This is a genomic window from Stenotrophomonas sp. Pemsol (genome assembly GCF_003586545.1).
GTDB lineage: Bacteria > Pseudomonadota > Gammaproteobacteria > Xanthomonadales > Xanthomonadaceae > Stenotrophomonas > Stenotrophomonas sepilia.
In genome coordinates, this window is the sequence record NZ_CP025780.1 from 3,198,017 (window position 1) to 3,282,442 (window position 84,426).

Here is an 84,426-nt window from a genome sequence, read left to right on the forward strand (position 1 = left end):
AAGGTAATCTCATCTACGGATTCATAAATTCATAGCAATTCCCGATCGCCCAAAGCGAACGATATTTCAGAGCGTGTCGACCAAGGTCGACACCTACCAGAGCGGGTCATGCCGCCGGGCATGGCCCGGCGCTACCAGTCCGCGCGCAGGCCGATGTTGCCTTCGATGATGCGGCGCTTCTCATTGCGGTCACCGCCCAGCTCGCGCGTGTAGTCGGCCACCGCGTACGCGCTGATGGTGCGGTTGAAGCGCCCTACCACGCCGACACCGGCTTCGAGCGCGCGTGAGCGCTGCGAATTGATGATCGTGTCGTCGTCGAAGCGGATGCGGTCCTCGCCGGAACGACCATGCCAGTAATTCAGCTTGAAATACGGCTGCCAGCCGTTGTCGGCCAGCTGGTAGTCGCCGGCCAGACGCAGGCCGATGCGGCCGGTCCAGGCGTTGTCGTTGTCGAAGCGCACGCTCGATACCTCATCGCGGCGGTCGTCCAGCGAGGTGCGCTGCCAGATCACCTGTACCTGTGGCTCCAACCACCACGCCGACTGCCCAAACCGCAGCAGCGGCTTGCCGGCCTCCACCGACACGCTGGTGCCATCACCGCTCAAGCCGAAGCCAAGCCCGCGCGAGGAACGCACGCGGCCGTCGTAACGGCTCTGCATCGCCACGGCGTCGATGTAGCCACCGCTGCTGTCGGTGAAGGTCCAGTACAAGCCCACGTGCTTGTCGTCCAGGCGGTTCTGGCCCACCTGCACGTTCTCCCAGCCCAGTGCCAGGCCGGTGGTCTTGCCCTGCGCGCGGGTGCGGCCAACGAATACGCCGATCTGGTTGCGGTGGTTGTCAGACGCCGCAGCCCACACGTCGAGGCCGGCCTGCAGGCCCATCACATCGCCATCGAAGCCGGGCTGCGCATCCCCCTTCCAGTGGATCTCGCTGCTCTGCCCCACCAACCGGCCCCAGGCGGTGCGGAATGCGCCCTGGTTGTACAGCAGGCGCTGCTCGCCCTGGCGCTCGTGGAAGGTACCCAGGCTGGCCAGCGAGGTCTCGCGCAGCAGCGGCGGCACCACGGCATAGGTGGCAGTCTCCACGCGGTACAGCGGCACCACTGCGCCCTCGGCGGGGCGTGCACCCGGCGTCGGCGGGGCACCGGTTCCGGGCAGCGCACCGCCGGCCACCGGCACGTCCGGCACGGCCGGATCGCTGGGCGGCGCCACCGGCGCCGGTTCCGGTGGCGGCGGTGGCGGCGCGGTCTCGCCCGCGGTCAGATCCGGATCGGTGGCGCCTTCGGGCGGCGGCGGCGGTGCCGGGGTGATCGGCGGCGGTGGTGCCACTGGAGGCGTCAGCGGTGGCGGTGTCGCGCTGCCGCCACCGTTGGGTGCCGGCGTCGGCCCGGTCACCAGCGTCGAACGCAGGTACCAGTTCTCGGCGGTACCGGCACTGACACCGCCCTTGAACAGGAAGTACTCGTAGGCACCGGCCGCAACCGGTGCGAACAGCGAGAACGCGCCCGGCGCAGTGCGGGCGCCATTCAAGGCCTGCACCACCAGGATGCCATCGGCCAGCGTGGCGGCGCCGCTGCCGCCGGCATTGAGCACGCCGATGCCGGTGGTCCCGGTGGCAGTACCGCCGTCGATCACCAGACGGTCGCTGGTGGAGTTGTCCGAGCCCAGCACGGTACGCAGGTACAGGCCACCACCGTCTCCGCGGTAGTTGCCACGCACGGTGAACACGTCGCCCGCGCCGGTACCGGTCAGGTCGATGCGCCCGGCATTGACCATCTCCACCAGTGCGCCACTGTTGAACGGACGGATGGCATGGCCGCCACTGCCCGCATACACGGTACTGGTGTCATCCACGGTGAGCGTGCCGGTGCCGGTTGCGCTGTCGCCCAGCACCAGGTCGCCATCGAAGCTCAGCTCGGTGCTGTTGGTCAGGCTGATCGTCTCCCAGTTCTGGAAGCGGCCCACGCCCGTGGTCTTGACGTTGCTGAGGTTGAGCTGGTCGATGCCACTGCCGCCGTCGAACAGCGGCACCGCACCGAGGTTGCCCTGGTTGAGGTTGCTGAGGTTGGCCACGTCGTTGTCCGGGCCCATGTCGATCGCGCCGTAGACGATGCCGCCGCCATTCCAGTTGAAGGTGTCATCGCCGGTACTGAGCAGTACCTGCCCGCGCACGGTGCCGTCGGTAATGGTCACGCTGTCGTTGCCGCCGCTGACGCTTATGTTGCCGCCGATGTAGGCGGTACCCGAGATGATGATGGTATCGGTGTCGAAACCGGTCACCACATTGCCATCCACGGTGCCGCCGGACTGGTCCCACAGGTTCTTGTCCAGCTTCATGTTGACGCGGCCGATGCGGCCACCGGTCATCCACGCCTGGTCGCCATCCTCGAACGCGCCGATGATGCGGCCACCGCTCATGCGGAAGGTATCGATGTTGTCGCCCTGCTGCAGCGCGCCGACCGTGCCGCCACTCATGACGAAATCATCGCGGCCACTGCCCTGCGCTACCAGGCCGGTGACGGTGCCGCCGGTGACGGTCATCTGGTCATCGCCGTTGCCCTGGTCGACGCTGTCGATCGTGCCATCGCTCAACAGCAACACATCATTGCCATCGCCCTGCTGGACGCCACCGGAGATGCTGCCTGCCTGCATCTCCAGGCGGTCGTCGCCCGCACCGAACTGCACACCCGTGCGCCCGCTGATCGTACCGCTGTTGACCAGCACGCTGTCGCCGGCGCCAACGAACTGCAGGGCCGTGTTGTTGCCGGTGCTGATGCTGCCGGCGTTTTCGACGCGGCTGCCACCACCAAGCTGGACCGCCACGCCACCCACCGAACTGATCGTGCCGAGGTTGGACAGCAGGTGCCCGCCAGCCCCGACCAGCGAAATCGCACTGCCACCACCGCTCTGTTGCAGTTGTGCCGTGCTGGCGACATTGACGGTGATACCGGCCGCGCCAGTGGCAGCGACGGGAACGGTCTGCGGATTCGGCGCATTGGCATCGCAGGTGACCGTCTGGCCGGCGACGGGGTCGGCGCTGCTACAGCCGGCCCAGGCGACGCTGGCACTCAGCAGCATGACGGACGGGACAGCCAGGGCCTGCAGCACGGAAACGGTGAGGCGGCGCGGACGGAAAGCGCGCGGAACGGCACGGGTCATACAGTCCTCCTGGACAGGGAATCAGGAACTGCAAATGCACGCTGCTGCGTGTGCAGTCTGCCGTGATCTGAACCGTTTCGATAGGTGAACTTGCGTGCGGGAAATCACATTTCGGATGTGAAATCGCCGGGCCCTCACGCCAATGTGATGTGGCTGAAATCGTTCATTTTTTCTGGGCGTTGGGAGCCGCACATGCGTGGATGCCGTTGGCGGATCGGGTCAGGGCCCTTTCCTGCGGAAAGGGGTCCGACCCCGGGACTGCTCAGATCTTCAAGTAGATCTTCCGACGATCCAGCCACCAGGCCACGCCCCACCACAGCGCGACAAACGCCAGTGCCTGCAACATCGACGCCAGCTCCAGCGCACCCGGCATCGCGTTGGCCAGCTGCTGCCAGATCCAGCCCCAGGCACCGCTGGCCATCAACGCCACCGACATCACCGAGGCCCCCAGATACGCGGTGATCGCATTGACGCCGAAGCGCCGGCCCAGCGCCGGCCATCCCTTCAGGTCGATCAGCACGTGGCCCAGCCACAGCGCCAGCGCGGCCAGGCCGCCGGTCCACAGCACGTAGCTGGGCGTCCACAGCTGCTTGTTCAACGGCAGCACCCCGGCCAGCAGCAGGCCCAGCACGGCGGTCGCCACGCCCAGCCCGGCCAGTGCCGTCGAACGCCCGCTGCGCAGCAGGCCACCGGCCAACAGGCCGAGCACGGTACTGCCCAGTGCACCCAGCGTGCTCAGCAATCCTTCCGGATCATGGCCGAGGCGGGTATCGGCATGCCATTGATAGATCCACGGTGCGAACAGCGTGGTGTCCAGGCGGCTGGCCGGGTTGGTCCACGGCGCCAGGTCACCGACGCCCAGCAGCAGCACCGTGTACCCCACCAGCAGTCCAACAAGCATGCCGGCCTGCATGCGCGGCCGTGCATACACCGCCAGCACACCCACCAGCGCCGCGCACACGGCGATCCGTTGCAGCACCCCCCAGATGCGGAAGTGGTGTGTATCCAGCGCCCACCAGATCAGTAGATGCAGCAGCGCACCGGCCACCAGGATGCGCAGCGCGCGCTCCAGCACACCGCGCGCCAGTGCAGGACGCGCAGCGGCATCCAGCGCGCGCGGTGCCACGCTGAAGGCCATCGACACGCCCACCAGGAACAGGAAGAACGGGAACACCAGATCGGTAGGCGTGCAGCCATGCCATTCCGAATGGCGCAGCGGCGCGAACACTGCACTCCAGTCGCCTGGATTGTTGACCAGCAGCATCGCCGCCACGGTGATGCCGCGCAGGGCATCGATCGAGCCCAGACGGCGTGGCGGCGTACTGTTCATCAGGCGGCCTCGTACTGTCCGGCAATCCAGGTGCCACGTACCTGCAGGGCGTCATCCAGCAGCACCAGGTCGGCCTGGTAGCCCTCGGCGATGTGGCCCAGGCGGTCGTCGACATTGAGGAACTGCGCCGGGTAGGTCGACGCCATGCGCGCGGCTTCGGCCAGCGGCTGGCCGAGCAGCTGCACGGTGTTGCGCACCGCCGTGGCCATGTCCAGCGCCGAGCCCGCCAGCGAACCGGCGGCATTGCGCACCACGCCGTCGATGGCGGTGATGGTTTCGCCATACAGCACGTAGCTGGGATCGTCGGCACCGACCGGCGGCATCGCATCGGTCACCAGCAGCAGGCGACCGCGCGGCTTGGCCGCCAGCGCCACCCGCAGGCTGGCCGGATGCACATGCACGCCATCGACGATGATGCCGATCCAGCTGTCGCGGTCTTCCAGCGCAGCGCCCACCGCGCCAGGCTCGCGGCCCTGCAGCGGTGACATCGCGTTGTACAGGTGGGTGAAGCCACGCACGCCGGCATCAAGGCCCTCGCGGATCTCTTCGTACGTGCCTGCGGTGTGGCCGGCGGCCACGATCACGCCACGTTCGACCAGCGCGCGGATGGTCTCCAGCGGCACGCGCTCCGGCGCCAGCGTCAGCAGGGTCACGCCGTTGTCCAGCGACGCGGCCAGCGCGATCTCTTCTTCGTCCGGCACGCGGAACTTGCTGGCATCGTGCGTGCCCTTGCGCGCCGGCGCGATGTAGGGCCCTTCGAGATGGATGCCGATCACGCCCGGCACGCCCTGCGCGATCGCCTCGCGCATCGCACCGATGGCTTCGCGCATCACGCCCACGTCATCGCTGATCAGCGTGGGCAGCATCGCGGTGGTACCGAAGCGGCGGTGAGCCTGCGCGATGGTACGCAGCGAGGCAACATCGGGCGTGTTGTTGAACAACGCGCCGCCACCGCCATTGACCTGCACGTCGATGAAGCCGGGCAGCAGCCAGCCGCCGCCCAGGTCCACCTGCTCGGCAGCATGGCCAAGCTGTGGTGCGGCGTCGGGCAACAGAGCGGTGATCTGCCCGTTTTCGATCACCACCGCCAGGTCATCGCGGAAATCATCGCCGGCGAGAATGCGGGCGTTGCGCAGCACCGTTGCCATCACACCGTCTCCGTAACCTTGTTCAGATGCGGCGGCAGATCCGGGTTGAAGCCACGACGCAGCGCCAGCGCATTGATCGCGCGATAGAAGCTCTGCACGGTCAGCAGCGGTGCGCACAGCGGGTGCGGTGCGGCCGCCACCGGCAGGTTGCCGCCGGCCCCGGCCAGCCACACCTGCGCGCCCCGTGCAGAAAATTCCTCGACCACCGCGCGGGTGCCGGCGCCGGTTTCGTCGGGCTGGGCGAAGGCCAGCACCGGGAAGCCGCGGTCGACCAGCGCCATCGGGCCATGCTTCACTTCGGCCGAGCTGTAGGCTTCGGCGTGCAGGCTGCAGGTTTCCTTGAACTTCAGCGCCGCTTCCTGCGCCGCGCCCAAGCCCAGGCCACGGCCGAGCACGAACAGGTTGGTGGCCTCGACCAGGCCTTCGGTCACCGCGCTCCAGTCGCACTGCCAGGCTTCACGCATCGCGTCCGGCAGCAGGTCCAGCGCGTTGCGCAGGCTGCTGTCCTGCTTCCAGTAGGCGGCCAGCTGCAGCAGTGCAGCCAGCGAGGCCAGGTAGCTCTTGGTCGCCGCCACGCTCTTTTCGGCACCGGCATGCAGCGGAATGACCGTGTCGGCCAGCTGCGCCAGCGGCGAATCCTCGACGTTGACCAGCGCGATCACGCGTGCGCCAGCGGCCTTGGCCGCCTCGGCGTTGCGCAGCAGGTCCGGGCTCTTGCCCGACTGCGAAATGACGATGAACAGCGCACCGCGCAGCTGCAGCGGTGCGGCATAGACCGACCCCACCGACGGCGAGGCCGACGCAACCACCAGGCCCAGCTGAGTTTCCAGCAGGTACTTGCCGTAGGTGGCGGCATGGTCGGAGCTGCCGCGTGCACAGGTGACCACGAACGGCGGCGGCGCCGCGCGCAGGCTGGCGGCCAGGGTTTCCAGGGTGGCGTGGTTGCGCGAGAACTGGCGGGCAACCACGTCGGCCGCTTCGGCGGCCTCGGCGAACATCAGGGTGGACGTGGGGTCTGACAGCGACATGGCGGGCTCAGGCAGGATCGGAAGGAAGGGGGCGTGCGCCGGCCGGGCGCATCGGCGCGGTCGAGCCGCGCACCACCAGCTGCGGCACGAAGCCCTGGTTGTGCAGCGGTGCCGGCGCATCGTCGTAGGCGTCGCTGCGCAGTTGTGCGATCAGCAGGCGCGCGGCGTGGCGGGCGATGTCCTCGGTGGCCTGCTTGGCGGTGGTCAGCGGTGGCCACGACTGGCGCGAGAACGGGCTGTCCTCGAAACCGGCGATGGACAGGTCGTAGGGCACGTTCATGCCGGCCGACTTGGCGGCGGCCAGCACGCCGGCAGCGATTTCGTCGTTGGAACCGAAGATGGCGGTGGGCGGTTCGCGCAGCGCCAGCAGGCGGCGCGCCCCACGGAAACCATCGTCGAAGGTGTAATCGCCCTGCACCACCAGGTGCTTGTCCACGGTCATGCCGTAGTCCTTCAGCGCCGCTTCGTAGCCGGCATAGCGTTCGCCCGAGGAGCGGTGCGAGCTGCCGCCCCAGAGGAAGCCGATGCGCTGGTGACCGAGCTGGATCAGGTGCTCGGTGATCTCGTAGGCGGCCTCGCGGTCGTCGACGAACACGCAGGCGCCGTCGTCCGGGTCTTCAGTGGCGGCGATGATGCGCACCAGCTTGATGCCACGCGCGGTCAGCGCCTGGATCAGGTCTCGGCGCTCGGACATCGGTGCGGTCAGCACCAGCCCGGCCAGCCGCGAGCGCTGCACCCAGTCGGCCAGTTCATCGGCCAGCAACGGCGAGCTCGAATCACAGGGATGGATCTGCAGGCCGAAACCGGTCTCGCGGCACGCGGCCAGCACGCCGTTCTGCACGCCGATGATGTGGTACGGGTTCGGGTTGTCGTAGACCAGCCCGATCACGAAGGTAGTGCCGCTGCGCAGGTTGCGCGCGGACGGATCGGGCTCGTAGTCGAGCTCGGCGATGGCACGCAGCACCCGCGCACGGGTGGCCTGCATCACCGAGGGCTCATTGTTGATCACCCGCGAGACCGTCTTCAGCGAGACCTTGGCCTTCTCCGCAACGTCCTTGATGGTCGCTCTGCGCATGGGTTTTCCCTGGGGTTGGCTGCAGTCCATCATCGCCGATCAGGCCTTGTCCTGCGGCAGGCCGGCACGATGGCCGATCACCGAGTAGAACAGGATGTACAGGTAGCACGGCACCATCAGCAGCACGAACACCAGCTGGAAGTCGATGTGCTGCTTGAGCACGGCGAACAGCTGCGGAATGATCGCGCCGCCGGCGATGCCCATCACCAGCAGGGCCGAGCCGGTCTCGGTGAAGCGGCCCAGGCCGCGGATCGCCAGCGGGAAGATGGCCGGCCACATCATGGCGTTGGCGAAGCCCAGCAGCGCCACGAAGGCCACCGAGACGTAGCCGTGCGTAGCCCAGGCGCCCAGGCAGAACACCACGCCCATCACTGCCGAAATGGTCAGGTAGCGCGACTGCGAGACCAGGCCGGGGATCGCCAGCAGGCCGACCACGTAGCCGGCCAACATCGCACCCAGCGTCAGCGAGGTGAACATCTTGGTCTGGTCCAGCGGCAAGCCGAAACCGTGGCCGTAGGTTCCGATCGCATCACCGGCCATGACTTCCACGCCTACGTACACGAACAGGCACAGCACGCCCAGCCACAGATGCGGGAACTGGAAGATGCTGCGGCGCTCGGCCGTTCCCGGTGCACCTGACGGCGTTGCATTGGCTTCGGAGGACTTGATCTCCGGCAGAGGCGAGAACAGCACGGCCACCGCCAGCACCACCAGCAGCGCGGCCATCGCCAGGTACGGCGCATGGATCTTGGCGGCGAATTCGTTGAGCAGCGCGACCTTGGTGACCGCGTCGGCGGCCTGCACCTGCTTGTCCAGGTCGCCGATGCCGTGCAGCACCAGGGTGCCGATCAGCACCGGCGCCAGCATGCCGGCGATCTTGTTGCAGATGCCCATCAGCGCGATGCGGCGTGCCGCCGTTTCAATCGGGCCGAGGATCGAGATGTAGGGGTTGATCGCGGTCTGCAGCAGGGCGAGGCCGCTGCCGATCACGAACAGACCGCCGAGCGCGCCCGGGTACCAGCGCTGGGTCGCGAACTCACCGAACAGCGCGGCCCCCCCGGCCATCACCAGCAGGCTCAGGCTCAGGCCCTTCTTCATGCCGGTGCGGCGCAGGATCCAGGACGCCGGCAGGGCCAGGAAGAAATAGGACAGGTAGAACACCATCAGCACCAGGAAGGCACCGACCTCGCTGAGTTCGAAGGCCAACTTGACGAAGGTGATCAGCGGGCCGTTGAGCCAGGTGAAGAAGCCGATCAGGAAGAACAACACGCCAACGATGGCGATGGAGGTGGCCACGTTCGGGCGCGCGCTTGCAGCGGGGACGGCGGACATCAGGAGGGCTCCTGCGGCGACGGCCGCAGAACGCGGCGTCGGAGAGTGGCTGGGAACAACGTTGTCACATTCTTTCGATGGACAACGGCGGTTTGTCAACTTCCATGCACGCCTGCCTGAACCTCGTGCTGCACTGCGCAAGTCCGCCGCGGTACGCCCCGCTGAATGCGCGGCAGGCCTGGAGCCCCGTGCACCAATGGTTCCCACGTGAAACCCGCACTCACACCGTGTAAACGTTTACTGCGCGCCGCATTCGTTGCGACGCAGCAACGAAAGTGTCACGAACTCGTTGACATCGTTGTCAGCGCGGTTACAGACTCCGCCCCAATCGCCGCCCCCGATCCCCGGGCCGGCCCACCTGCAGCAGGAGCCCGCGTGACCGCCAGCCACCCCGCCCCGTCGCATGTCCTGTCCCGCGTCGCGCCCTCGTTCCTGGCCGCCGACGTCGGTGGCACCCATGTGCGCGTGGCCCGGGTCCAGGCCAGCGGTGACGCCGCCCATCCGGTGCAGGTGCTGGAGTACCGCAAGTACCGCAATGCCGACCATGCCGGCCTCAGCGCTATCCTGTCCGACTTCCTGGGCGAAGGCCCGCGGCCCACGCATTGCGTGGTTGCCAGCGCCGGCTATGCCCGCGAAGACGGCACGGTGATCACCGCCAACCTGCCGTGGCCGCTGTCGGCGCGCCAGGTGGAAGCCGAGGTCGGCCTGCAGCGGGTCTACATCGTCAACGATTTCGAAGCGGTGGCCTACGCCGCCGCGCAGGTGGACGCCAGTGGCGTGCTGCACCTGTGCGGGCCGGAGACCGCCGCGCGTGGCCCGACCCTGGTGGTCGGCCCCGGCACCGGCCTCGGTGCAGCGCTGTGGATCCCCACCGCGCACGGCCCGGTGGTCCTGCCCACCGAAGCCGGCCAGCCGACCCTGGCGGCCAGCACCGAACTGGAAATGGCCATCGTCCGCCACATGCAGCGCGACCGCGCGCACGTGTCGATCGAGCATGCGATCTCCGGCCCCGGCCTGATGAACCTGTACCGTGCGGTGTGCGCGCTGCAGGGGCAGGCGCCGACCCTGGCAAGCCCCGACGCAGTCACCGCTGCGGCCATGGCCGATACCGATGCGCATGCTCGCCAGGCGCTGGATGTGTTCTGTGGCCTGCTCGGCAGCACCATCGGCGACATGGCGCTGTTCTACGGCGCCCACGGTGGTGTCTACCTGGCCGGCGGCATCCTGCCGCAGATCCGCGAATACCTGCACGCCAGCACCTTCGTCGAACGCTACCTGCAGAAGGGGCCGATGGGCGAAGCGCTGGCACGCATCCCGGTAAAGGTCGTCGAGCACGGCCAGCTGGGCGTGGTTGGCGCTGCCAGCTGGTACCTGCAGCAGTCGGCCGCCTGACACCGCAACAGGCTTCAACGCAATCGCAGCACGCAGTACGTGGCACGCCAACGCACGGGACTTCGCCGCCGCCCCGCGCATGTCATCGCAACCGTAACCGAACACCGCCGCCGGCACCCAATCGAGTGATGAGGAGAGACATCATGAACACCCGCAAGACCCTGCTTTCGGCCGCCATCATCAGCTGCATCGCCTTCAGTGCGCACGCGCAGCAGGCGGCCCCGACCGCCACCGATCTGGACACCGTGACCGTTACCGGCATCCGTGGCTCGATGGAGAAGTCGCTGGACACCAAGCGCGAAGCCAATGCGCGCGTGGAAGTGGTCACCGCCGAAGACGTGGGCAAGCTGCCCGCGCACAACGTTGCCGATACCCTGCAGCGCCTGCCCGGCGTGAACATCAGCTCGTCCAGCGCCGACGAAGGTGGCTTCGATGAAGCCGACCGTGTCAGCCTGCGCGGCACCAGCCCGAGCCTGACCCAGACCCTGATCAACGGCCACACCGTCGGCTCGGCCGACTGGTTCGTGCTCAGCCAGGGCAACAACGTCGGCCGCAGCGTCAGCTACTCGCTGCTGCCGTCGGAACTGGTCAGCTCGGTGGAAGTGAACAAGTCCTCGCAGGCCAAGCTGCAGGACGGCGGTACCACCGGTACCGTCAACATCATCACCCGCAAGCCGCTGGAGTTCTCCAAGCCGTTCACCGCGGAAGGCTCGATCGGCATGGTGCGCTCGGACCAGGCCAAGTCGAACGACCCGCAGTACTCGGCACTGTTCAACTACAAGAACGAGGAAGGCACCTTCGGCGTGATGGTGCAGGGCTTCAGCCAGAAGCGCGAGCTGCGCCGTGAAGCACAGGAAATCCCGGGCGGCTTCTTCAAGATCGGCGCCGGCGATCCGGTCGCCAAGACCAATCCGGACCTGATCGGCGTCAATGTGCCGGGCCTGCTGGGTTCGACCCTGTTTGAGCAGACCCGCGAGCGCAAGGGCGGCCTGGTCTCGTTGCAGTTCAAGCCGAGCGACAGCCTCACCCTGGGCCTGAATGGTTTCAGCTCCGAGCTGAAGGCCAACAACTACAACCGCAACTTCATGATGTTCGGCAACAGCTTCGCCAAGTCGCAGGCGCCGGATCCGGGCTATGTGGTCAAGGACGGCGTGCTGACCAACGCCAGCTACAGGGGCGTGCCGGGCACCGACTATGCGGTGTACGACATGATCTACCGCGAGTCGAAGGCCAAGTCGAGCTATGTCACCTTCGATGCCGACTGGCAGATCAGCGACAGCCTGACCGCCACGTTCCAGGCCGGCAGCACCAAGGGCACCGGTGAGACGCCGCGCCAGTACATCGCCGAGGTCACCCTTGCCAACGGCGGCGGCGCCAGCTGGGCCACCCACGGCAATGGCTCGCCGATCGACTGGAACGTCGGCGGCGACCTCTCGCCCAACGGCGTGACCAGCTTCGGCACCTGGGGCAACCAGCAGGTCACCGCCGAAGACAAGGAGAAGTGGGCCACGCTCGACTTCAACCAGTACTTCAACGATGGCGGCGTACTGAGCTCGATCGACTTCGGCCTGCGTTTCGCCGACCACAAGCGCGAAGCGCTGTCGCCGGAAGGTGCAACCCCGGGTGACATCTGGAGCGCGCTGAAGAACGGTGCCACGGCCAACTATCCCAGCGGCTTTGCCGGCGACATCGGCGGCACCTTCCCGCGCAACCTCTGGTACTTCACCCCGGGCGCGCTGAAGGACGCGGTGACCAACAATTCCACCTGGCTGGCCGGCAATGATGGCCCGACCGGTCGCCACAACTATGGCGCCGAGTGGAAGGTGAAGGAGAAGAACTTCGCCGGCTACGTGCAGGCCAATTTCCGCGGCGACTGGTGGAGCGGCAACGTCGGCCTGCGCTACGTCAACATCAAGCAGGACATCGACACCTACAACGCCGTCAGCAAGGCCGCCGATGCCGATGTCAGCAGCCTGTTCGGCATGTGGGAGCGCCTGGCCTTCCAGAACAAGCGCAACCGTGTCCTGCCCAGCGCCAACATCAAGTTCGACCTGGACGACTCGCTGGTGCTGCGTGTCGCCGCCTCGCAGACCCAGACCCTGCCAGACTACTCGGCGCTGGGTGCCTCCTCGTACGGCTCGGACCTGAACCGCACCGGCGGTGGCGGCAATCCGAACCTCAAGCCGACCCTGTCGACCAACCTGGATGCCAACCTGGAGTGGTACTTCATGCCGCGTGGCCTGCTGTCGGTGGGCGCGTACCACATGAAGCTGAAGGACTACATCGCCTTCGACGTGGTCTCGCGCCAGCTGTACAGCGAACTGACCAACCAGCTTGAGACCTACCAGATCTCCACTCCGATCAATGCCGACGGCAAGGTCACCGGCGTGGAAGTGGCCTACGAGCAGCCGATCGGCGAGTACTTCGGCATCAATGCGAACTACACCTACGCCAACGGCACCACTTCGCACACCTGGTCGGATGGCTCGCACAACCTGCTGGGTACTTCGAAGAACACCTACAACGTGGGTGCCTACTTCGAGAACGAGCGCTTTGGCGCCCGGGTCAGCTACACCCGCCGTTCCTCGTTCCTGATCAGCCTGTCGGGCACCAACCCGTACTACCAGGATGACTTCGGCACGCTGTCGGCATCGCTGAGCTACAAGGCCACCGATTGGCTGAGCATCAGCCTGGATGGCCTGAACCTCAACAACCCGACCTACAAGTACTACCAGACCGCGGCCATCCCGACCTCGTTCTACAGCAACGGTCGCCAGTACTACCTCAACTTCCGCTTCAAGTACTGATCCAGCGGCGGCAACATCGCCGAGTCGTGCACGCACGCCGGGCCTGGGTCATTCCGGGCCCGGCGTTTTTCATGTATAGCGTTCATCGCACCGTTCCAAGGAGTCGTTCCGATGGTCAAGCCTTCCCGCGCCCGGATGCGCAGCGCAGTGCTGCTGGGCAGCCTGCTCGCCCTGTTGCCGGCACTGCCCGCACTCGCCGCTGATCCCACGCCGGCCGCTGAAGCACCGGGTCCGCAGCTGCGTGCCGGCAGCCTGATGCTGATTCCCGCCCCGGCCACGGTGCAGCCCGGCCAGGGTAGCGGCATCACCGTACGCGCCGATACCGCGCTGCAGGCCGAAGGCGAAGCCGCGCAACGGGTCGCCTCCCAGTTCGCCGACCTGCTGGCCCGCAGCGGCGGGCCGCGGCTTGCGCCGGCCATGGGCAAGGCGGCAGGCACGTCGGGCAGCATCCGCTTCCAGATCGTCCCGACCTTCCGCGACAGTGGTGAGAGCTACACGCTGGAAAGCACCGCGCAGGGCGTGCTGGTGCAGGCCGGCAACGAAACCGGCCTGTTCTACGGCGCAACCACGCTTGCCCAGCTGGCCACGGGTGGCAGCAACGGCGTGCTGCCGGCGGTGCAGATCCAGGACGCGCCGCGCTTCGGCTGGCGCGGTTTCATGCTCGACTCGGCGCGGCACTTCCAGAGCCTGGACGAGATCAAGCATGTGCTCGATGCCATGGCCGCGCACAAGCTCAATACCTTCCATTGGCACCTCACCGATGACCAGGGCTGGCGCATGGAGATCAAGCGCTACCCGAAGCTGACCGAGGTGGGCAGCTGCCGCCTGCCGGCCGGCGACGGCGGCATCGACCCGGCCAGTGGCCAGCAGCATCCGTACTGCGGCTTTTACACGCAGGAGCAGATCCGCGAAGTGATCGCCTATGCCGCCAGGCTGCATATCCAGGTGATTCCAGAAATCGATGTGCCCGGCCATGCCACCGCGGCGATCGCCGCGTACCCGGAATTGGGTTCAATCAACACCCCGCTGAAGCCGATCAGCGAATGGGGCGTGTTCCCGAACCTGTTCAACGTGGAAGACAGCACCGTCACCTTCCTCGAGAACGTACTGGAAGAAGTGATCGCGCTGTTCCCTGCGAAGTACGTCCACGTCGGCGGCGACGAAGCAGTCAAGGACCAGTGGGAAGCCTCGAAACAGGTGCAGCAGCGCATGCGTGCGCTGGGCATCAAGGATGAAATGGCCATGCAGAGCCACATCATCAAGCGCCTGGAGACCTTCCTGGAGCAGCACGACCGGCGCCTGATCGGCTGGGACGAAATCCTCGAAGGCGGCCTACCACCGCAGGCCACGGTGATGTCGTGGCAGGGCACCGAAGGTGGCCTGGCTGCAGCCAGTGCCGGCCATGACGTGGTCATGTCGCCGGTGGGGTACCTGTACCTGGATTACCTGCAGACGGCCTCGCCGAATGAACCGCCGGGCCGCCCGACCCAGGTCAACCTCGGCAAGCTGTACAACTTCGAGCCGGTGCCGGCCGAGCTGGCGGCCGACAAGCGCCAGCACATTCTCGGCCTGCAGGCCAACATGTTTACCGAGCACACGCGCACCTACGCGCGCCTGCAGCACAACCTGTTCCCGCGCCTGGCCGCCGTGGCCGAGACCGGCTGGAGTACGCCGGAACATCGCGACTTCCGCGATTTCCTCGCGCGCCTGCCCGCGCAGCTGCAGCGCTACCGTGCCTGGGGCCTGGCCTACGCTCAGACCCCGTTCGAAGTGGGCGTGGACTACACCGATGATCGCGCGAAGAACTCCGTGACCCTATCGCTGGCCAATCCGCTGGGCTATGAAGTGCGCTACAGCACCGATGGCCAGCCGGTGACCGGGCAGTCGCCGTTGTACCAGCAGCCGCTGACCGCGACGCTGCCGACCACCGTGCAGGCCGCCGCGTTCTACCAGGGCCAGATGCTGGCCGCGAAGCCGACCATCGCCACGTTCACCGCGCAGTCGCTGCTCAGCCGCCGCAGCGATGCGCTGCTCAGCTGCGTGGGCAAGAAGGGGCTGGTGCTGCGCCTGGAAGACGACGGCCCGCGCGAGGGAACGCGTGCGGTGTTCAACGTCGACATCTTCCAGCCATGCTGGCGCTGGCCGCAGGCGCAGCTGGACGGCATCGGCAGCGTGGAGGTCCGCGCGGGCCGCATTCCGTACTACTTCCAGCTGGCCCACGATGAACCCAAGCGTCGCTTCGAAAAGGCCCGGAGCGCACATGGCGAAATGCTGATCCGCCGCGGTGATTGCACGGGCAAGGTGCTGGCTCAGGTACCGCTGCCGGCCACGCCCGATGCCGGTGGCTTCGTGACCCTGCGTGCGGCGCTGCCGAAGGGCACGCAGGGCACGGGTGACCTGTGCATCAACTTCACCGGCGATACGCGCCCGGCGATGTGGGTGCTGGATGAGGTCACGCTGAAGAAGTAACCGCAAGCCTGTCCTGGCGCAATCCATCCACGCATGGCGTGGATCTACTGTAGAGCCGAGCCCATGCTCGGCTGCCTTTCGGGAGGGAGCCGAGCACGGGCTCGGCTCTACAGGAACCTCAGCCCCGCCAGCGCATCAGCAGATCGCGCAACGGGGTCAGCGCCGTGGCCATGCCGGCCAGCACGCCGATCGTGTTGGCCAGCGCATCCATCGGGTCAGCAGTGCGGTTGCTGGTCAGCGCACCCTGCGCGAACTCGATGCCGACGCCCATCAGCACCAGCCCCACGCCCACCCACAGCAGCGGGCGCCCCGGCCGGAACAGCTGCACCGCGCTGCCGGCCAGGATGAAGTAGGCGAGGAAGTGCTCGCCCTTGTCGCTGTTTTCCGGCAGCGGGATCGGCGGTGGTGGGATCAGGCAGACCACGATCACCAGCAACACCGCCAATGTCCAAAGCGCGGTCCACAGCCGCTGCCGCCGCAGCGGCTTGATCAGCGGCAACGCATTGCTCACAGGCGCCAGCTCAGGTCGCCCAGTTCGAACGCCGGCTCGAAATCGACACCACGCTGCAGGCCGATGGCCTGGAAGCGCTCGCCCATCTCGGTCGGCAGGGTCAGCTTCTTCACCTGGTCACGCAGCTGGATGCGGCCGACCTCATCCGTACGCTCTTCGGCCAGCAGCAGCACCTGGTCCAGGCCGTTGCCGAGCAGGAAACTGGCCTGGCTGCAGTACCCCGCCAATTCGAAACCACCGTGCATGCCCGCCTCGGCCATCGCGGTGAAATCCACCGACGCGGTGATGTCCTGCAGGCCGGGCCAACGATGCACGTCGTTATGCACGTGGTGGCGGTAGAACGCGCGGACCGTGCCATCGTCGCGGTCGTGCTGGTAGAACTCGCTGCGGCTGTAGCCGTAATCGACAAACAGCATCGCACCACGCTGCAGGCCGCCAGCCACTGCCTGCAGCCAGTACGGCAGCTGCGGCAGCACCTCGGAGCGGTAACCGTCGGCAAAGGGCTTTTCCAGGTAGCGCTCGATGTGGCGCACCGCACCGTTGAGCAGGATGTCAGCCGGCTGCGCGCCACGGATGAAGTTGCCTTCGCCATCAAGCTCGACGGTTTCCTCATAGACCTCGCCGTCCCGGATCAGGAAACGCGGGGTCGGCAGCGCGTCGATCACCTCGTTGGCGAACACCACGCCCTCCCAGTCCTCCTCGAACGGGCGGTCGATCCAGCCCACGCGCGCGGCCAACTCGGCCGGCAGGTTCTGCTGCAGGCGCTGCTGCTGGCGCTCGCGCAGGTCGGCGCTGGGTTCGAGGATGGCGTAGCGCGATGGCAGCGCGTCCAGTTCGGCCAGGCGCAGCAGCACGGCCTCGGCGAAGGCGCCGGTACCGCCGCCCAGTTCCAGCATGCGGGCCTGCGCGCCCAGCTGCGCGAACACCGGCGCCAGCGCATTGGCCACGCTGCCGGCGAACAGGCTGCCGAGCTCGGGTGCGGTGGTGAAGTCGCCGCTGCCACCGAACTTGCTGGCGCCGGCGCTGTAGTAGCCCCAGCCGGGGGTGTACAGGCACAGCTCCATGAAGCGCGAGAACGGCATCGCCCCGCCCTGCGCAAGGATTTCGGCACGCAGGGCGGCCGCCAGCTGGTCGCTGTGGGCCAGGGCATCGGCTTCGGGCAGGGGGAAGGTGGGCTGCATGGCGTCTTCGAATGCGGTGACAATGGTGCACAGGATAGCCGAGCCTTGGAGGACCCTCGATGAGCGATACCCACCCCGTGGTCCTGATCACCGGCAGCGCGCGCCGGATCGGTGCGGCCATCGCCCGCCAGTTCCACGCCTGTGGCTGGTCGGTGGTACTGCATGCCAACACCTCCAGCGCCGAACTGCAGCAGGCCGCGTTCGATTTCGACAATGTGCGGCCGGGCAGCGTGCTTGCGCTGCAGGCCGACCTGCGTGACGCCGACGCCCTGCCCGACCTGGTGGAACAGGCCGTTACCCACTTCGGCCGCCTGGACGCGCTGGTCAACAACGCCTCCAACTTCTATGCCACCCCGCTCGGCCAGGTCACGGCCGAGGCGATGGACGAGCTGTATGCGGTCAATGCGCGCGCGCCACTGCTGCTGTCACAGGCGGCCGCGCCCTACCTGCGCCGCCAGCAGGGCTGCATCGTCAACCTGACCGACCTGCACGGCACCGATCCGATGCGCGACCACATCGCCTACACGATGGCCAAGGCCGCGCTGGAGATGGCCACCCGTTCGTTGGCGCTGGAGCTGGCGCCGAAAGTGCGGGTCAATGCGGTGGCGCCCGGCGCGATCCTGTGGCCCGAACAGGGCAAGGACGATTTCGCCCGCGAGGCGCTGCTGGCGCGCACGCCTTTGGCGCGGATCGGTACGGTCGAGGAGATTGCCGAAGCGGTGTACTGGCTGGTGGCCGAAGCCAGCTTCGTCACCGGCCACACGCTGCGCGTGGATGGCGGGCGCACGGTAAGTTGAGGCGCTGCCGGGATCCACAACAGGGTCAGATCCCTTTTCCCGCCGGGAAAAGGGATCTGACCCCATCACTCAAGGTCAACCACCTCGAACGCCTCGCCAAACTGCGCGTGCGCGCGCCACAGCGTGGCCAGGTCCAGCCCGCTGACCGGATCGATGAAGTCTGGCGCGATGTCGGCCAGCGGCTTCAGCACGAAGGCATGCTTCAGTTCGGGACGGGGAATGCGCAGGTGGCCGGGACCTTCCACCACCAGGTCGCCGTAGAACACCACGTCGATATCCAGGGTCCGGTCGGAGAAGCGCGGCCCGCTGCGGTCGCGGCCGTGCGCGTCTTCCAGCGCATGCAGCCAGTCGTCCAGTTCCTGCAGCGGCAAGTCAGTCTCGATCGCCACCGCGTTGTTGAGGAAGGCCGGGCCGTCGAAGCCGACCGCGGCGGTACGGTAGGCCGGCGAGACCTGCAGCGCGCCGAAGCGCTCGCGCAGGGCCGCCACCGCGGCGTGGAGGTAGCGGCGGGGCTGGACATTGCTGCCCAGGCTCAGGAGCACGGTCGTCATGCGGTTCAGGTGGCAGCGATGGGGGCGTGGACATGCCGTCGTCACGGCGGCCTGCCTACAATCCGGGACGCACATGATAGGGCACCGACATGACCTATTGCGTTGGAATCGAGGTGGACGAGGGCCTGGTCTTCGCTGCCGACACCCGGACCAATGCCTCGCTGGACGATGTACGCGTGCATCGCAAGCTGCACGTGTTCGAATATCCCGGCCAGGCAGCCTACGTGCTGATGGCGGCTGGCAACCTGGCCACCACCCAGTTGCTGGTGTCGCGCCTGGGGCGCGATGCCGACGAACGGCGCTCACCCAACCTGCGCGACATGACTCACCTTTTCGAGGCCGCCGCGTACGTTGGCCAGTTGCTGGTGGACAGCCAGGTGCACAGCAGCCACAGTGAACATGGCCACGATGGGGTCAATACCCAGGCCACGCTGATCTTCGGCGGCCAGATTGCCGGTGAGCGGCCTGGGCTGTACATGATCTACCCGCTCGGCAACGCCATCGCCGCCTCACCGGAGACGCCCTACCTGCAGATCGGTGAATCCAAGTACGGCAAGCCGATCCTCGACCGCATCCTCAGCCCCGCCACGCGCCTGGAGGATGCCGCCCGCACGGCGATCGTCTCGTTGGACTCCACCATCCGTTCCAATCTGTCGGTAGGCCTGCCGATCGACCTGGCGCTGCTGCGCGACGGTGAACTGCGCATCGGCCAGCAACTGCGGCTGGGCGCGGATTCAGCGCTGTACGCCGATATCCACCAGAACTGGTCACGGCGCCTGGAACAGGCGGTGGACGCCCTGCCGCGGTTCCCCTGGGAAACGCTGGACCGGTAGTGCCGGCCGCTGGCCGGCAACCGCAATGATCCCACCGCACGGGGATGCCGGCCAGCGGCCGGCACTACCCTTTGTCAGCCCAGCGCCTCGGCCACTGCGCGGAACACCTGTTGCATCTGCAGCGGCTTGCGCAGTACATGGACGTCCACGCCGGCCGGGAAGGCATCGGCAGGCACCGCCACCGCCGCATCCTCCAGCACCAGCGCCGGGCCGCGATAGCCCAGCGCAGCCATCTCGCCCAGCAGCTGGCTGGCCGGCAGCAGCTTTGAGCCGGCGTCTGCAATCACCAGCGCCGGCATCGCCTCCTGCTGCATCCAGCGCAGCGCCGCCGGGCCATCGGAGGCCAGCTGCAGCTGATACCCCTGGCTGGACAGCGCGTTGCCGAGCAGCGACAGGCGCGTAGCTTCGCCGTCGACCACCAGGATCGACTGGCCACTGCCCAGGGCCACCAGCTGCTCGATCGGCTCGCTGCCGTCGCTGGCTTCGTGCATCGGCAAGCGCAGCTCGAAGCAGGTGCCCTGCCCCGGCTGGCTGCTGACATGGATGCTGCCGCCGGCGCCTTCGACGATGCGCTTGCAGGAAATCAGACCCAGGCCGGTGCCATCGGCCTTGGTGGTGAAGAACGGATTGAACAGGTGCGACAGCGTGTCCGCATCCATGCCGATGCCTTCGTCGGACACGCAGATCTGCATCCAGTCCACGCCATCGCGCTGCCCGGCATGGCTGGCGGTCAGGCTCAGGCGGCCACCGTTGGGCATCGCCTGGATCGCGTTGAGCGCCAGGTTCAGCATTACCTGCTGCAGTTCGGTGTAGTTGGCGTCGACCACCAGGCCTTCGTCCAGCACCTGCAGTTCCAGGCGCACGGCATCGGGCACGTTGCTGCGCAACAGCAGCGCCACCGCGTCGAACAGGCCGTCGATCTCGATGCGCTCGCTCGGCTTGCGCGAACCACGCACGAACGACAGCATCGACTCGGCCATCTCATGGCCGCGGCGGCCACACTCGGCGATGACGTCGGCCAGGTGGTGCAGCTGCGGATCCTCGGTGCGGGCCTTCAGCAGGTCCGGCATGATCAGCAACGGCTGCAGGATGTTGCGCAGGTCGTGGCTGAGCCCGGCGGCAAGCAGGGACAGGCTTTCCAGGCGCTGCGCACGCATCAGTTCGGTTTCCACGCGTGCGCGCTCGACCGCACTGCGTGCATCGCGGATCGCACGCGCGACCGCCGAAGGCAGGCGCGCAGGCTGGTGCTTGATGATGTAGTCGTTGGCGCCCTTCTGCAGCGCCGCTACCGCATTCTCCTCACCCATCGTGCCGGAGACGAAGATGAAGGGCACCTCCGGTGAGGTCTCGCGCACGATACGCAGCGCGTCGTCACCGGAGAACCCCGGCATGCTCAGGTCGGACAGCACGATGTCCGGCTGGAACACAGCCAGTGCCTGGCGCAGTTCCGCCTCGCTCTCCACACGCTCGAAGCGGGCCTCCAGGCCCGCGTCGAGCATCTGTTCGGACATCAGCTCGGCATCTTCCGGTGAGTCTTCCACCAGCAGGATGCGCAGCGCCCCCAGGGCGGGACCGGTCAGGGGCATGGGCTCACTCGAGTTCCGGTGCCTGGTTGATCAATGCCCAGAACTTGCCCAGCGTCTGCACCGCGCCGAAGAACTGGTCCACGTCCACCGGCTTGACCACGTAGGCGTTCACGCCCATGTCCCAGCTGCGGGCCAGGTCACTTTCCTCGCGCGAAGACGACAGGATCACCACCGGCAGGCGCTTGAGTTCTTCGTGCTCGCGGATCTGCCGCAGCACTTCCAGGCCATCCATGCGCGGCATCTTGATGTCCAGCAGCAGCACCGCCGGCAAGCCTTCCTCGCGGTTGGCGAAGGCGCCGCGGCGCAGCAGGTAGTCCATCACTTCCACGCCGTCCTCGACGTGCACGATGGGATTGGCCAGACGCGCTTCTTCCAGGGCGTCGATCGCCATTTCGGCATCCGCCGGGCTGTCTTCGGCGAGAAGAATGGTGCGCAGAGTCGTCATGCAGAGGGACCTTGTTTGTCCGCGTCGGTCGCGGGGGGCAGGTAGAAGTGGAAAGCAGCGCCGACGTCCGGTTCGGCCTCGGCCCAGATACGGCCACCATGGCGGGTCAGCACGCGGCGCACGCTGGCCAGGCCGATGCCGGTCCCCGGGTAGTCACTGGCCTTGTGCAGGCGCTGGAACACACCGAACAGCTTGCCGGCGTAGGCCATGTCAAAGCCTGCACCATTGTCGCTGACCGTGAACTGATGGCCGCCGTCGGGCTGCTGCTGGTAGTCAACGCGGATCTTCGCCGGTTCGCGGTTGCCCGAGTACTTCACTGCGTTGCCGAGCAGGTTGAGCCAGACCTGGCGGATCATGTTTTCGTCGCCCACCACGATCGGCAGCGGCGCGATGCTCCACTCCACCTGGTGCGCATGGCCGCTGTTCTCGGCCTCGGCCTGCAGATTGGAATCGAGCATGGCGCGGGTGTCGGCCACCAGCGACTGCATGTCCACCGCCTGCTGCCGCATCGCCGCACGGCCAAGTCGCGAGTAGACCAGCAGGTCGTCGATCAACGCTGCCATGCGCCGGGCCGAACTGGAAATCACGTCCAGATAGTGGCGGCTCTTGTCATCAGCCTGGTCGCCGAGGTGGCGCGACAGCTTGTCGGAGAATCCTGCCACGTGGCGCAGCGGTGCACGCAGGTCATGCGAGACCGAATAGCTGAAGGCCTCCAGCTCGCGGTTGACCTCGGACACCTGCGCAACCTTGCCTTCCAGCTGGCGGTTCAGCTCTTCGACGCGCAGCTGCACTGCGCGCTGCATGGTGACGTCGCTGATGGTCAGCAGCACCACCTCGTCATCGCTGTCGGGCAGCGGCATGCGCCGCGCGTTGAGCAGCATGTAGCGCACCATGCCGTCGGCGGTGCGCTGCTCGTGCTCGAAGTCCCACAGTTCGCGACCGCGCGACAGTACGTCGGCCAGGCGCTGCCGGACCACCGGGTCCTGCCATGCGTTGTCGCCAACGTTTTCCAGCAGCAGGCCGTCGGCGCGCTCGTCCTGCAGGCCGTACAGCTCAGCGAATGCTGGATTGTGCAGCTGCACGCGCAGGTCGCGGTCGAGCAGCACGATCGGTTCGCGCACGGTCTGCAGCACCGACGCCGCACGTGCAGCCGAGCGCAGCGATTGCCGCTCCGCATGCAGGCGACGGCCGATCTGCCGCTGCAGCAGCCACAGCACCAGGCCGAGCAGCGCCAGCTGGATCACCAGCGAACTCCACGACACCAGTTCGGTCTGCTTGCGCTGGCGTGCCGCCTGCTCGGCGCGCAGCGCCAGCAGCTTCTGCTCGCTGGCCTGCAGTTCTTCCACCAGCCCGCGGATGGGATAGCGCGTACTCAGGTCCTGCACCAGCTCGCGCTGGTCGCTGTTCGGTTCGGACCTGGCCAACTCGCGGGCAAGTGCCATGCGGCCTTCCAGCATCGATTCGATCCGACCGATGCGGATCAGCTGGTCGGGATTGTCGCGGGTCATCCGGCCCAGTTCGGCCAGGCGCCCGGGAATTTCATCGGCCCGGGCCATGCGTTCGCGCAGGCCGGGGGCATCCACGCCCTTGGACAGGGTCAACGCGGCCGATTCGACATCGCGCACATCGGCCTGCAGTTGCTGCAGTGCCACGCCCACGGCCTGGGTGTGGTTGACCCAGGCCATCGCTTGTTCGCTGTCCTGCTGCAGTTTACGCAGGGTCAACCACGGCACCACGATGATCGCGGCGGCGGCCAGCGCCAAGGCCGGCAACCGCCAGCGGTCCCAGATGTCGTCACTGAAAACCAGCGCCATAGTTCCTCGTCAGCTCTGCCGCGACGCGTTGGCCGGGTCGAGCCCGGTTGCGGCGGAACCGGCAATATAGCGCAGGCGGTCACAACTCTGGAATTTCCAGCGCGGTCGGCTGAACGGGTTGGCAATCAGACCTGTAGGGCCAAGCCCATGCTCGGCTGCCTTGGAGTGCCAGCCGAGCATGGCTCGGGTCTACAGGTCAGCGGGCGCCCCACGCGGGGCGCCCAACCGGTTCAGCGCTTGGCGGCAGCGCTGACCTTCAATGCGGCGGCATCGACGCGGGTCACGCCCTTGATGCCCTTGGCGGTGGTGACCGCCTTGTCCTTCTCGGCCTGGGTGGCCACGGTGCCGCTCAGGCTGACCACGCCGTTCACCGTTTCCACCTTGATCTCGGTGCCCGGGACGTTGCTGCTGGTCAGCAGGTCCGCCTTCACCTTGGTGGTGATCCAGCTGTCGGTCACCGGTTCGTTGGAATCATGGCGATCCGCGTGGGTAGCCGGATGTGCGCTGGTGGTCGGCGGGCTCTTCGCGGCCGGGTCCTTGGCGAATGCGGCCGAGGAGGACAGTGCCAGGCCCAGCGTCAGGGCAGAAGCAATCAGCGTGCGAGTGGTATTGCTCATCGTGTCGTTCTCCTTCGGGATGTGCTGCCAGTCTGGACAAGCGCACGTGGAGCAGGCGTGGCGTCGCGGTCATGCCGCCGTGAATCGAAGCGTTTCCAACGGCAACGGTTCAGTTTTGGGCTGTCCGCATCTGTCGTTTACCCTGCCCTTCCCCCCTGCCGGAGCTCTGCCATGCGCCCCGACCTGCACCTGGCCCTGATCGGCTACGGCCTCGCCGGCCGCGTCTTCCATGCGCCGCTGATCCAGCACACGCCCGGCCTTGCCCTGCACAGCATCGTCAGCTCGCAGCGCGACACGTTGCTGCGCACGTTCAGCAACGTACACGTGCGTGCAACGCCACAGGACGTGTTCGACGATCCAGCGGTGGATGCGGTGGTGATCGCCACGCCGAACGAACAGCACGCGCCGCTGGCGATGGCCGCGCTGGCCGCCGGCAAGCACGTGCTGGTCGACAAACCCTTTGCGCTGGATGTGGCCGAAGCGGAAACAGTACTGGCCGCAGCACGCGACGCCGGCCGCATCGCCACCGTGTTCCAGAACCGGCGCTTCGATGCCGACTTCCTCACGCTGCAGGCGCTGCTGTCCGAAGGCACGCTGGGCGAGGTGGCCGAATGCCATGCGCATTTCGACCGCTACCGGCCGCAGGTGCGCGACCGTTGGCGCGAACAGGACGGGCCAGGCAGTGGCCTGTGGTACGACCTCGGCCCGCACCTGCTGGACCAGATGCTGGTGCTGTTCGGCTGGCCCTACGCCATCGATGCGGATCTGGCCGTGCAGCGCCAAGGTGGCGCCGGCATCGACTACTTCCACGCCGTACTGCACTACCCGCGGCATCGCGCCATCGTGCATGCCGGTTCGCTGGTGGCTGCCCCTGCCCCGCACTTCAGCGTGCATGGCAGCAAGGCCAGCTGGATCAAGTACGGCCTGGATGTGCAGGAGGCCCAGCTGCGCCGCGGCGTAGCGCCGGGTGCGCCCGGATGGGGCATCGATCCCCGGCATGGCGAACTGGTGCACTGTGATGCAGAAGACAATGTTCTGCGCAGCACCGTCGACAACCTGCCCGGCGACTATCGTCGGTTGTATGCGCAGTTCGCAGCGGCGATGCACGGCGACGGCGAAGCGACGGTCAGCCCGATGCAGGCATTGCAGTTGATGCGGCTGCTGCAGGCCGGCATGGACAGCGCGCGCGAAGGCCGGCGGATCGCGTTGGACTGACCAGTAGATCCACGCCATGCGTGGATGACGTGGCAACGATCGGAGACGGCTTTTGTAGAGTCGAGCCATGCTCGACTGGCTGTATGGGGTCAGAACCCTTTCCTGCGGAAAGGGATCCCACCCTGATCTGCCCGGGGTCGGATCCCTTCGGCAACGCCGAAGGGCTCTGACCCCACCGCAGTGCTTACGACTTCTTGATGGCGTGGCCGCCGAATTCATTGCGCATGGCCGACAGCAGGCGGTCGGTGAACGAATTGGATTCCCGCGAACGCAGGCGTTCCAGCAGCGACAACGTGATCACCGGTGCCGGCACGTCCAGCGCGATGGCTTCGGCCACGGTCCAGCGGCCTTCGCCGGAATCCTCCACGTATGGCGCGATGCCATCCAGCGACGGATTGCGCTTGAGTGCTTCGGTGCTCAGGTCCAGCAGCCACGAGCGCACCACGCTGCCGTGACGCCACACCTCGGCTACCTGGGCCAGGTCCAGCGCCATCTCCTGCTTGCGCTCCATCAGCGCGAAGCCTTCGGCATAGGCCTGCATCATTCCGTATTCGATGCCGTTGTGGACCATCTTGGTGAAATGGCCGGCGCCGGATGGACCAACACGCGCCCAGCCACGATCTTCAGCCGGTGCCAGCGTGCGCAGCAGCGGTGCGATCTGCTCCACCACCGATGCTTCGCCACCGACCATCAGGCTGTAGCCTTCCTGCAGGCCCCACACGCCGCCGCTGGTGCCACAGTCGACGTAGCCCAGATCGTCCTCCGCCAGCGCCTTGGCGCGACGGATCGAGTCCTGGTAGTTGGAGTTGCCGCCGTCGATGACGATGTCACCCTCGGCCAGGTGCGGGGTCAGCTGTCCCAGCGTCTGGTCGACGGTTTCACCCGCCGGCACCATCAGCCACACCACGCGCGGCACCGGCAGCGCGGCCACGGCGGCGGCCAGCGAATCAACCACCTCCAGGCCGGCCTCTGCAGCACGCTGGCGCGCACTTTCGCCCGGGTCGTAGCCGACCACGCGGTGGCCGCCGCGATGCAGGCGCTGGGCCATGTTGGCGCCCATGCGGCCGAGGCCGATCATTGCAATATCCATTGTTTCACCTTCAGTTGGGGTCTAGGGTCAGGCTGCCTGGCCTGCCGGTAGCCGCGCAGTGGCGCAGCTGCGCCTCGCGCCAACGCCGGTAGAGCGTGGTATGCAGATTGTGCACCGCCAGGTCGATCGAAAACGGCGTTCTCGGGTTCCGATCGAGCAGGCGGACGATGTGGTAGCCGATAGGACGTATACCGCGCGGATGCACGTAGATCACGAACTGCTGGTAGAACGGATCGTCCAGCAGCTGATCCATGCGCACCAGAGCCGCGTGGTAGCGCGGTGCCAGGCGCGCGCGCAGCTGTGGATCGCGCTCGAACAGCAGGCGCTCGAAATAGCGCTGGCCGATGCGCGGGATGTCCTGCGCCAGTTTCCAGAGCTCGGCATTGCGCTGGTCGTACCAGGCCAGGCCAGCGTGCAGTGCCAACGCCTGCGCAGCGCCCTCGCCCACCTCGACCACCACGAAGTTCTCGGCCTGGTTGCTCAGGTCGTCCAGCGTGCCTTTGTCGTACACATGTTCGATGAAACCGGGCACGCCCACGAACGCCTGCCGCCCCATCGCCGAGGTGCGCACCGCCTTGCCATCGGCGAAGAGGTCGCCCGCATGCGCGCCGAGCAGGATGCTGTCGGTGTCGTGCAGCGCGAGGAAGGTGCCGATCGACAGTTCCTCCGCTGCGAACCCGGTGTCGAACGCAGCATCGCCATACAGCTCGCGCTGGGTGGCCAGCTGTGCGACCTGGCGGCCGACACCGCATTCGGCACGCACGGCACCGCTGTAGAACGCCTGCAGCGCATGGCTGTTGCCCGCGCGGGGCACGAAGCCACGACCGAAACTGCGCGTACGCTGCCAACCCTGTGCCGGTGCGCCCTGCAATCCGAAGCCGATCCATCCCAGCTGCGGGCCGGAGAAGCGGAACGTGGGATTGCCCTGCAATGCCGAAGTCGCGCGCCGCGTGGCCGCCCCCAGCTCAAAGGCATAGGCGCAGACGGTGGCGGGGTCATCCAGCAGCTGCTGAAGAAGTGCGTGCCGAGCAGCAGCGGGCAACGCCGCCGGCCACCGCACCTGCAGGTCGCCGGCCGCCTGTGAATCAGCCAGCGAGGCACGCGTACATACGGGACCACCGCGCACCTGCGGCGCAGTGAGGGACGCTTCTTCGAAGCGCCACCCCAACCGCTGCAGCAGGCCCTGCGTACAGTCCGGGGATGGCGATGCCACGACCCACGCGGGCGCCAGCAGCAGGGCTGCAATCAGCCACCTGCCGCGCACTCTCAGCCCTGGTCCGTAACCGCCGGTGCGGGTTCCGGCGCCGCTGCCGGCGATGGCGATGGCGTGCCCGCCGCGGCCGGCAGATACTGCTGCAGGCGCTGGAAGAAGCGACGATAGAACTCGGCATCCGTGACCGTGCTGCTGGCCACCTTCACCAGCGAGTCGTCGTTGCTGCCGAACGGCAGCGACACCGAGCCCAGCGCACCCACACCGACACTGGCCGAGGTCGGGCTCTTCTTCAGCGCGTAGCGGTCCTGCACTGCACTGACGAATACCAGCGTCTGGCTGCCGCGCGGGGCGCACGAGATGCGCAGCACCAGCTGCTCATGGTCATCCTCGCGCGGCTGGAAGTTCTTGTTGCCCTCCACCTGTGCATCATCGGAACGGGCGATGGCATAGCCCTGGCTGAGCAGCGTGCGGCGCGCGGCCTCGCAGGCTTCACCGGGGCGTCCCTCAACGGTGCGCGAGAAGGTATCGCCGGAATCGAAAGACTCGCGCAGCACGGTGCTGTCGGCGGCGCGGCCACCACAGGCCGAAAGGATCAAGGCGCTGGCGCACGCCACGGCAGCGCTGGAAAGACGGGAGGCCCGCATGGGTACTCCTGCGAGAACGGAAACACCAAGGGTAGTCCCGCCCCCGTGTGCGGCAGGTCGATATGGCCCCCCACGTTGCTCCCGGTTCATGCACGTAAAAGGGGACGGAGGGGATTAAGTCGTTTGCGGCACTTCACTGGCCCGGGCATGGCCCGGCGCGACCGGGAATGGGCTTCCCAAACAAGAAGGGGCCGGCAATGCCGGCCCCTGCGAATGTCGCGCGCCGTCTCCGGCTCAGTCCGCCCAACGCCCCGCGCCGGTGGACTGCGGCAGCACCTGGGCCGACAGCGGACGGTCATTGGCCAGCAGGTTCACCGCGTCGGCCAGGATCGAGGCCGACTCGCGCAGCAGCGGGTCCGGACGCTTTTCGGCGGCCTTTTCGCGGGCGGCATCCTTCACGATGTCGCGCTCGTTGCCGGTCAGGCCATCATCACTGCTGTCATCGGCCAGCGGGTCCAGGGCCAGGCCCAGCTCCTTGCGCTGCAGCTGGCGTTCCTTGCGCTGGGCGTCCTGGCGCTCGCGTTCGGCGCGACGGGTGGCCTCGTTGAGCGAGATGTACTTCTTCGCCGCCTCGGTCCGGAACTGCTGCACGTCCTCGTTCCACCACTGGAATTCCTTGTCGGTGGCGATTCGCGCGTCGTGGCGGGCCTCCAGCTTCGGCAGCAGCGGCGCGAAGTTGCCGTACTGGGTGTGCGGCACGGCGGCGATGCGGGTCCACGGCAGGGCGTTATCGTAGGTGCTCTCGCCGAACTCGGTGGCATCGACGCTGGCCGGGAAGGCCAGGTCCGGCACCACGCCCTTGTGCTGGGTGCTGCTGCCGCTGATGCGGAAGAACTGGGCGATGGTCAGCTTGACCTGGCCGAAGCGCTGGGTCTCGCCACTCGGCCAGCGGTCGAGGTCGACGATGTTCTGCACGGTGCCCTTGCCGAAGCTGGTTTCACCGATCACCAGGCCACGACCATAATCCTGGATCGCACCAGCGAAGATCTCCGAGGCCGAAGCCGAACCGCGGTTGATCAGCACCGCCAGCGGGCCATCCCACGCCACGCCCTGGTTGCGGTCGCTGTTGACGGTGACGCGGCCACCAGACTCACGCACCTGCACCACCGGGCCCTGCTCGATGAACAGGCCGGTCAGTTCGATGGCTTCATCCAGCGAACCGCCGCCGTTGTTGCGCAGGTCCAGCACCACGCCGTCCAGCTTGTCGTTCTTGAAACCAGCCAGCAGCTTGGCCACGTCGCGGGTGGCCGAGGCATAGTCGGCGGCGTTGCGGCGGCGGCCTTCGAAATCCTGGTAGAAGGTCGGCAGCTTGATCACACCAATCTTCCGTGCCGGCTCGCCGTTGGCGGCCGGAATGGTCATGGTCTCGCCCTTGGCGGCCTGTTCGGCCAGGCGCACCTTCTGCCGGGTCAGCACCAGGGTGTGGTGCTTGCCATCGGCACCTTCGGCAGCCGGAATGAACTCCAGCTTGACCTGGGTGTCCTTGGCGCCGCGGATCTTGGCCACCACATCGTCGATGCGCCAGCCGATCACGTCCTCGACCTGGCCAGACTTGCCCTGGCCAACGCCGACGATGCGGTCACCCGGCTTCAGCGTGCCGTCCACCGCAGCCGGGCCGCCGGCGATGATCTCGCGGATCACCACCACGTCGTCCTGGCGCTGCAGCTGCGCACCGATGCCTTCCAGCGACAGCGACATCGCCTGGTTGAAGTTCTCGGCCGTGCGCGGGGTGAAGTAATCGGTGTGCGGATCAACCGCGCTGGTGTACGAATTCATGAAGAACTGGAAGACGTCTTCGCCCTTCAGCTCGTTGACCGACTTTTCCAGCGTCGCGTAGCGCTTGTCCAGCGTCTTGCGGATATCGTCCGGCTTCTTGCCTGCCAGCTTCAGGCGCAGCCAGTCGTTCTTCACCGACTTGCGCCACAGCTCATCCAGCTCGGCGCTGCTGGCCGCCCACGGCACCTTCTTGCGGTCGTACTCGAAGCGCTCGTCGGTGGTGAAGTCCGGCTCCTGCTTGAGCAGCTTGCGCGCAAAGGCCACACGTTCGCCGACACGCTGCTTGTAGACCGCGAACACCTGGAACGCCGGTTCCAGTTCGCCGCCACGGATGGCCGAGGAGATGTTGGCTTCGAAGGGCGCGAAGCGCGCCACGTCGGCCTGGGTGAAATACTGCTTGGCGCCGTCCAGCGTCTCCAGATAGCGCTTGAACACGTCCTTGGAGGTGGCCTCGTCCAGCGCACGCGGGCGGTAGGCGTAACGACTGTCGGACAACAGGCCATACACCAGCTTGGAGGTGGTCACCTGATCGGCAGTCGCCGCAGCGGGCAATGCAGGCGAGTCGGCCTTGGCCGCCAGCGCCAGCGGCGCGACCAGCGCCAGGGCCATCAGGAATGCGGGGGCTTTGAATTTCATTGACGTGCTCGAAGGCGCCTTGCCAAGGGAGAGACTGCAGGGTGTTCAGACACCCCGACAGTGCCGAAAGTTGCCGGGTTTGTCACCCGGCCGCGCTCGGTGGAAAACCAGCCTAGCGGGGCCGGTGTAGCAAATTGTGAATGCATGTAGAGCCGAGCCCATGCTCGGCTGGCCGGCAGCAAGCAGCCGAGCATGGGCTCGGCTCTACCGCAGGCAGAGGTGTGCGGACCAACGGTCCGCACCCACGGGAGAAGCAACTCCCACCCACCGGGAGGGTGTCAGGAAACCCCTGCGCCCTTGGCCTGAACGTCGGCGTGGTACGACGAGCGCACCATCGGGCCGGACGCCACGTGGCTGAAGCCCAGCTCGTAACCGTAGTCTTCCAGTGCCTTGTAGTCGTCGGGGGTCCAGTACTTCAGCACCGGGTGATGGTGCGCGGTCGGCTGCAGGTACTGTCCGATGGTGATCATGTCCACATCGTGCGCGCGCAGGTCACGCATCGTGGCCTTGATCTGTTCGAAGTCTTCGCCCAGGCCCAGCATGATGCCGCTCTTGGTCGGCACGTCCGGGTGCTGCGCCTTGAAGTTCTTCAGCAGGTTCAGCGACCACTGGTAGTCCGCACCCGGGCGCACGTTGCGGTACAGGTCCGGCACGGTCTCGATGTTGTGGTTGAACACATCCGGCGGGTTCTGCGCCAGGATCTCCAGCGCACGTTCCATGCGGCCCTTGCCGCGGAAGTCCGGGGTCAGCACTTCGATGCGGGTACCCGGCGACTTTTCGCGGATGGCGGTGATGCAGTCGACGAAGTGCTGGGCACCGCCGTCGCGCAGGTCATCGCGGTCGACGCTGGTCACCACCACGTACTTCAGGCCCATGTCGGCCACGGTCTGGCCGAGGCTGGCCGGCTCGTTGGCATCCGGCGGCTTCGGGCGGCCATGGGCCACGTCGCAGAACGAGCAGCGCCGGGTGCAGACCTCACCGAGGATCATGAAGGTGGCGGTGCCATGACCGAAGCACTCGTGGATGTTCGGGCAGCTGGCTTCCTCGCATACCGTCACCAGGCGGTTCTCGCGCAGCTTGGCCTTCAGGTTCTGCACGGCATTGCCCGAAGGAATGCGCACGCGGATCCAGGACGGCTTGCGCAGTACCGGCGCGTCGGCGAACTGCACCGGCGAACGGTTGATCTTGTCACCGCCCAGCTGCTTGACCCCGGCCTGCAACGGCGCGGTGGACGGAGAATCGCCCTGCACGATCTGCAGGGGAATGGAACGGGCGGTGGTTTCAGTCATGGCAGTTCCGGGGAGCGGTCAGGCGGCCGCAGAAAGATCGGGCAGTTCGGGCGTGTGCTGCAGCAGCAGGCCAAACTGGCGGGCCAGGTGGTCCAGCAGCACCGGCTTGACGGCGTCCATCCCGGAGGGGCCGCCCAAATCCAGCACCGAGGTCACCTGCAACCCCTGATAGCCACAGGGATTGATGCGGTGGAAGGGTTCCAGGTCCATGGCCACGTTGAAGGCCAGCCCATGGAAGGTGCAGCCGCGGCGCACGCGGATGCCGAGTGCGGCAATCTTGGCACCACCGACGTAGACGCCCGGGGCGCCCTCGCGGCGTTCGGCGCCGATGTTCCACTCGGCCAGGGTATCGATGAGCGCCTGCTCGATGCGGCACACGTAGTCGCGCACACCGATACCCAGCCGTGGCAGACGCAGCAACGGATAGATCACGATCTGGCCGGGACCGTGATAGGTCACCTGGCCGCCGCGGTCCACGTGCAGCACGGGGATGTCGCCCGGCGCCAGCACATGCTCGTCCTTGCCGGCCTGGCCCAGGGTGAACACCGGATCGTGCTCGACCACCCACAGCTCGTCGGCATCGGCGTCGCTGCGCTGGTCGGTGAAGCGCTGCATGGCGCGCCACACCGGTTCATACGGCTGGCGGCCGAGGTCACGGACCAGCGCCGGACGCGGCGCACGGTCCTCCGGGGCGGCTTCGGCCGGGCAGGAGTCGGCTACAGCGTCCACTTCACTTCCGGGTGGTCACGCAGCGCCTGGTGCGCCAGGTCGTACTGTTCGCGGCTCTCGGCCTTGAACACGATGCGGACGGACACGTACTTGCCGTTGGAGGAGTGCTTCCAGCTGATGCGTTCGTTCACCACATCGATGCCGGCGGCCAGCAACAGGCGGGGAAGCTCATGCTCCAGGCCGCGGTTGGCCGGGCCCATGGCGCTGAGCTCGAACTGGCCGGGGAACTGGAAGCCGTGGTCGGGGTTGTCGGACTTGATTTCCATGGCCCCATTATCGGGCCGCAGGGCAACAAACCCAAGAGTATTCATCAACGCCAGGACCGCACCGGCGGTCTGCTGCGTTGCAGGCGGCCCAAAGGGACGGGCCTGAGGCCCAACGGCAGCTGACTGCAATCTCCTGACCGTCACCCACGCGAACATCGTACGGGCGGCCCGCGAACGCCTTCACACCAGGCCCGCGGCGCGTGCGCGGGTAACAAATTGTGCCCGCCGGACAATGTTGTTTTCGGAACAGACAAGTGATCTGGACGTGCTCGTTCCGACGCGCGGGCACGAGTACCGTAGCGTTGCAGAAAACGACTGAAAACCGCCCCCTTCCCCATGAGCATTCCATCCATGCGTAGTGTCGCAGCTCTCGGGCTCGCCGGCCTGCTGGCCTCTGCCCTCCCCCTTGCCGCCCAGGCGGCCGAACAATGTGGCCCGGACGCCATGCGCGACCACCCGCCGCAGGTCAATTTCCGCGTCGACAACGACCTGTTCGGCGGCCGCCACCAGGACCAGGGCTATACCAACGGTGCGCTGTTGACCCTGGTCTCCCCCAATCTGGTCGATTACACCGACGACCCCTGCCTGCCGCGCATGGCGCGCTGGGTGAACCGGTACCTGGAAGGGCTGCATCCGGGCAAGTTCGAACAGCAGAACATGATCTTCAGCATCGGCCAGGGGATCTTCACCCCGACCGATTTCACTCGCAAGGACCTGATCGAGGACGACCGCCCTTACGCCGGCGTGCTGATCGCGAACTTCGGTTTCAACGCGCGCAGCGGCGACCGCCTGCAGACCACCCAGCTGACACTGGGCGTGGTCGGCCCCTGGGCACAGGGCAAGCAGGTGCAGAATGCCGTGCACGACGTGCTGGGCGACGAAAAATTCAAGGGTTGGGACAACCAGCTGCACAACGAACCACTGTTCATGCTGACCCATGAGCGCATGCGCCGGTGGCCGGGCGATGCCAGCGTCAATGCCGACGGTTGGGGCTGGGACGCGATCAGCCACTACGGCGGGTCGATCGGCAACCTGGAAACCAAGGCCAATTTCGGCGGTGAAGTGCGCTTTGGCTGGAAGCTGCCGGACGACTTCGGCAGCACGCCGTTGCGCCCGGCCGGTGAGAACACGGCGCCGACCCGCAGCGGCCGCCCCGGTGGGTGGTCCTGGCACCTGTTCGCGACCTCGGACGCTGCCTGGGTGATCCGCGATATCACCCTGGATGGCAACACCTTCCGCAACAGTCACAGCGTGGACAAGCGCCATGTGGTGGCCTACGGCGGGTACGGCGTGGCGGTGATGTACGGCCGCTGGAAGTTCGCTGCCGCGCGCTACCACAGCACGCGCGAATTCAACGGCCAGCGCGAGGCGCCGGTGTTCGGCAGCTTCACCATCAGTCGTGCGCTGTAGGCCCAGCCTCGGTTCCGCCGGGTGTTGCCCGGCGGACACCCCGCGTGCCTACCAGCTGAAACCCGCGCCGGCAGAAACGCTCTGGTCACTACCACTGAAGGCGCCACCCAAGGACACCGAGACGTTCTTCTTCTCGCCCAGTATCCGCTGGTAACCCACGGCCAACGCCGAACGCCCGTTCTGCGAACCGACACCCGCACCCACGCGGTTGTCGCCGCTCAAACCGGCGGTGTTGATTGCCATGCCCGCATAGGCCGCGCTGATCGCCCCCATGCGGTCAAGCCGCGTGTCCATCGCGTTGAAGCGGCCATCGGTGTACTCACGCTCGGCCTTGAAACGATCATCCATCTGCTGCACGTTCACCGCATCGGTCGGGCGTACGCCGGCCGCGACATTGCTGACGACGCGCTCATTGCCCAGGGAGCCCACCGAGAACTCACTGTCGCGGTCAGCCGTAGATCCGGCACCGACAGCAACCGAATTGTTGCCCGTCGCACTGGCGCCTTCGCCCATGGCCACCGAGCCCGTACCCGAGGCCACACTACCCTCGCCCACGGCCACTGCGCCAACGCCGGACGCCGCGCTTCCATTGCCAAGGCCGATCGCGCCCTTGCCGGAAGCATCGCTCCCTTCGCCAATGGCCACCGATCCCTCACCGGTACCGGGGGAGACACCCGGATTGCCCGTGCCGGGATTTCCGGTCCCCGGGCCACCAATGGAACCATCCTCGATCCCACGCTCGATCGAACCCAGCCGGTCGTCCATCTGTCGCCATTGGGCTTCCCAGTTGGCATTCATCTGCCACAGCTGGCTGCCATTGACGGCTTCCATGCTGAACTGGCCAATCTGGCCGGCGGCGACCTTGTCCAGCACCGTGCCACCCGTTCCGCCGAGCGAGGCCCGGGACAGACTTGCATCGTCGTAAGTGAGCACGCTCAGCGTCTCGCCACTGACGGGATCAATCGCGCCAGCCGCCCGCAGCTGCGCGATGGTCACCACGTCATCTTCGTTGACACCGTTGGCCACGCCGCTCAGGCGCCGGTAGCCATCCCCGCCTGCGAAATCCACCACAGTACCGCCCTTGCCGGCAGCCACGCTCACCACGCCCGTGCCGGAATCATGGGTGACGATGCCGGAGGAGCCGTCAGCAAGGCCCGCGACGTCATCACTCAGCGTCTTCAGCGAGCCTTCTGCGCCGGACATGCGCGTCTGCAATCCGCCAACGCCGCTCTCCAGCGAGCCCACCTGGGCACCCAGCTTCGAGGCATCGTCCTTGATCGTGTCGATGTCACTCTCCACCCGCCCAACGCGCTCATTGGTCGAGAACAGCTGCGCACCGGTGATGGCATCGGCACTGCCTGCAGCGATCACACCGTCAGCCATGTTGGTGATGCGGCGGTTGTCAACGCCATTGCCCACCGATACCGTGTTGGCCGCATTGGTGGTCGCCCCGGCTCCCAAGGCGACGCTGTTACTGTGGCTGGCGGTCGCATCGTAGCCCACCGCTACGCCACCTTCGGCCGAAACAGTACTGGCATTGCCCAGGGCTACTGCCTTCATCTTGGTGGTTGGGGCCCCGAGCACGCTCGCGCCCCCGCCCATAGCCAGCGATCCTCCACCCACGACCTGCGCACCGGGTCCGATCGCAATCGCGTAGTCCGGCGAATCAGTGCCCGGCGAAAGTGAGCTGTCCGTCCTTGCTGAATTGCCGATGGCAATGTCGCGCGCGCCCCCCGCTACGGCGTCATCGCCCAGTTCAACCTTGGTGGCAAGCACACTCGACCACGTCGCCCCCTGGTCACTGGTGCAGCGCTCGCGCTCCGCATCGGTTGCTTCATTGGCGCAGTCCCCCCTGTCCGCTGCTGCAGCCAGAGCTGCTGGCAGCATCAAGGCACCTGCCAACGCCAATGCCAGCGGGGTGCGGCGCGCAGTGCAACGCGTCGTTGGAGAAATCACGGACATCAGCGTGCGAATGGTCATTGGCATGTACTCCTATGGAATGGGACGGAAAGCCGCAGTGCCCGGCAGTCCTGTTGCTTACATGCTCGACCTGACACGCCGGCAAACCCATCGGACGTGTACCAATTCCACGCACCGGACCCGGCCCGACAGCGCCGATACAGGCAAAGAAAAAGGCCGGCATTCGCCGGCCTTTTCGTTCACCACGCCGGGGCGTGGATCATTCCGATTCCCACCACATCCAGAAGCTGTCCCACAGGCGCTTGAAGAAGCCGGCCTGCTCAACGGCGGCCACGGCCACCAGCGGCGCTTCGGCGACGACCTTGCCATCCAGGGTGACCTTCACGGTGCCGATCTGCTGGCCGGCGGTGAACGGTGCTTCCAGGGTCTTGGGCACATCGATGCTCGGCTTCAGGTCGTTGTAGCGGCCGCGCGGCACGCTCACCAGCATCGGCTGGGCCACCCCCAGCTGCACCTTGTCGGTGGTGCCCTTCCAGACCTTGTGCTCGGCCACGGCCTTGCCCGGTTCATACAGACGGTGGGTCTCGAAGAAGCGGAAGCCCCAGTTCAGCAGCGCCAGGCTGTCATCGGCACGCTGCTTTTCCGACGCACCGCCCAATACCACGGCGATCAGGCGCTGGTCGCCACGCTGCGCCGAACTCATCAGGCAGTAACCGGCTTCGGAAGTGTGGCCGGTCTTGATGCCGTCCACGCTGCCGTCGCGCCACAACAGCAGGTTGCGGTTCGGTTGCTTGATGTTGCCGACCTGGAATTCCTTGATCTTGTTGTACGCGTAGGTTTCCGGGTAATCACGCACCATCGCGCGGCCCAGCAGCGCCAGGTCGTAGGCGGTGCTGTGGTGGCCTTCGGCGGTCAGGCCGTGGGCGTTGACGAAGTGGGAGTTCTTCATGCCGATCTTGGCGGCGTAGCTGTTCATCAGCGACGCAAAGGCTTCTTCGCTGCCGGCCACGTGCTCGGCCAGGGCGATCGCGGCGTCATTGCCGGACTGGATCGCCATGCCCTTTTCCATGTCTTCCAGGCGTGCGGTCTGGTTGACCGGGAAGCCGCTGTAGCTGCCGTCGGTACCCGCGCCGCCTTCGCGCCAGGCGCGTTCGCTCATCATCACCTGGTCATCCGCACGGACCTTGCCGTTCTTGACCTCGGCGGCGATCACGTAGGACGTCATCACCTTGGTGATGCTGGCCGGGGCCAGCTGCTCGTGGATGTTCTCGCCGGCCAGCACCTGGCCGGTGGCGTAGTCCATCAGCACCCAGGCCTTGGATACGCTCGGCACCGGCGCCGGCGGGGTGGCAACAGTGGCCGGGGCGGCAGCGGCGGCGGGCGCCGGCGTGGCCGGGGTCGGCAGCGGGGTCTGGGCGGAAGCCAGGCCCACCACCAGGGTGGCGGCCAAGGCGGTGGCGGCGGAACGGAAATTCATTGGACAGCAGGCTCCAGGGGACGGCCAGGAATGGAGGGTGGAACGTAGTGGCCATTGTAAGGCCGGGGCAGCATGGGCCGGCAGCACCGGCCCGGGTGGGTCAATCCTTGACGATCTGAGGCGACCCCAGGCCCAGACCGGCAATGCGGCCGACAAGTTCCGCGGCACTGGCATGGTCGCTGGCGGGAACGCGCAGGCGGAACAGGGTGCGGCCACCGGCGGCGATGTCGCTGATGGTCGCGCCGACGATGCCGGCGGCGTTGAGCTGGCCCATTGCGCGGTTGGCATTGTCGCGGCTGGAGAAGCTGGCGACCTGCACCATCACCGCGCCCACCACCTGCTGCGACAGGCTGGGGGCGGTCGGTGTGGCCGGCGTCGTACGCGCCGGCGCCGGCGTGACCGCGCGCGGCGCGGCGCTGGCGACGGCAACCGGTGCCACAGGGGCGCTGCGCGCCGGCGGTGCGCTCGGCGGCAGGCTGCTGACCGCCACGTCCGGCACGGCGCTGGCCACGCCCTGGGTGGTGGCCGGCTGGCCACGCGCAGGCATGGCGTCGGCCGGCAGGCGCTTGACCAGGCGATCAATGTCGCTGTCGGCGGTGGCACGCGCAGCCGTTACCGGGCGCGTACTGGCCGCCGCGACAGCCGTTTCGGCGGCACGGCGCTCGCGGCGCGACGGCTTTTGGGCCAGCAGATTGCTCTCGCCCGGTTGCAGCGCACGCACTTCCACGTTGCCGGTACCGCGCTGGGTGATGCCCAGCCGCACCGCGGCGGCATAACTGAGGTCGACCACGCGGCCATCATGGAACGGGCCACGGTCGTTGACGCGCACGATCACCGACTCGCCGTTGTCCAGGTTGGTGACGCGGGCGAAGCTGGGCAGCGGCAGCGTCTTGTGCGCGGCGGTGAACTGGTACATGTCGTAGACCTCGCGGTTGGAGGTCAGGCGGCCGTGGAACTTGGCGCCGTAGTACGAGGCCGTACCGCGCTCGACATAGTTGCGGGTGTCGTCGAGCACCTTGTACGACTTGCCCAGCACCACGTACGGCGACTTGTTGCCGATGGCCGAACGCTCTTCGGCGGTCACTTCCGGCTCGGGAATGCAGGCGACGTTGGGAATGTAGTCCGGGGTGCTGTCACGCACGCCTGGCTTGTACAGCCCCCCGGCGGTGTAGTTGCCGCGCGTGTTCGGGTCTTCCTTGGCCGCAGCATAGGGCGAGCCCTCCGGGCAATGCGCCGGGCGCGAGCCGCGACCCTGCACCACCGTGCCGCTGGGCTTGCCACCGTGGCCGGTCGTGGCCGGCTTCTTCGGCGCACTGCTGCAGGCAGCCAGCGCGAGGACGATCAAGCTCGGGACCAGCCATCTGATGTTCATGCCGGGGGCAGCTCCTGTCCGGCGATGGCCTGCGACAACTGGAACACGGCCATCGCGTACATCTTCGAGAGGTTGTAGCGGGTGATCGCGTAGTAATTCTGGAAGCCCAGCCAGTACTGCTTGCCGGTGCTGCCCTCAAGCGTGATCGGCGTTGCGGTGGCGCCCGGCTGCACCGCAGCGCTGGGCTGGTAGCCGCGCTGCGCCAGGTCGGCCAGCGACCAGGTCGGCATCCATTCGGTCGGGTTGAACTCCTCGCGACCCGGCGCCAGCGTGGCCGGTACGGCCACCTGGCCACCACGGACCCAGCCGCCCTTCTTCACGAAATAATTGGCGATGGACGAGAACACATCGTCGTAGCTGGTGAACAGGTCGCGACGGCCATCGCCATTACCGTCCACGGCGTAATCGAGATAGCTGGACGGCATGAACTGGCCCATGCCCATCGCACCGGCATAGCTGCCCTTGAGCGTGGTGATGTCCAGCTTTTCCTCACGGCCCAGCTCGAACAGCTTGGCCAGCTCATCGCGGAAGAACAGCTCGCGGCGCACTTCGCGTTCCAGCTTGGCCGGGTCGCCACTGCGCGGGTAGTAGAACGCCAGCGTGTACAGCGCATCGAGCACGCGGTGGTTGCCGGCATTTTTCCCGTAACTGGTCTCCACGCCGATGATCGCCACGATCACTTCGGCCGGCACGCCGGTGCGCTGCTGCACGCGATCCAGTTCGGCACGATGCTGGGCCAGGAACGCGCGGCCGCCATCGATGCGTGCCTTGCTGATGAACATCGGCCGGTATTCGTTCCACGGTTTGACCCGTTCGGCCGGGCGCGACATGGCGGCGATGATCGGCTGGCGCACCTGCGCCTGATCGAGCACGCTGCTGATCTGCTCCGGCTTCAGCCCATAGCGCTTGGCCGTATCGGCAACAAAGCGGGCCCGTGCGACCTCGAACGGCACCGGAGTGAGATCGACCGGCGGCGCTGTAGCAGCGGCCGCTTCGGGCGCGGCTTCGGCCGGGCCGTGGGCCTTGGTGGCGGGCTGGCGCGGCGTACTGCTGGCCTGGGGCGAAGACGGTGGGGACTTCGGCTGGGTCGCGCAGGCGACCAGGCCGAGGGTGAGCATGCAGGCCAGAGTGCGTCGAATCATCGTCGCAGGTTAGCAGGTCATGGATGAATTAAAACCCCTAACACCATGAATCACAACGATTTGCCCGCGTTCAGCGGGAAATGTGAAGACGTCGTGATCGAGCTATCCCCATTCAGATAGAGGTGGCCGGTTGCGTCCCCATCCCCGCAGACGCAACCGGCGACCGGATCCGGTCGGTACCTGCGCGGCTGCCGCTCCCCAGTGGCAGTTCCCCGCGCTCCCTGTACCCGTTGGATCAGTACTGCTCCCGCCCGACGCCCCCTCGCGCTGCATCGATTGACGGCGCGCCGTGCCGAACGGGCCGCCATTGTGCAGGCCGATTACGACAAGTCCATTGATCAAGATCAACGCGGTGTAAAAATGTGAACCAGATAACGTTTTTCGCGGACTTTGGTCGGAGAGCGTGTTGCGTCGCATTGTTGTGAGAACGCTTCCACAACGGGCATTGCGCAGCGCCAGGAAGTCTCCGGCCAACGGCGCAGCCCCTCGTGGGTCGCCGCGAAAAGCAGTTCACGGGTGAGGCCAGGTAGATGGGCTGCGCAGGGGCCGCTGCAAGTACGTCCATGTAAGCTCGGTCGCCGCATCCATGCGGCTCACGCCCCTGCGCAGCCCATCTACCCGGCCACGGACAGGTTCCGTGCGCGTCTACCCACGGAGAAGAAAGAGAAGATCAAAAGCGGGTCGCGGCGCTGCGCTTGCTCATAAGCCGAGCACGGCTCGGCTCTACACAAGGCAATGAAGCGACCCGCCAGGCTGCATTTGCTTTTGCTCTTCTCTTTCTTCTCTGTGGGTAGACGCGCCCGAAAATTATCAGGGGGCGGGCGCGGTGGGTTCGCGGGACCGTTGGCGCCATGGATGGCGCCATCGAGCCCCCAGGGACGGGTTTACGGCGTGTCCCGCGAACCCACCGCACCCGCCCCACACATGAGCCGCGTTGCGCGACCACCCACGAGGGGGCTGCGCCGTTGGCTGGAAACGCTATCCCCCGTGCACGGGCCGATGCCCGCGTACCGCCATCACCAGCCCGATGCCGGCCAACAGCGAAACCGCCGAGGTCCCGCCGTAACTGATCAGCGGCATCGGAATGCCCACTACCGGCAGCAGGCCGGAAATCATTCCGCCGTTCACCAGCACGTAGACGAAGAACGCCAGCCCCAGGCTACCGGCCAGCAAGCGCGCGTGCGTGTCGCGCGCGTGCACCGCAATCCACAGGCAACGCCCCACCACGAACAGGTACAGCGCGAACAGCGTCGCCACGCCGATCCAGCCAAACTCTTCGGCCAGCACCGAGAACGCAAAGTCGGTGGTGTACTCGGGCAGGAAATCGAGCGTGGCCTGTGTGCCCTGCCCCCAGCCACGTCCTTGCCAGCCCCCGGAACCGATCGCGATGCGCGATTGCAGGATGTTCCAGCCGGTACCAAGCGGGTCGGCCGCCGGGTCGAGGAAGGTCAGCACACGATCCTTCTGGTATTGCCGCAGCAAGCCGAACCACGCCAGGGGTGCAGCCACTGCCAGCCCTGCCGCCCCGGTCGCCAACCAGCCCCAGTGCAAGCCAGCCAGCAACAACGCGAACACGCCACTGGCAGTGACCAACGTGGCGGTGCCGAGGTTGGGCTGCATGAGGATCAACACCGCCGGCACGCCGATCAGCAGCGCGGCGGTCAATACCGTGCGCGGCGAGGGCGGCAGTGGTTGCCGATGCAGGTACCACGCCATCATCAGCGGCAGGCTGAGCTTGAGCAGCTCGGACGGCTGCAGGTAGAACACGCCGAGGTTCAGCCAGCGCTGCCCGTACTTGCCGGTGCCGATGACGTACACCGCCATCAGCGGCAGCATCGACAGCGCGTAGATCGCAGGGGTCCACGCACGCAATCGCAGCAGCGAAACACGCGACAGCAGCCACATCGCCAACAGCCCACCAGCAAAGCGTGCCGCCTGCCCGGCCACCGGGCCGGACACGCTGTGCAGCACCGCCAGGCCGGCGCCCATCAGGATCAACAACGCGCCCAGCAACGGCAGATCGATCGTGCGCAGCGCCTCACGGCAGCCGCCAGTCAGTCGTTTCCATTTCACGCGGGCACGGTAGCAACGGGTGCTTGCGTGAAGCTGTCAGGGTGCTCCTGCTCTCCGTAGCCGAGCTGCGGGGTCAGATCCCTTTTTCCTGTGGAAAAAGGGATCTGACCCCGACGCCGGACTCAACCGTAGCCGCCGTGCACTGGATTGTGGCTGCGCACCGCCATCACCAGCCCGAAGCCGGCCAGCAGCGACACCGCCGAAGTACCACCGTAGCTGATCAGCGGCATCGGCACGCCTACCACCGGCAGCAGGCCGGAAATCATCCCGCCATTCACCAGCACGTAGACGAAGAACGCCAGGCCGGTGGCACCCGCCAGCAGGCGCGAATAGGAATCGCGTGACTGGCTGGCGATCCACAGGCAACGCCCGATCACCACCAGGTACAGCGCCAGCACCGTGGCCACGCCGATCCAGCCGAATTCCTCGCTCAGCACCGAGAACGCGAAGTCGGTGGTCTGCTCGGGAATGAAGTTCAGGTGCGACTGCGAGCCTTCGCCCCAGCCCTTGCCATCGAAGCCACCGGAACCGATGGCGATCTTCGACTGGATGATGTTCCAGCCGGCGCCAAGCGCGTCCATCTCCGGGTCCAGGAACATCATGATGCGGTCCTTCTGGTACGGCCGCAGCAACCAGAACCAGGCCACCGGCGCGACCGCAGCCACGCCGCCCACGCCCAGCCCAACCCACCACCACGGCAGGCCCGCCAGCAGCAGCACGAACACGCCGCTGGCGGCGATCAGCACGCCAGTACCGAAGTCCGGCTGCAGCATCACCAGGCCGGTGGGTACGCCGATGATGATCAAGGCCACGAGCACGGTATTGAAGCGCGGCGGCAGCGGCATCTTGTGCAGGTACCACGCCACCATCATCGGCAGGCTCACCTTCAGCAGCTCGGCCGGCTGCAGGTAGAAGAATTTCAGGTCCAGCCACTGCCGGCCATATTTACCGGTGCCCAGCACGAACACCGCCAGCAGCGGGATCATCGAGATCGCGTAGATCATCGGCGTGGCCGAGCGGATGCGCAGGATCGGCACCCGCGAGATGCCCCACAGTGCGGCCATGCCCACCGCGAAACGCGCGCCCTGCGCCATCACCAGGCTGTCGCCACCAGCGCTCTTCAGGGTCGCCAGGCCAATCACCATCAGCGCGCCCAGGGCCAGGCACAGCACCCAGTCCAGCGTGCTGAAAAAGCGGCGCAGCATGTCGCCGGCCCAGCGCAGGAACACTCTCATCGTGCAGGCTCCGCAGGGGCCGGGCGCGGCGTGGCTGGCAGCGCGGCGGCCGGCGCGCCCGGCTGCGGCGCAGGCGCCGGCTCGGGTGCGGGTGCGGGTGCACCAATCAGCACCGGATGCTCTCCCACCTGTGCAGCGGCGAGGTCACCGGCCTGGCGCGCGCCCGCGTCTTCGTTGTCGAACGCGGTGGCGCCGATGGCGGTGGTGCCGCGCTCGCTGTCCAGCGGCTGCATGCCTTCGGGCATCTTGCCCAACAGGTAGGCGTCGAACACCTTGCGTGCGATCGGCGCCGCGGCCGAACCACCATAGCCACCACCTTCCACTGCCACCGCAATTGCGATGACCGGGCTGTCCGCCGGCGCAAAGCCGACGAACAGTGCGCGGTGACGCAGATGCATCGGCAGGCTCTTCGGATTCACGGCGGCGGTGCCCTTGCGGCTGATGACCTGTGCGGTACCGGTCTTGCCGGCCATCACGTACGGCGCACCGACGGCCACGCGCCAGCCGCTGCCGCCGGGCCGCATGGTTGCCATCATGCCCTCGCGCACGGCCTGCACGTTGTTGGGATTGGGGCTGACCGGCTTGCTCTCGCCGGGCGGCATCGCCGTCCAGTCGCTGTCGAAGCCTTCGCGCTGCTGGATCACCAGGTGCGGGGTGCGCAGCTGGCCGTCGGCCAGGCCGCTGACGCCGCGCGCCAGCTGCAGCGGGGTGACCTTCCAGTCACCCTGGCCGATGCTGATGTTGACCGTATCGCCGGGATACCAGGCTTCCTTGCGGCTCTTCCGCTTGTAGGCGGGCGACGGCAGGATGCCGCCGATCTCGCCGGTGAGGTCGATGCCGGTCGGCTGGCCGAAGCCGTAGTACTCCATGTAATGGTCGAAGCGCTCGATGCCCAGGTCCAGCGCCAGCTTGTAGTAATAGGTGTTGACCGACTCGGCGATGGACTTGCGCAGATCAGTCCAGCCGTGGCCGCCACGGTGGGCGTCACCCCAGCCGCGCGAGGTGCCCGGCAGGTAGAACATGCCGGTGGAGAGCACCTTGTCTTCCGGGCGGCGCACGCCGGAGTCCAGTCCCGCCAGGCCGATCAGCGGCTTCAGCGTGGAACCGGGAGCGACGCCACCGAGCACCAGGCGGTTGAACTGTGGCCGCGACGGGTTTTCGTTCAAGGCCTTGAAGTCGGCATGGGAAATGCCGTTGACGAACAGGTTGGGGTCGTAGGACGGCAGGCTGACCATCGCCAGCACTTCGCCGGTGCGCGGATCCATCGCCACCGCCGAACCCTCCTGGTCGCCGAACGCGGCCACCATCGCGCGCTGCAGGTCGGCGTCGATCGACAGCCGCAGGTCGGCACCGGACTGCGCGGCGACGCGGCCGATGGTGCGGATCGCGCGACCCTGCACGTTGGTCTCGACCTGCTCGTAGCCGACCTTGCCGCGCAGCTGCTGCTCGTAATAGCGTTCCAGGCCGGACTTGCCGATGTGGGTCAGCGCGGCATTGCCTTCGCCGAGGATCTCCAGATCCTTGTCATCAACGCGGCCGACGTAGCCGATGATGTGCGCGAACAGATCGCCATAGGGATAGCGCCGGGTCAGGTAGGGTTCCAGCTCGACCCCCGGGAAACGCCAGCGGTCGACGGCAAAGCGCGCCATCTCCTCGTCGCTCATGCGCAGCTTCAGCGTGACCGGCAGGAACTTGCGGCGCGCCTTGCGCGACCTGTTGAATGCTTCCAGCTCTTCCGGGCTGATGCTGATGATCTTCGCCAGCCCTTCCAGGGTGGCATCCATGTCCTTGACCTTGTCCGGAGTGACGTCCAGGCGGAAGGCCGGCACGTTTTCGGCCAGCAGGCGACCGTTGCGGTCGTAGATCATGCCGCGCCCTGGCACCACCGGCCGCGGCTTGATGCGGTTGGCTTCCGAGCGCGTGGCGTAGACGTCGTGGTCCAGCACCTGCAGCTTGAAGTACCAGCCGCCCAGGCCCAGCAGGCAGACCAGCACGCCCAGGAAACCCAGCGCCGCACGGCGGCGGAACTGCTCGGCTTCGGCGTGCGGGTTCTTGACCTGGCGGCGCGGGATCATGGCTCAGCGCCCGCGCTTGCCGAAGCGCACCGCGTCCAGCAGCACGAACACCAGCGGCCACAGGCCCATGCCCAGCAGAGGCGCCCACCAGTACGACCAGGGCAGGGTCGGCTCATCCACCACGATGTGGACCAGCGCGCTGACGATGCGATCGTTGAACAGCAGGCCGCCGATGGCCAGCATCTGCTGGGACATCGGGAAGAAGCGGATGCGGGCACGGAAGCGCTGCAGGATGAAGGCCAGCATTACCAGCCGCAGTGCCTGTTCGCCCAGCACGCCGCCGTACAGCAGGTCGGCCACCACGCCGCTGGCAAAGGCGATGCCCAGGCCGACGCGCTCAGGAGCTTCGATCACCCAGTACGCCAGCACCAGCGCCAGCCAGTACGGGCGCAGCGGCTGCAGCAGCGCCGGCAGCGGCAGCAGGCCCAGCAGCAGCGCCACCACCAGGCTGGCCGGCAGCACCCACGGGTTGTCGCGCAGGCGGCTCATCGCTGGGCCTCCGGCGTGGTCGGTTGCCGGCCAGCGGCCGGCACTACCGTGGATCCAGCTGGGGGAGAGCCCCCCTCTTGTTGAGGCGCGGGGTTAAGGGAGGATGCGGGGTCAACAGTCCTCGTCTGCGACGAGGGCTGTTGCCGGCCAGCGACCGGCGCTACCGGGGAGCTGACCGGAGCTGGCGTCGTTGCCGCTGGCGCGGCTCCCGCAGACACGCTGGCGCCGGTGGCCGGGCCCCCCGGGGCGGTTTCTTCCAGCTGCAGGCGCAGCTCCGGCGGAATGCGGATCGCCGCGCCCGGGCGCAGCAGCAGCACGTCGCGGCCGCGGTCGAGCTGGGCCGCCGGCTTCAGTTCACCGACCAGGAAGGCGTGGGTGTCGTCCGGGCGCAGGCCGGTGATGGTGCCGACCGGGAAGCCGGCCGGGAAGCGCCCGCCGAGGCCGGAGGTGACGATCTCATCGCCCACTTCCACGCCGGCGCTGAGCGGGATGTCGCGCAGTTCCAGCGTGTCGCCGCGGCCATAGACGATCAGGCGCACGCCGTTGCGGGCCACGGTGACCGGCACCGCGTGGTCGGGATCGGTCAGCAGCAGCACGGTGGAGGTGCCACCGGTGACGCTGATCACCTGCCCCATCAGGCCGCCGGCGTCGATCACCGCCTGGCCGACGTGCACGCCCTCGCGGCTGCCTGCGTCGAGCACCAGGCGTTGCTTCACCGGGTCCAGGTCGATGTCCAGGATCGGTGCCAGCTGCACGTCCAGGCCACTGCGCTCGGCCACGTTCAGCAGTTCGCGCAGCTGGGCGTTGTCCAGCGCGGCGGTCTGCAGGCGAGTCAGGCGCGCGTTGGCCAGCAGCAGCTGGTTGCGCAGTTCACGGTTTTCGGCGACCAGCTGGGTATGGCTGGCGGCGGAATCCTTGACCTGGTTGCCGAGCTTGCCGGGCAGGCCAGCCAGTGCCCATACCGGCTGTACCAGGCTGTTGGCCTGCTCGCGCAGGCGTGCCAGCCAGCCAGCCTGGTCATCGAGCACGATCAGGGTGATGGCCAACGCGAGATAGGCCAGCAACCGCAGGGGGCTGGCGGCATCACCGGATCGGGAGGCGACGGGAGGACCGGCGTAGGGCGGCACGGCAACGATTCAACTGGCAGAAGGCGGAAGGGAAACACGCGGGCGCCCCGCCGGTGCCGGCCCGCCATCACGGCGGGCCGCACCCCGGAAGGGCGCGGCGGGCAGGAACGGCCGGGACGGCTTATTCCGGCGCAAAGAACTCGTTGCCGTGCATGTCCACCAGCTCCAGCGCACGACCGCCACCGCGCGCCACGCAGGTCAGCGGGTCGTCGGCCACCTGCACGTGCAGGCCGGTCTCCTCGGAGATCAGGCGGTCCAGGTCGCGCAGCAGGGCGCCACCACCGGTCAGCACGATGCCGCGCTCGGCGACGTCGGCGCACAGTTCCGGCGGGGTCTGCTCCAGCGCCAGCTTGACCGCGCTGACGATGCCCGACAGCGGTTCGTGCAGGGCCTCGAGCACTTCGTTGGAGCTGATCTTGATCATCTTCGGCACGCCCTCGGCGAGGTTGCGGCCGGAGATTTCCATCTCGATCACTTCCGCCTGCGGGTAGGCGCAGCCCAGCTCGACCTTGATGCGCTCGGCGGTGGCTTCACCGATCAGCATGCCGTGGTTGCGGCGCACGTAGTTGGTGATGGATTCGTCGAAGCGGTCGCCGCCGATGCGGACCGAGGCCGAATAGACGATGCCGTTGAGCGAGATGACCGCCACTTCGGTGGTGCCGCCGCCGATGTCGATGACCATCGAGCCACGGGCTTCGGTGACCGGCATGCCGGCGCCGATCGCGGCGGCCATCGGTTCTTCGATCAGGAACACGTCACGGGCACCGGCTTCCTCGGCCGATTCCTTGATCGCGCGGCGCTCGACCTGGGTCGAGCCGGCCGGCACGCAGACCAGGACGCGCGGGCTCGGGCGCAGCACGCGCGACTTGTGCACCTTCTTGATGAAGTGCTTGAGCATCGCCTCGGTATAGGTGAAGTCGGCGATGACGCCGTCCTTCATCGGGCGGATGGTGGTGATGTGGCCCGGAGTACGGCCCAGCATCTGCTTGGCTTCGGCACCGACGGCTGCCACCGAACGGGTGCCACCGATGGCACGGTCCTGGCGCACGGCCACGACCGACGGCTCGTTCAGCACGATCCCCTGCCCGCGCACGTAGATGAGGGTGTTGGCCGTGCCCAGGTCGATGGACAGGTCGTTGGAGAACATGCCACGGAGTTTCTTGAACATCTGAGGAAGGAGTCCTGAGGGGTGTCGTGCCCGCCGCGGGATGGCGAAAAAATGGGCAGAAATCGAGGCCGACAAGCCTAGCAACCCGCCTGCCGCCGAGCAAGGAAAAAACTAGCTGAACCCGCGTCTTCACAGGCTTTCGGCCTGATCGGGTCTCACCCGGTTCTGGCCCTGAGCGGCACCAGCGGGTAACCTTTGCGCCGTCGGGCGCCCAAGGGCGCCGTTTGCTTGCCCGCTGAACCGGGCCGGCCCACCCCAAAATTCACCGCATAGGCTTACATCGATGTCCGCTCTGATCTGTGGTTCTCTTGCCTTCGACACCATCATGGTGTTCCCGGACCAGTTCAAGAATCACATCCTGCCGGACAAGGTGCACATCCTGAACGTGTCCTTCCTGGTGCCGCGCATGCGCCGCGAGTTCGGCGGCTGCGCAGGCAACATCGCCTACAACCTGCACCTGCTGGGCGGCCAGCCGATCCCGATGGGCACCGTGGGCTCGGACTTCGGCCCGTACCGCGAATACTTCGAAGGCCTGGGCATCGACCTGTCGCGCGTGCGCGTGATCGATGAGCTGTTCACCCCGCAGGCATTCATCACCACCGACCACGACAACAACCAGATCACCGCCTTCCACCCGGGCGCGATGATGCGTTCCTACGAGAACCACGTGCGTGGGGTGCCGGGCGTCACCCTGGGCCTGGTCGGCCCGGACGGCCGCGAAGGCATGATCCAGAACGCGCAGGAATTCCACGAAGACGGCATCCCGTTCATCTTCGACCCGGGCCAGGCCATGCCGCTGTTCAACGGCCCGGAACTGCGCGCCTTCATCGAGCAGGCCGACTACGTGGTGGTGAACGACTACGAGTCGAACCTGCTGCAGGAGCGCACCGGCTGGGACGAGAAGGAGATCGTCAGCCGGGTCAAGGCCTACATCACCACCCGTGGCCCGAAGGGCGCGGTCATCCACACTCCGGAAAAGAGCTACGACATCCCGCCGGCGCACGAGCGCCGCGTGGTCGACCCGACCGGCTGTGGCGACGCCTTCCGCGCAGGCCTGATCTACGGCATCCAGAAGGGCTACGACTGGCTGACCATCGGCCGCATGGGCAACCTGATGGGCGCGCTGAAGGTCGAGCATCCGGGCACGCAGAACCAGCGTTTCACCTTCGACGAGTTCAACGAGCAGTTCAAGCAGCAGTTCGGTTACGCGCTGGGCGCGTAAACCGAACTGCCCGCGCATCTGATCGGTGGGTGTCGACCTTGGTCGACACTGCCGGCCAGCGGCCGGCACTACCGGAACTTCCGACCGACACGTTGCCTGCTCTCTGTAGAGCCGAGCCCATGCTCGGCTTGCGCGCGCCGGTCATGCGGCCTGCCAGGCGGCCAGCAGCGCGCGGCAATCGGCGAAATGCCAGTCGGCGCGGCCCGGCCAAGGGTTCTCTGGCAGGTTGACCAGCACGGTATGCGTGCCGGCCGCACGGCCGCACTCCAGGTCGTAGGCGTGGTCACCCACCATCACCGCCTGCGCAGGCCCGATGCCCCATCGCCGCAGATGCTGCTGCAGGCCCTCCGGCGAGGGCTTGGGCACCGCTTCATCGCGACCAATGATGTCGGCATCGTCGAACAACGCCCCGACCCCGATCGCCTCCAGCGTCAGCTTCGCCAGCGCATGATCATTGCGGGTCAGGATGCCCAGCCGGCAGCCAGCCGCCGCCAGCGCGCGCAGCAGCTTCACCGCACCCGGCGCCGGCAGCGCGTCCTCGGCCAGCGCGCGCTCGTGATCCAGCAACCACTCACGCTTGGCCTGCGCCGGCGCATCCGGCAACGCCGCGATATGGTCGAGGATGTCTTCCTCGGCCGTGATCTGCAATGCGCGGCGGATCGCGGCGAAATCATGCACGGCCACAGTCAGCGTGCCGTCCATGTCGAACACCCAGTGCCGGATCGCGGACAACGCGTGCACTGCGCTGCCCGCCGCAACCATCACTGCCACCACTGCGGCATGCGGCTGGCGTCGACGCCACCGGTTTCAAACACAGCGGTGCGGGTACCACCGGCCTTGACCGGGAACTCGATGCTGATCGACTTGCCCTTGCGCGCCAGTTTCCACAGCGCTTTCTGATCGGTGATGAACAGGGCGATGGCTTCATCGGTCTTCGGGCGCCACGCGGCCATCGACACCGGCTTGCCGTCGTCCACGGTCACTTTCACCGTGCACTGCGGGCAACGGAAATCGCCGGCCTGCAGCACCAGGTAGGCATGCCGCTTCCACTCCGGATGATCGCGGAACACCAGCTGCACCGGCTTGGCGCCGCTGCCATCCACGTCCACCCGTTCCTTGCTGTAGATCTGCGCCGAAACCTGGTTGCCCTTGCTGCCCACCGGGATCTGGTTGTACTGCCACAGCGCCTGCATGCGGCGCAGGTCGCGCGCGGCGTCACCCTTGGCCTTGACCTCGTCGAAGCCCGCGGCGATGCGATCGGCGGCGGCGGTGTCCTTGTACTGGTCCAGCAGCGAGGCACCATGCAGGCGCGCGCGCTCCCAGTCCTGCGCGGCCACGGCCATGTCGTACTGCTTGGCCACGTCTTCGGCCTTGGCCTCCTTCTGCGCCCGCACGGCGGCTGCGGCGGCTTCCTGCGCCTTGCGTTCTTCCTCGGGGTTGCTGCAGGCGGCCAGCGCCAGGGTGCAGGCGGTGAGCAGGATCAGTCGTTTCATGGCGGAGGTCCTATGCGAGTGCATCCCGATTCTATCGGCAGCGAAAAGCGGATACACCAACGGCGGGTTTCCCCGCCGTTGGTGGTGAAGCAGTGACCGGTTGCCGGCCAGCAGCCGGCCCTACCGCTTACTTGGCTTCAGCCTTGGCCAGCATGTCCTGCACCGAGGCAGTGGTGATCGGGTGGTAGCCCGGCTTGGCCTTTTCGAAGGCCTGCTTGGCCAGCTCCAGCCCCTTCGGGGTCTTCACCAGTTCGGCGTAGATCGGCAGGATCAGCTTGCGACGGCCGACGCGCTCGATGAATGCCGCCGCGCCTTCATTGGCCTGCTCGTAGCCGCTGCGGATCGCCAGCGGGTACCAGCGCATGGCGATCTCGCCATTCGGGGTGCCGGTGAAGTGGAAGGCCTTGTCCAGCGTGGCCAGCTTGTCCAGCGGCTGGGTCGCGCCCAGGCCATCGATGAAGCGCACCCATTCCTGCGTACTCCAGTCGGCGATGACCTGGCTGCTCGGCACGGTGCCGGCGCTGGCGAAGGCGATGCGCGCGGTATCGACGCTGCTGAAGTTGCGCGACTGCGCCTTGGCCGCGAACGCCGGGATACCCGGCTCGTCCAGCCATGCCTTCAGTTCGGCCTCGGTCACTGCCGACGGATTCTTCGGCAGCAGGTTCTTCTTCATGTAATCGACGAACTGGTCGGTGTTCGCGCTCTGGAAGGCATGGTCATCGAACCAGCCACGCAGGAACGGATCGAAGGTCTCGCGGCCGAAGCGCTGTTCCAGGAACTCCAGGAACCACGAACCCTTGACGTAGGCCACCTGGCTGAGGGCTTCGTCGGGATCACGCTCGTTCAGCGGCGGCAGCGCCAGCGCCTGGTCGGCCGGGCTCATGTCCTTCACTTCGGCCAGCAGGTCGGTCTGGTCGATCTGCTTCTCCATCTCGGCCATTTCCTTGCCGTACAGAGCTTCGGTGATGCGGCCCTGGACGTAGGTGGTGAAGCCTTCATTGAGCCAGATGTCCTTCCAGCTGGCGTTGGTCACCAGGTTGCCCGACCAGCTGTGCGCCAGTTCGTGGGCGACCAGCGAGACCAGCGACTTGTCGCCGACGATCACGGTCGGGGTGGCGAAGGTCAGGCGCGGGTTCTCCATTCCACCGAACGGGAACGACGGCGGCAGCACCAGCATGTCGTAGCGGCCCCAGCGGTATTCGCCGTACAGCTTCTCGGCGGCACCGATCATCTTCTCGGTGTCTTCGAATTCCTTGGCGGCCTTGTTGACCATGGTCGGCTCGGCCCAGACGCCGGAGCGGCCGGAGATCGGCTCGAACACCAGGTCGCCGGCGGCGATGGCCAGCAGGTAGGACGGAATCGGCTGCGGCATCTTGAAGGTGTAGTCACCATCACGCGCGGCCTTCGGATCGTTGTCGGCGCTCATCAGCACCATCACGTCCGGGCGCGAGACCACGTGCGCGCTGTAGGTGAAGCGCACGCTCGGGGTATCCTGCAGCGGCACCCAGGAACGGGCATGGATGGCCTGCGACTGGCTGAACATGAAGGGCAGCTTCTTGCCCTCGGTCATCGACGGCGCCAGCCACTGCAGGCCCGAGGCGGTCGGTGCGGTGTGGTAGGTCACTTCCACCTTGGCCGGCTGCTCCGCAGCCTCGATGGTCAGCTTGCTGCCGAACACCTTGTCGGCCGGGGCCAGTTCGAACTTCAGCGGGCTGCGCGCGCCGTCGGCGGCAACGGCCTCGACCTTGGACACGGTCAGCTCGCGGGTGTCGAGCACCAGCTGCCTGGCGTCCTTCTGTTTCCATTCCAGGGTGTAGGTGGCGGTACCGCCGATCTGCTTCTGGTCGAAGTCCAGCTTCAGATCCAGCGCGATGTCCTTGATGACGACCTTGTCCGGCTCGGCGTACGAGCTCTCGTCGTGGCTGCGGTTCTCGGCGTTCACGGGGGCGGCAGGGGCCTTTGCGGCAGTCGGGGCGGCGGCGGGCGCGGCCGCCTCCTGGGAGCAGCCGGCGGCCAGGGCCACGGCCAGCGGAAGGAGCATCAGCGGATTACGCATGAATCGGGACCGTTACGGGGATCAAACCCCAATGGTACCTCCCTCGGGCCCGGCAGGCGTTGCGCGGTGCGGGGTAATGGCAGGCACAGCGCCGGTAGTGCCGGCCGCTGGCCGGCAACCCCGTCGCCCGGTGGTTGCCCGCGCAGGTGCCGGCCAGCGGCCGGCACTACCGGAACACCGGGCTTACAGCTTGTAGCCGGAGTGGATCGAGACGATGCCGCCGGTCAGGTTCTTGTAGTGGCAGCGCTCGAAGCCGGCCTGCCCCATCATCGCCTTCAGTTCGTCCTGCGGCGGATGCTTGCGGATGCTCTCGGCCAGGTACTGGTAGCTGTCCGAATCGTTGGCGAACAACTTGCCCAGCCTGGGCAGGATCTTGAACGAGTGGAAGTCGTAGATCGGCTTGAACCAGTCGGCAGTGACTTCGGAGAACTCCAGCACGCGGGCCTGGCCGCCCACCTTCAGCACGCGGTACATCTCGCGCAGGCCGGCGTCCTTGTCGGTCACGTTGCGCAGGCCGAAGGCAATGGTGACCAGGTCGAAGCTGTTGTCCGGGAACGGCAGGGCTTCGGCGTTGCACTGCACGTAGTCCAGGCCAAGCACCAGGCCGCGGTTGGTCAGGCGGTCGCGGCCGACCGACAGCATGCCGGCGTTGATGTCGCCCAGCACCACCGAGCCCTCGGCGCCGACGCGTTCCTTCAGCAGGGCGGCGATGTCGCCGGTGCCGCCGGCCAGATCGAGCACGCGGTCGCCCGGCTTCACCTGCGCGGTCGCCACGTAGTAGCGCTTCCACGCCCGGTGCACGCCCAGGCTCATCAGGTCGTTCATCAGGTCGTAGTTGCGCGCGACCGAGGTGAACACCTGGCCGACCAGCTTCTGCTTGTCCTTGGCGGCGACGTCGCGGAACCCGAAATGGGTGGTACCGGCTTTGTAGGGGGATTCGCTCATGGCCCCGATTATCGCACCGCCGGGGGCCAGCGGCACCCCCTGCCCGTATCATGGCGGGCCACGACTGACCGGAGCCCCCGCATGATCACTACGCCCGACTACCAGGCCCTGCTGCAGACCGCCATCACCGAAGCCCGCCAGGGCCTGGCCGAGGGCGGCGTGCCGATCGGCGCGGCGCTGTACCACAACGACGGCCGCCTGCTCGGCTGCGGCCACAACCGCCGCGTGCAGGAAGGCGACCCATCGGTGCACGGCGAAACCGACGCCTTCCGCAAGGCCGGCCGCCAGCGCCGCTACCAGGACACCATCATGGTCACCACCCTGGCGCCGTGCTGGTACTGCTCGGGCCTGGTGCGCCAGTTCAACATCGGCACCGTGGTGGTGGGCGAATCGCGCACGTTCCAGGGCGGCATCGACTGGCTGCGCGAAAACGGCGTCAACGTGATCGACCTCGACAATCAGGAATGCGTGGACCTGCTGGGCGATTTCATCAGCCGTCATCCCGACATCTGGAACGAGGACATCGGCGAATGAGCCACACGCACTCGTCTCTGCAACACATTTAATGAACGCTTCAGCGCCGGTGCGCCCTTGTGCCAGCGGCCTTTGCGGGCAACGGCGTGACCCCGTGCACAGTCAGCCAGGTCACGCGCACACGCTGCGGTAACACCCCACGCGGCTGACACGCCTACGGTGGGGTCACCGGGGCACCCTTTCCCCGGCGGAGCCAGCCATGTGCGCGCACGCCGTACGCCTTACGACAGACCCGATCCTCGATCCGATCCGCGAACGCTTGCAGCAGCAATATGCACTGCACCGGCGCGGCGCGCTGTTCTGGACTGCCTATCAGCACATGCAACTGGAGCTGGTCCGCCGCCACCCGCTCGACCACGAACGCCTGTGCAATGCGATGGCCACTCTGGCCGAAGACCTCGGTGCGGTCGAACACGCGCAGTTGATCGGCCATGCCAACGCAGGCTCCACATTCCGCTGACGCGGCATGCACCGCCATATACGCCACACTCCGATGAACCCCCACTCCCTTTCCACTCAACCGAACTGGATTGTCATGCACGCTGAAGTCCCCACCATTCCTCCGGTCATCAACGTAGACGCCGAGCTTGACCACTGGCGCCGCCAGCATGCCGAAGGCGCACTGCCGCACAACTCGTTCGGCTCGTACGTGCCGTGGATCAAGTTCGCCTGTGATTCGCTGATCACCCAGCCGCGCGCCAGCGAGGCCGAACGTGATGAGATGTTCCAGACCCAGTACGCCCTGCAGATCATGCCGCGGCTGAGCGAAGCCCAGGCCCGTGAGTTCGTCGACCGTTGCTGGCAGCACGTCTACCAGAGCAGCCCGGTGCGCAGCCTGCAGGCGCCACGACTGCAGCGCATGCGCGCCTGACCGGCGCTGCACGGCGCCTGCACGGGTCACTGCCGATCATCCTCGTCACCTGAGTGGGAACACGACGACGATGAAAGCGCGCAACCTGTTCAATACGATCGCCAAGAAGGCCGCGACAGCCACCGGCTCACCGTGGACCTTCCTGGCCGCGGTAGGGATCGTGGTGATCTGGGGCATCAGTGGTCCGGTGTTCGGTTTCAACGACACCTGGCAGCTGGTGATCAACACCGGCACCACCATCATCACCTTCCTGATGGTGTTCCTGATCCAGCACACGCAGAACGCGGACACCGCCGCGATGCAGATCAAGCTGGACGAGCTGATCCGGGCGACGGCCGAAGCCAACAACGAACTGCTGGATCTGGAAGAACTGGACGAAGCGCGCCTGGAAGAGATCCGTGCCGAGTACGAGCAGATGGCCCGCGAAGCAGGCGATGCGTTGGCGCGCGTTCGCGCCTGCCATGCGGCGCGGCGCGACGATGAAGCGATCTGACGGTAGCGCCGGGCCATGCCCGGCGAGCGCGATACCCGGAAGAATCCCACATGGGCCATCGCCGTCGGCTGATAACGGCGGACATCCCATCAGTGCAGACTGGCGCCATGTCCAGCCGTCACCTGGAACATGGCCGCCACTCCCGTATCGGGGGCTACTACGTCCTCACCACGGTCGTACGCCACCGGCGCCCGGTCTTTGAAGATCCACGTTGTGCAACGTGTCTTGTGGATGCATTGAGGTATGTTGAACGCATGGGCCTCAGTCGGTCCTTTGCTTGGGTCGTCATGCCTGACCATCTGCATTGGCTGATGCAGCTGCGCGACGGATCATTGGCGCGCATGATGGGAACGGTGAAATCCCGCAGCAGCCGGTTGCTGGGGCAGCAGTTCGGCATACAGACGCCTTTGTGGCAGCCGAGCTATTTCGATCACGCGGTACGCAGCGAGGAAGCCTTGAGGCGCCATGCGTTGTACATCCTGGGCAACCCCATCCGAGCAGGGTTGACCCTGCATCTCGATGAATATCCGTTTGCATGGTGTCGTTGGCCCATGCGGTAGCGCCCGACCATGCCCGGCGAGCACGAAGTGCGGTCCGCCCAGACGTCAGGCATGCAGGAACGAAAAGCCGCCGGGCGTGGCCCGGCGCTACCGATATCGAATTGCTGCTCAGCCGCGCTCGTGCCAGCCACCACCCAGCACCTTGTACAGGGTGATGCGGTTGGCCTGCTGGGCCAACTGCGCCTGCAACTGGGTCTGCTGCGCGTTGTAGGCAGTACGTCGTGCGTCCAGCAGGGTCACGAAGCTGTCCAGGCCGGCATCGTAGCGTGCCTGCGACAGGCGGTTGGCCTGTTCGGCCGCTTCCACCAGGCGCTGCTGTGAACTCACCTGTTCATCCAGGCTGACATTCAACGCCAGCGCATCGGCGGTTTCGCGGAAGCCCACCTGGATCGACTTCTCGTACTGCGCCAGTGCGACATCACGATCAGCGTTGGCGACGGCCAGGTTGGCGCGCAGCTTGCCGCCCTGGAAGATCGGCAGGGTGATCTTCGGCAGGAAACTCCATACGCGAGTGCCGCTGTCGAACAGGCTGGACAATTCGCTGGAGCCACTGCCAATGCTGCCGGTCAGCGAGATGCTCGGGAAGAACGCAGCACGTGCCGCGCCGATGTTGGCATTGGCGGCCAGCAGCTGGTGTTCGGCGGCCATGATGTCCGGGCGCTGCAGCAGCACATCGCTGGGCAGGCCGGCCGGCGGAGGCGCCAGTGCCAGCAACTGCGGTTCGATGCTGTCCGGCAGCAGTGCCGGGTCCAGCTGGCCACCGGCCAGCAGGGCCAGCGCGTTGCGGTCCTGGGCCAGCTGGCCGCGCAGGCGCGCGGCGTCGGTACGCGCGGTTTCCACCAGCGTGCGGGTCTGGGTCAGTTCCAGTGCCGAGCTGCCACCGCGCTCGTGGCGGGCCTCGGCCAGGCGCAGCGAATCCTCGTAGGTCCTCAGCGTGGCCTCGGCAATCTTCAGCCGCTGGGCATCGGCACCGTAGGTCAGCCACGCCGTCGCTGTCTCGGCCACCAGGCTCAGCTGCGCGTTGCGACGATTGGCAGCTACGGCAAAGTACTGCTGCAGTGCCGCTTCGCTCAGGTTGCGCACGCGGCCGAACAGGTCCAGCTCGAACTCGGCCACGCCGACACCGGCGGTGAACTGCTCGGTGACGCCAGCGTCGGTGCCTTGGCGCTGCATCTGGCCGGTGACGGCCACGCCGGGCACGCGGTCGGCGCGCTGTACGCGGTACTGGCCGCGCGCGCGTTCAACGTTGAGCACGGCCACGCGCAGGTCGCGGTTGTTCTGCAGCGACTGCTCGATCACCTGCTGCAGGCGCGCATCGGTGAAGAAGTCGCGCCAGCCGACGGCGGCGACATCGGCCACCTGGCCCTGTACAGCCTCGGCCGGCCACTGCGCCGGAATTGCCGGAGCGACGGCGGTGTTCTTCGGCACCAGAGTGGAGCAGCCGGCCAGCGCGAGCGCGGCGGCAATGGAAAGGAACAGGGATGCACTTTTCATGGGAATGACTTCCATCGGTACTGCCGGATGGCAGGAGGCAGTGCCGGCCGGCGGCCGGCACTACCGTTTCGATCACGTCGTGGATTTGCGCTTGAACACGCGCTGCACCACTACGAAGAACAGCGGTACGAAGAACACGCCGAGCACGGTGCCGACGATCATGCCGCCGAGCACGCCGGTGCCGATCGCCTGCTTGGCGCCGGAGCCGGCACCGGTGGAGATCGCCAGCGGTACCACGCCCATGCCGAAGGCCAGCGAGGTCATCACGATCGGGCGCAGGCGGTCGCGCACCGCATGCATGATCGCCTCGATCAGGCCCGCGCCCTTCTCCAGGTTTTCCTTGGCGAACTCGACGATCAGGATCGCGTTCTTGCTGGTCAGGCCTACCGTGGTCAGCATCGCCACCTGGAAATAGATGTCGCGCTCCAGGCCCTTGAAGGTATTGGCCAGCACTGCGCCGAGGATACCCAGCGGGGCCGCCAGCAGCACCGCCGTCGGCACGCTCCAGCTTTCGTACATCGCGGCCAGGCACAGGAACACGATCATCAGCGACAGCGTGTACAGCAACGGCGTCTGCGAGCCCGCCTGACGTTCCTGGTAGGACATCGCCGTCCACTCGATGCCGAAGCCCGCAGGCAGCTGCTTGGCCAGTTGCTCGATCTCGGCCATGGCATCGCCAGAGGCAACACCCGGGGCCGGTTCGCCCTGGATTTCCATCGCCGACACACCGTTGTAGCGCTCCAGGCGCGGCGAACCGTAATCCCAGTGCTTGGTGGCGAACGCGCTGAACGGCACCATCTCGCCCTTGTCGTTCTTCACGGACCAGAGGTCGAAGTCCTCCGGGACCATGCGGAACGGCTGGTCGGCCTGCACGAACACGCGCTTGACGCGGCCACGATCGACGAAATCGTCGATGTACGAGCTGCCCCAGGCAGCGGCCAGCGTGCCGTTGATCTGGTCGATCGACAGCCCCAGCGAGGTCGCCTTGGCCGCGTCGATGTCGATGCGGAACTGCGGCGTGTCTTCCTGGCCGTTCGGGCGCACGTTGGCCAGCTTCTTGCTGCCGGCTGCCAGGCCGAGCAGCTGGTTGCGCGCGGCCACCAGTGCCTCGTGGCCCTGGCCACTGTTGTCCTTGAGGAAGAAGGTGTAGCCCGAGGCGGTACCCAGTTCCGGAATGGCCGGCGGCGGGAAGGCGAAGATGAAAGCATCCTTGATCTGGCCCAGGGCTGCCATCGCACGACCGGTGATCGGCATCACGCCATTGTTGGCGTCACGCTCGCTCCAGTCCTTCAGCTTGACGAACGCCATGCCGGCGTTCTGGCCCATGCCGGCGAAGCTGAAGCCCTGCACGGAGAACACCGAATCCACCGCATCCTTCTCGTTCTGCAGGAAGTGATTCTCCAATGCCGCGATCGATTCCAGCGTGCGCTCCTGGGTGGCGCCGACCGGGGCCTGCACCAGCGCCATCAGCACGCCTTGGTCTTCGTTGGGCAGGAACGAGCTGGGCAGGCGCACGAACAGCACGCCCATCAGCACGAACAGTGCCGCCACGATGCCCATGAAGCGCCACGGACGATGGATGATGCCGCGCACACCACGCTGGTAACTTTCGCTGGTGCGGTCGAAGCCGCGGTTGAAACCGTTGAAGAAGCGACCGGCCAGGCCGCGGTGGGCAACATGATGCTCGCCCTTCTTCAACGGCTTGAGCATGGTCGCGCACAGTGCCGGGGTCAGCACGATCGCCACCAGTACCGACAACGCCATTGCAGAGACAATCGTGGCCGAGAACTGCCGGTAGATCACGCCGGTGGATCCGCTCATGAAGGCCATCGGCACGAACACCGCCGACAGCACCAGGCCGATACCCACCAGCGCACCGGTGATCTGGCCCATCGACTTGCGGGTCGCTTCAAGCGGCGACAGTCCTTCCTCGGACATGATGCGCTCGACGTTCTCCACCACCACGATGGCATCGTCCACCAGCAGGCCGATCGCCAGCACCATCGCGAACATGGTCAGCATGTTCACCGAGAAGCCCAGCATCGCCAGCACGCCGAAGGTACCCAGCAGCACCACCGGCACGGCGATGGTCGGGATCAGGGTGGCACGGAAGTTCTGCAGGAACAGGTACATCACCACGAACACCAGCACGATCGCTTCGAGCAGGGTCTGCACCACGCCCTTGATCGACACGCGCACGAACGGCGTGGTGTCGTACGGGATCTCGGCCTTCAGCCCGGCCGGGAAGAAGCTCTTCATGTCGTCCAGCGCAGCATCCACGCCGGCAGCGGTATCCAGCGCATTGGCGCCGGTGGCCAGGGTGACCGCCAGGCCGCTGGCCGGCTGGCCGTTGTAGCGGGTGACGAAGTCGTAGGACTCGGCACCCAGTTCGACGCGGGCGACATCCCCCAGGCGCAGCTCGGCACCGTCCTGCGCGCCGCGCACGATGATGTTGCGGAACTGTTCCGGGGTCTGCAGGCGCGACTGCGCGTTGATGGTGGCGTTGAGCTGCTGGCCCTTCACCGACGGCGCACCGCCGAGCTGGCCGATCGCCACCTGGGCATTCTGCGCCTTGATCGCCGCAGTCACTTCCGCGACGGACAGGCCATAGGTATGCAGCTTGTTCGGGTCCAGCCAGATGCGCATGGCGTACTTGCCACCGAATACCTGGATGTTGCCCACGCCCGGCACGCGGCTGAGGCGGTCGACGACATTGGAACCGACGTAGTCGGCGATGTCGTTGGCGTCCATGCTGCCGTTCTCGGACACGAACGCGATGACGTTCAGGAAGCCCGAGCTGGACTTGGCCACGTTGATGCCCTGCCGCTGCACTTCCTGCGGCAGCAGCGGCATGGCCAGCTGCAGCTTGTTCTGCACCTGCACCTGGGCGATGTCCGGGTTGGTGCCGCTCTCGAAGGTCAGGGTGATGGTGGCCTGGCCGTTGGACGAGCTGTTGGAGGAGAAGTAGATCAGGCCATCAAGGCCCTTCATGTTCTGCTCGATGATCTGCGTCACCGAGTCTTCGACCACCTTGGCCGATGCACCCGGGTAAGTGGCGCTGATTTCCACCGCCGGCGGTGCGACGTTGGGGTACATCGAGACCGGCAGCTTGAACAGGGCCAGGCCGCCGGCGAGCATGATGATGATGGCGATCACCCACGCGAAGATGGGTCGATCGATGAAAAAGCGTGCCATGGGGTTCTCCGCTTACTTCGCGTCGCCGGCCGGGGCGGCAGGCTGGGCATCGGCCGCCGGCTTGGCCGGTGCGTCGCCCTTTTCGGTGGCCTTGACTGGCATGCCGGGGCCGATCTTCTGCAGGCCTTCGATGATGACCTTGTCACCGGCCTTCAGGCCGTCCTCGACCAGCCACTTGTCGCCGACCGTGCGACTGACCTTGACCGGGCGCACTTCGACCTTGTTGTCCTTGCCGACCACCATCGCCGTGGTGTCGCCCTTCGGATCGCGGGCGATGCCCTGCATCGGCACCAGCACTGCATCACTGCGCACGCCGCCGCCGATCACCGCACGCACGTACATGCCCGGCATCAGCAGGCCGTCCGGGTTGTCCACCTTCACGCGCAGGCCGAAGCTGCCGGTGGTCGGATCGACGCTGACTTCGGAGAACTCCAGCGTACCCTTGTGCTCGAAGGTGCTGCCGTCTTCCATCAGGATGCTGACCGGCAGGGTCTGGTTGTCCTGCAGGCGGCCGGCGGCCAGTTCGCGGCGCAGCTGCAGCAGCTCGGCCGAAGACTGGGTCAGGTCGACATAGATCGGGTCCAGCTGCTGCACGGTAGCCAGTGCATTGGCCTGGCCGGCGCTGACCAGCGCACCCTGGGTGACGCTGGACTTGCCGATGCGGCCGCTGATCGGCGCGGTGATGCGGGCGTATCCCAGGGTGACGTTGGCCGCATCCAACGATGCCTTCGCGGCGCCGACATCCGCCTCGGCCTGCTTCTGCGCGGCCACGGCATTTTCCAGGTCCTGCTGGCTGACCGCATCGACCTTGGCCAGCTCGGTGATGCGCTTGGCGCTCAGCCGGGCGGCGTTGGCGGTGGCCTCGGCGCGGGCCAGCTGGGCGCGGGCACTGTTGGCCTGGGCGCGGTAGCTGGCGTCTTCGATCTGGTACAGCGGCTCGCCGGCCTTGACCATGCCACCTTCGGTGAACAGGCGCTTGGCAACGATGCCATTGACCTGCGGGCGCACTTCGGCGACCAGGTAGGCGTTGGTACGGCCCGGCAGTTCGCGGGTCAGGCCCACGGTCTCGGACTTCAGCGTGACCACAGTGACATCACCCGGGCCCTGCTCGGGGGCCTGGGGTTGGCCGCCGCAGGCAGCCACGGTCGCGGCGATCGCCAGCGACAGTGCAAAGGGTCGGATTCGGCTCAGCAACATGACGGAAAGGCTCTTAGGGGAAGGAATCTCAAATCGCGCTGATACAGGCCGAAAGCGCCAGCAGGCAACGCTCACCAGCGGGGAGTGGTAACCGGACCGGCCTGCCACGCACACGACGGGAATGATGGGAGCGAAATATACATACATGATTGTTTGTTTGTAAACCGGTACAATTCAGCCACGTTTCACCCGCACTCGTACCCATCCATGGCCCGCAAGACCAAAGAGGACACCCAGGCAACCCGGGAAGGCATCCTTGACGCCGCCGAAGCCTGCTTCCATGAACACGGCGTGGCCCGTACCACGCTGGAGATGATCGGTGCCCGCGCCGGCTATACCCGCGGTGCGGTCTACTGGCACTTCAAGAACAAGAGCGAGGTGCTGGCCGCGATCGTCGAACGCGTGCATCTGCCTTTCATGCAGGAGCTGGAGCGCACCTCGACCGACCAGCGCGACACGCCGGTGCACGACCTGCGCGCGGTGATGATCCACTCGTTCATCGAACTGTCCGAGGACGAGCGACTGCGCAAGACCATGGAGATCATGCTGCGCAGCGATGCCTCGGCCGACACCAAGGTGCTGACCGAACTGCAGCAGGCCGGGTTCCGCGATGGACTGGACCGGATGGAACGTGCCCTGCGCCGGGCAAAGGACCTGGGCCAGCTGCGCGAGGGTGCAGACCCGAAGATCGCCGCACGCATGCTGCACGCCACCGTGCTGGGCGTACTGCACGGTGCGATGGTCGAACCGGAACTGATGGACCTCAAGCGCGATGGCATGCTCGCACTGGACATGACCCTGGCCGCCTACGTGAAGGACGGCGTGTTCGTTCCCGGCACCGTGCCCGAGCCGCTGCCCGAGGCATGAGCGGGTTCACTGCCGCCACCGCAGCCCCACTGTGAGGACAGACCCATGATCCTGGACAACGTGGTGTGGGGCTTCATCGGCTGCGGCAGCGTCACCGAGAAGAAGAGCGGCCCCGCCCTGGCCAGCACACCCGGCTCACGGGTGGCGGCGGTCATGCGCCGCAATGCCGCATTGGCCGAAGACTATGCGCGGCGCCACGCGGTGCCACGCTGGTACACGGATGCCGACGCGCTGATCGGCGATCCGGACGTGAACGCGGTGTACGTTGCAACACCGCCCTCCACGCACATGCAGTACGCATTGCAGGCGATTGCGGCGGGCAAGCCGGTCTATATCGAGAAACCCATGGCCCTGGACCTCGCCGAATGCGAGCGCATCCTGGAAGCCGGTGCACGCCGTGGCGTGCCCGTGTTCGTCGCCTACTACCGCCGCGCCCTGCCCCGATTCGCGCAGGTGAAGCAGCTGCTGGACAGCGGCGCGATCGGTACACCGCGCAGCGTTCGCGCCACCCTGCATCGGCCGCATTCGGTGAACGCCGCATCGCCGGACTTCTGGCGGACCAATCCCGCAATCTCCGGCGGCGGGCTGTTCGTCGATCTGGGCTCGCACACCCTGGACCTGCTCGATCATCTATTGGGTCCGCTGAGCGATGTGCGCGGCCTGGCCAGTTCGTTGACCGGCGCTTATGCCGCCGAGGACAGCGTTTCGATGTGCTTCCGCACTGGAGCGGGCGCGCACGGCATCGCGCAATGGAGCTTCTGCGCGTTCCGCCGCCAGGATGAGGTCGAGATCACCGGCGACTGCGGCCAGCTGCGCTTTGCGACCTTCGAGGATGTTCCGGTGGTGCTGGAGACCGGAGCCGGTGTGCAGACGTTCGACATCCCCAACCCGTCGTCGATCCAGCAACCGTTGATCGCGCATCTGGTGGACGAGTTGCGCGGCAGCGGCCGTTCGCCCTCGACCGGCGTAAGTGCTGCCCGCACCAGCGCGGTGATCGACCAGGTACTGCAGGACTACCGCGCCCGGCAATCGTGCTGAGCGCCAACGCAAAAGGCCGCCCTGCGGCGGCCTTTTCTGTTGCAGTGGATGGCGTCAGGGCCCTCGCCGTGACGAGGGATCCGGCCGGATCGGGCGTTACAGGATGTAGCGGCTCAGGTCCGGGTCCTGCACCAGCTCACCCAGGTGTGCATCGACGTAGGCGCTGTCGATGGCCAGGGTTTCGCCATCGCGGTCCGGTGCCTCGTAGCTGAGCGAATCCAGCAGGCGCTCCAGCACCGTATGCAGGCGGCGCGCGCCGATGTTTTCCTGGCGCTCGTTCACCTGGAAGGCGATTTCGGCCAGGCGGTCGATGGCATCGGCGGTGAAACTGACCTTGACGCCCTCGGTGGCCAGCAACGCTTCGTACTGCTTGGTCAGCGCAGCCTTCGGCTCGGTCAGGATACGCACGAAATCACCCTTGCTCAGCGCACCCAGTTCCACGCGGATCGGGAAACGGCCCTGCAGCTCCGGAATCAGGTCGCTGGGCTTGGCCAGGTGGAACGCGCCCGACGCGATGAACAGGATATGGTCGGTCTTGATCGTGCCGTACTTGGTGGACACGTTCGAGCCTTCCACCAGCGGCAGCAGGTCGCGCTGCACGCCTTCGCGGGAGACATCGCCACCGCCCACGTTGTCGCCGCGCTTGGCAACCTTGTCGATCTCGTCGATGAAGACGATGCCATGCTGCTCGCAGGCCTCGATTGCGGCGGTACGGATGTCATCCTCGTTGACCAGCTTGCCAGCTTCTTCCTCGATCAGCAGCGGGCGCGCAGCCTTGATGGTCAGCGTGCGCTTGTGCGCCTTCGCGCCGCCGCCGAGGTTGGCGAACATCGACTTCAGCTGCTGGCCCATTTCCTCCATGCCCGGCGGGGTCATGATGTCCATGCTGACGTTGGCGGCCAGGTCGAGCTCGATCTCGCGCTCGTCCAGCTCACCGTTGCGCAGCATCTTGCGGAACTTGATGCGGGTCTCGTTGTCCTGCGCCGACGGTTCGTTGCGGGCGACTTCCGGATCGAAACCGATGCCGCCGCTACGACGCGGCAGCAGCGCATCGAGGATGCGGTCTTCGGCGCGTTCTTCGGCCTGGGTGCGCACGCGCACCTTGGCCTGTTCGCGATAGAGCTTGACCGCGGTGTCGGCCAGGTCACGGATGATCTGCTCGACGTCCTTGCCGACGTAGCCCACTTCGGTGAAGCGGGTGGCTTCGACCTTCACGAACGGCGCGTTGGCCAACGTAGCCAGGCGGCGCGCGATCTCGGTCTTGCCGACGCCGGTCGGGCCGATCATCAGGATGTTCTTGGGCATCACTTCATTGCGAAGCTCCGGCGCCAGCTGCATGCGGCGCCAGCGGTTGCGCAGGGCGATGGCCACGGCACGCTTGGCGTCGTGCTGGCCCACGATATGCCGGTCCAGTTCCTGCACGATCTCGCGCGGGGTCATGGTGGCGGAGGAAACTTCGATCTTCGGCATGGTTGTGCTCACGGATTCATTGTCGGTAGTGCCGGCCGCTGGCCGGCAACCAGGCACGCGTGCGGGGGACATGAGGTTGCCGGCCAGCAGCCGGCACGACCCTCACAGCTCCTCGACCACCACGTTGCGGTTGGTGTAGATGCAGATGTCGCCGGCAATGCCGATCGCTTCACTGGCGATGGTGCGTGCATCCAGCTCGGTGTGCGCCATCAGCGCCCGCGCAGCCGAAAGGGCGTACGAACCACCGGAGCCGATGGCGATGATGCCGTCCTCCGGCTCGATCACATCACCGGTGCCGCTGATGATCAGCGAGGTTTCCTTGTCAGCCACTGCCAGCAGGGCTTCGAGCTTGCCCAGGCGGCGCTCGGTGCGCCAATCCTTGGCCAGCTCGACCGCGGCGCGCTGCAGCTGGCCGTGCTTTTCCAGCTTGGCCTCGAACAGCTCGAACAAGGTGAAGGCATCGGCAGCGGCACCGGCGAAGCCGGCCAGCACCTGGCCGTCGCGGCCAAGGCGGCGCACCTTGCGCGCGTTGCCCTTCATCACGGTGTGGCCCAGCGTGACCTGGCCGTCGCCGGCAATGGCCACGTGCTCGCCGCGACGGACGCAGACGATGGTGGTGGCGTGGAAAACGTTGGGGTTCTGACTGGGGTCCATGATGCCTCCGGGGTGACAGAACCAGAGGTGGGGACTGCGCTGCGCCCTTCAAGCCACCCGCGACCGGCTGACGCAGGGCCAACGTTCAGCTTTCTCCGCTGCCCTCGGTGCTGCGTCGACGCTTCGCGCGCGGATGCGCGGCGTCATAGACCTTGGCCAGGTGCTGGAAATCGAGGTGGGTATAGATCTGCGTGGTGGCGATGTCGGCATGGCCCAGCAGCTCCTGCACACCACGCAGGTCGCCGGACGATTCCAGGATGTGGCTGGCGAAACTGTGCCGCAGCATGTGCGGGTGCACCTGCTTGAACAGGCCCTGGCGCTGCGCCAGCTGGCGGATGCGGATCTGCACCGCACGCTGGCTGATTGGCCCGTTGCGACCGGGGAACACCGGCGATGCCGGACCACCGCCACTTTCCGCGCGCCACGCCTGCAGCGCTTCGCGTGCCGGCCGCCCGAACGGCACGCGGCGCTGGCGGTTGCCCTTGCCCAGCACGTTGACCAGCCCGCTGTCGAAATCCAGGTCGCGCCAGGTCAGCGCACAGACTTCGCTCAGACGCAGGCCGGAGGAATAGAACAGTTCCAGCAGCGCGCGGTCACGGCGGCCGAGCTCACCTTCCGGCTCCAGCTCGACCAGCTGCACCGCCTCATCGGCGTCGAGGACCTGTGGCAACCGGCGTGGCGCGCGCGGTGCCTTCAGCGTCGCTGCCGGACTGACCTCGATGTGCGCGTGCTTGAGCAGCCAGGCATAGAAGCTGCGGCAGGCCGACAGGCGGCGTTGCAGGCTCTTGGCCGACAGGCCGCGGCGATGCTCGTCGGCGACGAACTGGCGCAACGCATCGGCATCGAGCGCCTCCACCGCTACGCCACGCGGTTCGGCCCAGACCGCTAGCGCGTCCAGGTCGCGGCGGTAGGCGTCAAGCGTATGCGCCGACATCCGCCGCTCCACCTGCAGATGCTGCAGGAAGGCCTGTACCGCGCTCATCGTCGTCCGGTCCTGCTTAGTCGTGGAAGCGCTTCAGGCCAGTGGCCAGGGCGTCGCCCATCATGCGCAGGAACAGCGTGCCCATGCCCGGGTAGAAGCGGTTCGGGTCGTGGCTGCCGACTGCGATCAGGCCGACGCCCGGCAACGGCAGCAGCGCGGTGGTCTGCACTTCCTCGCTGCGCACGCCGTACAGGACGGCATTCTTTTCCGGCTGCAGACGGCCGCAGATCGGCTCGCCGTCGTTCAGGCAATCGCGGAACGGGCCCAGTTGCGGATCATCGGCAGCAATCACCTGCAGCCAGTCGGCCTGTTCCAGCCCGGCCACCGGCGCATGCACCACCAGCCGCACCAGGTCGCCGGCGAAGTCTTCCTGCAGCGATGCGGCCATCGCGCGCAGGGTATCGGCCGCGTTGTCCTGCTTCATCAGTGCCAGGGTCAGCTGGTGCGTGCGCACCGCAAGGCGTTCATTGACCTGGGCGGTGGCGCCCAGGTCGGCCAACCGTCGTGCCAGCTCGCGGTTCTTCTCGCGCAGCACTTCCAGCTGGTAGCTGGCCAGCGATGCGGTCGGGCCGTCATCGCGCGGCACCACCAGGGTCAGGGCCAGGTCCGGGAACTGCTTGAGGAAGCCGGGATGTCGCCGCAACCAGGCAGCGACTTCATGGGCCCCGAGCTTGTCGACGGTTTCGGTCATGCCATCCACTCCCCTTCGAAGACGAATGCGGTCGGGCCCGCCATCACCACCGGCTGGCCATCGCCCGGCCACTGGATGCGCAGGTCACCTCCGGGCAGGCTGATGCGCGCATCGCGCTGCAGGCGGCCGCGCTGCATCAGGGTCACGGCGGCGGCGCAGGCGCCACTGCCGCAGGCCAGGGTCTCGCCGACACCGCGCTCGAACACGCGCAGGCGGGCGTGGGCCGGGCTCATCACCTGGGCGAAGCCCACGTTCACCGAGCGCGGGAACGACGCGTGCTGCTGCAGCAGCGAACCCACGCGTTCAACCGGAGCGGCATCGATCAGGCCGACTTCGATCACCGCATGCGGGTTGCCCATCGACACTGCGGCGAAGCGTACGCTCTCGCCCTGCAGCGGCAGCAGGTATTCCTCGCGCGGGTGGGCGAAGCCCATCAGCGGCACGTTGGCCGGCTCGAAAGCAGGCACGCCCATCGTCACCGCAAACTGCCCTTCGCCCAGCGCCTTCACCTCATGGCTGGCCAGCGGGCTGTCGATGACGAACGCATCGCCCTGCGCGCTGCCCTCGCGCACCAGCCAGGCCGCGATGCAGCGCGCGCCATTGCCGCACTGCTCGGAATTGGAACCGTCGGCGTTCCAGATGCGGTACGAGGCCACCGAGCCTTCCGCACGTGGCGCCTCGATGGTCAGGATCTGATCGCAGCCGACGCCGGTGTGGCGGTCGGCCAGGCGCGCGGCCAGTTCAGGCGTGGGCGGCGCAATACCGTCACGCAGGTCGATCACTACGAAATCATTGCCCGCGCCATGCATCTTGCTGAAGCGCAAGGCCCTGGAACCGGCCTTACTCATTCCCGCTGCCCGCCTTCTTCGCTGGCGCGGGTGCCGGCTGGGTGGTCGTTGCAGCCGGGTCGACGGTCGTGGTGGGGGCAACGGCGCCCTGGGCCTCCGCCGGGGTCGCCTCGGTGGCGGGCTCGGCAGCGGGTTCGACGGTTTCCTCCACCGGCACCGGCTTCTGCGGCAGTACCAGCGGGCCCTTGTTGCCGCAGGCGGCGAGGAGCAGCAGCGAGGCCGCTGCCAGCGGAATCAGGATGGCGTTTCGATGGGGGATCTTCATGCCCCGAGTATAGCCATTGGCGGCTGAGCGGTTGGTGCAGGGAATCGGGTTGCCGGCCAGCGGCCGGCACTACCGCCGGCGCTCAATCTGCGGGCGGTGGCGGCAACGGCCGCGTCCACAGCCAGATTGCGACCACGGTCATGCTGCCGATCGAGAACCACTTCACCCAGGCGATCGGCACGCACCACAGCATGATGGCGGCGCACACCGCCATGGTGATCGTGGCCATCCACTTGCCATAGCGGCTGACCGCCCCGTGTGCCTGCCAGTTGGCGATGGCCGGGCCGAAGCGCGGGTGCTGCAGCAGCCAGGTGTGCAGGCGTTCGGACCCACGTGATGCAGCCCACGCCGAGATCAGGATGAATACGGTGGTCGGAAGGCCCGGCACGAAGATGCCGACGATGCCGGTGCCCAGGCTGACATAGGCCAGCAGCCACCACGCCCAGCGGAAACGCACCACGCGCGGTGGCGTGGCGGTATCGCGGGATGCGGAGGGCTCGGGCAGGCTCATGGCCGCAAGGATAACGGTTCGGGGTGCCCGGCAACGCCCGGCACCCCTTCGCCGTTACGGCTGGGCGATGCCCAGCTGCTGCAGCACGAACGCGTACGACTCGGACAGCTCGCGGTAGCGCTGGAAGCGCCCCGACTTGCCGCCGTGGCCGGCTTCCATGTTGGTGCGGAACAGGATCGGGTAGGGGCCGGTGTTGTGATCACGCAGCTTGGCCACCCACTTGGCCGGCTCCCAGTACTGCACCTGCGAATCCCACAGGCCGGTACCCACGAACAGCGCCGGGTACGCCTGCTGCTTCACATTGTCGTAGGGCGAGTAGGACAGCATGTAGTCGTAATACGGCTTCTGCTCCGGGTTGCCCCACTCATCGTATTCGTTGGTGGTCAGCGGAATGGTCGGGTCGAGCATGGTGGTGACCACGTCGACGAACGGGACCTGCGCCACCATCACCCGGTAATCCTGCGGGGCCTGGTTGGCCACCGCGCCCATCAGCAGGCCACCGGCGCTGCCGCCGGACGCAGCGACGCGATCCTTCGCCGCCCAGCCCTGTGCGACCAGGCCGCGGGTGACGTCGATGAAGTCGTTGAAGGTGTTCTGCTTGTGCAGCAGCTTGCCGTTCTCGTACCAGTCGCGGCCCATTTCCTGGCCACCGCGGATATGGGCAATGGCATACACCACGCCGCGGTCGAGCAGGCTCACCGCGGTCTGGTTGAAGTACGGGTCCATCGACATCCCGTAGCTGCCGTAGGCGTACTGGAACAGCGCGCCCTTGCCGTCCTTCTGGTAGCCCTTGCGGTAGACCAGCGACACCGGCACCTTCACGCCATCGCGCGCGGTGATCCAGACGCGGTCGGTTTCGTACTTCGACGCGTCATAGCCGATCACCGGCTGTACCTTCAGCTGGCGACGCTCGCCGGTGGCGGTGTTCAGTTCGAACACGGTGGTCGGGGTGGTCATCGAGGTGTAGACGTAGCGCAGCCACGGCGTATCGGCTTCGGTGTTGTCGCCCAGGCCCATCGAGTACGCCGGCTCGTCGGCCTTCACGTAGTCGCTGCGGCCGTCCTTGTACAGCAGGCGGATGCGCTCCAGGCCCTCGGAACGTTCGGCGATGGCGGTGTAGCTGTCGAACAGCTCGAAGCCTTCGATGAACACCGCATCGTCATGCGCAATCCAGTCCTTCCACTGCGCACGCGAGGTGGCATCGGTCGGTGCGGTGACCAGCTTGAAGTTCTTCGCACCGTCGTTGGTGCGGATCACCCAGCGGCCGTCGTAGTGGTCGGCGTCGTACTCGACGTCACGCTGGCGCGGGGCCAGCACGGTGAAGGTGGTCGGATCGCTGGCCGGTGCGTAGCGCTCTTCCGAGGACACGGTGCTGTGCACGCCGATGGTGATGAAGCGATCGTCGCGGGTGCGGCCGATGCCCATGTAGAAGCTGTCGTCCTTCTCTTCGTAGACGACGGTGTCGGCGCTGGCTGGAGTGCCCAGCACGTGCTTCTTCACGCGCACGGTGAGCAGCGTTTCCGGATCGTTCTCGACATACAGCACGGTGCGGTTGTCGTCGGCCCAGACCAGGTCGCCGGAGCTGCCGGTGATCACATCGGGCAGCACCTTGCCGGTGGTCAGATCCTTGAAGCGGATCGTGTACTGGCGGCGGCCGACATCATCATCGGCCCAGGCCAGCAACTGGTTGTCCTGGCTGACCTCCATCGAGCCGACGCTGAAGTAGCCCTTGCCGGCAGCCATCGTATTGACGTCCAGCAGGATTTCCTCGGCGGCCTCCATGCTGCCCTTGCGGCGTGCGTGGATTGGGTAGTCCTGGCCGGTCTCGAAACGGCTGTAGTACCAGTAGCCACGCTCGCGCGCAGGCACGCTGGAATCGTCCTGCTTGATGCGGCCGACGATCTCCTTGTACAGGGTGTCTTCCAGTGGCTTCAGCGGTGCCAGCAGCTGGTCGGCGTAGGCATTCTCGGCCTGCAGGTAGGCCAGCATGTCCTTGTTCTCGCGCTTGTCGTCGCGCAGCCAGTAATAGTCATCGTTGCGGGTCGCGCCGAACGGCGCCTTGACCACGTGCGGATGCCTGGCGGCGTCCGGCGGAACGGGCGGAGTGGCGGCGGTAGCAGTCGTGGTCATCAGGCTGGCGAGCAACAGGCAGAGGGTGGACTTCATGAAGTAGGGTTCCTGGCGCATCAATGCAATGGTCTTCGGCGGGGTCAGATCCCTTTTCCCGAAAAGCGATCTGACCCCAATCCCCGCAATGCGGCAACCCTGCGGATCGTCATGGGTCGTGCCGGCCGGCGTACCATGGGCACATGAGTACCCTGCCCCACACGCCGGGCTACAGCCGGCGCAGCCATGAAATCGCCCCGTTCCATGTGATGTCCCTGCTGGCCCGCGCGCAGGCACTGGAACAGGCCGGCCACGATGTGATCCACCTGGAAATCGGCGAACCGGACTTCACTACGGCCGAACCGGTCGTGCGGGCCGGCCAGGCCGCACTGGCCGCCGGCCATACCCGCTACACCGCCGCACGTGGCCTGCCGGCCCTGCGCCAGGCGATCAGCGGTTTCTATCGCAGCCACTACGGTCTGGACATCGATCCTGAACGCATCCTGGTCACCCCGGGTGGGTCCGGTGCGCTGCTGCTGGCCAGCAGCCTGCTGGTCGATCCCGGCCGCCACTGGCTGCTGGCCGACCCCGGCTACCCCTGCAACCGCCACTTCCTGCGCCTCGTCGAAGGCGGCGCACAGCTGGTGCCGGTCGGCCCGGACACTGCGTACCAGCTCACGCCGTCCCTGGTGGAACAGCACTGGAATGCCGACAGCGTCGGCGCGCTGGTTGCCTCACCGGCCAACCCGACCGGCACGGTGCTCTCCGCCGACGAACTGGCTGCACTGTCGCAGACCCTGCACGCGCGGGGCGGCCACCTGGTGGTGGACGAGATCTATCACGGCCTGACCTATGGCCTGGATGCGCCCAGCGTGCTGCAGGTGGATGACAGCGCGTTCGTGCTGAACAGCTTCTCCAAGTATTTCGGCATGACCGGCTGGCGGCTGGGCTGGCTGGTGGCGCCGCCGTCCGCAGTACCGGATCTGGAGAAGCTGGCGCAGAACCTGTACATCAGCGCCTCGAGCATCGCTCAGCACGCCGCGCTCGCCTGCTTCAGCGAGGAATCCATGGCGATCTTCGAGCAGCGCCGCGACGCGTTCCGCCAGCGTCGCGACTTCCTGCTGCCCGCACTGCGTGAGCTGGGCTTCCGTATCGAAGTCGAGCCACAGGGCGCGTTCTACCTGTACGCCGACGTCAGTGCATTCACCGACGACGCGCAGGCATTCTGCGCGCATTTCCTGGAAACCGAGCACGTGGCGTTCACCCCGGGCCTGGATTTCGGCTTCCATCGTGCCAACCAGCACGTGCGCCTGGCCTATACCCAGGAGGTACCGCGGTTGCAGGAGGCGGTGGCGCGGATTGCGCGCGGATTGAAGCGTTGGCAGGGACCACGTTGACGGTAGTGCCGGCCGTTGGCCGGCAACCCGGGAATGCGTGAATGATGCGGTTGCCGGCCAGCGGCCGGCACTACCGGATAAAGAAAAACGCCGCCCGGGGGGCGGCGTTTTCCGTTCTGCCTATCTGCTTACTTACCGCCCAACCGCTCCCACAGGAAGCTGTAGGCCAGCGCCGACATGTGTGCGGCCTGCGCGTTGTTGGCGGCGCCGCCGTGACCCCCTTCGATGTTCTCGTAGTAGGTCACGTCCTTGCCGGCGTCGATCATCTTCGCCGCCATCTTGCGGGCATGGCCCGGGTGCACGCGGTCGTCGCGGGTCGAGGTGGTGAACAGCACCGGCGGGTAGTTCTTCTTCGCGTTGAACAGGTGGTACGGTGAGAAGGTCTTGATGAACTCCCAGTCACTGGTATCCGGGTTGCCGTACTCGGCCATCCACGAGGCACCCGCCAACAGGTGGCTGTAGCGCTTCATGTCCAGCAACGGCACCTGCACCACCACCGCACCGAACAGCTCCGGGTACTGGGTCAGCATGTTGCCGGTCAGCAGGCCACCGTTGCTGCCGCCCTGCACGCCCAGGTGCTTGGCGCTGGTGATCTTGCGCTTGACCAGGTCCCGCGCCACCGCGGCCATGTCTTCGTAGGCCTTGTGGCGGTTCTGCTTCAGCGCCGCCTGGTGCCAGCGCGGGCCGTACTCGCCGCCACCACGGATGTTGGCCACCACGTACACGCCGCCCTTCTCCAGCCAGGCGCGGCCCATGCCACCGGAATAGCCCGGGGTCAGCGAGATCTCGAAGCCACCGTAGCCGTACAGCAGCGTCGGATTGGAGCCATCGAGCTTCATCGCCCTGTCGTGCACCACGAAGTACGGCACGCGGGTGCCGTCCTTGCTGGTGGCGAAGTGCTGCTCGATCACCTTGCCCTTGGCGTCGAAGAAGGCCGGCATGGTCTTCAGTGTTTCCGGGGCCTGGCCGATCTCGGCCAGCGCCAGCGTGGTCGGGGTCAGGTAGTCGGTGGCGGTCAGCCACACCGCGTCGCTGTCATTGCTGTCCACTGCAGCCACGCCCAGCGTGCCGAAGGCAGGTGCGCCGACGAAGCGGCTCGTCTGCCAGCCGTTGGCGCCCGGGGTCAGCACCGACAGGCGGTTCTTGACGTCGTCCAGCACGTTCAGCACCAGGTGGCTCCTGGTCCAGGTGGCGCTGGCCAGCGAGGTGGTCGCGGTCGGGGTGAACAGCACCTCGAAGTCGCGCTTGCCGGCCAGGAAGTCGTCCAGCTTCGTCGCCAGCAGCGAACCGGACGCATAGGTCTTGCCGCCCACGGTCCACGGATCGCGCAGTTCCAGGGTCAGCCACTGCTTGTGCAGGCCCTTCTCGGCCGAGTTCGGCGCGTCGATCTTGGTCAGCGTGCCGTCGTCGCCACGCAGGTAGAGCTCGTTGTTGTAGAACGCCAGCGTGCGGCTGACCAGGTTGCGCTCGAAGCCCGGGGTGTCATCGTGCATCGCCGCGATGTACATGTCTTCCGGCTTGCCTTCGTACACCGTCGTGGCCGAGGCCATCGGCGTGCCGCGCTTCCACAGCTTGGCCACGCGCGGATAGCCGGACGTGGTCATCGTGCCGGCACCGAAATCGGTGTAGACGAACACGGTGTCGCGATCGACCCAGTTGAGGCCCCCCTTCGACTCCGGGCGGAAGAAGCCGTCCTTGATCCAGGTCTTGTTGGCCAGGTCGAACTCGCGGGTGACGTCGGCGTCGGCGCCGCCGCGCGACAGCGCGATCAGGCAACGGCTGTAGTCCGGGCGCAGGCAATCGGCGCCGTGCCAGACCCAGTTCTCACCCTCGGCCTTGTTCAGTGCATCCAGGTCCAGCACGGTCTCCCACTGCGGCGACGCCTTGCGGTACTCGGCCAGCGTGGTGCGCCGCCACAGGCCGCGCTCGTGCTGCTGGTCCTTCCAGAAGTTGTAGTAGTAGTCGCCGATCTTCTGCACGCCCGGAATCTTGGCATCGGAGTCGAGCACCTCGCGGATGCGGGTCTCCATCTGCTTGAAGGCCGGGGTCTGCGCCAGGCGCGCCTCGGACTTGGCATTCTGTTCCTTGACCCAGGACAGCGGCTTGTCGCCGGTGACGTCCTCCAGCCAGGCGTAGCGGTCGGTATCCTCAGCGGCCACGGCGGTCCCCACCGAGGCAGCGGTCATCATGCCGGCCAGCAGGCAGGCGGAAGCGAGTCGTGACATTGCAGCTCCAGGCAGTCATAAGCCGTGGAACGCTAGCACGGAATGCCGCGGCCTCCCCCGTGTCGAAGGTCAGGCCGTGACCGCCGGGCCGCGCCGGCGACGCGCCTGTCCACCGGTACGCCGCACCTTCGGCAGCCCCGACAGGCGCGGCAGCGGGAAGCGCAGCAGCGCCCACCAGGCCGCGAGCGGCATGCCGATCAGCCACATCGGCAGCCAGCCCAACCACGCGCTGCTGCCACGTGCCGCTGGCCAGACCAGTACCAGCGCCAGTCCGGCCAGCGCCAGTTGCCGCACGCCACGCAGCAGGCGCGGGTCGGCGCGTTCGATGATGCGTTCAGTTGCAGGGTGACGGACGGAACGTGTGTTCATGGGCCTTCTCCGGTAGACAATGCAACACAGCTTGGGCAAGCCCCTTCTCACAGATTGCGACACCATTGACGGATCGCGCACGCTCAGTCGACCATGCTCAGGCAAAGCCCTCCTGAGCCCGCTCCCGCATGACTTCGATCCGCCCGCTCTGCGCCGTGTTGCTGGCCCTGTCCCTGGCGGGCCCCGCCATGGCGGTCGGTGAGCCGCCATCACCCCGTGCCAGCGTCCCGCGCGCCGATCCGGATGCCCCGATCGACCTCAAGCGCTTCATGGGCACCTGGTACGTGATCGGCCGCGTGCCGAACTTCATCGAACGCGGGCACGTCGCCAGCGTCAACGAGTACGAGTTGCGCGACGAGCACAAGGTCGGCATCACCTACCGCTACCGCGACGGCTTCGGCGAACCCCTGCAGGAGATCCGTGCACGCGCCAGCGTCGACCCGGACAGCGGCAACCACGGCTGGCGCACCTGGTTCTACCGCGTGGTGCCGACCCACTCCCGGGTGCTGGACGTCGCCCCGGATTATTCGTGGGCACTGATCGGCTACCCGGGCCGCGAGATGGCCTGGATCTTCTCGCGCACGCCGGACATGGACAAAGCGCTGTACAAGGAGCTGGCCGAGCGCCTGCGCGACGAGTACGGCGTGAACACCGACAAGCTCAAGCGCGTGCCGCAGCATCCGGAACAGGTCGGCAAGCTGGGCTACGAAGTACCGAACGCGCGTTGACCGCACGTGGAATTGCCGGCCAGCGGCCGGCACTACCGTTTCCAGGCATTGGGGTAGAGCCGGCCGCTGGCCGGCTACCAGCAGGCGTAGCGGTTACTTGCGGCTGTAATGCGCGACCAGGCGGTCGCCGAGCATCTGCAGCAGCTGCACCAGGACCAGCAGCACCACCACGGTGACCAGGGCCACGTCGGTGCGGTTGCGCTGGTAGCCTTCGCGCAGCGCCAGGTCGCCCAGGCCGCCGGAACCGATCGCGCCGCCCATGGCGGTGAAGCCGACCAGGGCAACGGTGGTGACCGTGGCGGCGGCAATCAGGCCCGGCCGCGCTTCGGGCAGCAGCACCCGGGTGACCAGCTGCCAGGTCGTCGCGCCCATCGACTGCGCGGCCTCGACCACGCCGCGGTCCACTTCGCGCAGCGCGGTCTCGACCAGGCGCGCATAGAACGGCGCGGCACCGATCACCAGCGCCGGCAGCGTGCCAAGCACGCCGATCGACTGGCCCATCAGCCACAGCGAGACCGGAATCAGCACCACCATCAGGATGATGAAGGGCACCGAACGCAGCAGGTTCACCACGATCGCCAGTACGCCATAGGCAAACGGCCGGCGCTTCATCTGCGGCGCACCGAACACGTACAGCAGCACGCCCATCGGCAGGCCGATGGCCAGGGTCAGCGGCAGCGAGCCGGCCATCATCAGCAGCGTCTCGATGGTGGCCTTGCCGATATCCACCCACTTATCCGCATCCAGGTGGCGGAAGAAGCCTTCAGCAGTAGCGACGATCATCGACGAAGTTCCTCAACATGCACGCCGGCGGCCACGAACGCGGCCTGCGCGGCGGACTGGTCACCGCCCACCAGGGCGACCACCAGCTGGCCATACGGGGTGTCCTTGATCCGGTCGATGCGGCCGGACAGGATGTTGTAGTCGACCCCGGTCTGCCGCGCGACACTGCCGAGCAGGGGTTCGTAGGTGTCGCCACCGAGGAAGGTCAGGCGCACGATACGGCCGCCAACGGCATCGAAATCACGGTGCAGCGCCCCCTCGTCCACATGCTCCGACTCACTGACGAAACGGCGGGTGGTCGGATGCTGCGGGTGCAGGAACACCCGGGTGACCGGACCGGTTTCGACCATCTGGCCGGCATCGAGCACCGCAACGCGGTCGCAGACACGGCGGATCACGTCCATCTCGTGGGTGATCAGCACAATGGTCAGGCCGAGCTCGCGATTGATCTTTGACAGCAGCGACAGCACCGAAGCGGTGGTCTGCGGATCGAGCGCACTGGTGGCCTCGTCGCACAGCAGGATCTGTGGACGGGTCGCCAGCGCGCGGGCGATACCGACGCGCTGCTTCTGGCCACCGGACAGCTGCGCCGGATACTTCTGCGCATGCGCTTCCAGGCCCACGGTCTGCAGCAGCTCGGCCACGCGCGCGTCGATCTCCGTCTTCGGCGTGCCGGCCAGTTCCAGCGGAAAGGCGACATTGCCCGCCACCGTGCGCGACGACAGCAGATTGAAATGCTGAAAGATCATGCCGATGCGCCGGCGCAGCGCGCGCAGGCCGTCCGCGTCCAGCGCGGTGACATCCTCACCACCAATCAGCAGCCGGCCACCGCTGGGTTCTTCCAGGCGGTTGATCATGCGGATCAGGGTCGACTTGCCGGCGCCGGAATGGCCGATGATGCCGAAAACCTCACCGGCCTCGATGGTCAGGTCCAACGGTTGCAGCGCGCTGATCTCGCGGCCGGCAACGGCATAGGATTTGTGCAGGCGCTGGAACTCGATCACGGGCGTGGCTCACCGGCTGGGTGACGGAAGGGGGCGTGCAGCCTACCAGCGCAGGCGGTCGCGCGCCCGCGCCATGGGCCAGAATGTTATTCCTTTTGGTTCTAACGTACCTGCTCCGGCGCGGGTTCCGGGGTCGGATCCCCGCAGGGGCTCTGACCCCGCTTCCCGGCCAAACCGGTTCAGGGATGATCCAGCGGCTTCGGTGGTTCCTGCCGGTTGACCCGCTCGCGGTGCAGCAGGTAAAGCCCCGAAGCCACGATGATCGCCGCGCCCACCCAGGTATAGCCATCGGGCAGCTGGCCCCAGAAGGCCAGGTCCCAACCGATCACCCAGACCAGCCCGCTGTACTCCAACGGCGCGATCATCGAGGCCTCGCCCAGCTGGAAGGCCCTGGTCAGGGCGATCTGGCCCAGCGCCCCGGCCAGGCCCATGCCACCGATCAGCGGCGCATGTGCCAGCTGCAGTGGCACCCAGCCGGGAAGGGCCAGCAGCCCGGCACCGATGGCCATGATCACCAGGAACCAGACCACCATCGACTGCGAGGTATCGGTGCGGGTCAACAGGCTGACCGTGATCGCGGCTACGGCATAGGCGGTGGCCGCGGCCAGCACCATCAGCCCCGGCACCGAGATGAAGCCATCGACGCCCGGCCGCAGCACCACCAGTACACCGACCAGGCCAATCCCGATGGCGACCCAGCGCCGTGGCCCGACCCGCTCGCCCAGCAGCGGCACCGACAATGCGGCGATCAGCAGCGGGGCAACGAAATAGATGGTGTAGGCAGTGGACAGCGGCAGGTCGCGCAGGGCGAACACGAAGCAGCCGATCATCGCCATGCCCAGCGCACCACGCAGCAGGTGCAGCCCCCAGCGGCGCGGCACCAGCGAACGTGGCCCGGCGCTGGCCAGCACCCAGACCAGCACGAACGGCAACGAGGCCGCGCCGCGCAGGAAGGTTACTTCCAGGGTGGGGTAGCTGGCCGACAGCTGCTTCATGCCAGCATCCATCAGCGAGAAGCAGGCGACCGCAGCGACCATCCAGGCCACCGCGCGAGAGGGGGAGCGTTGCACGTTCATGGCCCATTATCGCCCGGTCGTCGCATTCTGTAGAGCTTGGCCGCTCTTCAAAAAGCAGCCGAGCGTGAGCTCGGTTCTGCAAACGGCGGGCATGGGGCCCTCGCGATAGAATGGCTGCCACTGAATCCTGCGGAGCATCGCCCATGCCTTCCTTCGACGTCGTGTCCGAAGTCGACACCCACGAACTGACCAACGCCATCGACCAGGCCAACCGCGAACTGGCCACCCGCTTCGATTTCAAGGGCGTGGATGCCAAGTTCGAACGCGATGGCGATGTGATCAACCAGTTCGCGCCGACCGAATTCCAGCTCAAGCAGATGAACGACATCCTGCGTGCACGCCTGGCCGCGCGCGGCATCGATGTGCTCAGCCTCGAATTCGGCGACATCGAGACCAACCTGGCCCAGGCCCGGCAGAAGATCACCGTCAAGCAGGGCATCGAGCAGAAGATCGCCAAGAAGATCGCCGCTGCGCTGAAGGAAGCCAAGCTGAAGGTTGAAAGCCAGATCAATGGCGACAAGCTGCGCGTGCAGGGCAAGAAGCGCGACGACCTGCAGGACGCCATCGCCGTGCTCAAGGCCGGCAAGTTCGAGTTGCCGCTGCAGTTCAACAATTTCCGCGATTGATCTGCCCGCCGGGCATGGCCCGGCGCCGGTACCTGCGGTACGACGGCGCGTTGCCAGCGACGCGCCTACAATGTCCGCCCCGCCAGCCGACGTGCCCGCCATGACCGACGCCCAACTGCCCACCGAGGACCCGATCGCCGCCACCCGCCTGTGGCTGGAACGCATCGTCATCGGCCTGAACCTGTGCCCGTTCGCCAAGGCGGTCTACGTGAAGGATCAGGTCCGCATCGTGCTCAGCGATGCGACCACGACGGAAGCCCTGGTTGAGCAGCTGGCCGAGGAACTGGTCCTGCTGCGCGATACGCCGGCCGAGCAGATCGATACCACGCTGATCGTGCATCCGCAGGTGCTGACCGATTTCCTCGACTACAACGACTTCCTCGACAACGCCGACGCGGCGATCGAGGCGCTGGACCTGCAGGGCATCCTGCAGGTGGCCAGCTTCCATCCGGATTACCAGTTCGAGGGCGTGGCTGCCGACGACGCCAGCAACTACACCAACCGCGCGCCCTTCCCCACCCTGCACCTGCTGCGCGAAGACAGCGTGGCGCGCGCGGTGGACGTCTATCCGGATCCGGACGTGATCGTCGAGCGCAACATCCAGACCCTGGACCGCATCGGCGTGGACGGCTGGCATCGCCGCCTGCGTGGCGAAGACCTGTCGTGAGCACGGTACCGCCGATTGCCGCTTGGCCGGCCGCGCCGCTGTCGGGCAAGGTGGTGCTGGTCACCGGCGGTGCCAACGGCATCGGCCGTGGCATCGCGCAGGCCGTGCTCGGCGCCGGTGGCCGCGTGCTGATCGGCGACCTCGACATGGAGGCCGGCGAGGCGTGCCTGGCGGAATGGCAGCGTGGTGAGGATGCCGTGTTCCAGCGCCTGGATATCACCGACGAAGCCAGCGTGCGCGCCTTCATCGCCGTGGCCCTGCAGCGTTTCGGCCGCATCGACGGGCTGGTCAACAACGCGGGAATTGCCAGCCCGCACGGCACGCTGCTGCAGGACATGGACTGGGACGAGTGGCAGCGCCGGCTGTCTTCGCTGCACGGCGCGTTCCTGTGCAGCAAGCATACGTTGCCGGCGCTGACCGCCAGCGCCGCCGGTGCGATCATCAACATCGCCTCGACCCGCGCCTGGCAATCCGAAGCACACAGCGAAGCCTATGCCGCAGCCAAGGGCGGGCTGGTGGCCTTCACCCATGCGCTGGCGATCAGCAGCGGCCCGGCGGTGCGGGTGAACAGCATCAGTCCCGGCTGGATCGGCACCTGCGAGTGGCAGGCACCCTCACGGCGACACGCACCGGAGTATTCGGCCACCGACCATGCGCAACACCCGGTCGGCCGCGTCGGCCAGCCGGAGGACATCGGTGCGTTGGCCGTATACCTGCTGTCATCACTGTCCGGTTTCAGCACCGGCCAGGATTTCATCGTCGACGGCGGCATGACCCGGAAGATGATCTACGCCGAATGACCCGCCACCGGTAGTGCCGGCCGCTGGCCAGCATTCCGGTAGAACCACGCCATGCGTGGATGGCGGTGAAGTGCCAACCAAGGTTGGCACCTACCCGACGCCTTACGCCATGCCCGAGTGGCGAAGCAGCGCATCGATCTGCGGAGCACGGCCGCGGAAGGCCTTGAAGTTGTCCGCCGCCGGGCGGCTGCCACCGCGCGACAGGATCTCATCACGGAAGCGTGCGCCGGTTTCAGCCAGTGCCTGCGGCGCTTCCTCGAAAGCGGCATAGGCGTCGGCGCTGAGTACCTCGGCCCACTTGTAGCTGTAGTAACCCGCGGCGTAACCGCCCGCAAAGATGTGGCTGAACTGGTGCGGGAAGCGGTTCCAGGCCGGCGGGTGGTTCACCGCCACTTCCGCGCGCACGCGGTCCAACAGTGCCAGCACGCTGTCCTGCGCTGGTTCGAACTGGCTGTGCAGCAGCATGTCGAACAGGCCGAACTCCAGCTGGCGGACGGTGGCCATGCCGCTGTGGAAGTTGCGCGCGGCCAGCATGCGCTCGTACAGCCCGCGCGGCAGCGGCTCGCCGCTGTCCACGTGCGCGGTCATCGCCTGCAGGTGATCCCATTCCCAGCAGAAGTTCTCCATGAACTGGCTGGGCAGCTCCACCGCATCCCATTCCACGCCGTTGATGCCGGCGACGCCCAGTTCGCCGATGCGGGTCAGCAGCTGGTGCAGGCCGTGGCCCATCTCATGGAACAGCGTGGTCACTTCGTTGTGGCTGAAGGTGGCCGGCTTGCCGTTGGCACCGCGGCCGAAGTTGCACACCAGGTAAACCAGCGGCGTCTGCACGCTGCCGTCGGTGCGCACGCGACGGTTGCGGCAATCATCCATCCACGCCCCGCCGCGCTTGCCCTCGCGGGCGTACAGGTCCAGGTAGAACTGGCCAACCAGCGCACCCTGCGCATCGACCAACCGGAAGAAGCGCACATCCTCGTGCCACACCGGCGCGCTGTCCTCATGCACGCGCAGGCCGTACAGCTGCTCGATCACCGAGAACAGACCGCCCAGTACCTTCGGCTCGGTGAAATACTGCTTCACCTCCTGCTCGGAATAGCTGTAACGCGCCTGCTTCAGGCGGTCGGCGGCGAAGGCCAGGTCCCAGGCCTGCAGGCTGTCGATGCCGAGCTGTTCGCGCGCGAACTGCTCCAGCTCGGCGCGGTCCCTGGCGGCGAACGGCTTGGCGCGCGCGGCCAGGTCACGCAGGAAACCGAGCACTTCGGCCGGGTCCTGCGCCATCTTGGTCGCCACCGAGTAATGGCCGTACGAATCGAAGCCGAGCAACGCAGCCAGTTCGGCGCGCAGGGCAAGGATGCGGTCGATGTTGCCGCTGTTGTCCAGTGCGTCATCGCCGAATTCGGACGCACGCTGGGCGCTGGCGCGGTACAGGATCTCGCGAAGGTCGCGGTCCTCGCCCCAGGTCTGCACCGGCAGGTAGCACGGCATCTGCAGGGTCAGTTTCCAGCCGGCCTTGCCGTCCTTCTGTGCTGCGGCATGCGCGGCGGCCTTCACGTCTTCCGGCAGGCCCTTCAGCCGCGCTTCGTCTTCGATGATCAGCGACCAGGCATCGGTAGCGTCGAGCACGTTCTGCGAGAACTTCGCCGACAGCGCCGACAGTTCTTCCTTGATCGCAGCAAAACGCTGCTGCGCCTCGGGCGCCAGCTCGGCGCCGCCCAGGCGGAAGTCGCGCAGGGTGTTGTCCAGCACCTTGCGCTGGGCTTCATCGAAATGCGCCGCCTCCGGGCTGGCGGCCAGCGCCTGGTACTGGCGGTAAAGCGCCAGGTTCTGCCCCAGCACACTGGCGAAGCGGGTCACCCGCGGCAGGTTGCTGTTGTAGGCCTCGCGCAGCTCCGGGGTGTTGACCACGCCCTGCAGGTGGCCGACCAGGCCCCAGGCGCGCCACAGGCGCTCGGTGGCATCGTCCAGCGGGGTCACGAAGGTCTGCCAGGTGACCGGCTGCACCTGCTCGGCTGCGCTGACGGCGGCTTCGGCCTCGGCCAGCAGCACATCCAGCGCCGGCGCCACGTGCTCGGGGCGGATCGCCTCGAAGCGCGGCAGGCCGGAAAAATCGAGCAGGGGGTTGGCAACGGTCACGGCAGGTCTCCAGAGTACGGGCCCGGCAGGCGGGCAGCCCGGTAGATATGGCGCTGCCAGGCATCGCTGACAAGGGGGCACGGCATTCACATCGGCCTTACGCGCGCCCCCCGAAGCTCTGGGTGCGGGGGAGTCCGCAGCGGCACGTACCGAACGAGGCCCCACATGGAAGGTCTGGCTGCAGTTGCATCCGCCTCACCGGCGCGGTCGCTGGCACTGTCTGCCAGCGCGGCCGAACTGGCCTGGATCGCCGCGCTGTGCGATGCCGGCGACGACGCCCCGCGCCACCTGCAGCAGTTGCAGGCGGTGCTGCAGCAGGGCGGCACGTTCAATGAAAGCCAGGAGTGGTACCCGTTCGAAGTAGTCGAGCGCGGCGCCAGCCAGCTGCAGCTGGGCCATGAGCGCGAGTTCGCGATCTGCGTGTTGCTGTGGTTGCAGGCATTGGCCCAGGGCCGCGCCAGCATCCTGGATCCCACCCTGCACCTGGATGACCGTGCGATGGACATCGAGGCGTTGCCCGATGCACTGCGCGACGCGGTGCTCGACGCCTTCACCGCGGCGGGATATTGAGACGCCCCGGCGACCGGGTAGAGTCGACTTTCGCGCGCAGCGCGGGATTTTCGCGACCTGAACGTAGAGCAGTCGACTAACTGTGTAAACCCACCACGTTGTTCAGCGGGATTCTGGAAATAGGCGGCTGGCTGCC

General features: G+C 66.9%; 73 protein-coding genes (1 of these 73 running past the window's edge). 22 read left to right on the plus strand and 51 right to left on the minus strand.

Translation table 11 applies throughout. The features are described from left to right. Positions 1 to 35 carry the final stretch of a hypothetical protein gene (locus PEM_RS14675; protein WP_111128263.1) on the plus strand. Its footprint begins 304 nt before the window's first position, so the window shows 35 of its 339 coding nt (coding positions 305-339); its start codon lies off the left edge, out of view; the stop codon is at positions 33 to 35. 96 nt (positions 36 to 131) lie between these two features. Here PEM_RS14675 and PEM_RS14680 read toward each other — a convergent pair whose 3' ends face one another. The 6 genes from PEM_RS14680 to PEM_RS14705 form a co-directional block, all read right to left on the minus strand. Continuing rightward, the gene (locus tag PEM_RS14680; RefSeq protein WP_111128261.1) at positions 132 to 3,158 is read right to left on the minus strand and encodes an autotransporter outer membrane beta-barrel domain-containing protein; all 3,027 of its coding nucleotides are present in this window, start codon (positions 3,156 to 3,158) and stop codon (positions 132 to 134) included. Between the two features lie 262 nt (positions 3,159 to 3,420). Beyond that, positions 3,421 to 4,488: a heparan-alpha-glucosaminide N-acetyltransferase domain-containing protein gene (locus tag PEM_RS14685; RefSeq protein ID WP_111128259.1), complete on the minus strand. Its 1,068-nt coding sequence runs from the start codon at positions 4,486 to 4,488 to the stop codon at positions 3,421 to 3,423. Further along, positions 4,488 to 5,636: an N-acetylglucosamine-6-phosphate deacetylase gene (gene nagA, locus PEM_RS14690; RefSeq protein ID WP_111128258.1), complete on the minus strand. Its 1,149-nt coding sequence runs from the start codon at positions 5,634 to 5,636 to the stop codon at positions 4,488 to 4,490. Before nagA ends, PEM_RS14685 begins: the two co-directional genes overlap by 1 nt. Continuing rightward, entirely contained in the window at positions 5,636 to 6,664 is a 1,029-nt protein-coding gene (locus PEM_RS14695; RefSeq protein WP_005419331.1) for an SIS domain-containing protein, read from the minus strand. Before PEM_RS14695 ends, nagA begins: the two co-directional genes overlap by 1 nt. A 7-nt stretch (positions 6,665 to 6,671) precedes the next feature. Continuing rightward, positions 6,672 to 7,739: a LacI family DNA-binding transcriptional regulator gene (locus tag PEM_RS14700; RefSeq protein ID WP_005419332.1), complete on the minus strand. Its 1,068-nt coding sequence runs from the start codon at positions 7,737 to 7,739 to the stop codon at positions 6,672 to 6,674. 39 nt (positions 7,740 to 7,778) lie between these two features. Then, positions 7,779 to 9,071, minus strand: a complete 1,293-nt coding sequence (locus PEM_RS14705) for a sugar MFS transporter (protein WP_005419333.1) — start codon at positions 9,069 to 9,071, stop codon at positions 7,779 to 7,781. Between the two features lie 375 nt (positions 9,072 to 9,446). Between PEM_RS14705 and PEM_RS14710 the strand changes: the two genes are divergently transcribed. The 3 genes from PEM_RS14710 to PEM_RS14720 all read left to right on the plus strand — a co-directional run bounded on the left by PEM_RS14710 (position 9,447) and on the right by PEM_RS14720 (position 15,739). Then, positions 9,447 to 10,463 (plus strand): glucokinase family protein, encoded by a 1,017-nt coding sequence (locus tag PEM_RS14710; protein ID WP_005419334.1) that lies wholly within the window; start codon positions 9,447 to 9,449, stop codon positions 10,461 to 10,463. Between the two features lie 143 nt (positions 10,464 to 10,606). Further along, complete coding sequence (locus PEM_RS14715; protein ID WP_111128256.1) at positions 10,607 to 13,270, plus strand: TonB-dependent receptor; 2,664 nt, start codon at positions 10,607 to 10,609, stop codon at positions 13,268 to 13,270. A 111-nt stretch (positions 13,271 to 13,381) separates the two neighbouring features. Continuing rightward, a complete protein-coding gene (locus PEM_RS14720) occupies positions 13,382 to 15,739 on the plus strand; it encodes a family 20 glycosylhydrolase (protein ID WP_111174787.1) in 2,358 nt (785 codons plus the stop codon). Between the two features lie 118 nt (positions 15,740 to 15,857). Here the strand turns inward: PEM_RS14720 and PEM_RS14725 are convergent, their stop codons facing one another. Together PEM_RS14725 and PEM_RS14730 are read right to left on the minus strand one after the other, a co-directional pair. Then, positions 15,858 to 16,250 (minus strand): hypothetical protein, encoded by a 393-nt coding sequence (locus tag PEM_RS14725; RefSeq protein WP_065178046.1) that lies wholly within the window; start codon positions 16,248 to 16,250, stop codon positions 15,858 to 15,860. Then, complete coding sequence (locus PEM_RS14730; RefSeq protein ID WP_065178045.1) at positions 16,247 to 17,431, minus strand: SAM-dependent methyltransferase; 1,185 nt, start codon at positions 17,429 to 17,431, stop codon at positions 16,247 to 16,249. Before PEM_RS14730 ends, PEM_RS14725 begins: the two co-directional genes overlap by 4 nt. Before the next feature lie 59 nt (positions 17,432 to 17,490). Between PEM_RS14730 and PEM_RS14735 the strand changes: the two genes are divergently transcribed. Next, positions 17,491 to 18,228: a pteridine reductase gene (locus PEM_RS14735; protein ID WP_005419347.1), complete on the plus strand. Its 738-nt coding sequence runs from the start codon at positions 17,491 to 17,493 to the stop codon at positions 18,226 to 18,228. Between the two features lie 65 nt (positions 18,229 to 18,293). Here PEM_RS14735 and folK read toward each other — a convergent pair whose 3' ends face one another. Then, positions 18,294 to 18,779: a 2-amino-4-hydroxy-6-hydroxymethyldihydropteridine diphosphokinase gene (gene folK, locus PEM_RS14740; protein WP_005419350.1), complete on the minus strand. Its 486-nt coding sequence runs from the start codon at positions 18,777 to 18,779 to the stop codon at positions 18,294 to 18,296. A gap of 89 nt (positions 18,780 to 18,868) precedes the next feature. On the opposite strand from folK, the gene PEM_RS14745 reads away from it, so the two are divergent. Next, the gene (locus tag PEM_RS14745; RefSeq protein ID WP_065178043.1) at positions 18,869 to 19,612 is read left to right on the plus strand and encodes a 20S proteasome subunit A/B; all 744 of its coding nucleotides are present in this window, start codon (positions 18,869 to 18,871) and stop codon (positions 19,610 to 19,612) included. A 74-nt stretch (positions 19,613 to 19,686) separates the two neighbouring features. On the opposite strand, the gene PEM_RS14750 is transcribed toward PEM_RS14745, so the two are convergent. The 4 genes from PEM_RS14750 to PEM_RS14765 form a co-directional block, all read right to left on the minus strand. Further along, a complete protein-coding gene (locus PEM_RS14750; RefSeq protein ID WP_005419354.1) occupies positions 19,687 to 21,198 on the minus strand; it encodes a hybrid sensor histidine kinase/response regulator in 1,512 nt (503 codons plus the stop codon). A gap of 4 nt (positions 21,199 to 21,202) precedes the next feature. Further along, complete coding sequence (locus PEM_RS14755; RefSeq protein ID WP_005411057.1) at positions 21,203 to 21,643, minus strand: response regulator; 441 nt, start codon at positions 21,641 to 21,643, stop codon at positions 21,203 to 21,205. After that, positions 21,640 to 23,457 (minus strand): ATP-binding protein, encoded by a 1,818-nt coding sequence (locus PEM_RS14760; protein WP_005419357.1) that lies wholly within the window; start codon positions 23,455 to 23,457, stop codon positions 21,640 to 21,642. Before PEM_RS14760 ends, PEM_RS14755 begins: the two co-directional genes overlap by 4 nt. Before the next feature lie 230 nt (positions 23,458 to 23,687). Further along, positions 23,688 to 24,074: a BON domain-containing protein gene (locus PEM_RS14765; protein WP_053498227.1), complete on the minus strand. Its 387-nt coding sequence runs from the start codon at positions 24,072 to 24,074 to the stop codon at positions 23,688 to 23,690. 171 nt (positions 24,075 to 24,245) lie between these two features. On the opposite strand from PEM_RS14765, the gene PEM_RS14770 reads away from it, so the two are divergent. After that, positions 24,246 to 25,289, plus strand: coding sequence for an oxidoreductase (locus PEM_RS14770; protein ID WP_111128253.1), 1,044 nt, complete (start codon positions 24,246 to 24,248; stop codon positions 25,287 to 25,289). A gap of 184 nt (positions 25,290 to 25,473) precedes the next feature. On the opposite strand, the gene gnd is transcribed toward PEM_RS14770, so the two are convergent. The 7 genes from gnd to PEM_RS14805 form a co-directional block, all read right to left on the minus strand. Then, positions 25,474 to 26,379, minus strand: coding sequence for a phosphogluconate dehydrogenase (NAD(+)-dependent, decarboxylating) (gene gnd / locus PEM_RS14775; RefSeq protein WP_111128252.1), 906 nt, complete (start codon positions 26,377 to 26,379; stop codon positions 25,474 to 25,476). Positions 26,380 to 26,389: 10 nt separating this feature from the next. Next, the gene (locus tag PEM_RS14780; RefSeq protein WP_111128278.1) at positions 26,390 to 27,628 is read right to left on the minus strand and encodes a hypothetical protein; all 1,239 of its coding nucleotides are present in this window, start codon (positions 27,626 to 27,628) and stop codon (positions 26,390 to 26,392) included. A 17-nt stretch (positions 27,629 to 27,645) separates the two neighbouring features. After that, a complete protein-coding gene (locus tag PEM_RS14785; RefSeq protein WP_005419366.1) occupies positions 27,646 to 28,236 on the minus strand; it encodes a DUF2242 domain-containing protein in 591 nt (196 codons plus the stop codon). 234 nt (positions 28,237 to 28,470) lie between these two features. Then, positions 28,471 to 30,648 (minus strand): carboxy terminal-processing peptidase, encoded by a 2,178-nt coding sequence (locus PEM_RS14790; RefSeq protein WP_005419368.1) that lies wholly within the window; start codon positions 30,646 to 30,648, stop codon positions 28,471 to 28,473. 278 nt (positions 30,649 to 30,926) lie between these two features. Then, a complete protein-coding gene (lipA, locus tag PEM_RS14795; protein WP_005419370.1) occupies positions 30,927 to 31,937 on the minus strand; it encodes a lipoyl synthase in 1,011 nt (336 codons plus the stop codon). 18 nt (positions 31,938 to 31,955) lie between these two features. After that, on the minus strand, positions 31,956 to 32,666 hold the full coding sequence (gene lipB, locus PEM_RS14800; protein ID WP_005419373.1) for a lipoyl(octanoyl) transferase LipB: 711 nt from the start codon (positions 32,664 to 32,666) through the stop codon (positions 31,956 to 31,958). After that, positions 32,654 to 32,932, minus strand: coding sequence for a YbeD family protein (locus tag PEM_RS14805; RefSeq protein WP_005411067.1), 279 nt, complete (start codon positions 32,930 to 32,932; stop codon positions 32,654 to 32,656). Before PEM_RS14805 ends, lipB begins: the two co-directional genes overlap by 13 nt. Positions 32,933 to 33,283: 351 nt before the next feature. On the opposite strand from PEM_RS14805, the gene PEM_RS14810 reads away from it, so the two are divergent. Next, entirely contained in the window at positions 33,284 to 34,342 is a 1,059-nt protein-coding gene (locus PEM_RS14810; RefSeq protein WP_095378289.1) for a lipid A deacylase LpxR family protein, read from the plus strand. A 48-nt stretch (positions 34,343 to 34,390) separates the two neighbouring features. Here the strand turns inward: PEM_RS14810 and PEM_RS14815 are convergent, their stop codons facing one another. The 10 genes from PEM_RS14815 to PEM_RS14860 form a co-directional block, all read right to left on the minus strand. After that, on the minus strand, positions 34,391 to 35,902 hold the full coding sequence (locus tag PEM_RS14815; protein ID WP_162911596.1) for a YadA-like family protein: 1,512 nt from the start codon (positions 35,900 to 35,902) through the stop codon (positions 34,391 to 34,393). A 619-nt stretch (positions 35,903 to 36,521) separates the two neighbouring features. Then, positions 36,522 to 37,739: a D-alanyl-D-alanine carboxypeptidase family protein gene (locus PEM_RS14820; protein ID WP_053498244.1), complete on the minus strand. Its 1,218-nt coding sequence runs from the start codon at positions 37,737 to 37,739 to the stop codon at positions 36,522 to 36,524. Between the two features lie 100 nt (positions 37,740 to 37,839). Next, positions 37,840 to 39,111 carry a septal ring lytic transglycosylase RlpA family protein gene (locus PEM_RS14825; RefSeq protein ID WP_065196486.1) on the minus strand — a complete coding sequence of 424 codons (1,272 nt, stop codon included), beginning with the start codon at positions 39,109 to 39,111 and terminating at the stop codon, positions 37,840 to 37,842. Then, positions 39,108 to 40,253: a lytic murein transglycosylase B gene (gene mltB / locus PEM_RS14830; protein WP_005419390.1), complete on the minus strand. Its 1,146-nt coding sequence runs from the start codon at positions 40,251 to 40,253 to the stop codon at positions 39,108 to 39,110. Before mltB ends, PEM_RS14825 begins: the two co-directional genes overlap by 4 nt. A gap of 978 nt (positions 40,254 to 41,231) precedes the next feature. Then, positions 41,232 to 42,326: a rod shape-determining protein RodA gene (gene rodA / locus PEM_RS14835; RefSeq protein ID WP_005419391.1), complete on the minus strand. Its 1,095-nt coding sequence runs from the start codon at positions 42,324 to 42,326 to the stop codon at positions 41,232 to 41,234. A 122-nt stretch (positions 42,327 to 42,448) separates the two neighbouring features. Continuing rightward, positions 42,449 to 43,561, minus strand: a complete 1,113-nt coding sequence (gene rodA / locus PEM_RS14840; RefSeq protein WP_005419392.1) for a rod shape-determining protein RodA — start codon at positions 43,559 to 43,561, stop codon at positions 42,449 to 42,451. Continuing rightward, complete coding sequence (gene mrdA / locus PEM_RS14845; protein WP_065186228.1) at positions 43,558 to 45,636, minus strand: penicillin-binding protein 2; 2,079 nt, start codon at positions 45,634 to 45,636, stop codon at positions 43,558 to 43,560. The genes rodA (PEM_RS14840) and mrdA overlap by 4 nt, the downstream gene beginning before the upstream one ends. 3 nt (positions 45,637 to 45,639) lie before the next feature. Next, positions 45,640 to 46,125, minus strand: coding sequence for a rod shape-determining protein MreD (gene mreD, locus PEM_RS14850; protein WP_005419400.1), 486 nt, complete (start codon positions 46,123 to 46,125; stop codon positions 45,640 to 45,642). After that, positions 46,122 to 47,252, minus strand: a complete 1,131-nt coding sequence (gene mreC, locus PEM_RS14855) for a rod shape-determining protein MreC (RefSeq protein WP_111128248.1) — start codon at positions 47,250 to 47,252, stop codon at positions 46,122 to 46,124. The genes mreD and mreC overlap by 4 nt, the downstream gene beginning before the upstream one ends. A 121-nt stretch (positions 47,253 to 47,373) precedes the next feature. Continuing rightward, the gene (locus tag PEM_RS14860; RefSeq protein WP_005419402.1) at positions 47,374 to 48,420 is read right to left on the minus strand and encodes a rod shape-determining protein; all 1,047 of its coding nucleotides are present in this window, start codon (positions 48,418 to 48,420) and stop codon (positions 47,374 to 47,376) included. Positions 48,421 to 48,703: 283 nt separating this feature from the next. On the opposite strand from PEM_RS14860, the gene PEM_RS14865 reads away from it, so the two are divergent. Further along, positions 48,704 to 49,642: a carbohydrate kinase family protein gene (locus PEM_RS14865; RefSeq protein WP_005419403.1), complete on the plus strand. Its 939-nt coding sequence runs from the start codon at positions 48,704 to 48,706 to the stop codon at positions 49,640 to 49,642. 141 nt (positions 49,643 to 49,783) lie between these two features. Here PEM_RS14865 and PEM_RS14870 read toward each other — a convergent pair whose 3' ends face one another. The 4 genes from PEM_RS14870 to ubiE form a co-directional block, all read right to left on the minus strand. Continuing rightward, complete coding sequence (locus PEM_RS14870; protein WP_111128276.1) at positions 49,784 to 50,404, minus strand: HAD family hydrolase; 621 nt, start codon at positions 50,402 to 50,404, stop codon at positions 49,784 to 49,786. Beyond that, complete coding sequence (locus PEM_RS14875; RefSeq protein ID WP_111128246.1) at positions 50,404 to 51,135, minus strand: hypothetical protein; 732 nt, start codon at positions 51,133 to 51,135, stop codon at positions 50,404 to 50,406. Before PEM_RS14875 ends, PEM_RS14870 begins: the two co-directional genes overlap by 1 nt. A 127-nt stretch (positions 51,136 to 51,262) precedes the next feature. Then, positions 51,263 to 53,191: a M1 family metallopeptidase gene (locus PEM_RS14880; protein ID WP_065178031.1), complete on the minus strand. Its 1,929-nt coding sequence runs from the start codon at positions 53,189 to 53,191 to the stop codon at positions 51,263 to 51,265. 183 nt (positions 53,192 to 53,374) lie between these two features. Then, on the minus strand, positions 53,375 to 54,136 hold the full coding sequence (ubiE, locus tag PEM_RS14885; RefSeq protein ID WP_005419407.1) for a bifunctional demethylmenaquinone methyltransferase/2-methoxy-6-polyprenyl-1,4-benzoquinol methylase UbiE: 762 nt from the start codon (positions 54,134 to 54,136) through the stop codon (positions 53,375 to 53,377). A gap of 81 nt (positions 54,137 to 54,217) precedes the next feature. Here ubiE and PEM_RS14890 point away from each other — a divergent pair, with 81 nt between their 5' ends. The 5 genes from PEM_RS14890 (at position 54,218) to PEM_RS14910 (ending at position 56,594) form a co-directional block, all read left to right on the plus strand. Further along, positions 54,218 to 54,670 carry a nucleoside deaminase gene (locus PEM_RS14890; protein WP_111128245.1) on the plus strand — a complete coding sequence of 151 codons (453 nt, stop codon included), beginning with the start codon at positions 54,218 to 54,220 and terminating at the stop codon, positions 54,668 to 54,670. Between the two features lie 199 nt (positions 54,671 to 54,869). Then, positions 54,870 to 55,130: a hypothetical protein gene (locus PEM_RS14895; RefSeq protein ID WP_069139168.1), complete on the plus strand. Its 261-nt coding sequence runs from the start codon at positions 54,870 to 54,872 to the stop codon at positions 55,128 to 55,130. A 75-nt stretch (positions 55,131 to 55,205) separates the two neighbouring features. Then, the gene (locus tag PEM_RS14900) at positions 55,206 to 55,541 is read left to right on the plus strand and encodes a hypothetical protein (RefSeq protein WP_005411085.1); all 336 of its coding nucleotides are present in this window, start codon (positions 55,206 to 55,208) and stop codon (positions 55,539 to 55,541) included. A 70-nt stretch (positions 55,542 to 55,611) separates the two neighbouring features. Continuing rightward, positions 55,612 to 56,034: a low affinity iron permease family protein gene (locus PEM_RS14905; RefSeq protein ID WP_099485376.1), complete on the plus strand. Its 423-nt coding sequence runs from the start codon at positions 55,612 to 55,614 to the stop codon at positions 56,032 to 56,034. Positions 56,035 to 56,084: 50 nt separating this feature from the next. After that, positions 56,085 to 56,594, plus strand: a complete 510-nt coding sequence (locus PEM_RS14910; RefSeq protein WP_309250461.1) for a transposase — start codon at positions 56,085 to 56,087, stop codon at positions 56,592 to 56,594. A gap of 108 nt (positions 56,595 to 56,702) precedes the next feature. On the opposite strand, the gene smeF is transcribed toward PEM_RS14910, so the two are convergent. From smeF to smeD, 3 genes are read right to left on the minus strand one after another with little or no spacing between them, the layout of a single operon-like run. Continuing rightward, the gene (gene smeF / locus PEM_RS14915; protein WP_119706120.1) at positions 56,703 to 58,103 is read right to left on the minus strand and encodes a multidrug efflux RND transporter outer membrane subunit SmeF; all 1,401 of its coding nucleotides are present in this window, start codon (positions 58,101 to 58,103) and stop codon (positions 56,703 to 56,705) included. A 57-nt stretch (positions 58,104 to 58,160) separates the two neighbouring features. Next, positions 58,161 to 61,283, minus strand: a complete 3,123-nt coding sequence (smeE, locus tag PEM_RS14920; protein WP_065178027.1) for a multidrug efflux RND transporter permease subunit SmeE — start codon at positions 61,281 to 61,283, stop codon at positions 58,161 to 58,163. A 12-nt stretch (positions 61,284 to 61,295) separates the two neighbouring features. Continuing rightward, complete coding sequence (gene smeD, locus PEM_RS14925; RefSeq protein ID WP_111128243.1) at positions 61,296 to 62,480, minus strand: multidrug efflux RND transporter periplasmic adaptor subunit SmeD; 1,185 nt, start codon at positions 62,478 to 62,480, stop codon at positions 61,296 to 61,298. A 207-nt stretch (positions 62,481 to 62,687) separates the two neighbouring features. Here smeD and smeT point away from each other — a divergent pair, with 207 nt between their 5' ends. Together smeT and PEM_RS14935 are read left to right on the plus strand one after the other, a co-directional pair. Continuing rightward, positions 62,688 to 63,347, plus strand: coding sequence for an efflux transporter SmeDEF transcriptional repressor SmeT (smeT, locus tag PEM_RS14930; protein WP_095378278.1), 660 nt, complete (start codon positions 62,688 to 62,690; stop codon positions 63,345 to 63,347). A gap of 45 nt (positions 63,348 to 63,392) precedes the next feature. Next, positions 63,393 to 64,385, plus strand: coding sequence for a Gfo/Idh/MocA family oxidoreductase (locus PEM_RS14935; RefSeq protein WP_111128242.1), 993 nt, complete (start codon positions 63,393 to 63,395; stop codon positions 64,383 to 64,385). A gap of 96 nt (positions 64,386 to 64,481) precedes the next feature. On the opposite strand, the gene hslU is transcribed toward PEM_RS14935, so the two are convergent. From hslU to PEM_RS14975, 8 genes are all read right to left on the minus strand, one after another. Beyond that, positions 64,482 to 65,855, minus strand: a complete 1,374-nt coding sequence (gene hslU, locus PEM_RS14940) for an ATP-dependent protease ATPase subunit HslU (RefSeq protein ID WP_111128240.1) — start codon at positions 65,853 to 65,855, stop codon at positions 64,482 to 64,484. Positions 65,856 to 65,957: 102 nt separating this feature from the next. After that, entirely contained in the window at positions 65,958 to 66,509 is a 552-nt protein-coding gene (hslV, locus tag PEM_RS14945; protein ID WP_005411093.1) for an ATP-dependent protease subunit HslV, read from the minus strand. Between the two features lie 85 nt (positions 66,510 to 66,594). After that, positions 66,595 to 67,491, minus strand: coding sequence for a tyrosine recombinase XerC (gene xerC, locus PEM_RS14950; protein ID WP_005419436.1), 897 nt, complete (start codon positions 67,489 to 67,491; stop codon positions 66,595 to 66,597). A gap of 16 nt (positions 67,492 to 67,507) precedes the next feature. Then, positions 67,508 to 68,182: a DUF484 family protein gene (locus tag PEM_RS14955; protein ID WP_005419445.1), complete on the minus strand. Its 675-nt coding sequence runs from the start codon at positions 68,180 to 68,182 to the stop codon at positions 67,508 to 67,510. Beyond that, positions 68,179 to 69,030, minus strand: coding sequence for a diaminopimelate epimerase (dapF, locus tag PEM_RS14960; protein ID WP_111128239.1), 852 nt, complete (start codon positions 69,028 to 69,030; stop codon positions 68,179 to 68,181). Before dapF ends, PEM_RS14955 begins: the two co-directional genes overlap by 4 nt. Then, positions 69,023 to 69,295, minus strand: coding sequence for a lipoprotein (locus tag PEM_RS14965; protein WP_065178023.1), 273 nt, complete (start codon positions 69,293 to 69,295; stop codon positions 69,023 to 69,025). Before PEM_RS14965 ends, dapF begins: the two co-directional genes overlap by 8 nt. A gap of 82 nt (positions 69,296 to 69,377) precedes the next feature. Then, positions 69,378 to 69,806, minus strand: a complete 429-nt coding sequence (locus PEM_RS14970; RefSeq protein WP_005419450.1) for a YbaN family protein — start codon at positions 69,804 to 69,806, stop codon at positions 69,378 to 69,380. 54 nt (positions 69,807 to 69,860) lie between these two features. Further along, positions 69,861 to 71,972, minus strand: coding sequence for an oligopeptidase B (locus PEM_RS14975; protein WP_053497587.1), 2,112 nt, complete (start codon positions 71,970 to 71,972; stop codon positions 69,861 to 69,863). Positions 71,973 to 72,115: 143 nt separating this feature from the next. Between PEM_RS14975 and PEM_RS14980 the strand changes: the two genes are divergently transcribed. Continuing rightward, a complete protein-coding gene (locus PEM_RS14980; protein WP_111128237.1) occupies positions 72,116 to 73,309 on the plus strand; it encodes a pyridoxal phosphate-dependent aminotransferase in 1,194 nt (397 codons plus the stop codon). A 128-nt stretch (positions 73,310 to 73,437) separates the two neighbouring features. On the opposite strand, the gene PEM_RS14985 is transcribed toward PEM_RS14980, so the two are convergent. Together PEM_RS14985 and PEM_RS14990 are read right to left on the minus strand one after the other, a co-directional pair. Beyond that, positions 73,438 to 75,534: a prolyl oligopeptidase family serine peptidase gene (locus tag PEM_RS14985; protein WP_111128236.1), complete on the minus strand. Its 2,097-nt coding sequence runs from the start codon at positions 75,532 to 75,534 to the stop codon at positions 73,438 to 73,440. A gap of 69 nt (positions 75,535 to 75,603) precedes the next feature. Continuing rightward, positions 75,604 to 75,903 carry a hypothetical protein gene (locus PEM_RS14990; RefSeq protein ID WP_005419459.1) on the minus strand — a complete coding sequence of 100 codons (300 nt, stop codon included), beginning with the start codon at positions 75,901 to 75,903 and terminating at the stop codon, positions 75,604 to 75,606. A gap of 128 nt (positions 75,904 to 76,031) precedes the next feature. Here PEM_RS14990 and PEM_RS14995 point away from each other — a divergent pair, with 128 nt between their 5' ends. Further along, positions 76,032 to 76,631 (plus strand): lipocalin family protein, encoded by a 600-nt coding sequence (locus PEM_RS14995; protein ID WP_005419460.1) that lies wholly within the window; start codon positions 76,032 to 76,034, stop codon positions 76,629 to 76,631. Between the two features lie 93 nt (positions 76,632 to 76,724). On the opposite strand, the gene PEM_RS15000 is transcribed toward PEM_RS14995, so the two are convergent. The 3 genes from PEM_RS15000 to PEM_RS15010 all read right to left on the minus strand — a co-directional run bounded on the left by PEM_RS15000 (position 76,725) and on the right by PEM_RS15010 (position 79,494). Then, entirely contained in the window at positions 76,725 to 77,414 is a 690-nt protein-coding gene (locus PEM_RS15000; protein WP_005419463.1) for a methionine ABC transporter permease, read from the minus strand. Then, positions 77,411 to 78,418 carry a methionine ABC transporter ATP-binding protein gene (locus tag PEM_RS15005; RefSeq protein WP_033834529.1) on the minus strand — a complete coding sequence of 336 codons (1,008 nt, stop codon included), beginning with the start codon at positions 78,416 to 78,418 and terminating at the stop codon, positions 77,411 to 77,413. The genes PEM_RS15000 and PEM_RS15005 overlap by 4 nt, the downstream gene beginning before the upstream one ends. Before the next feature lie 179 nt (positions 78,419 to 78,597). Beyond that, complete coding sequence (locus PEM_RS15010) at positions 78,598 to 79,494, minus strand: DMT family transporter (RefSeq protein WP_019660712.1); 897 nt, start codon at positions 79,492 to 79,494, stop codon at positions 78,598 to 78,600. Positions 79,495 to 79,637: 143 nt separating this feature from the next. Here PEM_RS15010 and PEM_RS15015 point away from each other — a divergent pair, with 143 nt between their 5' ends. The 3 genes from PEM_RS15015 to PEM_RS15025 all read left to right on the plus strand — a co-directional run bounded on the left by PEM_RS15015 (position 79,638) and on the right by PEM_RS15025 (position 81,587). Beyond that, positions 79,638 to 80,120, plus strand: coding sequence for a YajQ family cyclic di-GMP-binding protein (locus tag PEM_RS15015; RefSeq protein WP_005419468.1), 483 nt, complete (start codon positions 79,638 to 79,640; stop codon positions 80,118 to 80,120). A gap of 100 nt (positions 80,121 to 80,220) precedes the next feature. Further along, positions 80,221 to 80,787, plus strand: a complete 567-nt coding sequence (locus PEM_RS15020) for a DUF1415 domain-containing protein (protein WP_033834530.1) — start codon at positions 80,221 to 80,223, stop codon at positions 80,785 to 80,787. Beyond that, entirely contained in the window at positions 80,784 to 81,587 is an 804-nt protein-coding gene (locus PEM_RS15025; protein WP_111128234.1) for an SDR family oxidoreductase, read from the plus strand. Before PEM_RS15020 ends, PEM_RS15025 begins: the two co-directional genes overlap by 4 nt. A 102-nt stretch (positions 81,588 to 81,689) precedes the next feature. On the opposite strand, the gene PEM_RS15030 is transcribed toward PEM_RS15025, so the two are convergent. Beyond that, positions 81,690 to 83,720 (minus strand): M3 family metallopeptidase, encoded by a 2,031-nt coding sequence (locus PEM_RS15030; protein ID WP_119706121.1) that lies wholly within the window; start codon positions 83,718 to 83,720, stop codon positions 81,690 to 81,692. Positions 83,721 to 83,885: 165 nt separating this feature from the next. On the opposite strand from PEM_RS15030, the gene PEM_RS15035 reads away from it, so the two are divergent. Further along, positions 83,886 to 84,290, plus strand: a complete 405-nt coding sequence (locus PEM_RS15035) for a hypothetical protein (RefSeq protein ID WP_111128231.1) — start codon at positions 83,886 to 83,888, stop codon at positions 84,288 to 84,290. Positions 84,291 to 84,426: the final 136 nt, after the last annotated feature.

Bases quoted from the DNA above. Each gene is read 5' to 3' on its own strand.
- PEM_RS14680 (WP_111128261.1), bottom strand. From the start codon at position 3,158: ATGACCCGTGCCGTTCCGCGCGCTTTCCGTCCGCGCCGCCTCACCGTT.
- PEM_RS14685 (WP_111128259.1), bottom strand. From the start codon at position 4,488: ATGAACAGTACGCCGCCACGCCGTCTGGGCTCGATCGATGCCCTGCGC.
- nagA (WP_111128258.1), bottom strand. From the start codon at position 5,636: ATGGCAACGGTGCTGCGCAACGCCCGCATTCTCGCCGGCGATGATTTC.
- PEM_RS14695 (WP_005419331.1), bottom strand. From the start codon at position 6,664: ATGTCGCTGTCAGACCCCACGTCCACCCTGATGTTCGCCGAGGCCGCC.
- PEM_RS14700 (WP_005419332.1), bottom strand. From the start codon at position 7,739: ATGCGCAGAGCGACCATCAAGGACGTTGCGGAGAAGGCCAAGGTCTCG.
- PEM_RS14705 (WP_005419333.1), bottom strand. From the start codon at position 9,071: ATGTCCGCCGTCCCCGCTGCAAGCGCGCGCCCGAACGTGGCCACCTCC.
- PEM_RS14715 (WP_111128256.1), top strand. From the start codon at position 10,607: ATGAACACCCGCAAGACCCTGCTTTCGGCCGCCATCATCAGCTGCATC.
- PEM_RS14720 (WP_111174787.1), top strand. From the start codon at position 13,382: ATGGTCAAGCCTTCCCGCGCCCGGATGCGCAGCGCAGTGCTGCTGGGC.
- PEM_RS14730 (WP_065178045.1), bottom strand. From the start codon at position 17,431: ATGCAGCCCACCTTCCCCCTGCCCGAAGCCGATGCCCTGGCCCACAGC.
- PEM_RS14735 (WP_005419347.1), top strand. From the start codon at position 17,491: ATGAGCGATACCCACCCCGTGGTCCTGATCACCGGCAGCGCGCGCCGG.
- folK (WP_005419350.1), bottom strand. From the start codon at position 18,779: ATGACGACCGTGCTCCTGAGCCTGGGCAGCAATGTCCAGCCCCGCCGC.
- PEM_RS14745 (WP_065178043.1), top strand. From the start codon at position 18,869: ATGACCTATTGCGTTGGAATCGAGGTGGACGAGGGCCTGGTCTTCGCT.
- PEM_RS14750 (WP_005419354.1), bottom strand. From the start codon at position 21,198: ATGCCCCTGACCGGTCCCGCCCTGGGGGCGCTGCGCATCCTGCTGGTG.
- PEM_RS14755 (WP_005411057.1), bottom strand. From the start codon at position 21,643: ATGACGACTCTGCGCACCATTCTTCTCGCCGAAGACAGCCCGGCGGAT.
- PEM_RS14760 (WP_005419357.1), bottom strand. From the start codon at position 23,457: ATGGCGCTGGTTTTCAGTGACGACATCTGGGACCGCTGGCGGTTGCCG.
- PEM_RS14765 (WP_053498227.1), bottom strand. From the start codon at position 24,074: ATGAGCAATACCACTCGCACGCTGATTGCTTCTGCCCTGACGCTGGGC.
- PEM_RS14770 (WP_111128253.1), top strand. From the start codon at position 24,246: ATGCGCCCCGACCTGCACCTGGCCCTGATCGGCTACGGCCTCGCCGGC.
- gnd (WP_111128252.1), bottom strand. From the start codon at position 26,379: ATGGATATTGCAATGATCGGCCTCGGCCGCATGGGCGCCAACATGGCC.
- PEM_RS14785 (WP_005419366.1), bottom strand. From the start codon at position 28,236: ATGCGGGCCTCCCGTCTTTCCAGCGCTGCCGTGGCGTGCGCCAGCGCC.
- PEM_RS14790 (WP_005419368.1), bottom strand. From the start codon at position 30,648: ATGAAATTCAAAGCCCCCGCATTCCTGATGGCCCTGGCGCTGGTCGCG.
- lipA (WP_005419370.1), bottom strand. From the start codon at position 31,937: ATGACTGAAACCACCGCCCGTTCCATTCCCCTGCAGATCGTGCAGGGC.
- PEM_RS14805 (WP_005411067.1), bottom strand. From the start codon at position 32,932: ATGGAAATCAAGTCCGACAACCCCGACCACGGCTTCCAGTTCCCCGGC.
- PEM_RS14810 (WP_095378289.1), top strand. From the start codon at position 33,284: ATGCGTAGTGTCGCAGCTCTCGGGCTCGCCGGCCTGCTGGCCTCTGCC.
- PEM_RS14815 (WP_162911596.1), bottom strand. From the start codon at position 35,902: ATGAAGGCAGTAGCCCTGGGCAATGCCAGTACTGTTTCGGCCGAAGGT.
- PEM_RS14820 (WP_053498244.1), bottom strand. From the start codon at position 37,739: ATGAATTTCCGTTCCGCCGCCACCGCCTTGGCCGCCACCCTGGTGGTG.
- PEM_RS14825 (WP_065196486.1), bottom strand. From the start codon at position 39,111: ATGAACATCAGATGGCTGGTCCCGAGCTTGATCGTCCTCGCGCTGGCT.
- mltB (WP_005419390.1), bottom strand. From the start codon at position 40,253: ATGATTCGACGCACTCTGGCCTGCATGCTCACCCTCGGCCTGGTCGCC.
- rodA (WP_005419392.1), bottom strand. From the start codon at position 43,561: ATGAGAGTGTTCCTGCGCTGGGCCGGCGACATGCTGCGCCGCTTTTTC.
- mrdA (WP_065186228.1), bottom strand. From the start codon at position 45,636: ATGATCCCGCGCCGCCAGGTCAAGAACCCGCACGCCGAAGCCGAGCAG.
- mreD (WP_005419400.1), bottom strand. From the start codon at position 46,125: ATGAGCCGCCTGCGCGACAACCCGTGGGTGCTGCCGGCCAGCCTGGTG.
- PEM_RS14860 (WP_005419402.1), bottom strand. From the start codon at position 48,420: ATGTTCAAGAAACTCCGTGGCATGTTCTCCAACGACCTGTCCATCGAC.
- PEM_RS14865 (WP_005419403.1), top strand. From the start codon at position 48,704: ATGTCCGCTCTGATCTGTGGTTCTCTTGCCTTCGACACCATCATGGTG.
- PEM_RS14870 (WP_111128276.1), bottom strand. From the start codon at position 50,404: ATGGTTGCGGCGGGCAGCGCAGTGCACGCGTTGTCCGCGATCCGGCAC.
- PEM_RS14875 (WP_111128246.1), bottom strand. From the start codon at position 51,135: ATGAAACGACTGATCCTGCTCACCGCCTGCACCCTGGCGCTGGCCGCC.
- PEM_RS14880 (WP_065178031.1), bottom strand. From the start codon at position 53,191: ATGCGTAATCCGCTGATGCTCCTTCCGCTGGCCGTGGCCCTGGCCGCC.
- ubiE (WP_005419407.1), bottom strand. From the start codon at position 54,136: ATGAGCGAATCCCCCTACAAAGCCGGTACCACCCATTTCGGGTTCCGC.
- PEM_RS14890 (WP_111128245.1), top strand. From the start codon at position 54,218: ATGATCACTACGCCCGACTACCAGGCCCTGCTGCAGACCGCCATCACC.
- PEM_RS14895 (WP_069139168.1), top strand. From the start codon at position 54,870: ATGTGCGCGCACGCCGTACGCCTTACGACAGACCCGATCCTCGATCCG.
- PEM_RS14900 (WP_005411085.1), top strand. From the start codon at position 55,206: ATGCACGCTGAAGTCCCCACCATTCCTCCGGTCATCAACGTAGACGCC.
- PEM_RS14905 (WP_099485376.1), top strand. From the start codon at position 55,612: ATGAAAGCGCGCAACCTGTTCAATACGATCGCCAAGAAGGCCGCGACA.
- PEM_RS14910 (WP_309250461.1), top strand. From the start codon at position 56,085: ATGGGCCATCGCCGTCGGCTGATAACGGCGGACATCCCATCAGTGCAG.
- smeF (WP_119706120.1), bottom strand. From the start codon at position 58,103: ATGGAAGTCATTCCCATGAAAAGTGCATCCCTGTTCCTTTCCATTGCC.
- smeE (WP_065178027.1), bottom strand. From the start codon at position 61,283: ATGGCACGCTTTTTCATCGATCGACCCATCTTCGCGTGGGTGATCGCC.
- smeD (WP_111128243.1), bottom strand. From the start codon at position 62,480: ATGTTGCTGAGCCGAATCCGACCCTTTGCACTGTCGCTGGCGATCGCC.
- smeT (WP_095378278.1), top strand. From the start codon at position 62,688: ATGGCCCGCAAGACCAAAGAGGACACCCAGGCAACCCGGGAAGGCATC.
- PEM_RS14935 (WP_111128242.1), top strand. From the start codon at position 63,393: ATGATCCTGGACAACGTGGTGTGGGGCTTCATCGGCTGCGGCAGCGTC.
- hslU (WP_111128240.1), bottom strand. From the start codon at position 65,855: ATGCCGAAGATCGAAGTTTCCTCCGCCACCATGACCCCGCGCGAGATC.
- hslV (WP_005411093.1), bottom strand. From the start codon at position 66,509: ATGGACCCCAGTCAGAACCCCAACGTTTTCCACGCCACCACCATCGTC.
- xerC (WP_005419436.1), bottom strand. From the start codon at position 67,491: ATGAGCGCGGTACAGGCCTTCCTGCAGCATCTGCAGGTGGAGCGGCGG.
- PEM_RS14955 (WP_005419445.1), bottom strand. From the start codon at position 68,182: ATGACCGAAACCGTCGACAAGCTCGGGGCCCATGAAGTCGCTGCCTGG.
- dapF (WP_111128239.1), bottom strand. From the start codon at position 69,030: ATGAGTAAGGCCGGTTCCAGGGCCTTGCGCTTCAGCAAGATGCATGGC.
- PEM_RS14965 (WP_065178023.1), bottom strand. From the start codon at position 69,295: ATGAAGATCCCCCATCGAAACGCCATCCTGATTCCGCTGGCAGCGGCC.
- PEM_RS14970 (WP_005419450.1), bottom strand. From the start codon at position 69,806: ATGAGCCTGCCCGAGCCCTCCGCATCCCGCGATACCGCCACGCCACCG.
- PEM_RS14975 (WP_053497587.1), bottom strand. From the start codon at position 71,972: ATGAAGTCCACCCTCTGCCTGTTGCTCGCCAGCCTGATGACCACGACT.
- PEM_RS14980 (WP_111128237.1), top strand. From the start codon at position 72,116: ATGAGTACCCTGCCCCACACGCCGGGCTACAGCCGGCGCAGCCATGAA.
- PEM_RS14985 (WP_111128236.1), bottom strand. From the start codon at position 75,534: ATGTCACGACTCGCTTCCGCCTGCCTGCTGGCCGGCATGATGACCGCT.
- PEM_RS14990 (WP_005419459.1), bottom strand. From the start codon at position 75,903: ATGAACACACGTTCCGTCCGTCACCCTGCAACTGAACGCATCATCGAA.
- PEM_RS14995 (WP_005419460.1), top strand. From the start codon at position 76,032: ATGACTTCGATCCGCCCGCTCTGCGCCGTGTTGCTGGCCCTGTCCCTG.
- PEM_RS15000 (WP_005419463.1), bottom strand. From the start codon at position 77,414: ATGATCGTCGCTACTGCTGAAGGCTTCTTCCGCCACCTGGATGCGGAT.
- PEM_RS15010 (WP_019660712.1), bottom strand. From the start codon at position 79,494: ATGAACGTGCAACGCTCCCCCTCTCGCGCGGTGGCCTGGATGGTCGCT.
- PEM_RS15015 (WP_005419468.1), top strand. From the start codon at position 79,638: ATGCCTTCCTTCGACGTCGTGTCCGAAGTCGACACCCACGAACTGACC.
- PEM_RS15020 (WP_033834530.1), top strand. From the start codon at position 80,221: ATGACCGACGCCCAACTGCCCACCGAGGACCCGATCGCCGCCACCCGC.
- PEM_RS15035 (WP_111128231.1), top strand. From the start codon at position 83,886: ATGGAAGGTCTGGCTGCAGTTGCATCCGCCTCACCGGCGCGGTCGCTG.